Annotated in this window: 106 protein-coding genes (2 of these 106 only partly in view); 96 read left to right on the forward strand and 10 right to left on the reverse strand. The window is 53.8% G+C overall.

Going from position 1 to position 115,343, the window contains the following annotated elements; all coding sequences use genetic code 11:
- Nucleotides 1–225 carry the end of a trans-sulfuration enzyme family protein gene (locus M655_RS02270; RefSeq protein ID WP_025843679.1) on the forward strand. The gene continues 987 nt to the left of window position 1, outside the view, so only the last 225 of its 1,212 coding nucleotides appear in the window; the start codon falls outside the window, past its left edge; its stop codon occupies nucleotides 223–225.
- Between the two features lie 28 nt (nucleotides 226–253).
- Nucleotides 254–1,708 (forward strand): sigma-54 interaction domain-containing protein, encoded by a 1,455-nt coding sequence (locus M655_RS02275; RefSeq protein WP_005830307.1) that lies wholly within the window; start codon nucleotides 254–256, stop codon nucleotides 1,706–1,708.
- Between the two features lie 74 nt (nucleotides 1,709–1,782).
- Here the strand turns inward: M655_RS02275 and M655_RS02280 are convergent, their stop codons facing one another.
- Together M655_RS02280 and M655_RS02285 are read right to left on the reverse strand one after the other, a co-directional pair.
- A complete protein-coding gene (locus M655_RS02280; RefSeq protein WP_026557582.1) occupies nucleotides 1,783–2,112 on the reverse strand; it encodes an antibiotic biosynthesis monooxygenase family protein in 330 nt (109 codons plus the stop codon).
- Between the two features lie 159 nt (nucleotides 2,113–2,271).
- Nucleotides 2,272–2,787, reverse strand: a complete 516-nt coding sequence (locus tag M655_RS02285; RefSeq protein WP_007777268.1) for a stalk domain-containing protein — start codon at nucleotides 2,785–2,787, stop codon at nucleotides 2,272–2,274.
- A 225-nt stretch (nucleotides 2,788–3,012) separates the two neighbouring features.
- Here M655_RS02285 and M655_RS02290 point away from each other — a divergent pair, with 225 nt between their 5' ends.
- Nucleotides 3,013–3,699, forward strand: a complete 687-nt coding sequence (locus M655_RS02290) for a uracil-DNA glycosylase (RefSeq protein ID WP_007777264.1) — start codon at nucleotides 3,013–3,015, stop codon at nucleotides 3,697–3,699.
- Nucleotides 3,700–3,761: 62 nt separating this feature from the next.
- On the opposite strand, the gene M655_RS02295 is transcribed toward M655_RS02290, so the two are convergent.
- A complete protein-coding gene (locus M655_RS02295) occupies nucleotides 3,762–4,403 on the reverse strand; it encodes a thiamine diphosphokinase (RefSeq protein WP_025843678.1) in 642 nt (213 codons plus the stop codon).
- Between the two features lie 14 nt (nucleotides 4,404–4,417).
- Nucleotides 4,418–4,843: a 2Fe-2S iron-sulfur cluster-binding protein gene (locus tag M655_RS02300; protein ID WP_025843677.1), complete on the reverse strand. Its 426-nt coding sequence runs from the start codon at nucleotides 4,841–4,843 to the stop codon at nucleotides 4,418–4,420.
- Nucleotides 4,844–4,989: 146 nt separating this feature from the next.
- Here M655_RS02300 and M655_RS02305 point away from each other — a divergent pair, with 146 nt between their 5' ends.
- On the forward strand, nucleotides 4,990–5,898 hold the full coding sequence (locus tag M655_RS02305) for a GNAT family N-acetyltransferase (RefSeq protein ID WP_005830297.1): 909 nt from the start codon (nucleotides 4,990–4,992) through the stop codon (nucleotides 5,896–5,898).
- Nucleotides 5,899–5,915: 17 nt separating this feature from the next.
- On the opposite strand, the gene M655_RS02310 is transcribed toward M655_RS02305, so the two are convergent.
- The gene (locus M655_RS02310; RefSeq protein WP_005830296.1) at nucleotides 5,916–6,725 is read right to left on the reverse strand and encodes an Fpg/Nei family DNA glycosylase; all 810 of its coding nucleotides are present in this window, start codon (nucleotides 6,723–6,725) and stop codon (nucleotides 5,916–5,918) included.
- A gap of 200 nt (nucleotides 6,726–6,925) precedes the next feature.
- On the opposite strand from M655_RS02310, the gene M655_RS02315 reads away from it, so the two are divergent.
- Nucleotides 6,926–8,083 (forward strand): THUMP domain-containing class I SAM-dependent RNA methyltransferase, encoded by a 1,158-nt coding sequence (locus tag M655_RS02315; RefSeq protein ID WP_026557581.1) that lies wholly within the window; start codon nucleotides 6,926–6,928, stop codon nucleotides 8,081–8,083.
- A 36-nt stretch (nucleotides 8,084–8,119) separates the two neighbouring features.
- On the forward strand, nucleotides 8,120–10,816 hold the full coding sequence (locus M655_RS02320; RefSeq protein WP_026557580.1) for a DUF4855 domain-containing protein: 2,697 nt from the start codon (nucleotides 8,120–8,122) through the stop codon (nucleotides 10,814–10,816).
- Nucleotides 10,817–10,969: 153 nt separating this feature from the next.
- On the opposite strand, the gene M655_RS02325 is transcribed toward M655_RS02320, so the two are convergent.
- Together M655_RS02325 and M655_RS02330 are read right to left on the reverse strand one after the other, a co-directional pair.
- Nucleotides 10,970–11,188 carry a hypothetical protein gene (locus M655_RS02325; protein WP_129552168.1) on the reverse strand — a complete coding sequence of 73 codons (219 nt, stop codon included), beginning with the start codon at nucleotides 11,186–11,188 and terminating at the stop codon, nucleotides 10,970–10,972.
- Nucleotides 11,189–11,233: 45 nt separating this feature from the next.
- Nucleotides 11,234–12,472 carry an MDR family MFS transporter gene (locus M655_RS02330; protein WP_005830290.1) on the reverse strand — a complete coding sequence of 413 codons (1,239 nt, stop codon included), beginning with the start codon at nucleotides 12,470–12,472 and terminating at the stop codon, nucleotides 11,234–11,236.
- Between the two features lie 700 nt (nucleotides 12,473–13,172).
- Here M655_RS02330 and M655_RS02335 point away from each other — a divergent pair.
- The 16 genes from M655_RS02335 to M655_RS02410 all read left to right on the forward strand — a co-directional run bounded on the left by M655_RS02335 (nucleotide 13,173) and on the right by M655_RS02410 (nucleotide 35,017).
- Entirely contained in the window at nucleotides 13,173–14,285 is a 1,113-nt protein-coding gene (locus tag M655_RS02335; RefSeq protein ID WP_005830287.1) for an aminopeptidase, read from the forward strand.
- 195 nt (nucleotides 14,286–14,480) lie between these two features.
- Nucleotides 14,481–15,416: an RluA family pseudouridine synthase gene (locus tag M655_RS02340; RefSeq protein ID WP_005830285.1), complete on the forward strand. Its 936-nt coding sequence runs from the start codon at nucleotides 14,481–14,483 to the stop codon at nucleotides 15,414–15,416.
- Between the two features lie 221 nt (nucleotides 15,417–15,637).
- Nucleotides 15,638–16,261 carry a YhbD family protein gene (locus tag M655_RS02345; protein ID WP_005830284.1) on the forward strand — a complete coding sequence of 208 codons (624 nt, stop codon included), beginning with the start codon at nucleotides 15,638–15,640 and terminating at the stop codon, nucleotides 16,259–16,261.
- Nucleotides 16,262–16,279: 18 nt separating this feature from the next.
- Nucleotides 16,280–17,005: a polymer-forming cytoskeletal protein gene (locus tag M655_RS02350; RefSeq protein WP_286085954.1), complete on the forward strand. Its 726-nt coding sequence runs from the start codon at nucleotides 16,280–16,282 to the stop codon at nucleotides 17,003–17,005.
- A 329-nt stretch (nucleotides 17,006–17,334) separates the two neighbouring features.
- Entirely contained in the window at nucleotides 17,335–17,961 is a 627-nt protein-coding gene (locus M655_RS02355) for a TetR/AcrR family transcriptional regulator (protein ID WP_026557578.1), read from the forward strand.
- Between the two features lie 42 nt (nucleotides 17,962–18,003).
- On the forward strand, nucleotides 18,004–19,236 hold the full coding sequence (locus M655_RS02360) for an efflux RND transporter periplasmic adaptor subunit (protein WP_005830279.1): 1,233 nt from the start codon (nucleotides 18,004–18,006) through the stop codon (nucleotides 19,234–19,236).
- Nucleotides 19,233–22,343 carry an efflux RND transporter permease subunit gene (locus M655_RS02365; RefSeq protein ID WP_007786138.1) on the forward strand — a complete coding sequence of 1,037 codons (3,111 nt, stop codon included), beginning with the start codon at nucleotides 19,233–19,235 and terminating at the stop codon, nucleotides 22,341–22,343. The genes M655_RS02360 and M655_RS02365 overlap by 4 nt, the downstream gene beginning before the upstream one ends.
- Nucleotides 22,344–22,932: 589 nt before the next feature.
- A complete protein-coding gene (locus M655_RS02370) occupies nucleotides 22,933–24,228 on the forward strand; it encodes an HD domain-containing protein (RefSeq protein ID WP_005830276.1) in 1,296 nt (431 codons plus the stop codon).
- Nucleotides 24,221–24,745 (forward strand): YwgA family protein, encoded by a 525-nt coding sequence (locus M655_RS02375; RefSeq protein ID WP_005830274.1) that lies wholly within the window; start codon nucleotides 24,221–24,223, stop codon nucleotides 24,743–24,745. The genes M655_RS02370 and M655_RS02375 overlap by 8 nt, the downstream gene beginning before the upstream one ends.
- Before the next feature lie 227 nt (nucleotides 24,746–24,972).
- A complete protein-coding gene (locus M655_RS02380) occupies nucleotides 24,973–25,338 on the forward strand; it encodes a thioredoxin family protein (protein WP_007786134.1) in 366 nt (121 codons plus the stop codon).
- Nucleotides 25,339–25,490: 152 nt separating this feature from the next.
- Complete coding sequence (locus tag M655_RS02385) at nucleotides 25,491–26,372, forward strand: S-layer homology domain-containing protein (protein WP_026557576.1); 882 nt, start codon at nucleotides 25,491–25,493, stop codon at nucleotides 26,370–26,372.
- Between the two features lie 56 nt (nucleotides 26,373–26,428).
- On the forward strand, nucleotides 26,429–30,388 hold the full coding sequence (locus tag M655_RS02390; protein WP_286085955.1) for an ABC transporter permease: 3,960 nt from the start codon (nucleotides 26,429–26,431) through the stop codon (nucleotides 30,386–30,388).
- 70 nt (nucleotides 30,389–30,458) lie between these two features.
- Complete coding sequence (locus tag M655_RS02395; protein ID WP_026557574.1) at nucleotides 30,459–33,284, forward strand: lipase/acyltransferase domain-containing protein; 2,826 nt, start codon at nucleotides 30,459–30,461, stop codon at nucleotides 33,282–33,284.
- Between the two features lie 241 nt (nucleotides 33,285–33,525).
- A complete protein-coding gene (locus M655_RS02400) occupies nucleotides 33,526–33,858 on the forward strand; it encodes a hypothetical protein (RefSeq protein ID WP_026557573.1) in 333 nt (110 codons plus the stop codon).
- Between the two features lie 92 nt (nucleotides 33,859–33,950).
- Entirely contained in the window at nucleotides 33,951–34,448 is a 498-nt protein-coding gene (locus M655_RS02405) for a YwhD family protein (protein ID WP_005830262.1), read from the forward strand.
- 311 nt (nucleotides 34,449–34,759) lie between these two features.
- Entirely contained in the window at nucleotides 34,760–35,017 is a 258-nt protein-coding gene (locus M655_RS02410) for a hypothetical protein (RefSeq protein WP_026557572.1), read from the forward strand.
- Nucleotides 35,018–35,069: 52 nt separating this feature from the next.
- Here the strand turns inward: M655_RS02410 and M655_RS02415 are convergent, their stop codons facing one another.
- Entirely contained in the window at nucleotides 35,070–37,124 is a 2,055-nt protein-coding gene (locus tag M655_RS02415) for a transglycosylase domain-containing protein (protein WP_025843666.1), read from the reverse strand.
- A 324-nt stretch (nucleotides 37,125–37,448) separates the two neighbouring features.
- Between M655_RS02415 and speE the strand changes: the two genes are divergently transcribed.
- The 18 genes from speE (at nucleotide 37,449) to pyrG (ending at nucleotide 60,878) form a co-directional block, all read left to right on the forward strand.
- Nucleotides 37,449–38,282 (forward strand): polyamine aminopropyltransferase, encoded by an 834-nt coding sequence (gene speE / locus M655_RS02420; protein ID WP_005830256.1) that lies wholly within the window; start codon nucleotides 37,449–37,451, stop codon nucleotides 38,280–38,282.
- Nucleotides 38,283–38,301: 19 nt separating this feature from the next.
- Nucleotides 38,302–39,171 carry an agmatinase gene (gene speB / locus M655_RS02425; RefSeq protein WP_005830254.1) on the forward strand — a complete coding sequence of 290 codons (870 nt, stop codon included), beginning with the start codon at nucleotides 38,302–38,304 and terminating at the stop codon, nucleotides 39,169–39,171.
- A gap of 201 nt (nucleotides 39,172–39,372) precedes the next feature.
- Nucleotides 39,373–40,614: an MFS transporter gene (locus M655_RS02430; protein ID WP_007786121.1), complete on the forward strand. Its 1,242-nt coding sequence runs from the start codon at nucleotides 39,373–39,375 to the stop codon at nucleotides 40,612–40,614.
- Between the two features lie 61 nt (nucleotides 40,615–40,675).
- Complete coding sequence (locus M655_RS02435) at nucleotides 40,676–41,089, forward strand: YwiB family protein (protein ID WP_005830251.1); 414 nt, start codon at nucleotides 40,676–40,678, stop codon at nucleotides 41,087–41,089.
- A gap of 76 nt (nucleotides 41,090–41,165) precedes the next feature.
- Nucleotides 41,166–41,558, forward strand: coding sequence for a hypothetical protein (locus tag M655_RS02440; protein ID WP_005830249.1), 393 nt, complete (start codon nucleotides 41,166–41,168; stop codon nucleotides 41,556–41,558).
- Nucleotides 41,559–41,633: 75 nt separating this feature from the next.
- Nucleotides 41,634–43,064, forward strand: coding sequence for a sigma-54 interaction domain-containing protein (locus M655_RS02445; protein ID WP_007786118.1), 1,431 nt, complete (start codon nucleotides 41,634–41,636; stop codon nucleotides 43,062–43,064).
- A gap of 172 nt (nucleotides 43,065–43,236) precedes the next feature.
- Nucleotides 43,237–44,595 carry a lysine 2,3-aminomutase gene (kamA, locus tag M655_RS02450; protein ID WP_005827844.1) on the forward strand — a complete coding sequence of 453 codons (1,359 nt, stop codon included), beginning with the start codon at nucleotides 43,237–43,239 and terminating at the stop codon, nucleotides 44,593–44,595.
- A gap of 401 nt (nucleotides 44,596–44,996) precedes the next feature.
- The gene (locus M655_RS02455; protein WP_026557571.1) at nucleotides 44,997–47,072 is read left to right on the forward strand and encodes a (Fe-S)-binding protein; all 2,076 of its coding nucleotides are present in this window, start codon (nucleotides 44,997–44,999) and stop codon (nucleotides 47,070–47,072) included.
- 187 nt (nucleotides 47,073–47,259) lie between these two features.
- Nucleotides 47,260–48,438, forward strand: a complete 1,179-nt coding sequence (locus tag M655_RS02460; RefSeq protein WP_026557570.1) for an acetyl-CoA C-acetyltransferase — start codon at nucleotides 47,260–47,262, stop codon at nucleotides 48,436–48,438.
- A 13-nt stretch (nucleotides 48,439–48,451) separates the two neighbouring features.
- Nucleotides 48,452–49,303: a 3-hydroxybutyryl-CoA dehydrogenase gene (locus tag M655_RS02465; RefSeq protein ID WP_026557569.1), complete on the forward strand. Its 852-nt coding sequence runs from the start codon at nucleotides 48,452–48,454 to the stop codon at nucleotides 49,301–49,303.
- A 30-nt stretch (nucleotides 49,304–49,333) separates the two neighbouring features.
- The gene (locus M655_RS02470; protein ID WP_026557568.1) at nucleotides 49,334–50,476 is read left to right on the forward strand and encodes an acyl-CoA dehydrogenase; all 1,143 of its coding nucleotides are present in this window, start codon (nucleotides 49,334–49,336) and stop codon (nucleotides 50,474–50,476) included.
- 73 nt (nucleotides 50,477–50,549) lie between these two features.
- Nucleotides 50,550–51,692: an acyl-CoA dehydrogenase gene (locus M655_RS02475; RefSeq protein WP_005827839.1), complete on the forward strand. Its 1,143-nt coding sequence runs from the start codon at nucleotides 50,550–50,552 to the stop codon at nucleotides 51,690–51,692.
- Nucleotides 51,693–51,899: 207 nt separating this feature from the next.
- Nucleotides 51,900–52,532, forward strand: coding sequence for a TetR/AcrR family transcriptional regulator (locus M655_RS02480; RefSeq protein WP_005827837.1), 633 nt, complete (start codon nucleotides 51,900–51,902; stop codon nucleotides 52,530–52,532).
- Nucleotides 52,533–52,567: 35 nt separating this feature from the next.
- A complete protein-coding gene (gene icmF, locus M655_RS02485; RefSeq protein ID WP_005827834.1) occupies nucleotides 52,568–55,819 on the forward strand; it encodes a fused isobutyryl-CoA mutase/GTPase IcmF in 3,252 nt (1,083 codons plus the stop codon).
- A 274-nt stretch (nucleotides 55,820–56,093) separates the two neighbouring features.
- Entirely contained in the window at nucleotides 56,094–56,657 is a 564-nt protein-coding gene (gene ahpC / locus M655_RS02490; RefSeq protein ID WP_005827833.1) for an alkyl hydroperoxide reductase subunit C, read from the forward strand.
- 12 nt (nucleotides 56,658–56,669) lie between these two features.
- Nucleotides 56,670–58,199, forward strand: a complete 1,530-nt coding sequence (ahpF, locus tag M655_RS02495) for an alkyl hydroperoxide reductase subunit F (RefSeq protein WP_005827831.1) — start codon at nucleotides 56,670–56,672, stop codon at nucleotides 58,197–58,199.
- A 314-nt stretch (nucleotides 58,200–58,513) separates the two neighbouring features.
- Nucleotides 58,514–59,068: a DNA-directed RNA polymerase subunit delta gene (rpoE, locus tag M655_RS02500; protein ID WP_005827829.1), complete on the forward strand. Its 555-nt coding sequence runs from the start codon at nucleotides 58,514–58,516 to the stop codon at nucleotides 59,066–59,068.
- A 208-nt stretch (nucleotides 59,069–59,276) separates the two neighbouring features.
- A complete protein-coding gene (gene pyrG / locus M655_RS02505; RefSeq protein WP_005827826.1) occupies nucleotides 59,277–60,878 on the forward strand; it encodes a CTP synthase in 1,602 nt (533 codons plus the stop codon).
- Between the two features lie 66 nt (nucleotides 60,879–60,944).
- Here pyrG and M655_RS02510 read toward each other — a convergent pair whose 3' ends face one another.
- Nucleotides 60,945–61,739, reverse strand: coding sequence for a lipid II flippase Amj family protein (locus tag M655_RS02510; RefSeq protein WP_005827824.1), 795 nt, complete (start codon nucleotides 61,737–61,739; stop codon nucleotides 60,945–60,947).
- Nucleotides 61,740–61,906: 167 nt separating this feature from the next.
- Between M655_RS02510 and M655_RS02515 the strand changes: the two genes are divergently transcribed.
- From M655_RS02515 to spoIIR, 15 genes are all read left to right on the forward strand, one after another.
- The gene (locus tag M655_RS02515; RefSeq protein WP_005827822.1) at nucleotides 61,907–62,281 is read left to right on the forward strand and encodes a response regulator; all 375 of its coding nucleotides are present in this window, start codon (nucleotides 61,907–61,909) and stop codon (nucleotides 62,279–62,281) included.
- A gap of 104 nt (nucleotides 62,282–62,385) precedes the next feature.
- Nucleotides 62,386–63,240 carry a class II fructose-1,6-bisphosphate aldolase gene (gene fba / locus M655_RS02520; RefSeq protein ID WP_005827820.1) on the forward strand — a complete coding sequence of 285 codons (855 nt, stop codon included), beginning with the start codon at nucleotides 62,386–62,388 and terminating at the stop codon, nucleotides 63,238–63,240.
- Between the two features lie 14 nt (nucleotides 63,241–63,254).
- Nucleotides 63,255–63,899: a fructose-6-phosphate aldolase gene (gene fsa / locus M655_RS02525; RefSeq protein ID WP_005827818.1), complete on the forward strand. Its 645-nt coding sequence runs from the start codon at nucleotides 63,255–63,257 to the stop codon at nucleotides 63,897–63,899.
- Between the two features lie 79 nt (nucleotides 63,900–63,978).
- Complete coding sequence (murA, locus tag M655_RS02530) at nucleotides 63,979–65,262, forward strand: UDP-N-acetylglucosamine 1-carboxyvinyltransferase (RefSeq protein WP_005827816.1); 1,284 nt, start codon at nucleotides 63,979–63,981, stop codon at nucleotides 65,260–65,262.
- A 28-nt stretch (nucleotides 65,263–65,290) separates the two neighbouring features.
- A complete protein-coding gene (glpX, locus tag M655_RS02535) occupies nucleotides 65,291–66,253 on the forward strand; it encodes a class II fructose-bisphosphatase (protein ID WP_005827814.1) in 963 nt (320 codons plus the stop codon).
- A 61-nt stretch (nucleotides 66,254–66,314) separates the two neighbouring features.
- Entirely contained in the window at nucleotides 66,315–67,595 is a 1,281-nt protein-coding gene (gene rho / locus M655_RS02540; RefSeq protein WP_005827812.1) for a transcription termination factor Rho, read from the forward strand.
- Between the two features lie 69 nt (nucleotides 67,596–67,664).
- Nucleotides 67,665–68,567, forward strand: a complete 903-nt coding sequence (locus M655_RS02545; protein WP_005827809.1) for a peptidoglycan DD-metalloendopeptidase family protein — start codon at nucleotides 67,665–67,667, stop codon at nucleotides 68,565–68,567.
- Between the two features lie 70 nt (nucleotides 68,568–68,637).
- Nucleotides 68,638–69,903 (forward strand): radical SAM family protein, encoded by a 1,266-nt coding sequence (locus tag M655_RS02550; RefSeq protein ID WP_005827807.1) that lies wholly within the window; start codon nucleotides 68,638–68,640, stop codon nucleotides 69,901–69,903.
- 104 nt (nucleotides 69,904–70,007) lie between these two features.
- The gene (rpmE, locus tag M655_RS02555) at nucleotides 70,008–70,208 is read left to right on the forward strand and encodes a 50S ribosomal protein L31 (RefSeq protein WP_005827805.1); all 201 of its coding nucleotides are present in this window, start codon (nucleotides 70,008–70,010) and stop codon (nucleotides 70,206–70,208) included.
- Between the two features lie 195 nt (nucleotides 70,209–70,403).
- Nucleotides 70,404–70,745, forward strand: coding sequence for an FAD-binding domain-containing protein (locus M655_RS02560; protein WP_242507491.1), 342 nt, complete (start codon nucleotides 70,404–70,406; stop codon nucleotides 70,743–70,745).
- A gap of 29 nt (nucleotides 70,746–70,774) precedes the next feature.
- Nucleotides 70,775–71,350 (forward strand): thymidine kinase, encoded by a 576-nt coding sequence (locus M655_RS02565; RefSeq protein ID WP_005827801.1) that lies wholly within the window; start codon nucleotides 70,775–70,777, stop codon nucleotides 71,348–71,350.
- Between the two features lie 100 nt (nucleotides 71,351–71,450).
- On the forward strand, nucleotides 71,451–71,942 hold the full coding sequence (locus M655_RS02570) for a sporulation protein (protein ID WP_081414718.1): 492 nt from the start codon (nucleotides 71,451–71,453) through the stop codon (nucleotides 71,940–71,942).
- A gap of 171 nt (nucleotides 71,943–72,113) precedes the next feature.
- On the forward strand, nucleotides 72,114–73,190 hold the full coding sequence (gene prfA, locus M655_RS02575; RefSeq protein ID WP_005827797.1) for a peptide chain release factor 1: 1,077 nt from the start codon (nucleotides 72,114–72,116) through the stop codon (nucleotides 73,188–73,190).
- Nucleotides 73,174–74,064: a peptide chain release factor N(5)-glutamine methyltransferase gene (gene prmC / locus M655_RS02580; RefSeq protein ID WP_007786089.1), complete on the forward strand. Its 891-nt coding sequence runs from the start codon at nucleotides 73,174–73,176 to the stop codon at nucleotides 74,062–74,064. The genes prfA and prmC overlap by 17 nt, the downstream gene beginning before the upstream one ends.
- Nucleotides 74,065–74,208: 144 nt before the next feature.
- The gene (gene spoIIR, locus M655_RS02585; RefSeq protein ID WP_026557567.1) at nucleotides 74,209–75,051 is read left to right on the forward strand and encodes a stage II sporulation protein R; all 843 of its coding nucleotides are present in this window, start codon (nucleotides 74,209–74,211) and stop codon (nucleotides 75,049–75,051) included.
- Between the two features lie 76 nt (nucleotides 75,052–75,127).
- Here the strand turns inward: spoIIR and M655_RS02590 are convergent, their stop codons facing one another.
- Nucleotides 75,128–75,922, reverse strand: a complete 795-nt coding sequence (locus M655_RS02590) for a DUF3298 and DUF4163 domain-containing protein (RefSeq protein WP_005827791.1) — start codon at nucleotides 75,920–75,922, stop codon at nucleotides 75,128–75,130.
- A gap of 231 nt (nucleotides 75,923–76,153) precedes the next feature.
- On the opposite strand from M655_RS02590, the gene M655_RS02595 reads away from it, so the two are divergent.
- The 41 genes from M655_RS02595 to murA (M655_RS02795) all read left to right on the forward strand — a co-directional run.
- Nucleotides 76,154–77,233 carry an L-threonylcarbamoyladenylate synthase gene (locus M655_RS02595; RefSeq protein WP_005827790.1) on the forward strand — a complete coding sequence of 360 codons (1,080 nt, stop codon included), beginning with the start codon at nucleotides 76,154–76,156 and terminating at the stop codon, nucleotides 77,231–77,233.
- 55 nt (nucleotides 77,234–77,288) lie between these two features.
- A complete protein-coding gene (locus M655_RS02600; RefSeq protein ID WP_005827789.1) occupies nucleotides 77,289–77,849 on the forward strand; it encodes a manganese efflux pump MntP in 561 nt (186 codons plus the stop codon).
- Between the two features lie 33 nt (nucleotides 77,850–77,882).
- Nucleotides 77,883–78,341: a low molecular weight protein arginine phosphatase gene (locus M655_RS02605; RefSeq protein ID WP_005827788.1), complete on the forward strand. Its 459-nt coding sequence runs from the start codon at nucleotides 77,883–77,885 to the stop codon at nucleotides 78,339–78,341.
- Between the two features lie 151 nt (nucleotides 78,342–78,492).
- Entirely contained in the window at nucleotides 78,493–78,948 is a 456-nt protein-coding gene (gene rpiB, locus M655_RS02610) for a ribose 5-phosphate isomerase B (protein WP_005827786.1), read from the forward strand.
- Nucleotides 78,949–79,518 (forward strand): TIGR01440 family protein, encoded by a 570-nt coding sequence (locus M655_RS02615; protein WP_007786072.1) that lies wholly within the window; start codon nucleotides 78,949–78,951, stop codon nucleotides 79,516–79,518. It abuts the gene before it with no gap.
- Between the two features lie 43 nt (nucleotides 79,519–79,561).
- A complete protein-coding gene (glyA, locus tag M655_RS02620) occupies nucleotides 79,562–80,812 on the forward strand; it encodes a serine hydroxymethyltransferase (protein WP_026557566.1) in 1,251 nt (416 codons plus the stop codon).
- Between the two features lie 416 nt (nucleotides 80,813–81,228).
- Nucleotides 81,229–81,858 (forward strand): uracil phosphoribosyltransferase, encoded by a 630-nt coding sequence (upp, locus tag M655_RS02625; protein WP_005827780.1) that lies wholly within the window; start codon nucleotides 81,229–81,231, stop codon nucleotides 81,856–81,858.
- 18 nt (nucleotides 81,859–81,876) lie between these two features.
- Nucleotides 81,877–83,025 carry a non-hydrolyzing UDP-N-acetylglucosamine 2-epimerase gene (wecB, locus tag M655_RS02630; protein ID WP_005827778.1) on the forward strand — a complete coding sequence of 383 codons (1,149 nt, stop codon included), beginning with the start codon at nucleotides 81,877–81,879 and terminating at the stop codon, nucleotides 83,023–83,025.
- 219 nt (nucleotides 83,026–83,244) lie between these two features.
- Nucleotides 83,245–86,409, forward strand: coding sequence for a phosphodiester glycosidase family protein (locus tag M655_RS02635; protein ID WP_026557565.1), 3,165 nt, complete (start codon nucleotides 83,245–83,247; stop codon nucleotides 86,407–86,409).
- A 126-nt stretch (nucleotides 86,410–86,535) separates the two neighbouring features.
- A complete protein-coding gene (gene bioA / locus M655_RS02640; protein ID WP_035422955.1) occupies nucleotides 86,536–87,933 on the forward strand; it encodes an adenosylmethionine--8-amino-7-oxononanoate transaminase in 1,398 nt (465 codons plus the stop codon).
- Nucleotides 87,930–88,673 carry a dethiobiotin synthase gene (bioD, locus tag M655_RS02645; RefSeq protein WP_026557563.1) on the forward strand — a complete coding sequence of 248 codons (744 nt, stop codon included), beginning with the start codon at nucleotides 87,930–87,932 and terminating at the stop codon, nucleotides 88,671–88,673. Before bioA ends, bioD begins: the two co-directional genes overlap by 4 nt.
- On the forward strand, nucleotides 88,670–89,665 hold the full coding sequence (bioB, locus tag M655_RS02650; protein WP_005827772.1) for a biotin synthase BioB: 996 nt from the start codon (nucleotides 88,670–88,672) through the stop codon (nucleotides 89,663–89,665). Before bioD ends, bioB begins: the two co-directional genes overlap by 4 nt.
- 17 nt (nucleotides 89,666–89,682) lie before the next feature.
- The gene (gene bioF, locus M655_RS02655; RefSeq protein ID WP_005827770.1) at nucleotides 89,683–90,879 is read left to right on the forward strand and encodes an 8-amino-7-oxononanoate synthase; all 1,197 of its coding nucleotides are present in this window, start codon (nucleotides 89,683–89,685) and stop codon (nucleotides 90,877–90,879) included.
- A complete protein-coding gene (locus M655_RS02660; protein WP_026557562.1) occupies nucleotides 90,876–91,616 on the forward strand; it encodes an alpha/beta fold hydrolase in 741 nt (246 codons plus the stop codon). Before bioF ends, M655_RS02660 begins: the two co-directional genes overlap by 4 nt.
- On the forward strand, nucleotides 91,582–92,406 hold the full coding sequence (gene bioC / locus M655_RS02665; RefSeq protein WP_026557561.1) for a malonyl-ACP O-methyltransferase BioC: 825 nt from the start codon (nucleotides 91,582–91,584) through the stop codon (nucleotides 92,404–92,406). Before M655_RS02660 ends, bioC begins: the two co-directional genes overlap by 35 nt.
- 265 nt (nucleotides 92,407–92,671) lie before the next feature.
- Nucleotides 92,672–93,862, forward strand: a complete 1,191-nt coding sequence (locus M655_RS02670; RefSeq protein ID WP_005827763.1) for an acetyl-CoA C-acetyltransferase — start codon at nucleotides 92,672–92,674, stop codon at nucleotides 93,860–93,862.
- A gap of 137 nt (nucleotides 93,863–93,999) precedes the next feature.
- A complete protein-coding gene (locus M655_RS02675; RefSeq protein WP_005827760.1) occupies nucleotides 94,000–94,209 on the forward strand; it encodes an AtpZ/AtpI family protein in 210 nt (69 codons plus the stop codon).
- Between the two features lie 11 nt (nucleotides 94,210–94,220).
- A complete protein-coding gene (locus tag M655_RS02680; protein ID WP_007786055.1) occupies nucleotides 94,221–94,589 on the forward strand; it encodes an ATP synthase subunit I in 369 nt (122 codons plus the stop codon).
- A gap of 67 nt (nucleotides 94,590–94,656) precedes the next feature.
- Nucleotides 94,657–95,472, forward strand: a complete 816-nt coding sequence (gene atpB / locus M655_RS02685) for a F0F1 ATP synthase subunit A (protein ID WP_007786053.1) — start codon at nucleotides 94,657–94,659, stop codon at nucleotides 95,470–95,472.
- A 57-nt stretch (nucleotides 95,473–95,529) separates the two neighbouring features.
- Nucleotides 95,530–95,751, forward strand: coding sequence for a F0F1 ATP synthase subunit C (atpE, locus tag M655_RS02690; protein ID WP_005831752.1), 222 nt, complete (start codon nucleotides 95,530–95,532; stop codon nucleotides 95,749–95,751).
- A 187-nt stretch (nucleotides 95,752–95,938) separates the two neighbouring features.
- Complete coding sequence (atpF, locus tag M655_RS02695) at nucleotides 95,939–96,442, forward strand: F0F1 ATP synthase subunit B (protein WP_005831754.1); 504 nt, start codon at nucleotides 95,939–95,941, stop codon at nucleotides 96,440–96,442.
- Nucleotides 96,439–96,966 (forward strand): F0F1 ATP synthase subunit delta, encoded by a 528-nt coding sequence (locus tag M655_RS02700; protein WP_005831756.1) that lies wholly within the window; start codon nucleotides 96,439–96,441, stop codon nucleotides 96,964–96,966. Before atpF ends, M655_RS02700 begins: the two co-directional genes overlap by 4 nt.
- 41 nt (nucleotides 96,967–97,007) lie before the next feature.
- On the forward strand, nucleotides 97,008–98,519 hold the full coding sequence (gene atpA / locus M655_RS02705) for a F0F1 ATP synthase subunit alpha (protein ID WP_005831758.1): 1,512 nt from the start codon (nucleotides 97,008–97,010) through the stop codon (nucleotides 98,517–98,519).
- Between the two features lie 74 nt (nucleotides 98,520–98,593).
- Complete coding sequence (atpG, locus tag M655_RS02710) at nucleotides 98,594–99,457, forward strand: ATP synthase F1 subunit gamma (RefSeq protein ID WP_005831760.1); 864 nt, start codon at nucleotides 98,594–98,596, stop codon at nucleotides 99,455–99,457.
- A gap of 49 nt (nucleotides 99,458–99,506) precedes the next feature.
- Nucleotides 99,507–100,916: a F0F1 ATP synthase subunit beta gene (gene atpD, locus M655_RS02715; protein ID WP_005831762.1), complete on the forward strand. Its 1,410-nt coding sequence runs from the start codon at nucleotides 99,507–99,509 to the stop codon at nucleotides 100,914–100,916.
- A gap of 27 nt (nucleotides 100,917–100,943) precedes the next feature.
- Entirely contained in the window at nucleotides 100,944–101,342 is a 399-nt protein-coding gene (locus M655_RS02720) for a F0F1 ATP synthase subunit epsilon (RefSeq protein ID WP_007786048.1), read from the forward strand.
- Nucleotides 101,343–101,558: 216 nt separating this feature from the next.
- The gene (locus M655_RS02725) at nucleotides 101,559–102,299 is read left to right on the forward strand and encodes a DUF6042 family protein (protein ID WP_005831767.1); all 741 of its coding nucleotides are present in this window, start codon (nucleotides 101,559–101,561) and stop codon (nucleotides 102,297–102,299) included.
- A gap of 303 nt (nucleotides 102,300–102,602) precedes the next feature.
- Nucleotides 102,603–102,974 carry an NADH-quinone oxidoreductase subunit A gene (locus tag M655_RS02730; protein WP_005831769.1) on the forward strand — a complete coding sequence of 124 codons (372 nt, stop codon included), beginning with the start codon at nucleotides 102,603–102,605 and terminating at the stop codon, nucleotides 102,972–102,974.
- Entirely contained in the window at nucleotides 102,965–103,483 is a 519-nt protein-coding gene (locus M655_RS02735) for a NuoB/complex I 20 kDa subunit family protein (RefSeq protein WP_005831771.1), read from the forward strand. Before M655_RS02730 ends, M655_RS02735 begins: the two co-directional genes overlap by 10 nt.
- Nucleotides 103,480–104,523, forward strand: a complete 1,044-nt coding sequence (locus M655_RS02740; protein ID WP_005831773.1) for an NADH-quinone oxidoreductase subunit C — start codon at nucleotides 103,480–103,482, stop codon at nucleotides 104,521–104,523. Before M655_RS02735 ends, M655_RS02740 begins: the two co-directional genes overlap by 4 nt.
- A 3-nt stretch (nucleotides 104,524–104,526) precedes the next feature.
- Complete coding sequence (locus M655_RS02745) at nucleotides 104,527–105,675, forward strand: NADH-quinone oxidoreductase subunit D (protein ID WP_005831775.1); 1,149 nt, start codon at nucleotides 104,527–104,529, stop codon at nucleotides 105,673–105,675.
- The gene (nuoH, locus tag M655_RS02750; protein WP_174435197.1) at nucleotides 105,672–106,682 is read left to right on the forward strand and encodes an NADH-quinone oxidoreductase subunit NuoH; all 1,011 of its coding nucleotides are present in this window, start codon (nucleotides 105,672–105,674) and stop codon (nucleotides 106,680–106,682) included. Before M655_RS02745 ends, nuoH begins: the two co-directional genes overlap by 4 nt.
- Nucleotides 106,683–106,792: 110 nt before the next feature.
- Complete coding sequence (nuoI, locus tag M655_RS02755; protein ID WP_005831780.1) at nucleotides 106,793–107,206, forward strand: NADH-quinone oxidoreductase subunit NuoI; 414 nt, start codon at nucleotides 106,793–106,795, stop codon at nucleotides 107,204–107,206.
- A gap of 1 nt (nucleotide 107,207) precedes the next feature.
- Nucleotides 107,208–107,717, forward strand: coding sequence for an NADH-quinone oxidoreductase subunit J (locus tag M655_RS02760; protein WP_005831782.1), 510 nt, complete (start codon nucleotides 107,208–107,210; stop codon nucleotides 107,715–107,717).
- Nucleotides 107,714–108,025: an NADH-quinone oxidoreductase subunit NuoK gene (gene nuoK / locus M655_RS02765; protein WP_005831784.1), complete on the forward strand. Its 312-nt coding sequence runs from the start codon at nucleotides 107,714–107,716 to the stop codon at nucleotides 108,023–108,025. The genes M655_RS02760 and nuoK overlap by 4 nt, the downstream gene beginning before the upstream one ends.
- 26 nt (nucleotides 108,026–108,051) lie before the next feature.
- Nucleotides 108,052–109,974, forward strand: a complete 1,923-nt coding sequence (nuoL, locus tag M655_RS02770; RefSeq protein WP_026557560.1) for an NADH-quinone oxidoreductase subunit L — start codon at nucleotides 108,052–108,054, stop codon at nucleotides 109,972–109,974.
- Nucleotides 109,958–111,499, forward strand: a complete 1,542-nt coding sequence (locus tag M655_RS02775; RefSeq protein WP_026557559.1) for a complex I subunit 4 family protein — start codon at nucleotides 109,958–109,960, stop codon at nucleotides 111,497–111,499. Before nuoL ends, M655_RS02775 begins: the two co-directional genes overlap by 17 nt.
- Nucleotides 111,500–111,502: 3 nt before the next feature.
- Nucleotides 111,503–113,029, forward strand: coding sequence for an NADH-quinone oxidoreductase subunit NuoN (nuoN, locus tag M655_RS02780; RefSeq protein WP_005831791.1), 1,527 nt, complete (start codon nucleotides 111,503–111,505; stop codon nucleotides 113,027–113,029).
- A gap of 105 nt (nucleotides 113,030–113,134) precedes the next feature.
- Nucleotides 113,135–113,365, forward strand: a complete 231-nt coding sequence (locus M655_RS02785; protein ID WP_005831793.1) for a DUF1146 family protein — start codon at nucleotides 113,135–113,137, stop codon at nucleotides 113,363–113,365.
- Between the two features lie 100 nt (nucleotides 113,366–113,465).
- Entirely contained in the window at nucleotides 113,466–114,212 is a 747-nt protein-coding gene (locus M655_RS02790) for a YwmB family TATA-box binding protein (RefSeq protein ID WP_026557558.1), read from the forward strand.
- Between the two features lie 18 nt (nucleotides 114,213–114,230).
- Nucleotides 114,231–115,343 carry the 5' portion of a UDP-N-acetylglucosamine 1-carboxyvinyltransferase gene (gene murA / locus M655_RS02795; protein WP_007778456.1) on the forward strand. Its footprint extends 213 nt past the window's final position, so the window shows 1,113 of its 1,326 coding nt (coding positions 1–1,113); the start codon lies at nucleotides 114,231–114,233; its stop codon lies beyond the right edge, outside the window.

A 115,343-nucleotide genomic window follows, 5' to 3' on the forward strand; every position in this document is an offset into this window, starting at 1 on the left:
CGTCTGGCTATGATATCGTTTAGCTTAGGAGATCCCGAAACGCTTGTCCAGCATCCCGCCTCGATGACGCATGCTTCTGTTCCCGTTGCGGACCGTCTTGCCTTCAACATCACGGACGGTTTGATTCGCCTGTCTACCGGGTTGGAGGATGCGCGCGACATTATTGCTGATCTAAAGCAGGCGCTTTCCCGCGTGCCTGCGGCGGATGCTGCGGGCAGAGGGTAAGGAACGCAACTTGGCAGGAGGGCCGCTCATGACCGAATTTTCCCGGATAGAGGAGTTCATTCAATCATACGCAGACAATATCGCCAAAGTGCTCGGGCTGGATGTCACGATCCTCGACGAGCAGGGGATACGGGTGAGCGGCACGGGCTACTATTCGGATCTGATTGGCTTGCCTGCGCCGGAAGGATCGTTTTTCCGGATGATTTTGCAGACCGGACAGCCGGGCATGATTTTTGACATGAAAAAGAACGACTCGCAGTGTATGAACTGCAAGTTTTTGCCGCAATGCCGGGAGCTGGCGACAATCGGTTTTCCGGTACACAAGCGGGAAAAGACGGTCGGCGTGATCGGCATTATCGGGTTTTCCCCCGAGCAAAAGGAAAAGATGCTGCACCATTCGGAAAAATGGATGCCTTTTTTGCAGCATACGAGCGCACTGATCGAGCACAAGCTGCTGGAACTGGACGCGGAGCGGGAAAAGGGCTGCAACATTCAGGAGGAAATGCCCCAGGCAGCGGTCAGCCCGGTGTACTTCGCCCAGCTCATCGGCGCTGATACGGGGTTGCGCGATGTGATCGCCAAGGCGAAAAAAGTGGCAAACAGCATCTCTACGGTGTTGCTCAGAGGGGAGAGCGGAACGGGGAAAGAGTTGCTGGCAAAGGCGATCCACAGCGAGAGCCAGCGAGCCAGACAGCCGTTTGTCGCCATCAACTGCGCGGCGATTCCCGAGACGTTGCTGGAAAGCGAGCTGTTCGGCTACGAAGGCGGGGCGTTCACAGGCTCGCGGCGCGAAGGCAAGCCGGGCAAATTCGAGTTGGCGCACAAAGGCACGATTTTTCTCGATGAAGTAGGCGATATCCCGTTGTCGTTGCAGCCGAAGCTGCTGCGCGTCCTCCAGGAAAAAACGGTCGACCGGGTCGGCGGCGTCAAGACGCTGGAGGTGGACGTCCGGGTCATTGCGGCTACGCACAAAGATTTGGAGAGCATGGTCAGAGAGGGGACGTTCCGCGAAGATTTGTACTACCGGCTGAACGTCATTCCGCTTCGCCTGAAGCCGCTGCGCGAACGGCGCGAGGACATCCCGCTTTACTTGCAGCATTTTTTGTATCGGTACGGGACGATTTTGCAAAAAGGCAGGCTGGAACTGGACGCCGGACTTGCCAGGCGGCTTGTCGCGTACGATTGGCCGGGAAACATCCGCCAGTTGGAAAATGCCGTGGAATACATGGTCAACATGGCAGAGGGGCCGACGATTGGCGATGCGGAGTTGCCGGAGTACTTGCTCACAGGCGAGGAGACGGTGGACGCTGAAAAGGCGGGAGCGGGGCTGGAGCAGTTGCTGGCTGATTACGAGCGCGCCATTTTGCAAAAGCATCTGGCGGACGAAAGGCATAGCAAGGACAAGGCGGCAATCGCCAGCGAGCTGCAAATCAGCCTCTCTACGTTGTATCGGAAAATGGAAAAGTACGGCCTTGAATTGTAAAAAACCAGCCGCTGTTTCGAACGGGCTTGAACTGCGCCGCGAAACAGGGCTGGTTTTGTGCGATCAGGCAAAAGCTAGACTTGCGGTTGGCGAGGGTGTTTGCTTGCTTTCAGCTCATAATGACCGCTTTTGGAGCTGATGATGTACTCTGGCCGTTTTTGTTCCCGCGCTTTGCGGTGGCCTTCGAGATGAGGCTCGCTCAGCTCCCACTGCTTCCACGCTTCTTTCGATTCCCAGCGGATCATGACGACCACTTCTTCTTCGCCTTTGCGCGGCTTTTGCTCGAAAATGCTCAAATCTACAAAGCCCGGAGCTTCTTCCACCACGCCTGGCTCTCCGAAGCCTTTTACGATTGCATCGGCGTACCCTTCCTGAACAACGATCGTCTTGATTTCGACCATCATGAGCAAAAACACCCTTCCCCTATTGAATGTTGTCTTTTCTCATCGTAGGGAGATGGATTCTCGAAGTCAATCGGAAGTTGTCCAGTTACTGGAAGTAAAAGAGGACAGCGGCTCCCCTAAATGCCGCTGTCCTCTTGGGTATATAGGAATAAGTGCTGCTTACAGCAAAGACTTCACTTCTCCTGTGTTCGGGTTGACCACGAACCAGCCGTATGTGCTGGTGTAGCTGTCTCCGGACTGGAAGTTGTTCACGACCGTTTGGTACACCTGAATGACGTAGTGTCCTTTTTCGTCATCGTGGTCATATTCGACTACGTGTGTAGGAGTGAGGCTGGCGGCGTATTTCTTTTTGACCAGCTCGACTGCTTCCATTTTCGAATACATTTTCGCAACCGGCAGCTTGCCGATGAAAATCGACTTGGTTTTGGCATCGTAAATGACTGGCTTGTTCAGGTTTTCTGCTACGAAGCGGATTGGCACGTACACGGAGTTTTTGTACATGATGCCCTGGACATCGCTGTTTGGCGACTTTGGCACGCCTTCAAAGTAGTAGGTAAACGGCGTTTTTGTGTCTCCTGCCACATCCGGATAGTTCGGAGCCGCAATGGCGATTCCCGAAAAGAGTGCTGAACCGACAATAATTCCCCCAAAAAATGATTTCAAGTCCCATTTCATGTCGAAAAACCTCTCCCTTTGTCTAAATCTTCCCAGAAAACATTATGTCAAAGATCATGGGAGAAAAGCTATCAAACGAGGGTAATAGGAAACATAGACTAAGAACGGGGGGAAAGATAGGACTGGCAGAGCCAGGTCCCGGGTGGGGGCAGGACGAAACGATGGTTCAGAGATTCGCCAGTCTGTGGTAAGGTAATAGAAAGAATAGCGGACAAGGTGAGGAAAATGGCAATATTGCAAAACGACTGGGCGCCGATATTGGCGGGGGAATTTGAGAAGCCGTACTATTTGAAGCTCCGCCAGATTTTGAAGGAAGAGTACCAGACGCGAACGATTTACCCGGACATGTATCATATTTTTACCGCGCTCCACCTGACGAGCTACGAGCAGGCCAAAGTAGTCATTTTGGGACAGGACCCGTACCACGGTCCGGGACAGGCACATGGTCTGAGCTTTTCCGTCAGGCCGGGCATCAAGCCGCCGCCGTCGCTCGTCAACATTTACAAGGAGCTGCAAAGCGATCTGAATTGCACCATTCCCGAGCACGGTTACTTGAGCCACTGGGCAAAGCAGGGCGTCATGATGCTGAATGCCGTGCTTACCGTGCGGGCAGGCAATCCTAATTCGCACAAGGGCATCGGCTGGGAGCAGTTTACCGATCAGATTATCCATCTGTTGAACGAGCGCGAGAAGCCGCTTGTGTTCATCCTGTGGGGAAGGCATGCGCAGGAGAAGGCCGCTTTTATTGATAAAACGAGACATTGCATCATCGCTTCGCCTCATCCAAGCCCGTTCTCGGCCAATCGCGGCTTTTTCGGCAGCCGCCCGTTTTCCCGAGCGAATGCGTTTTTGCGCTCGCAAGGAATGGAAGAGATCGATTGGCAACTGCCGCTGCACGTCGAAGAAGAATAGTCGCAAAAAAGGATCTGCACCGTTTGGTTGTAACGGCGCAGATCCTTTTTTTCCTGTGCGGCTCAATCCTTGCTTTTGATGACGAGCAGTTGGCCTGTAGCGACGTCAATCGTTCCTGTCTGTTCCGTGAGCACGTTGCTGATGCCGAGCGTGTCGCCGATGCGCAGCGTGGCGTTTTCCAGCGGATACATGAAGCCGCGCAAAGTAATGCCGCTGACTTCCGCCGTCAAAGGCAGCAGGGAGACGTGGGCAAAATGGTCCTGCTCGATGCGGCAATGGCTGTCGACCAGGCGAATTTCATTTCGCTCATCGACAATGCGGCAGGAAGCTTTCGCCTGCAATGCTTTGTGCAGCAGTTGGACGTTGGCGAGCGTATGATCGAAGCGCGAGCCAAGCACACCGAGCAGCACAATTTCCGCGGGCTTTTGCTGAATCGCCCAGGCGAGCGCCATTTCGGTATCGGTCAAATCCTTCATCACGGGGTCGCATGAAGAGACGTGTAGGCTGTGGCGCTCGATTTCCGCCATTTCTTCGGCTGTGACAGAGTCGAAATCGCCAATCGACAGGCGTGGCGCGAAGCCGTGGCGAACGAGGAACATTGCGCCCCGGTCGACGCCGACGAGCCAGTCGTCTGGGCGAATGTGGCGGATGGCCCAGTCACCCAGCTTCCCTCCTGCGAAAAGTAGGATGCGTGTTGGTTTCATGCTGCTGCCACCTTTTAATCCAATATCGTAGAGCGAAAAGTGCTTTGACAAGCGAGGCGATAGCCGGAGGCAAGCTTTTGGTCCAGCTTTTCCGATTCCTGCTTGGTCGGGGCATCGAGCAGAGAGGTGCCTGATACGACCAGGACACGGCACTTCCCGCAATAGCCCTGCCGGCATTTGTAGGAAAGCGGCTGCCCCTGTGCCAGTGCGGCTTGCAGCAGCGTCTGACAGGGGGCCTGTTCAACCGAAATCGTTTGGTCGTGCTGCTTGACCGTCACCTGTTTGCGCTTGATGGTAGTCTGGGGCTTGGTCTGAAGTCTGGAAAAGCTGCCAGCTCGCCCGGTTGTCTCCGGCATGTTACCGGACACAGGAGTAGGGGCTGGCGTCTGCACGGGAGAGCGTCCGGCGATAAGAGAGCCTACGGTGAGCTGTTTGCGCATAGGAACCTCCCGGGTACGTGATTTTTTCTATCTTACCACGCGAAAAGCAGGCGTGACAAAGAAAGCAAATGGCCGAACAGAAAAGATTGAATTTTTAGACCTTTTCAATTAAAATAATTTTATCGAAAAGAATGGAAGGTGATGGGATGATTACCATCAAGCGGATGAGTGACTGTACGTTTGCTGAAGTGACGAAAGCGTGGAACAGAGGATTTGAAGGCTATTTTATTCCGATCGTCATGACGGAGGAAATGCTGGTGCAGCGCCTGGGCAGCGAGGGCTATGCACTGTCGTTGTCTGTCGTCGCTTTTGACGGAACCGAGCCGATTGGACTTGTCGCAAGCGGACTGCGGACGATTGGCGGCCAAAAAGTCGCGTGGAACGGGGGGACAGGTGTCGCCACCGAATACCGCAGGCAAGGAGTGGGCCGTCAATTGATTGACGCTACGCTTGCGCTGTACCAAGAAGCGGGCGTGGAGGTTGCCACTCTGGAAGCGATGAGCCAAAACAGCAAAGCGATTGCCTTGTACGAGCAAAAAGGCTACGAAGTGGTAGACCGCCTCTTGTTCTGGCAACGAAGCGGTCCGCTGCCAGAGCACGCTTTTCACGCGCCGACCCAGTCTGACTACCGGATCAGAGGCGTGCTGGCCCAGGAAGTGGCGGCTCTGCCGTTTTACGCGGGGGATGTGGCCTGGCAAAACCAGTGGCAGAGCTTGCGCGACGCACAGGCGCTGGTGGTGGAGGACCGTCGCGGACAGGCAGTCGGGTATGCGATGTACAAAACGATGGTCAATGAAGCCGGACAGGTGAACGCCGTCGTTTTGCGGCAATGCGTGGCACAGCCGGACCATGAAGATGCCCTCGGCATTTTGAACGTCGCCCTTGCCCATGTGTTTGCCCCGTATGAGCGGGATTGCCGCAGGGCCACATTCAATTTGCGGGCAACGGAAGGGCTGCTGCTCGATGCGCTTGAGGCAGCGGGCTTCGGACCGTCGGAAACCGAGCAGGTGTACATGGTCAAACAGATGAAGGCGGCAGAACAAGTCGGGCAGTGACCGGGCAATTTGCCCCTTCAATGCTGGCAGTTGGTGCAGGCAAATACTTTGCGGGACGAAAGCTCGCCTTTTTCAATCGGCTGTCCGCAGCGCGGGCAAGGCTCTCCACCCCGGTCGTACACTTGGCAGCGCTCGTCGAATCCACCCGTCAAGCGGTCGCCGCGATACAGCGGCTGGTCCATGTAGCCGCCGAAGCGGATCGCTTCCGTAAGCACCGTCTGCATGGAATGGTACAGTCTCGCTCGCTCCCCGGCAGTCAGCTCGGGAATGCGCCGCGTCGGCAAAATTCCCGCGTGAAAGCAGATTTCGTCGGAGTAGCAGTTGCCGATGCCTGCGATCCAATGCTGGTCGACCAAGGTTGTTTTCAGCACGCCGCGTTTTTCTGCGAGCAGCTCAAGAAAACGATCGAGCGTAAAGCCCGGCTCCAGCGGCTCGGGGCCGAGCGAGGCCATCCTCTCGTCGATCTGGTCGGGGGTCAAAAGGTGCAAATAGCCAAGGCGCAGCCCGTGAAAATAAAGGATGCGCTCGCCAAAGGACAGCGTCACCTGGGCTGTTCGCGCCAGCTTGTCTTCCGCTGTGCCCAAGTAGAGGAAGCCGCCCAGCATGAGGTGCAGCAGCAGGACGTGCCCGCTCTGCAAATGAAACAAAAGGTGCTTCGCGCGCCGTTCGATGAGCGTCAGGCGGTTGCCCTGTACAGTCTGAACAAACTGCGCCGGGGGTACGTTAATCGTCTTTTCCCGCTGGACAGTGGCAGCGGTAATGGCAGCGCCGCAGATTTGCTGATGAAGCAGCCCGCGATACGTTTCCATCTCTGGCAATTCCGGCATTGGCGATTCTCCCCTTCCTGGAAGTGAATGTATTTTCATAGGATTCCCAGTATGGGCAGTCAGCATGCCAGACCCGTTCTCTTTTTGGTGGCGGGTCTTTTGGTATTGTTTTTGCACAAGATTACCAACCCCATTCGTAAATCGGGTAATATAGTATAAGGGTAAGCCCCGAAGCAATTTGGACGGACAGGAGATTACATATGCAAAAAGTAGAATTGATCGCTACGGCGACTTTTGGATTGGAATCGGTGGTGGCGGAGGAAGTAAAAGCGCTCGGCTACGGCCCGGTTCAGGTGGAAAACGGCAAAGTGACGTTCTCCGCCGATATTTCTGCGATTCCTCGCACAAATTTGTGGTTACGAACGGCCGACCGCGTGCGTCTAAAGATAGGGGAATTCAAAGCGACGACGTTTGACGAGCTGTTTGAACAGACAAAGGCCCTGCCTTGGGCCGATTGGATTACGGAAGACGCCGCGTTTCCGGTCGAAGGAAAATCGGTCAAATCCACCTTGTTCAGCGTGCCGGACTGCCAGGCCATCGTGAAAAAAGCGGTGGTGGAGAGTCTGAAAAAAACGTACAAGCGCGACTGGTTTGAGGAAAAAGGGCCGCTGTACAAAATCGAGGTAGCGCTGCTCAAGGATGTGGCGACGCTGACGATTGACACTTCGGGACCGGGGCTGCACAAGCGCGGCTACCGCGAGCTGATCGGTACGGCCCCATTGAAGGAAACGATGGCGGCGGCGATGATTTTGCTGTCCCGCTGGAAACCGGATCGCGTCTTCATGGACCCGTTTTGCGGCTCCGGCACGATTCCGATTGAGGCAGCGCTGATCGGACAAAACATCGCACCGGGAATGAACCGGGAATTTGTGTCCGAAGCGTGGCCCGTCATTCCGAAGACAGCCTGGAGAGAGGCGCGCGCCGAGACGCACGATTTGGCCCGCTACGACCAGAAGCTGGAGATTATCGGAACTGACCTGGATGACGAAATCCTCAAAGTCGCGCGCCGCAATGCCGCCGAAGCGGGCGTGGACGAGCTGATTCATTTCCAGCGCATGGACGTGCGCGATGTGCGGACCAAGCGCAAGTACGGCTATCTGATTTGCAATCCGCCGTACGGGGAGCGCCTGGGCGAGTGGAAGCAGGTCAGCAGGCTGTACGGCGAAATGGGGAAAACGTTTGCTGCCATGGACACGTGGTCTTTTTACATCATCACTTCGGACGAGCAGTTTGAGGAGCATTTCGGGCGGACGGCGAGCAAGAAGCGCAAGCTCTACAACGGCAACATCAAGGTGGACTACTATCAGTTTTTCGGCCCCAAGCCGCCTCGTCAGCCCATGGTTTCCCCGACCGAATAAACGCAGCAGAGGGGCATATTGGAGGAGAAGTTTGCAATGAGAAAGAGAACATTTGGGAGCAAGATGCTTACTGCCTGTCTGGCGCTGTCTGCCTTGCTGGTTCAGGTGGCTCCGCCATCGTATGCGGCAAATGAGCCACAGCAGAAGGCAGAGACCGGAAAAGCAGCGCAGGAGACTGTGGAATTTACCGATTTGGGGAACAGCTATGCACGTAACGCCGTCAATCGGCTGGCCGGGCTGCACCTCATCAGCGGTCAGGGCGATGGCCGCTTCAATCCGCAAAACACCATGTCGCGCCAGGATATCGCGGTGCTGCTGACAAAGGTAGTGGGCTTGCAGCCGAGCCAGATTGAACAGGCTGTGTTTGCCGACGTGCCGAAGGAAAGCCCGTATGCTCCGTTTGTTTACGGACTCGCCGACCTTGGCGTGATGACTGGCAGAGGCAATCAGACACTCGGCGGCTCCGATCCGCTTACCCGGCAGGAGCTGGCCGTCATCCTGTCTCGCTTGATGAAGGCGAGCGGCGTCACAAAAGCGCCGGCACAAAGTACGGTCGCCTACAGCGACGAAGCGGAAATCGCCGACTACGCCAAAGCGGCGGTCGAGGAAGTGACCAACCAGCGCTGGATGCAGGGCGCGGCTGGCAAATTCAACCCGGGCGGAACCGTGACCCGCGCGGAGGCGGCAGTCATCGCGGAGCGCGTGCTCGATGCCCGCTACCAGCAGGCGGAGCAGGTGGATTTTACGGTAGACACGCCGCGTCTGAGCGTGCTTGCAGGTACGAGCGAGCGGCTGGCGGTAAAAAGCGCCAAAGGGGACGAGCTGCCTTTTACCCCGATCTTCGCCTTTGATCGCCCTGAGCTGGGTACGGTGTTGGCAGACGGAACCTTCGTCGCAGGCCCGACTCCGGGAAAAGGAAACTTGACCGTAACAGTGGGCTATAAAACCGTGACGGTCCCGGTGGAGATCAAGGACGCTGGCAAACCGCCTGTCGCAGAGGCGGGAGAGTCTGGCTCAACTGGCACAACCGCCCCGACTGTCACTGCTCCTGCCGATAGACCGCAAGCTGGCGAGAGCAAGCCAGCGACAGAGAGCGAGAAAACGGAAACTGACCCGGCAACGGCTGCCGACGATGCGCAGCAACCAGCAGAAGAGAAAGAAGCGGTCGAGCCTGCCGAGCAGGACGAGCTGGTCAACATCGCTCCGGGCAGCTTCACCTCGGTCGCTACTTTTGGACCGCCGGACTCGTATTTCCAGCAGGTGGAAAAGCAGTATCCAGGCCCTGTAGGCGGACTGGTCACGCCTTCCGAGGAATGGACCGGGTACAACCGTCAGTTCGGCCGCAAGGTGACGGTTTCGCTCAACGAAGCAAAGCCGCTGGAGCGGGTCGCGTTGACGTTCAAGCAGCAAAAAACGTCCGGGATCACGCTGCCGGAATACATGGAAGTCGAAGTGTCCCGCGACGGTAAAGCGTGGTCGTACGCCGGACGCGCTGTCCACGACGTTCCTGCTAGCGAGAATCAGGTGGTCGTGCGCACGCTCGCCGTCACGCTGCCTGATGTACAAACGCGTTACGTCCGGGTATCGTTCCCGGTGAAGGTGTTTGCTTTTGCCCGCCAATTGGAGGTCTGGGCGAAAAACGAGAGCGACTGGCAAGGCGGAGCTGTCCTCTTGCCGCCGCCAAGCCCGGCGAAAGCGACGCAGGACCAAAAAGCGACGCGCCGCGTGGAAAACATGCTGCTCGCTTACTCGGGAGCGTATGGAGAGCGCGGAACGTGGACGAAGGAAGATTTTCTGCCGATGGTCGGCTATCGCACTGCGGACGGCTACATGCGCGACCAGATGTTCGACACGATCCTTTTCCTGCCGTACCAGAACATGCCTGTCACCAAAGACGGCTGGCGCGGCTACATGAATGACTTGTTCGGTACTGGCAAGCAGCTCGATGCGTTGAACCAGGCGATGCGGGAGTACAATCGCCTGCGCGGCACGCTGTACACGACGCCGACCCAGGAAAATGTCGTGCTGGCCTTGCCGTATCCAAACGCTGCTCAAACCAACTTCGGCCAGATTGTGGACAACAAGCCGTCCTTGTCGTTCAATCCTGCGGGAATCGGGGAGGAACAGGCTTACCTGAACCGCAAGGCGGCGCTGGAATGGTACTTCCAGGAGCTGCAAAAGCGCTGGAACAAGGAAGGGTACGCCTATCTGAAGCTGGAAGGCATCTACTGGTTCCACGAGCTGATCGAGGACAGCGCCCCGAAAGAGCGCACCCTCATTCGCGACATGGCCAGCATGGTGCATAACGAAGCGCTGCGTTTTTACTGGATTCCTTACTACGGGGCGCCGGGCGTGGCCGAGTGGAAGTCGTTGTCCTTCGATTACGCGTTCCTGCAGCCTAACTACTACAGCGACAAGCCTGTGCAGCTCGACCGGATCGAAGGCGTGCTGGACGTCGTCAGCAAGTACGGGATGGGCGTAGAGATCGAAGGGGACGAGCGGATGTACCGCGATCCGAAGTTCTACCAGACTTACTACAACCAGCTCGTAGCTGCCCACAAGCTGGGGATGGACAAAAACAACATCCACGCTTACTACTACGGCTCCAAGACGCTGATCGAGTCGGCGAACAGCAAGGACCCGGTCATGCGCGCCATTTACGACGATACGTACAAATGGATGCGCGGACGTTTTGACCGGGAAGAATATTTTGAGGCGACCGAGCTGCCTTAGGGCGTGAAAAAAAGAGTCTGTTTCCCCGCGTGTGGTGGGAGACAGGCTCTTTTTTGGTGCGTGGGCGGAGTAGAGGTCAGGGCGGACTTCGCTCGTGTAGCATCGGACAGAGTCAGGCCCCTTCAAGCTTGCTTGCAGCAGCAGCGCTGTTCGCTACACGGGAGAAGACGGCATTTTTCCGAGCGTCTGCCCACGGATCGCTACCAGATCGCGCAAGATCGCCGCTCGCATCGAAACGAGCCGCGGACACGGGTGATAGTAGTCTTGGCCGTTGGAGCATTTTTTTCCGAAAACAGGGACACCGGACAAGGCAATTTGCTTCTTCCACAAGCTTTTCAGCGCAGAAAAGTGCCGCCATGACCTTCGTTGCAAGCACCTTTTATTACGTACAGGCTGCCACTCGTCCCTGACCTGTGCCTAGTCTGCCTGTTTGGCCGGGATCATGCGGAACAAGACGATATACAGATAGGCGCTGAGCAAGGTAATCCCGAGAATCACGCTGAACACTCCCAGCGGAGAGAGCCATTGGGACAGCCCGATCGTCAGCGGGGCAATGAAGCGTCCGATGGAAAACTGCAGCGAAGAAGCCCCCATATACTGCCCGCGCGCGTCTTCTGGCGAGTATTTGCTGATGAAGCTTTGCGCGACCGGCGTGCGGATCAGCTCGCCCAAGGTCAGTACGCCCATACAGGCGAACAGCAGCCAAATATTTGTGGTAAAGGCCATGAAAAACATGCCGAATCCGTACAGGACAGACGAAATCACGAGGCTGTTGCGGTCGTTCCAGCTTTCAAACCAGCGCGTGACAGGCAGGGTGAACAGGACGACGAGCAGGCCGTTTAGTCCCATCAGCCAGCCGAATGCGCTCGTGCCCCCCACAGACAGCTTCCAGTCGCCCCAGGACAGCAGCGTCTGGTCAAAGACGTGCTCTTTGATGTACAAAGCCATGTACATATCGAGCTGCATGAAGGCGAAAGCGATCAGGATGCCCGCGACGATGTAGAGGGCGAAAGCCTTGTCGCGGAAAATAATCGCGTAGCTTTTGAATTGCTGGGTCAGGGAAAAACGTTCCTTGGCCTTTTCCTGGCGAATGTGATCGGGCAGCGTCTCTTTTATCAGGAAAAAGAGGGCGAGCGCAAACAAAAACTCGATGATTGTACAGACGAGCAACAGCTCTGAGCGGTAGTGGACGAAAAAGAACGAGCCGAGAACAGGGCCAGCCACGACCCCGATGTTCATCGCGGTGTAAAACGTGGCGAAGACGATCCGGCGGTCTTCCTCCGTCGTCAGGTCGGCGACCATGGCAGAGCTGGCAGGCCAGTAAAGCGCCCCGCCAATCCCGATCCCGATAAACGCGATATAGTCAATCCACGGCGATGGGGAGAAAGCAAACAGGGCAAACATCGCCGTCGACGTACAGAGCGAGAGCAGCATCGTAAATCGCCGCCCTACCCGGTCAGCCAAATAGCCCCCGAACAGATTGAACAGCATGCCGAGCAGCGGCGGCACCATCAGGAGCAGCCCGGCTACGTCCTTGCCGAACGTATCGCTGAAGTAAAGCGCCATAAACGGAAAGTACATCCAGAAAAAAGTATGGGTAATCAGTTCGCCAAAAAGACGCACCTTTAAGTTCAAATCCCACGAACGCCATTGCATGACACAAATTCCTCCATTTCTTTTTACGTTCAAATAATCAGCAGGTGCCGTGACCGCGCTTTTTTCCGAAAGAGGACAAGGCGGCTGCTCTTTTTGGGCCAAACATCTCGATGCACGGCTCTTCGCGGGTTTTTCCACAACAAAAAGCGCAAACGGCTGGAGAGACAATGCTCTTTTCCGCTTGCGCTTGATCGGACGATACAAGGGTGGCAGGAAAATCCGAAAAATCGGGGAGCAAAGAAGGCTTTGTGCCCACGAAAAAAGGGTACAAAAAGCCAACTGCTCACACCGCGTATCGGCACCCACCAGTCATATCGGGAAAAAGACGGAAGCGGTTCAGGCATCCTGCAGTATCAAACGATAGATAGGGTTGGTAAGAGGCGGGGCCTCTCAGCAAAAGGCCCTACCTAAGCAGTGATAACTACAGAAAACACCATGAACTCAGCACTCCCGTCTTTCAAAATATTTGAACAGGTAAACTCTTGTTGATTAGAATACTCTACGGAAATGATTTTAGGCAAGAGAAATTTTCGCTTTTTTTGGAATTGTACCAAGCGCTGTCAGCTTCCGCCCCGTTGCGCGCTCGCAGGTGGTATGATAGTCAGGACGAGGCGGACAGAGTCGGAGCCTGATTGAAAAAGCGCCGCCCATTCGGTAAAATATTTTTTATTAAGTTCATGATGAAAACGGGGGAGATTGAATGTTGGACACTCGAATTGTCAAGCTGGCAGAAAATCTGCTCAGTCATTCCGTGCGGTTGCAGGAAAAGGAAACGCTGTTGATTGAAGTGCGCGGGGAAGGCCACGCGCTGGCAAAAGAGCTGGTCAAGCAAGCGTACGCCAAGGGAGCCTATCCGTTTGTGCGGGTTCTGGACATGCAAATCCAGCGGGAGCTGATGATGGGAACAAGCGCAGAGCGGGCGACCCATCTGGCCAAGTGGGAAGAGCCGATGTTCAAGGATCTCGATACGTATATCGTTATCAACGGCCCGTCCAATGACAGCGAAATGTCAGATGTGCCGGTAGACCGTCGCCGCGCCCACCAGAGCGTGATGCAAGAGCTGAACGATTACCTCGTATCGAATGTGCGCTGGACGCTGCTCAACTACCCGACAACGGCGATGGCCCAGAGTGCCAACATGTCTACAGAGGCGTTCGAAGACTTTTACTTCGATGTCTGCTCCCTGGACTACAAAAAGATGCACGAGGCATTCCTCCCGTTGAAACAATTGATGGACCGCACAGACAAAGTGCGTCTGGTCGGGCCGGGAACCGACCTGCGCTTCTCGATCAAGGACATCCCGAACGTCATCTGCTCCGGACTGCGCAATATCCCGGACGGCGAAATCTTCACCGCACCTGTGCGCGATTCGGTGAACGGCAAGATTACGTTCAACACAGCGACCAGCTATATGGGCACCCGGTTTGAAAATGTCAGCCTGACGTTTGAAAACGGCAAAATCGTAGAAGCGACCGCCAACAACACCGAGAAGCTCAACCAAATTTTCGACACGGACGAAGGCGCGCGGTACATCGGCGAGTTTGCGATCGGCGTGCACCCGTACATTTTGCATCCGATGAACGACATCCTGTTCGACGAGAAGATTGCGGGCAGCTTCCACTTCACGCCAGGCCGCGCGTATGAAAACGCGGACAACGGCAACCGCAGCCAGATCCACTGGGACATGGTGAATATCCAGCGCCCTGAGTACGGCGGCGGCGAAATCTGGTTTGACGACGTCCTGATTCGCAAGGACGGCCTGTTTGTCCTGCCTGAGCTGCAAGGGCTGAACCCGGAAAACCTGAAAGGGTAACCACGAGAAAAACAAGCCATCATGCTACGAGCATGGTGGTTTTTTTGGCAACGATAGTTTCCGCCAAAGGCTTGGCGCAGCCGAGATTGCTGTGGCCTGCAGGCAGCTTGCGGGAGCGCGGGCAATTTGGGAGGCGGGCATGTCAGGCGTCCTTTTGCTACAATAGGGAAAAAGCATGGAACAGAGGGATCAGACGTGAGCCGCAAAGACTGGATGGAATACACCGTCAAGGAAGAAGACACCGGAATGAACGTGGAACAAATTGTCCGGCAAAAGCTGAGCGTATCCGGGCGCATGATGCAGCGGCTGACGAGAAGCAAAGGGATTTTGCTCAACCGCAAGCCGCCTTTTTTGCAGCGGCAGGTGAAGGCGGGAGATGTGATCGCTGTGCGCGTAGCCGATCGGCAGGAGCAGCTTCAACCGCCGCCGCAGCTTGCTGCCCAACCGTTGACCACGGACAGCAAGGTTGTTCCGGTGGACATTTTGTATGAGGACGATCATTTGCTGGTCGCAAACAAACCGGCAGGCTTGATGGTGCATCCCGTCAAGCAGGAGCATAATGAAACATTGTTGCACTCGTTGGCTGATCTGTTCGCCAAAAGGGGAGAGAGCGTCAGCATCCATCCCGTGCATCGACTCGATAAAGACACCTCCGGGGCCATCCTCGTGGCAAAGAGCAGCTACGGCCATCAGTTGGCTGACCGGGTCCTGCGCGAAGGAGGCCTGCACCGCGAATATTTGGCCGTAGTCAGCGGACGGCTGGCAGATGGCACGGGGACGATTGAAGCGCCCATCGGCAAAGACCCGCGCCATCCGACGAAAAGGCGGGTGACAGACGGCGGAGATCACGCTGTCACGCATTACGAGGTGAAACAGACTTCGGAAGGGATGTCTCTCGTCCGCGTCTGGCTGGAGACGGGGCGAACGCACCAAATACGCGTACACTTCGCCCATATCGGCCACCCGCTCGCAGGAGACACGCTGTACGGCGGAGCGAGAGGGCTGTTGCGCAGGCAGGCATTGCATGCCGCCAGCTTGCGCTTTGTGCATCCGCTGCTCGAAAAGGAGCTGGCGGTAGAAGCTCCGGTGCCAGCAGACATGAGGCGGTTGCTGCAGGCTGAATTTGCATAGGTGTGAGGAAAAGAAAAGGACTTTGCCAGAAGTCCTTTTTTTCGTATAGAGCCGATGTTTATCCGGCATGCGTGCAAGATGGCGAGACTGGGGACGAAGTGAGAAGCAAGACTCAAGGCCGCGTCAATGGCCTGGCTCAGCCAAATTTTCTAATGGGCAAAACGAAAGGGAGTTGAATAACGTAACAGTGTTATGTTGCATTGTTTTTGGAGGTGCTTTACATGGACCCTAACCTGATCTCAAAAAAGGAGCTGCTGGAGCTGACGGGGATATCGTACGGTCAACTGTACCGCTGGAAGCGCAAAAACCTGATTCCAGAGGACTGGTTTATTCGGCGGGCGACTTTTACCGGACAGGAAACCTTTTTCCCGCGAGAACAGATCATGAACAGGATCGAAAAGATCGTTCACATGAAAGACGACTTGTCTCTCGATGAGCTGGCCGACATGTTTTCCCCCAATTTGGCTAGTACGCAACTGACCTCCGACGAGCTGCTTGTGCGAAACATTGTTTCTGTGCATTCCCTGGAGCTGTTTGCAAAGTACTACGGCAAGCCGGAGGTGTACTCGTTCGAGCAGATGCTGTACGTCTACGTCCTGGATCGGCTGTTGAAAACGGGGGAAATGAGCGTCGACGAGAGCGGCGGGCTGTTGCAGGTGCTGGTCGATCACTATCCGAGCTTTGAGGGCAAGGCTTGCGAACTGATTTTTGTGCGGAAAATGGGGATTTCCACGTTTGCGCTGGTGCAAGGCTCCGCTGATCTGCATTTTGACAGCGGGACGAAATGGGTGGTTCGGCTGAACTTGGCCGCATGCATAGAAGAGTTGAAAGCAAAAATCTTGTAGGCATAGGAGATGAAGGCGATGAGCGAAAACAAGCCAGACCTCGTCATTCACGGCTCGGTGAATGCTTCGGGAGGCACGTATAACAAAGTAGATGTGCAGGGCTTTGGCAAAATCAAAGGGGATGTGGATTGCGAGACGCTGCATTGCGCGGGCCATCTCGGCATCGCCGGGAATGTGCGGGGAGCATCGGCAAAGGTGGAGGGAAATTCGTCCATCAGCGGCAACGCCGAGCTGGAAACGATCGAAGTGTACGGCCAACTCGATGTGGATGGTGACTTGTCTTTTACCAAAATGAGAGTAGACGGCAGCACGAAGGTGCGCGGCAGCCTGACAGGCGAAGAAGTGAAGGTGCGCGGCATGCTGAAGACGACAGGGGATTGCGAAGCAGAAGTGTTCTCTGCAAAAGGCGCGTTTACCGTTGGCGGCCTGCTGAATGCAGGGCGGATCGAAGTCTATCTGCACGCCGGCTGCGAGGCAAAGGAAATGGGCGGAGAGTACATCGAGGTCCGCAAAGGAGGCAGCAGCACGCTCAACAAGCTGTTGAAGCATATTTTTAACAACGCCTTTATCCTCTCGGTAGACACGATTGAAGGCGATGACATTTATTTGGAATATACACACGCCAAGGTCGTTCGCGGCAAAAACGTCGAGATTGGACCGGGCTGCGAGATTGAGCTGGTCGAGTCTTCGGAAGAGTTTCGTCTCGATCCCGACTCCCAGGTCAAGCAGCATGTAAAGCGGTGAGGCCGACAGGTTGAAACCCTCGGCTTGGCATTTGGATATCCGGCTGCCATATGCCGTGGTGTACATCTCTGGGAAAAGAGCAGTTGCAAAAAAAGCATGCGAAAACTCATTCTGGCAAAGCAACAAACGGCCTAGAGTAGCGGGTGGATGCTATGCAGCCGGACAAAAAACAAGCTGAGGGAGAGCTTGTTTTTTTGTTAGGGGAGATGAAGTGAATTTTTTCGTTTGCGAACGCATGCAAGTATTTACATGCATGCATCGCCGGGATATAATGTGCATGGAAATTTATGAAAATGAAAGCAATTGCTTGCATGGTTCGGAGGTGCATTATGGATCACCCACATATAGATCAGGCTTCTGGAGGGAGGGGAGAGGAGCAGGAGACGCGGGAGAAAATTTTGTCTGCGGCCCGCCAGTTGATGGCGCAAAAAGGCTACAAGGGAGCGACGACCCGCAAAATTTCCGAACTGGCCGGAGTTAATGAGGTGACGATTTTTCGCCATTTCAAAACGAAGGTGGCAATTCTCGAAGAGCTGCTCAAAGACGTTCTCGACGTGCGGGAGCAGTTGGAGCAAGGGCTGCAGGGCGAGTTCGCCAACGTCAAAGAGATGCTTATTACGTATGCAAGGACGTATTACCACTTGCTGGTGGAGCGCAAAGAAATTTTGATGATTTGCATTGTCGAGGCAGACAATTACCCGGAGGTCGTCAAGCTGTTCAGCAGTTTGCCGATGACCGCCGTAGACGTGCTGAGCGCAAAGCTCGCCGAATTTCAGGAGCAGGGACACCTGCCCAAATCTGATCCTTGCACAGCGGCTTTGATGTTCATTTCGACGTTCTTTTATGCGTTCATGGCCAAGTACCGCGTCAGCTTTGATGCCCCGATCATCAATGACGAGGAACAACTGTATGAGCATGCGTCAGAAATTTTGCTGGAAGGAATCAAACGGGCGTAAAAAAACAAAATCGTGTGATGGTACATAGGAGCGGGGGAAGTCATGAAGAGAAAATGGCTTGTGTCTGTAATGATGATGGGATTGTTGACAACAACGGCATGCAGTGAGCAGCAGCCTGCCGCAGCCCCGGAAAAGGAAGTCAAGCAGGTCGTCGTGGCCGCAGTCAAAAAGGAACAGGCGGAAACGGTGTCAGAGCTGTCTGGAACGCTGGAGCCGCTGGAAGAGGCTGTCGTCTCTTTTGAAGTGGGCGGCCAGCTCGTGGAGATGGCGAAAAACGAGGGCGACAAGGTCAAGGCGGGGGATGTGCTGGCTCGGCTCAACGCGCAGGACTATTCGCTGCAGGTCGCTTCCTCGGACGCAGCGGTTCAACAGAGCGCTGCCAATCTGAGCAAGGTCAACAACGGAGCGCGGGAGCAGGAGATCGCCCAGGCGCGGCTGCTGGTCGAAAAGGCAACGGTTGCTCTGCAAAAAATGCAGGATGATTTCAAACGGATTGAACAGCTTTATCAGCAAAAGGCGATTTCGCAAAGCGAGTTCGAGACGGCGCAGAACGGGCTGACGCTTGCGCAAAAAGATTTGCAAAATGCACAACAGGCGTACTCGCTGGTGACCCAGGGGGCGCGTCCAGAAGACAAGGAGCTGAGCCGGGCCACCTACAACCAGGCTGTGATCGCAAAACAAGTGGCGGCAAGCACCCTGGCAAAAACACAGCTTCGCTCTCCCATCAATGGCACCATCATCGCCAAGCTCACATCTGCGGGCAATCTGGTCGGATCCGGGACTCCTGTGTACAAGGTCGGCAATATCGACACGCTAAAAGTCGTGCTGCCAGTACCTGACCGCGAGATTTCCGTCTGGAAGGAAGGCGAGACGATTTCGCTCGATCTGTACGGCCAGAAGCGCGACGGCAAGGTCACCAAAATATACCCGGCGACCAACCAGAGCACAGGGACGATCGGTGTGGAAGTGCAGGTGGCCAACTCCGCGCACGACTGGTTTGCCGGGCAAGTCGTCAAGGCGACCAAGACGATCAAAGGGCAGGCTGGCGTCTATGTTCCGGTTGAGGCCGTTATCAGCCGAGGAAAAGACGACGCCCATGTGTTTCTCAATGCGGGCGGCAAGGCTGTAAAAACAAAGGTAGAGATCGGACAGATTTCCAATGACAAACTGGAAATCAAAAGCGGGCTGAAAGAGGGGGACCAACTGATCGTCAAAGGTGTCGACCGTTTGTTTGACGGCGACCCGATTGAGTCGGCAGGAGGGAACCAGCCGTGATTACGTACATCGTCAAGAAACGCAAGATCACACTGCTGTTTTTTGTCATGGTCGTGCTGGTCGGCTTCCTCAGCTTTTTTCAGCTACCGAAGCAGGAGTCGCCTGACATCATCGTCAACCTGGCGACCGTGACAACCATTTACCCGGGAGCTTCGCCAGAGAAGGTCGAGCAGACGGTGACGAAGAAGCTGGAGGAAAAAATCAACGAGTTGCAAGGACTGAGCTATATTTCCTCCACCTCTTCGCTAGGCGTCTCCTCGATCATCGTGGAAGCGAAAAGCGATGTGGACCCGAAGCAAAAATGGGATGAGCTGCGCAAAAAGGTAAAAGACGCAGAGGCCGAGCTTCCGGCAGATGCAAAGCAGCCGATCATCAACGACGACCTGAACCGCACGTTTGTCCAGACGTTTGCGGTGACGGCAGATTCGCGGGAGCAACTGTACAGCATGCGCGACATGCTGAAGTCGTGGAAAGAGCAACTGCGCACGATTCCCAATGTGGCGGACGTCCAGGTAGAAGGCTTGCCGAAGCAGGAAGTTCACATCGAGGTGGATACGCAAAAGCTGAGCCAATACGGCATAACGTGGAGCCAGGTAATGATGGCGGTCAAACGGGAAAATGAAAAAATCCCGCTGGGCGATTTGACGACCGACAAACGCACTTATCAATTGAAGCTGGCGGAAAACGTGAATGTGGAAGAGCTGAACAACGTATTGATCTCCCGCACACAAGCGGGCTTCCCGATCTATTTGAAGGACATCGGGCAGGCGAAGCTGACGACGGAGACAGTCAAATCGGTCTCTTATTACAACGGCAAGCCTTCGATCTCGGTCAGCATCAATGCGGAGACAGGAAGCGACGTGCCATCGCTGCAAAAGCGCGTGGACGAAATGATGCTGACGCTGGACAAATCGCTGCCAGTCTGGGCGGAAAGACATTCGATCTACAGCCAAAACGAGCGCGTGGATGAGCTGTTCAGCGATCTTACCCGGGAAATGATTATTGCCGTCATCGCGGTTTTGCTCGTCTGCACGCTGGGCTTGAACCTGATTACTTCGTTTGTCGTGGCTTTGGCGATCCCGATTTCGCTTGCGGTAGGGCTCTTGTTCCTACCGTCGCTTGGCATCACGATGAACATGATTTCGATTGTCTCGCTCATTATCGTGCTGGGAATTTTGGTCGATGACGCCGTGGTAGTGAACGACAACATTGAGCGGCGCTTGTCCGTGCTGGGCGAAAAGCCGCTGGCGGCAGCAGTCAACGGCGCCAGGGAAGTGTCCATTTCGATTGTGACCGCGACATTGGCGACGATTGCCTCGTTTGCCCCGCTGATGTTTTTGAACGGAAACGCAGGCCAGTTCATTCGCCCCGTCCCGGCGATCATTTCGTTGACGATGCTGGCGTCCATGATTATGTCGCTGACGATCATTCCGATTTTCCGGCAATGGTATGAAGAGCGGCGCAAAGCAGGCGCGGAAGGGTACCGCAAGCCTGCGGGGCTGCTGGGCAAACAACTGACGCAGTTGACGAACTGGTACGCAGGCAAGCTGATGCCGAAAATTCTCAAGCGTCCGCTGTTGGCCGGGATGATTGGCGTTTTGATCGGGACGGCCGCATACGGCTTGATTCCGCTCACTCCCGTGCAGTTGTTCCCGAACGATGACCGCCCGCAGTTTCTCGTAGATATTCGCGTGCCAGTAGGGAGCAGTCTGGAGGAGACAGATCGGGTCGTGCGGGGCGTATCCGACTGGATCATGAAGCAGCATGGAATCGAATCGGTCGCCTCCTACGCCGGGGGCAGCGCTCCGAAAATGTTTGGCGGCGACACAGAGGCGGGAAGCGGCATCACCGTCGGGCAGCTCGTCGTGCGTTTTAATGAAAAGGAAACGAAGATCGAAAACATGCTGGAGCCTTGGACGGAAGAGTTCAAGAAAATGTACCCGGAAGCGACTGTTTTGCCTAAGCAGTTGGAGGCGGGACCGCCTGTCGGCAAGCCGGTTGTCATCCGCGTGTACGGGGAAGACATCGAGACGCTCCGCTCGCTTGCGGCGCAAATCAAAGACAAGGTGGCGGGGATTGCAGGCACCTACGACGTGCAGGATAATTTCGGCCTAGAGCGCTACACGCTTGAATTTGTCGTCAACAAAGAGCTGATGGAGCAAAAGCTGGTCAACTACACGGACCTGTCGACGACGCTCAGGTTGGTCAGCGAAGGGATCAGCGTCAGCGAGTTCGACACCGGCGACGAATTGATCGACATGAAGCTGTTCCTGCAAAAAGGCGAAGAAGACCCTGCTCTGTTGTTTCAGCGTCTGAGCATCGCCAACGCCCGTGGCGAGCTGATTCCGCTGTCGCAACTGGCGGAAGTAAAGCCGACTTTCAGCACGCAGGCGATTCCGCATCGCGATTTGTCGCGGAGCGTAACGGTATCGGCTGATGTCAAAAACCGCACGGCAACAGAAGTGATGACGGAAATTCAGCCGATGCTCGACAGCATGTCTTTGCCCGAAGGCTATCGCATTGACATCGGCGGGGAAACGTCAGAGCAGACGGATATTTTTATCGACATGGGCAAACTGTCCATTCTCGTCGTGTTCCTGATCTTGATTTTGATTGCGATGCAATTTTACTCGCTGTCCATCCCGGTGCTGGTCATGAGCACCGTCTACTTGGCGGTAGCGGGCAGTCTGATCGGACTGTTCGTGACCCAGACGCCGCTTGGCTTCATGACGATGATGGGAGTCATCTCGCTGTCGGGAATCGTCGTGCGCAACGGAATTGTGTTCATCGAGTTCATCGAAGAAGCGCGGCATGCAGGGGCAGAGCTGAAGCAAGCTGTCATTTCGGCAGGCGAGGCGCGCTTGCGGCCGATTTTGCTGACCTCGTTTACTGCGGTGGCGGGTCTCATGCCGCTCGCGATTTCCGGCGACGTCCTGTTCAAGCCGCTCGCCGTCACGATCATTTCCGGCCTGCTGTTCTCGACGCTGTTGACGTTGATAGTCGTGCCGTCCTTCTACACGGTGCTGACCCAGCGCAAGCTGAAAAAGCAGGCGAAAAAAGCGGCAAAGCGTCCGGACTTGTACGGGCCGGAGGCAGAGATGATGTAAGGAAAATACAGCAGCGGCAGTCTCTCGCGCAATTTGCGACAGGGACGCCGCTGTTTCGTTTTGGTTGCTGGCTGTGAAGGGGGAGGCGAGCACGAGCGGCAGCAGGACATTGCTTACCGATTGGGCATGTGCCATTTTCGCCCTGCGCCACCCGATGAACTACAGCAAGGGAAGCGAGACGACCAGCAAGAGTGGGCTGCCCACGAAAAAAAACAGCTTCTGCCACAAAAGGTTGTGCCAGAGCGCGACAGGGACGTTTTTTTCCAGAGGCTGGACGCGATGAATTGTCCCTAGGAGACAATCAGCGGCAGCAGGAGCATTGCCATTAACAAGCTGTCCGGAAATGCAGGTGGACACAAAGTGGAGTGATTCTCTTTGACTGGGTATTATTTCGTGATTTTTCGATGTTTTTTCCTTTTTTCCTCCTATTTATACGACTATTGATCTATGCTAAAGGTACATTTTTCAAATTTTTGCAAGAGTTTGCTTGCCGCAAGAAACACACCCAGACGTGTGTTATGATAGAATCAACGATACTGTACTCATAGAAAATAGAGAGAGAACGCAAAACAGGAAGGGAGTGTCCAGGATGCAACAGCCCCAGCTTCTACATGAAGAAAAGGTATTCAAAGACCCCGTTCACCGCTACGTCCACGTGCGGGACAAATTCATTTGGGACTTAATCAACTCGCCAGAATTTCAACGTCTGCGCCGGGTCAAGCAACTGGGCACCAGCTTTTTTACCTTTCACGGTGGAGAGCACAGCCGTTTTAACCATTCGCTTGGCGTGTACGAGCTGATGCGGAGAATTTTGGAGACATTTGAAGGCCGGATTCAATTGACGTATGAGGAAAAGTTGCTGTGTCTGTGCGCAGCCCTGCTCCACGATGTCGGGCATGGGCCGTTTTCCCATTCGTTTGAAAAGGTGTTCAAATACCATCACGAGGATTGGACGCGTGCGATCTTGCTGGGAGACACGCAGATCAACCGGATTTTGCGCCGTTTGGATGAAGAGTTCCCGAAGAAGCTGGCGGAAGTCATCAACAAAACATACGACAACAAGTTGATTGTCAGCTTGATCTCCAGTCAGTTGGACGCGGATCGGATGGATTACTTGCTGCGGGATGCCTACTACACAGGCGTCAACTACGGCAATTTCGAGATCGAGCGCATTTTGCGCGTCATGCGGCCGCAGGAGGACGGGATCGTCTTCAAGTTCAGCGGAATGCATGCGGTCGAGGACTACATCATGTCGCGCTACCAAATGTACTGGCAAGTTTATTTCCACCCGGTGACGCGCAGCGCGGAAGTCGTGCTTTGCAAAATTTTTCAGCGGGCCAAGTGGCTGTTTGCGAACGGCTACGCGTTTTCCCAGGAGCCGGTCATGCTGCTGCCGTTTTTGCAGGAAAAAGTGGAGCTGGCCGATTATTTGGCGTTGGACGAGTCGGTCATTTTGTTTTACATGCAGCTTTGGCGCAAGGAAGACGACCCGATTTTGAAAGATTTATGCGCCCGTTTTCTGGACAGGAATCTCTTCAAATACGTCGAATATAATCCAAGAGATTTCCGCTTGCTGGCAGAACTGAAAAAGCAGTTCCAACAGGCGGGCATCGACCCGATGTATTATTTGGAGGTAGACACGACCTCCGATCTTCCGTATGATTTTTACCGTGCCGGAGAAGAAGAGGAGCGGATTCCGATTATGCTCCAGATGCCTTCCGGCGAGCTGGTAGAACTGTCGCAGAAGTCTGAGATTGTACAGGCCATTAGCGGAAAGCGGCGATTTGACTACAAATTGTACTTTCCATTGGATAAAGTCATGGCTTTGCCGGGGGAGCTCTCCCGGAAGATTCGAGAACGTCTGGGAGTGATGGAGGATGCTTAATCGTCACGCCAAGATCATTCGTCTGATCGAAATTGTCGGCGAAGTGAGCGGGCGAAAAAAATTGCAGAAAATGGTGTACATAGGAAAACATCTGGAGATGGATTTCGATGAGCGCTACGAGTTTCACATGTACGGCCCGTATTCGGAGGAGCTGACGCTCAGGGTGGACGAGCTGTGCAACATGGGGCTTTTGGACGAGCAGGTGGAGAGCAAGGGCGCCATTCACATGTACCGCTATTCTCTGAACGAAACGGGACGCGACTTCCTCCGTTTTCACGAAGTCGACTTCGGGCTGGGAGAGCGGGCCATTTTGCGAATGAACGAGGAAAACTCCCGCTTTCTTGAACTGGTATCCACCATCCTGTACTTCAGCCATTTGCCCTACGAAGAAATGAAGGGCAAAATTTTTACTTTTAAGAGCAAGCAGCGCTACACCGAGGAGGAAATCCAGAAGGGTCAGGCGTTTATTGAGGAATTGCGCTCATTGGTGCAAGGAGACGGCACGAAACCGATGTAGCCGATTATGCATAGACCGACCAGCACGGCGTACGAACTTACTACAGTTGTGGTACGTCATTTTTTTTGTCTTTTTTCAACAGAATCCGTTTTTTTCTTGCAGTCGACCACATCGCGGGTCGGCTTTTTTTGTCTCAGGGCGGCGCTGCATAATACGAGCATCGTTCTTTGACAAAAGCATAGCGATCATTTTTGTGCTGATTCAGTAGTATCTAGGGAGGGAAGATGATGAAAGGAAGCAAGCAATTGTGGCGGTGGAGCCTGTTTTGCGGCGTTTTTGTGCTTGTCGCGCTGGCCTGGCTGGCCGTTGCCAGCGCGCGGGAGGCGAGGATCGTTTACGTTTTTAGCGAAAACTGCGGGTATTGCACGGCGTTTACACCTACATTCGATAAAGTGATGGCTGACTACCCCGACTGGCAAGTAGAAAAGCTGGATGTAAATAAACAAGCAGATTTGGATAAAGCGACAGAAATGGGGGCTACAGCAACTCCAACAGTTTTTTTGCTCAAAGATGGGAAAGTGATCGATAAGCTGGAGGGCGACGTCCCAGAGAGTGCGTTCCGGGAATACTTGGAAAGGAACATGCGCGATTGACCATGTAGTATTGTCCGAACTGCGGTTCCAAACTGAAGAATGAATTGAGAGCTTTTGCTTACTATGGCTGCCACTTGTGCAATGCGATCGGTTCAATTCATATATTTCCGGATTGAAAAAGATGGTAAAATAAGGAATGGGGGGAGTGTTCAATGCTGAAAAGAAGATGGGTGTCCTGCCTGTTCGCAAGTGTACTCACGTTTACGAGTGTTACTGGCGTCGTCTTTGAAAATTCCGTGCAAGCTGCTGCGACAAATAAAGACTATGAATCGCATGCTGCTAAAGCGGCTATTGATTTCGGCATACAGAAAGGCTACTTGTGGTTGAGTGGCGGTAAGTTCTATCCCAATAATCAAATTACGCAAGGTCAGTTTGTGGCCAGCCTGGTTGCCATCAGAGGCGTAAAGGAAACGGCAGCAGTACCGCAACTACCTGCAGGGCACTGGGCCAAATATAGCTATGAAAGAGCTGTAAAGGCAGGCATACTGAACAATGTAAAAATTGATCCGAATAAGCCGCTCACCAAAGAAGAAGCAGCTCTACTTGTTCTTAATACTTGGAGGCCATATAGAGGTGAAAAAAGTCCCGATTTAACAAACACTGGTGCTTTGATAACATGGGGCTGGATGAAGCCCGCACCAAGAGGCCAACCGAAATTTCGCGAGGATCTGCCTGTGCTGCGAAGTGACGCTGCTGAAATCTTACAATTCATGTGGCAGGATAAATGGCAACTTGAACAAGGAAAAAAATACGCCGATGAGTTCCATAAAAGCTTGAAGGTGGTCAATGGAAAAATCACTGGAAAAGTTCCGAAAGGAGATGGAAACTTTCTGATAAGAGCCATGTTTAACACAAAAGCTGATGGATTAAACGGATTTTTAAATAATGAATCATTCGCGGTTCCTGTCAATTCAGTGAAATCATTAACCTTTCAAGTAATTAACGCGAAGGACTCAACATCAGCGGGTGGATATTGGTATCCCAACCTCCCCAAATTTGATCGGGAAAATCGCACAAAAAAATTCTATCGCTAGTTGAGGGTGCTGACATGAGAAATATTATGTGGAGGCATAGGAGAATCATTTTTTCTATGCTTTCTTTTTGTCTTTTCATAGGGCTATTGGGTATACAACCATCAATGACAGAAGCTGCGCCTAACTTACACGGAATCAAACTAGCAACTATTGATTCCTACAAGCGACTTGCTCCAAAAAATGGATTCACTATAGTTTCTATTGAAGGGATCCCAGGGCAACTAGGAGCAACATTGGCACAAGTTGAAGTGAATGGGAGTGTTGATGGGCAATCCGTTTTAGGATTTGCAGATATAGACGAAAAAGCGGATAAGGGTTGGTATTTCGTAGATGGTGATGAAGCTCCACGCTGGATACAGCGGTTTGGAGGAAATCCCAACTTTATTCTCGGTGGATCAGCTAATGTGTACAGTAAAAAAGTAACCAATGAAACAAATTATGAAATCCCACCCTATCAAGCCTACAATCTCGCGGAACTGGCTGCTGCATCTGGTGGTGCCGGTTATACCAAAGGCGATAACCTGATACCAGATGGAAATGGCGGTTACAAGTCACTAGGCCACTTCCGGACAACGCCGCAGCCGACAGGCGCGGTAACGACCGACAAAACAAAATACAACGTCAACGAAACAGTGACGATCAGTGCAAATGCCACGGACTATTCTTACTATGACCGCGGCATTTTTGTTTGGTCGTTAAGCGTAATCAATAAAACGACAGGCCGTGGCTATAAAAGCTTCCTGTCCAACAAAGATTTCCGCGATCCAAGCGGCACCGTTCCTACTGTAAGTGAAACGAGCAATCCGCCTGGATACACTTGGACCTACAGAAACACCGAGTATAAGCCGACGGAGCCAGGAGTGTACGAAGTATCTTTGACGATTACCGATTTGCACCAGCGGAGCCGTCAAGGTTCGAGTAGTATAAGCGTTTCTACTCCATATATAGCTCAATTTACCGTTGGGGAAGTAACACCCGGCCCGGAAGAACCTGATCCAGAAGAGCCTGATCCAGAAGAGCCTGATCCAAATCCATCCTGCTCCATAGAAACAACGAAAACAAAAATGGATATTCAGGTAGTTGGCGACAAAGACATAAAAAATCATACGGCTGTTTCCAGCGGTGGATCGGATATCGTGGTAGAGAAAAATGCAGAGATCACTGTTTTTGCGAAGAAAAACGGCACATTCACGATGAATGGTTCACCAATGGCTACTGGTTCCGGAGGGAACAAAAAGGTCGGAATAGGCAGTATAGGCTCATCTGGACGAGTAAAGGTAGTTTACAGAAGCGACGACGGGACCGAGTGTTGGGAAAAATACTTTCGCGTAGAAGCCAAAGACGGCGAAGATAAATGCCCCATCATCACCCTAAACAATTCTGTTATTCGTAACGGGCATACGATTGAAATATTGCCGATAGACACTCTGTATTTCAAGGCCAATTATACAGATAAGAACGGTGAAACGGGGCCGGCAGAAATCATGTGGGACGTTACGAAACCAAATGGCAGCGTCGTCACTTTGCCCGGCCAGTACGACGATAAAGACAGGTGGCGTCCGTACAACGCTGAAAAACTAAATCTGCCATATCCTCCTGAAGTCGTGTTTGAAAAAGGAAAAACATACAAACTCAGGTTAAACTACTCCGCATCGCAATGGAATGGTAAACCTGAATGCGACTTTGAAATAACAATCGTTGTAAAAGATGCATCCTGCTCTATAGCTGATCTTCGAAAAGTCGTGTTTTTTGTCCATGGGCAATACCCGAATCCTTTTTCACCCGAAGGAGACGCGCTGGATAGTTCTCCTAACGGTCCAAGCACACTCACTGAACCTGTCTATATGAGGTACTTCACTGATGCAGGAGATCACTACGAGACAAACATGGGCTTCTCCACGAAGCTGTCGGGAAAATGGTACTTGAAACGGGATGGACAAAAGATACCTTTGACCGATGGTGTAGTACCTGCCAATCAAAAGTTCGATCTCAGACTACCAAGCGATGTTGACGTTGGTGATACCATTCTCATCTCGTTTGAATCCGAGAATGGATGTGTCGGTGAATTGACGTTTACCATTGTATCGGACCGTAAATGCCCGGATATTCTTGTTTCTGTTGAAACCAAATTAAACTCCGAAAAATGGAGTAAGAATATAAAACGTGGAGAAACCATCGAGCTGGCAGCAAATGAACTCCAAGGGGAATACTGGTTCAGGATGTTTTTGAGCCAGGACAGCTCGTACATGGTAAAGTGGTTTGATCCGAACACAGGAATGTGGGAAAGAAAAAGGGATGGCAAATCTTTGTACAGTTCAGGTAGTCCAGGTGAAGACCACTGGATTCTCTTTCCAACAGGTAATGGAGGTCTACTTTTGGACGGACTCTACAAAGTAGAAATAAGTTCATATGAAGACGAGAATTGTCACGGCTTCTTTTTCGTGAAAATTGGTGAAGGCAGTCCAGGTCCAGATCCCGATGGAGAGAACCTTTTGATCGTCAAGAGCAGCTTCGACATTGATCCAGGCGATCCGCAAGCGCCAGGAACGGAAGCGACGATTACTTTCAGCGTGAAAAACGCTGGTAAGTTGACACACGATACAAAATTGGCGATCAGATGGGAAAGTTCAACAAAAGAAACAATTCTCGATGTAAATGACTTTAAAGCAGGCGAGGTTCGCAAAATCACTGTACCAACCAAGTATCCGCAAAAAACAGAGGATTTCATTGCGAATATCAATCCGTCCAAGAACAAACCGGATAACGAAACGATCTGGCCAGATAACCGCGCCCAATGGCCTGTGAAGATCGTCGGCGGAAATATCCCGCAGCCTCCCGGGGGAGGGGAGAATTACGATGGCGGCGAAATCGGGCTGGAGATATACGACAGCGAGAATCGCCAGTTACAAAAGCTGCCGGTACAAGCAGATGGCGTATGGGAACGCGAGCCAGCCAAAATTCGCGTAGTGATCGATCAGGCGAAAATCAACGAAGGCTTTCAAAAGACGCAGCAGCAGATCAATCAAAAAATTACGGAATACAAGCTGCAACTGGAGCAGGCGGTCAGCGGGGAGGACGTCAAAAACATTGCCGTTACGGCCAGCCCCGGCTGGATCACAGACGCCAAAAGCCTTGCTGTCTACACGCCCGCTCTGCTGGATTTACAAGTGACAGGTCCGGGAATCCCGCAGCAATGGCAGGTAGCCAGTACGTCCATGGGGGGAGACTTTTTGTACACGGGCACGCATGTCCCCACCCAAACGACGTGGAGACAAGTGCTGCAAAATCAGCCATACAAAGCGCAAATCAACGGCTTTGTCATTGCCATGGATTACAAAATTGATTTTACGCTGACCTACGATGTGTGTTCCACAAACGAGGAGGACCAGGAAACGTGCGAAGCGCAAACTGCCGTTCGCTCGATGACGGGTCGCTACACGATTACGGTAAAAGGGGGAGAGCGCAGCTTTGAGGTGTTTGAGCCGAATGCGACTAGCTTCATTCAGCATACGCCGGAATGGTCAGAATACCATGCGCGCGACCGTTATAAGGACAGTGCGCCCAACGATTTTTATGCGGGCGAGCGGATTTTGGCGCGCGTGGAACTGCAGGAGCGTCACCGCCATCCGGTCAGCGGCCAGTTTCCGCTGATTGTTTCGGCAAAAGCATGGATATCCGAGACGGGACGGAGGCAGACGCCATTGCAGTCTTTGCTTTCGTTGCAAGCATTTTCAAACCAGCGCTGGGGCGGACAGTCCTTTTCAGCGTCCAAGCTGGGGACGCGCGAGGTGGGCGTAGATACACCGTTGATGGGAGACAAGCAGCACGGCTTTGCAAAGGGCGGCTCCTATGCGGTTTACTATCAGGTGCAGTTTCGGTTTGGCGTTGACAAAGGCTTTCCTTATTTGAACAAAACGGCCGGGCAAGGCCATGAGCAGGCGGATTACCGGGTGCCTTTCCGGATTATCGCCAATGCCTGGGAGCGGCAAGGAATCCGCAACCACACGACGCAGTAAATATATTTGCACCCCTTATCTGTCTTTTTTTACTGTTTTAGGTAGATGGAGGATGAGGGGGAGTGTTACGATGAAAACGGCCAAGCGCCTGTCTTATTTCCTTTTTTTGTTGGTGATGTGCTGGACGAATGCTGTCGGGACCGGATGGGCCAGAGAGCGTGAGCTTTTCGTCGAAGCGGCGTGGGCTTGGGTGGAAAAGGGCGAGGTGCGCATTCAGGCGCAATTGTCAACAAGTCCTGAGCGGATCGAGCTGGAAATTGCCCAGGATGGCGAAAACAAGAGCCGCACCTTTCGCAACGATTCACGTATATCCGCCGCTGTACAGCCTACAGGAGACAGCCCTTTACTGATAAGCCTGCGCGAGCCGGATGAGGACGAGCCATTGGTAAGCTGGCAGCTTGATCTGGCTGGTAGAGACATGACTTACGCGGAAAAGCTGACGGTGAAGAAGGCGTCCTGGGGCAGACGTGCAGAGGTGAATGCGGAGTTGCTGGCGTTAACCACGCTTTTCGAGCAGAGGCAAGGGCAAACGACAAGCCAGGCAGACGAGGTTGAAGCAGTCAGCCACAACGAGGATGAGTCCGGCATAGACGAGTCTGACTCCAACGATGCCGACCAGACGCTGGACGAGTTGGCGCAAGAGTTTTACGCCGACTTTGCAGCCAGCGGCAAGCCGGAAGAAATCGAGCTGCGCAGCAGAGAGGTTATTTTTGAACTGGAGCCTAACGATACGTTTGGAAAAGCCGACTGGCTGTTTGACGGAAAGGATGCCAGAGGGAAGATCGGGGCGGCAGGCGACGTGGATTATTGGAAGATCAAAGGGACGAAGCACGGGCGGATGAATGTTTCCTTGCGCGAGATTCCATACGGTCAAGACTATCAACTGTACGTATTTGATGCAGAGCAAAACGAGCTTGGCCGTTCCGAACGCCCAGAAGAGAGCGACGAGTCCGTCGAAGGCATCGGACTGGAAAAAGACCAATGGTATTACATCGCAGTAAAAGGGCAACGGGAATCCCACCATAAAGATTTCTACTACCGCCTGCGGGCTGATTTTCTGGCTGACCAGTCGGATGCAAAAGCCGATGGGTACGAGCCTAACAACACGTTACAGGAGGCGCATGAACTGCCCGCCGATTTTTCTGCGTCGCTTACCGGGAATCTGCATGCGAACACAGACGTCGATTACTACCGCTATTCCTTTTCGCTGACATCGACTTTCATGGTCGATCTAAAAGACATTCCCGCGGGGATGGACATGGACCTGTATGTGCAGGATGAACAAGGCAAAGTACTGGCGAAATCAGAAAAACCGAAAAACGCCAACGAGCAAATCATCATGAACGTCAATCCCGGAAGCTACATCATCAAAGTAATGGCCAGCAAGCGATCCGGCTTCACGCCCAATTCCTACAAGCTTAACGTGGCTGCGAAGACGATTCCGGTCATCTTGATCCCGGGGATAGGTGGCTCCCGTCTGGTTGCAGAGGAAAACGGCAAAGCCTCAGAAATATGGCTTGGCCTTGGCGACAGTCTGCTTGGAATCAATGACCCTAAGCATCGGCGCCTGCTCTCCCTGGAGCCGACGAGGCCGAACAGTGTCGAGGTGCGGCCGAGGGAAACGGGCGTCACTATTTACCCGGAACGTGACGATGAAGGATTCAGCGCCATTGAGTATCTTTCCTATTCTCCGCTGGACCCTGTCCGCAATATGACGGAGCAGTATTACAGCATGGTAAAGGAACTGGAGAGGATGGGCTACAAAAAGCACCGCACCATTTTCGCCATGCCGTATGACTGGCGATACAGCAGCACGAAAAATGCGGCCGAGTTGAAGAAAAAAATCGATCTCGCCCTGGAGCGGTCAGGGGCACGGCAGGTTCATTTGGTCGCGCACAGCATGGGCGGCTTGCTGACGAGAGAGACGCTGCTTGCAAACGTTTCGTATCAGCCAAAAATCAATCGCATCGTCTACATGGGTACGCCGTTTCTCGGTTCCCCGCGAGCTTATCAGGCGATCAAGTACGGGTACAATTTCTCGATTCCGTGGATGGATGAGGAGACAGGAAAAATCATTTCGGAATACGCTCCGGCTGTGTACGAACTGCTGCCGTCCAAAAAGTACTTTGAAACGGCTGGTTTCCTGAGAAAAAACCGCAACGATACTTACAGCTACACAGAATTTTTGCAGGACAAAAAAATTCGCCTGGATTACGCTCCGCTGGTCAAGCAAGGCGGCTCGCTCCATGAAAAATGGGACAAAAAGACGATCAATGTGCCGCAGTATTCCATTGTCGGCACAGGTCAAACGACTTTTTTAGGCTACTTCTTCGACGCGTACCACAACGAATGGGTGCCTTATTACGACCAGGGACTGGGAGACGGAACCGTCCCCTATATCAGCGCCAACTACGCCCAAAAAGACATAAAGAAAAGGTATTATGTGACAGGAGAGCATGCCAAGCTGCCGACCATTCCGGAAGTCATGAAGCAAGTGACCCAACTGCTGAAAGGAATCGAGGAAACACAGCCTGGGCTGCGCAATCAAGTCCCGGGAAAAAGCGCCAAGTATTTGTACTACATTATTTCCAAAGAGGACGGAACGTTTCCTGAGCTGACGTTCCACAAAAATGGCAGTATCATCACCCTTGCTGCCGACGAAAAGGAAGTGCGGGACGATCTCGCTATCGAGTACCACGGCAACATTGTCGTCATCCATGTGCTCGACCAAGAGGAGCTGGAGTTTGAAACGCCTCCACCGCAACAGGATGAAAACTCGCCGAAGTTTATCATCAAACGTTTTTCGTCAGAAGATTCGCGAGACGATGAGGAACACGGCAAGCGCTACCGCCTGGACGAGCATGGCCTGTCGCAAGAAAAGCACTCAGTAGACTAATCGCATTCATAGAACGAAGCGGAGAACCACTCATACACAACAAACGAAGCTAATACAACGAACACAGAGAACCATTCGCAAGCAACAAATGGTGCCCAGTAAAATAACGCAAACAGCTACAATCCGCAACCGCAACAAGCAACAACATTGCGCCGGGAGCGGACGACAGGATCGTCCACCAGTATCAGGCGACAGCCAAAAAGTAAAGCCAAAAAGTAAAAGTTTAGAAAGGACCTGAAAAATGGACAACTTATTTGTCTGGCTATTTCTCGGCCCGTTTATGTATTCCATTGAATTGGGAGGACCGATCATCGGGCTGATTGTGACAGGCTGCATGTGGGCGGTGTTTGGGTTTCGCGGCTGGCCGACGTTTGGCGCGGCGTTTCTCACCAGTTTTTTGTACTACATGATAGCCGTTCCTTCCAGTACTATGCTGGGCTCGCTGCTGATTATCAAAGCCGCGATGGCGGTTCATTCTGCTCTGCTTCTTACCTTGATAATGTGGCTATTCGACAAGGTCATGAAGCGATACCGAAGAAAGCAGGCGGCGGGCAACGAACCGCTCGAAAAATGAACGGGAAATAACCGGGCACATGGGCAAATTGCGTCGCTGTTGGTTTCCGAGTAGAATAAAGAAAGGAGAATCTGTGTCTGGAGGGCGTGTAAATGGATATTTTTGATAACAAAAAAGGCGGCTTTACGATCATGAGCGGCAAAACCGATGTTCATGGCGGGTTTGGTCAAGGTGTACTCGACTTGAATGCGGTATCGTCGGTCATCATCGACGGCGACGAGGCGTACATCGACATGGGCGCTTTGCATGCGAAAAGCTCGGTTGAAAAAGGGATCAAATGGACGACGAACAAAGAAGAAGTGCCGAACGGAAAGCCTTATTGGCTCGTTTGGGTAACCGTTGACCGCAACGAAAATGGCCCGTACTATGCTGGTGCGACTGCGTGCTATATGGAAATTGATCGGGAAGCGCGCCGCGGATACAAAATTTTGGCGGACCATGTGAATCGGATGGACTACTCCATGAAGCGCCGTATCATGCTCGAAGAACTGGGCGAAAAGGAAAAAGCGGCGCTGAAAAAATTGTTGATCGACAACAATGCAGCCATGTTTGAAAATTCTTCAGAGGAATTAAAGCGAAGTTTGTCCTAATGCTGGAAATCGTGAACGGTCTGTGAACAAATTGTGAAATCAATTGTTACCAGAATTGAAGTCAGGTAAACTTATTTCTATATCTGTGTACATGTACACTGGGTCAACAAACAGGGAAAGAGCCGTCACTCTTTCCCTGTTTGTGTTCATGCTGCCGTTGTGATTCAAGCCAATGGCTCAAGCATGTTCCCCTCAGCAAATACACATTGGAGTAAATACACATCAGGCTTTTTTTACAGGTCATGCTTTGTGGCGAACGCGGAACACTAATGAGGCTCGAACCAAACTGTCTGACGGAAGGGGCGGTACGAATGAGTGAAAATCCGCGTGAGCAGGAGCAGTCCCATGACCATTTTGTGAAGCACGGCGGCGTCCATTTCCGCACGCATGTGTCACCTGTTGAAATCAACAACTTCGTCCGGAAGCTCCCGGCGGGCAAACGGGAAAGCTTGTTTGAAGTATTGGAGCAACTCGATCAGGCCGGGCTGATTACGGTCATCAACGACCACGTCTTCGCAGATGGAGACGGCGTTGTAGGCGGCGGAGACAACAACCAGTCGTTTTCGTGAATGAAAAAAAGGACGCAACTCCTCGCGAGTGCGTCCTTTTCCTTTTGCCCCCTTATTGCTCAGGCTTCCACCAACTGCCCATCCGCTGCCAAAACGTCGACGAATCAGGTGGAGTGAGCGGTGTAGGCGCCTGGTGGTCGGCCGGAATGTGATCGGTGCAGTAATCGTGCGGTTCTGTTCCGCTGGCGAAATAAAACAACTGGGGGTTCGGGCAATGCTCGGTCGCCAATTTCCCGGATGCCGGATCAATGTAGACGGACACGACGCCTGCCGGCATGTCAAAGAGGGCGGGTGGTTGTCCTTTTAGCGCGCTTTCCATGAAGCTGGCCCAAATTTTTTTGGACATATAGCCTTCTTTCACATCGTCCACTTTTTGATTTTTGTCGTATCCTACCCAGACCGTCGCTACCAGTTGAGGCGTGAATCCGCTCAGCCAGGCATCATAATCGGTAGAGCCTGTCTTCCCGGCCACGGGCCGATTCAACTCGTTTGCGACTCGATACCCGGTTCCGCCGCGCTCAAATACGCTTTGCATCATATTGACCAAGAGCGCTGAGGCGACTGGATCGGCTACACGGGTTTTTTCCGTCTTTTCTTCGACCAAAATGTTGCCTTCGCTGTCCTCAATCGAGGTGATTGCGATTGGTTGAACAGCTTCTCCCTTGTTGACGATGGCCGCATAAGCCGCATTCAGCTCCAGCGGGGAGACGGGAGACGTTCCCAGCGCCAGAGAAGGTACGGCTTGCATCGGGCTGGTAATGCCCAAGCTTTTGGCTTGCTCGACGACTTTTTGCGGACTGAGAAAATCAATGGTTTTCACTGCGTAAATGTTGTCGGAAGTTTTGATGGCTTCGCGCATGTTAATCATCGCGTTTGCATACCGTCCGCCGAAATTGCTCGGAATGTACTGCTTGTTATTGTCGTAGGTGAACACGGTCGGCTCGCTTTTCATCATCGTCAGCGGCGTGTAGCCGTTTTGCAGGGCTGCCAGGTACATGATCGGCTTGAAGGAAGAGCCCGGCTGTCTTTTGCCGAGTACGCGATTGTACTGGCTCGTTTTGTAATCCCGTCCCCCGACCATTGCTTTGATATGACCGGTAGCAGGGTCCATCGCAACCAATGCGGCTTGCAGGTTCGGATTGTCCTTTGGCAGCGTCGAAGCGATGATTTCCTCCGCCTTTTTTTGCATGACCGGGTCGAGCGTCGTATGGATTTTCAAGCCGCCGTGGATGAATTTTTCCTCGTCAATGCCGTACTTGTTTTTCACCAGATTCGCGATGTAATCACGGAAATACGGGGCCTGCTCGGCGATATTTTCCGCAGTGCGCTGTTTCAGCTTGATCGGCTCCGCATAAGCTTGTTCGGCTTCTTTGGCCGTGAGCATCCCGTCGCGTTCCATCGCTTCGAGAATGAGCTTTTGCCGCGATTTTGCCCGCTCAAAATCAACGAAAGGAGAGTAGTAAGTAGGGCCTTTCGGAATGCCTGCCAGCATCGCGCTTTCGGCTACGGTCAAGTTTTTGGCGTCCTTGCCGAAATACGTTTGGGCGGCCGCCTGGACTCCATAGGCAGAGTGACCGTAATAAATTTGGTTCATGTACATTTCCAAAATTTCATCTTTGCTATAATTCAGCTCCAACTGAATAGCGAGCAGCGCTTCCTTGATCTTTCTTTCCCATGTCTTGTCCAACGTCAAATACAGATTGCGCGCCAACTGCTGGGTAATCGTGCTGGCTCCCTGGCGCATGTCCATGTTGATGACGTCGACGTAGGCGGCCATGGCCAGCCGTTTCCAGTCGAAGCCGTAATGCTCCCGAAACGAACGGTCTTCGATGGCGATTGTCGCGTTGATGAGCGCAGGCGATATTTCCTGGATCGGGACAGAAATGCGGTTTTCTCCCCGATGCATCGTGTCCAGCACTTCTCCATTAGAGGCGTAAATCGTTGTCGTCTGCTTCACGAATGTCTCGGGAAGCGGTTGGGAACGCAAGTACAAAATCAACAGCAAAATGGCAAAAGATAAGCATAATAGGCTGAGTATGGAAAATTTTACAAATTTCTTGGCCCAGCGTAAATAACGGAGCAGGGAGGGCTCGCGCATGACTTCCATTTTGCCTCTCCTCCTTTCTATCGTTTGAATGAGCAAAACGGTGATGGTCGTTTTGCTGACTGACTGGCGGTCCCATCTCCTTTTTTTGAAAAAACAGCGAGACGTTTTTCGCCCAAAAGAGGACATACTAAAGGACGCATGATACTTCTAGTATGGGTAAGCCGTTTGCTGGATAAACTTGCCTGTCGCCTGAAAAACGGCAGGGAGAGCAGCTTTTTCGGCCGCACAGAAAAAAAACTTGCTTTTTGATTGGCAGCTACTATAATTTTCTTGTTATATTGTATTTTCATGCGGTCAATTGAAGGAGGTTACATAACCATGAATATGGAATTGTGGTACACCGAAAAACAAACGGAAAATCACGGGATAACAACGAAAATTACTGATACCCTATACAGTGAGAAATCCGAGTTTCAACAAATCGACGTCATTACTACGAAGCAGTTTGGTCGTATGTTAGTACTTGATGGCATGGTTATGACCACCGATGTCGATGAGTTTGTTTACCACGAGATGATTTCTCACATCGCTCTCAATACGCATCCAAACCCGAAAAAGGTTCTGGTTGTCGGTGGCGGCGACGGCGGTGCAATCCGTGAAATCGTGAAGCATGCGGCTGTGGAAAAAGCAGTTCTGGCCGAAATCGACGGTGGCGTAATTGAATCCTGCAAAAAATACTTCCCTGAAATTGCAAGCGCACTGACTGGTAATCCAAAGGTCGACGTGCAAGTAATTGACGGGATCAAGCATATCCATGACCACAAAGGCGAGTACGATGTGATTATGGTTGACTCGACAGAGCCAGTGGGACCAGCGGTAGGTCTGTTCGAAAAAGGCTTCTACCAAGGCATTCACGATGCGCTGAAACCGGACGGCATCATGGTGGCGCAAACCGAATCTCCATGGTTCAACCGCGATCTCATCAAACGCGTATTCAAAGACCTGAAATCCATCTTCCCGGTTACTCGTCTGTACACTTGCAGCATCCCTACTTATCCATCCGGTCTGTGGAGCTTCACCATCGCTTCCAAGCAGTACGATCCGTTGGAAGTAGATCCGGCGAAAATCAAAGACCTGGGTACCAAATACTACAATGCGGAAGTTCACCACGCTGCTTTCAAACTGCCAAACTTTGTGGCTGAGCTGACCCGCGACTAATCGGAGGAGGACAACCCTGATGCGTTTTGACGAAGCATACTCCGGCAATGTCTTCATCCGCAGCCACAGCAGCTATGAAGAAAGCCAAGCAGTGATTTACGGCATGCCGATGGACTGGACAGTCAGCTTCCGTCCGGGGTCCCGTTTCGGCCCTGCCCGTATCCGCGAAGTGTCGATCGGTCTGGAAGAGTACAGCCCGTACTTGGACAGGCTGCTCGAAGACATCAAATACTTTGACGCAGGCGACATTCCGCTTCCTTTTGGAAACGTCGAAGGCAGCCTGGATGCAATCCGCACGTTCGTGGCAAAAGTGCTGGAAGACGGCAAGTTCCCACTCGGACTGGGCGGCGAGCATCTCGTGTCTTGGCCGGTATTCCAGGCCGTTTATGAAAAGTACAAGGACATGGTAGTCTTCCACTTTGACGCGCATACTGACCTGCGCGACAACTATGAAGGATACCAGTATTCCCACTCCACGCCAATCAAAAAGGTGTGCAACCTGATCGGCGGCAAAAATGTGTATTCTTTCGGCATCCGCAGCGGCATGAAGGAAGAGTTCGACTGGGCGAAGGAAAACATGCACCTGTACAAATACGATGTGCTGGAGCCAGTGAAGCAAGTGCTGCCGACGATCGGCAACCGTCCGATCTACCTGACCATCGACATTGATGTTCTGGACCCGGCGCACGCACCTGGCACAGGCACAACCGAAGCAGGCGGCATTACTTCCCGCGAGCTGTTGGACACCATCCACTACATGGCGAAAAACGGCGCCAATGTCATCGGCTGCGACCTGGTGGAAGTGGCTCCTGTGTACGATCACAGCGAGATGACGCAAATCGTGGCATCGAAAATCGTGCGCGAGCTGCTGCTCAGCTTTGTAAAATAACAATACGAACAACAGACAAGCCTCCGGTTTTCGCAAAAAGCCGGGGGCTTTTTTCATGCTGTCCCGCCTGGAGGTAACTGGAGGCAGTCCTATCATTCAGCCACTTAAACAACATTTTTGTTTACAAAGTATATAAAAATAGATAAAATTGCCATACAGAGTAAAAAGCTGCCGAAGCTTTTTTCAAGGGAGTTGTTTCGTATGAGAGAGGTTTTTGCTCACGTCCAGTTTCGCAAGCTGTTTTTCTCCAATCTTTTTTCCGGCTTCGGTCAGGGCATGACGATGATCGGGATTGCCTGGTATTTGGTGGAGACGACAGGCTCTGCACAGCTTTTGGGTTCTACCATGTTCAGCTCTGCGGTCCTGATGTTTTTCATCGGGCCGTACATCGGGACGCTGATTGACCGTTTTTCCCGCAAAAAAATGCTGCTCGTGGAAAACCTGATCGGCTTCGGCGTGCTCGGGATATTGGCTGCCTGGGGATTTTTCGGAGAGTACTACGAGTGGATGCTGATTACGATTTACCTGGTGACGACCTTCATGTACCAGATTCACTATCCGGCACAGTCTGCGCTTGTCCAGGAAACGTTTGAGCCAAGGCACTACAGCGATATCAATAGCCTGCTGGAGATCGAGGGGCAGACGGCGTCTGTACTGGCAGGGGCTTTTTCCGGCATTTTGCTCGGCCACTATGGCTTGCACATTGTCATTTTGTTCAATGCGCTGACGTATCTGTTTGCCTTCTGTCTGCTCTCTACGATGAAATACACGTTCACGCTGGAGGGCGAGGCGAAGCTGAGCCAGGGCGTATCCTGGGTCAGCCAGTTCGGCCAAAGCTGGCGCTACATAAAGGAGAAAAAAGGCTTTCTCGTCTTCGGGATTTGTGCGCTGATGCCGTTTATCGCCGTCATGGCGAGCAATCTGCTGAAGCCTGTCTACGTCAGCCAAACGTTGAAGGCGGATGTCTCGGTGTATTCCTTCGGGGAGATGGCGTATGCGCTGGGAGCGGTCGCAGCCGGCATCCTGGTGTCGGTCGTTGTGCGCAAAATGGGACAGCTTGCGGCCATGGTCGGAAATACGCTGCTGTTTGCCGTAGTGATTGTGGCGATGGTGGCTTTGCCCTACGGCTGGGCTTTGATCGCTGCCTACACGTTTTACGGCTGGAGCAACGCCTCTGCCCGCCTCATCCGGCAGTCGCTCTACATGACCGTCGTGCCGAAGCAGTTTATGGGGCGAGTGATGAGCTTTTTCAACTCGCTTGGCATGATGATGCGCCTTGTGCTCATCGGCGTCTTTACCGTCATGATCGACTACACGGGAGCAGGTGCAGGCTACCTCGTTCTCGCGGGATTGCTCTTGCTGGCGGCGATCGGTGTCGCGGCGACGATGCGCTTCCTTTTGGCTGACGCAAAAGAACAGGCGGTTGCAACCCACGAGGGATGATCGTAAAATGAATGGATGATTTGCGGACAGAAAGTAGAAATCATGGAGTGTGGAAGTCGTCATGCAAGAAGTACAGATGAAGCTGTCAGCCAGACATCGCGTCAACGGCGAATGGGATGAATCGACGCATCAGTACGAAGGGAAGCTCGTGCAAAAAGCCAGCGCCTGGTATTTGACGTACAAAGAACAGTTGGAAGGCGTGGGGGAAGTCAGTACGACGCTCAAGCTGACGGACAGAGCCGTTACACTCGTGCGCCAGGGAGGCGTGTCGACCAGACAGCATTTTGAAAAAGGGGCCAGCACGCACGGTACCTACCAAAGCCCGTACGGCCCGTTTGCGATGGAGACGCACACGAGCAAGCTGCGCATCCGCTATGCGGAGGAAGCGCCGGTGCAGGTGGAAATTTTTTACCAGACCTGGATGAACGAGCAGTACGCGGGCGAGCACGAACTGAAAATCGAACTTGGAAAATAAGCCGCTCTTTGCAAGGGCGGTTTTTTGCACGTACAATAGAAGGACTCGCGGCAGGATATGGAAGGAGGGCACAGGCGTGTTCGTACTCGTAAATGGCCTCATTGCCGGGCTTGGTTTGGCTGCCTTTTTGGCGCTGGGGGACGGTTTGTTCGAAACCAGTACGTTTCCTGTGCTGATCGATGTCAGCTACGTCCCGGGCATGGAAAATTTGCCGTCGATTGCAGAGCTGTTGATTCACCTTTTCATCAGTGTCATCATCGCCTTTTTTCTCATGTATTTTTACCCGCGGGATAATCGCGGCAAAACCATCCGCTATTTGCTGTGCTGGATGCTTGCGTTCGCGGTCGCCTTTTTGCCTTTTAGCCTGCTGAGCAAGGTGCAAATGACGTGGACCGCGTTTTTTATATGGGTTTTGGGACATTTGCTGTACACGATGATGCTCTCGATTCAGGTCGCGCGAAATCGGTAGGCTGATGCGCATTTGCCGAATTTTCGGCATAGTGATGGTTTTTTGGCAGCAAGGTTGAAAGGAGTGGAGGCCAGCATGCCGTTGTCTGATACGGTGGAAATGTTGCAGGCGATACTGGGGGCAATTGATGAGGGGATTCACGTAGTCGATGCGGATGGAATCACGATTTTCTATAACCACGTCGCGGCCAGGCTTGACGGGCTTACGCCAGAGGAAGTGCTCGGAAAGCCGCTTCTGGAGGTGTTTCCGTCGCTTGATCGGCATTCGAGCACGCTGCTGCGCGTAATCGAGAGCGGGGACGCGATCTACAATCAGACACAGACGTATAAAAACTGGAAAGGGATGCGGGTCGAGACGGTCAACACGACGCTTCCGGTACGCGTCGGCAAAAGGCTGGTCGGCGCAGTCGAGGTCGCCAAAGATATCGGCAAGCTGAAAGAGCTGTCGGAGCGCCTCGTCGACTTGCAGGCGAAGATCAGCAAGCCGAAGCGCGCCAAGCGGGGAGCGGAGGAGCTTGCCTTTCACTTCGACGACATTTTGACGAAGAGCGAAAAGATGAAACGGCTGAAGGAACGGGCGAAAAAAGCGGCGCGAACGACTTCGCCCGTGCTGATTTACGGCGAGACGGGGACGGGGAAGGAACTGTTTGTCCAGTCCATCCACCAGGCGTCTTCGCGCAGCGGCAAGCCGTTTATCGCGCAAAACTGTGCGGCTCTTCCCGCGTCTCTCCTGGAGAGCCTGTTGTTCGGCACGGTGAAGGGAAGCTTTACGGGAGCGGACGATCGCCCCGGGCTGTTTGAACTGGCAGACGGCGGCACGTTGTTTTTGGATGAGTTGAACAGCATGCCGCTCGATTTGCAGGCAAAGCTGCTGCGCGTGCTGCAGGATGGACAGATTCGGCGAATCGGCGGAAGCCAGTCGACCAAAGTCGACGTCCGCGTCATTGCGGCCGTCAACGAAGCTCCGCAATCGCTTGTGGAGCGCGGCCTGATGCGAACCGACCTGTACTATCGGATCAATGTTGTTTCCTTTGAATTGCCGCCGTTGCGCGAGCGCAGAGAAGATGTGGAACTGCTGGTGGAGCACTTTTTGAGCAAATTCAACCGCGAGTTCGCCATGAATGTGCGCGGAGTCAGCCAGGAGGTGGCCCAACTGTTTGCGCGCTACGACTGGCCGGGTAACGTCCGGGAGCTGGAGCACGTCGTCGAGGCTGCGATGAACATGGTCGAGGGCGACATGTTGCTGCTGGAGCATCTGCCCGCTCATATGCTGGAGCGTGCGCTGCCGGAAACGCCTCTGCACACACTCTCGTCAGACCCGGTTTCCTTGCTCGCGGAAAAGGAAGGCTGTACACTGCCCGAGCTTCTGCGCGAGCTGGAGGAGCGGATCATCGGGGACGCACTGAAAAAGACTGATGGCAACGTACTGCGCGCGGCGAAGCTTTTGGGAATCCCCAGGCAAACGCTGCAATACAAGCTTTCGCAACGGATGATCCCGCCCTGTTGAATGCCGAAAATTCGGCAGCCCCAACAGACGGACTAGACGAGCGAAACGCTTACAAAACGATCTATTTCTTATTTTCTAAATCTTTAGATTTGATTGGCACGACCCTTGCATCTTTACTTGGTCGAGTGAAACGCATGAGGGTTCACTACAGACGAGAGGAGATGTGAAGCAGATGACAGTAGCGACAAGACGTGACTGGCGTTCCATTGAGCTTTGGAAGGACGTGCCGGAAGAAAAGTGGAATGACTGGATGTGGCAGTTGACCCACACCATCAAGACCGTAGATGATTTGAAGCAGGTCATCAACCTGACGCCGGAAGAGGAAGAGGGCGTGCGCATTTCGACGCAAACCATTCCTTTGAATATTACGCCGTACTACGCTTCCCTGATGGACGTGGACGATCCGAAAGATCCGGTGCGCATGCAATCCGTACCGCTGTCTTCGGAAATGGTGCGCACGAAGTACGACATGGAAGACCCTCTGCACGAGGACACGGATTCTCCGGTTCCCGGCCTGACGCACCGCTATCCGGACCGCGTGCTTTTCCTTGTCACGAACCAATGCTCGATGTACTGCCGCTATTGCACGCGCCGCCGCTTCTCCGGCCAGATCGGGATGGGCGTGCCAAAAAAACAGCTCGACGCCTGTATTGAATACATCCGCAGCAGACCGGAAGTGCGTGACGTGCTTCTCTCTGGCGGAGACGGACTGTTAATCAACGACCGCGTGCTGGAATACATCATCAGCAGCCTGCGCGCGATCCCGCATGTGGAGATCATCCGCATCGGTACCCGTGCGCCTGTTGTATTCCCGCAGCGGATTACGGAAAACTTGTGCAACATCCTGAAAAAATACCATCCTGTATGGCTCAATACACACTTCAACCATCCTAAGGAAATTACGCCGGAAGCGAAGCAGGCTTGCGAAATGTTGGCAAACGCGGGCGTGCCTCTGGGCAACCAGGCCGTCATTCTCGCCGGAATCAACGACTGCCCCAACACGATGAAAAAGCTGGTGCAGGATCTGGTAAAAATTCGCGTCCGTCCGTACTACATCTATCAATGCGACCTGTCTGAAGGGATCGGCCACTTCCGCGCTCCCGTCAGCAAAGGAATCGAAATCATCGAGCACCTGCGCGGCCATACTTCCGGCTACGCCGTACCGACCTTCGTGGTGGATGCTCCGCACGGCGGCGGGAAAATTCCGGTCAGCCCGAACTACATTATTTCCCAGGCGTCCGACAAAGTGGTGCTGCGCAACTTCGAAGGCGTAATCACTTCGTATCCGGAGCCGAAGCAGTACCATGAGCACGACGAGGAAAACTGCGAATACTGCATCGCGGCAAAAGGCAAGGCAGTCGGTATCGCCGCGCTCATGCAGGATGAAGCAGACAACCTGGAGCCGGCCGACCTGCCGCGCAACAAGCGCATCAAGGCGACAAAAGTCAAGTCGCTGGCCGATGTGCGCATGGAGCAAAAGGCGAAAAAGGAACAAAGCGCAGTAGAAACAAAAGAAGCGTCCGGCAAATAAAGAGAGCAAAAAGGAACGTAAAGCGGCTGCCTGCTACGAACAGGCGGCCGCTTGTTTTTTGTACATCCGAAAAAAAGGGCAGCATAGCGAGAGCGAGACTTCCGAACTCCGAACTCCACACTCCGCATGAAGTGAGACAGCAATGCCGGTACGAAGGCTGCGCTAAACAGCCTGGCGCCGCCCACTTTTCTAATGAGAATATTTCCAACTTTATTTGGAGGATGGTTGATTTGCCACTTATGTGATAAGATCAGATTACAGCAGTATGAGCGAACGTTCAGTCGGTTTTATTTCATTCTTTTAAAAAATCAAACTTACCGACTGAATAGTCATTCATTTTTCTTTTTGATTCTGATAAGATAGAAAGTAAAGACAACTCGTGAAAGTGGGGGAGTAGAAACATGCTGGCACTTATCAATCTGATCGCGTTTTTCCTGGTGCTCGCTTACGGGCTGTATCTGGCCGGACATGTTGTGTACAGCAGATATTTGTTCATCAAGCTGGGCAAAAAGCCAGATGTGAAAGATGACTTTGGCGCACGTATCAACCTGATGCTGGACAACGTCATTTTCCACAAGAAGCTGTTGAAGGACAAAAAGAGCGGGATCATGCACGTCGTGATGTTTTACGGCTTCATTATCCTCCAGTTCGGCGCGATTGAGCTGGTTATCAAGGGGCTGTCCAAAGGCTTCGAGCTTCCGTTTGGCAGCGCTCACAAATATTTTTCGCTCATGCAGGAGATTACTACGTTTCTCATCCTGGCCGCCGTCGGGTACGCCTTTTACCGCCGCTATATCGAGAAGCTGAAGCGGTTGAAGCGCGGCTTCAAGTCAGGGATCGTCCTGCTTCTGATCTCTTCCCTGATGGCGACCGTGCTGCTTTCCCTCGCCTTCGAGCAAATCTGGCTCGGCCATGAAGCATCCGTCTTTGCGCCGATTTCCTCCGTGATCGCGATGGCGTTTTCCGCGATTGGCGTAGGGACGACAGGTGGAGCGGTTCTGTTTTACGTATTCTGGTGGGCGCATCTGATTATTTTGCTGGGCTTTGCCGTCTACGTGCCGCAGTCCAAGCACGCGCACTTGCTGTTTGCTCCGGTAAACGTCTGGTTCAAAAAGCTCGACCCGCCCGGCAAGCTGTCCAGCATCAACTTCGAGGACGAGACGCAGGAAGTGTTCGGCGTAGGCAAGATCGAGGACTTTACGCAAACGCAGTTGATCGACCTGTACGCCTGTGTCGAGTGCGGACGCTGTACGAATATGTGTCCGGCATCCGGTACCGGAAAAATGCTTTCGCCGATGGACCTGATTACGAAAATGCGCGACCATTTGACGGAAAAAGGGGCGGCTGTCACCTCCCGCACGCCGTGGATGCCGAACTTCGCGTTTTCGCAAACGACGGCCAACCAGATCGCTTTGCAAGCGTCCGAAGTAGCGGCCACAGCCGAAGAGGCGACATCTGTCTACGAGAAAAACTTGATTGGCGATGTGATTACCGAGCAGGAGCTGTGGGCTTGTACGACCTGTCGCAACTGCGAGGATCAATGCCCGGTCATGAACGAGCACGTGGAAAAAATCATCGACATGCGCCGCTACCTGGTGATGACGGAAGGCAGCATGCCAGCCGAAGCGCAACGCGCCTTGAACAATATCGAGCGCCAGGGCAACCCGTGGGGAATCAACCGCAAAGACCGGATGAAGTGGATCGAAGGTCTGAACGGGCAATACGAAGTGCCGACGGTCAAACAGGTCGAGGACTTCGAGTATTTGTTCTGGGTAGGCTCGATGGGGTCGTTTGACTTGCGCAGCCAAAAAATTTCCCAGGCGTTCGTGAAGCTCATGCACGAAGCAGGCGTCAAGTTCGCCATCCTCGGCAACGAGGAAAAGAACTCGGGAGACACAGCGCGCCGCATCGGAAACGAGTTTTTGTTCCAGCAGTTGGCGCAGGAAAACATCGCGCTGTTCGAAGGCTACGAAGTCAAAAAAATCGTGACCTGCGACCCGCATGCGTACAATACGTTCAAAAACGAGTATCCGGAGTTCGGTCTGACTGCCGAAGTGTACCACCACTCCGAGCTGCTCGCCCAGTGGGTGAAGGAAGGCCGCCTGAAGCCGACCAAGGAAGTCAAGGAGCGCATTACGTATCACGACTCTTGCTATTTGGGGCGCTACAACGAGATTTACGACAAGCCGCGCGTCATTCTGGAAGCAATTCCTGGCGTGGAAGTAGTCGAGATGAAGCGCAGCGGCTGCGACAGCATGTGCTGCGGAGCGGGCGGCGGTCTGATGTGGATGGAAGAGCATGAGGGCACGCGGGTCAACGTGGCGCGCACAGAGCAAGCGTTGGAGGTCAATCCGACCGCAATCGCCAGCGCCTGCCCGTACTGCCTGACCATGATAAATGACGGCATCAAGACCAAGGAAAAGGAAGACGACGTCAAGACGCGCGATGTAGCGGAAATTTTGGCGGACGCGATCTAAAACAGAGAGGATCGGCACCGCGAAAACAGCCTGATACGAGGGAAAACTCAGGCTGTTCTTTTTTTCCTAATTCATTGACTAATCGAACAGAAGACGGCAAAATGAAGATAGCAGATAAAATGAACGAACGCTCGATCAATTTATTTTTCGTTAATAAGCTACGAAAAAGCCGAATGGAGGGCATGCGATGAAAACGGTGATTGTAGGGGCGGCACGTACCCCGTTTGGTAAATTTGGCGGCTCTTTGAAAGCGTTGTCTGCGGTAGAACTCGGCGCTGTCGTCATCAAGGAGGCAGTGGAGCGCTCCGGCATTTCCGGCGACCAGATCGACGAAGTCATCATGGGAATGGTCGTACAGGCAGGCGCGGGTCAGGTGCCTTCCCGCCAGGCCGCTCGCAAAGCCGGACTGCCCTGGAATGTGGCGAGCGAGACGATCAACAAAGTATGTGCCTCCGGGATGCGCGCCGTCACGATGGGCGACCAGATTATTCGCGCAGGGGACGGGGAAATCATCGTCGCAGGCGGGATGGAGAGCATGAGCAACGCGCCGTACGCTCTGCCGGATGCGCGCTACGGAATGCGGATGGGCGATGCCACCGTGCGCGATCTGATGATGTACGATGGCCTCACATGTCCGTTTGACCAGGTGCCGATGGCGATTCACGGCAGCAACGTAGCCGAAGAGTACGGAATTACGCGGGAAGCGCAGGACGAGTGGGCGCTGCGCAGTCAGCAGCGGGCTGCCAAGGCAGTGGAATCCGGGCTTTTTGCCGAAGAGATTGTCGCCGTCTCCATTCCGCAGAAAAAAGGAGAGCCGGTGCTGGTCACAAAAGACGAGGGACCGCGCCCGGATACCACCAGGGAAGGACTCGCCAAGCTGCCTCCGGTCTACAAAAAGGACGGCACAATTACGGCAGGCAATGCGCCGGGAATCAACGACGGAGCGGCAGCGATGGTGCTGATGTCTGACGAAAAAGCGAAGCAACTGGGCATCAAGCCGCTGGCGACGATTCTCGGGCATGCGCAGGTGGGGGCCGAAGCGCCCTACATCGCGACAACACCGGGTCTTGCGATCAACAAGCTGCTTGAAAAAACAGGGGTGTCGCTCGGCGAGATTGATCTGTTCGAGGTGAACGAAGCGTTCGCGGCCGTGACGTTGACGAGCGGCAAAATCGTCGGCTGGGACGACGAAAAAGTGAATGTGAACGGGGGAGCGATCGCGCTCGGTCACCCGATTGGCGCGAGCGGAGCGCGGATTATTATGCACCTCGCTTACGAATTGAAGAGACGCGGTGGCGGATTGGGGATCGCGGCGATTTGCAGCGGTGCCGCACAGGGAGACGCTATCCTGATTAAAGTGGAATAGGGAGGCCTTTTACATGAACGTACAAACGATTATGGTCATCGGAGCAGGACAGATGGGCAGCGGGATTGCCCAGGTAGCGGCGCAGGCAGGCTTTCGCGTTTATTTGAACGACGTGCAGCAGCCGTTTGTGGAGCGCGGTCTGGCGACGATTGCGAAAAACCTGTCGCGCAACGTGGAAAAAGGCAAGCTGAGCGAGGACGACAAGCAGGCGATCTTGTCCCGTCTCGTCGTGTCGACGGACTTGGCGGACGCTGCGGAAGCGGATTTTGTCATCGAAGCTGTGACGGAAAACATGGCGGTGAAAACAGGAATTTTCTCCAGGCTGGACGAGGTATGTCCGCCGCATACGATCTTGGCGAGCAATACTTCGTCTCTGCCGATTACGGAGATTGCGGCTGTGACGAAGCGCCCGGAAAAAGTGATCGGCATGCACTTCATGAACCCGGTTCCCGTGATGAAGCTGGTCGAGATCATCCGTGGACTGCAAACCGCAGATGAGGTGTACCAACTGACAGAGGATTTGTCCAAGCAAATGGGCAAAGTGCCTGTAAGCGTCAATGATTTTCCGGGCTTTGTCTCCAACCGGGTGCTGATGCCGATGCTCAACGAAGCGATCTACTGTGTATATGAGGGTGTGGCGACGCCGGAAGTGATCGACGAAGTGATGAAGCTCGGCATGAACCATCCGATGGGCCCTCTCCAACTGGCGGACTTCATCGGTTTGGATACGTGCCTCTACATCATGGAGGTGCTGCACGAAGGCTTTGGCGATTCCAAATACCGTCCTTGCCCGTTGTTGCGCAAATATGTAAAAGCGGGCTGGCTAGGCAAAAAATCCGGTCGAGGATTCTACGTGTACAACTAACTGATGATTCGGCAGAAAGGTAGGACGGACATGGATTTCAGGTTGAATGAAGAACAGGAAATGATGCGCCGCATGGTGCGCGACTTTGCGCAGAAAGAAATTGCGCCGTTTGTTCCGATTATGGAAGAGAAGGATGAGTTTCCCCGCCAGGTCATCAAAAAGATGGGCGAAATGGGGCTGATGGGAATCCCGATCGCCGAAGAATGGGGCGGTGCCGGAGCGGATTTTGTCTCTTACATTTTGGCGATTCACGAAATTTCCAAAGTGAGCGCAACGGTAGGAGTGATTCTGTCCGTGCACACCTCTGTAGGGACCAATCCGATTTTGTACTTCGGAACGGAGGAGCAGAAGCGCAAATACGTGACAAAGCTTGCCCGCGGCGAATACCTTGGCGCTTTTGCCTTGACCGAGCCGCATGCCGGATCGGATGCGAGCAGCATCAGGACGACCGCTGTGCGAAAAGGCGACGAATACATCCTGAACGGCAACAAGGTGTTTATCACGAACGGTGGCGAAGCGGATACGTACATCACGTTTGCCGTCACCGATTCCACGAAAGGCACCAAGGGCATCTCCGCCTTCATCGTGGAAAAAGATACGCCAGGTTTTACCGTCGGCAAAAAGGAAAAGAAGATGGGGCTGCACGGCTCCTACACGACCGAGCTTGTTTTCGACAACGCGCGTGTGCCTGCTGCAAACCTGCTGGGGCAGGAGGGAGAAGGCTTCTGTATCGCGATGGCCAATCTGAATACGGGACGCATCGGGATTGCCGCACAGGCGCTGGGCATCGCCGAGGCTGCGGTTCACTACGCGACAGAGTACGCCAAGGAGCGCAAGCAGTTCGGCCAGCCGATTGCCAAGCAACAAGCGATCGCCTTCAAGCTCGCGGACATGGCGACCAAGGCGGAGGCAGCCAGACTGCTCGTGTACCGCGCGGCGTCGCTGTGCAGCCAGGGAATCTCCTGCGGCATGGAAGCCTCGATGGCGAAGCGGTTTGCAACGGACACGGCGATGGAGTTGGCAACAGAAGCGGTCCAGGTGTTCGGCGGCTACGGCTACACCCGGGAATACCCGGTTGAGCGATTGTTCCGCGACGCCAAAGTAACGCAAATTTACGAAGGTACGAACGAAATTCAACGAATCGTCATCGCCAAGCATTTGCTTGCTGATTAATAGAGCCTGTTGTCCGGTCAGAGTTGTGTAGCCTGACAAGGACCGGCGCAAAGCACATGGGGGAGTGAAAAACATGAATTTCCAGCTTACCGAAGAACATGACATGATGCGCAAAATGATCCGCGACTTCGCAGAAAACCAGGTAGCTCCGACAGCAGCCGAGCGCGATGAGGAAGAGCGCTTCGACCGATCCATTTTCGAGCAAATGGCTGAGCTTGGCCTGACGGGCATCCCTTGGCCGGAAAAATACGGAGGCGCTGGCGCGGATTACTTGAGCTACGTCATTGCAGTAGAAGAGCTCTCCCGTGTGGATGCGTCAATCGGGGTAACCTTGTCCGCGCAGGTCTCGCTTGCTAGCTGGCCGATTTACAAGTTCGGAACGGAGGAGCAGAAACAAAAGTTTCTGCGCCCGTTGGCAGAGGGCAAGAAGATGGGGGCCTACTGTCTGACTGAGCCAGGCTCCGGCTCCGATTCGGCAGGAATGCGCACAACAGCGGTGCGCGACGGCGATCACTACATTTTGAACGGCAGCAAAATTTTCATCACCAATGCGGGCGAAGCGGAAATCTACATCGTTTTTGCCGTAACCCAGCCAGAGCTGAAGCACAAAGGAATCACCGCTTTTATCGTGGAAAAAGGCATGGACGGCTTTACGATGGGGAAAAAAGAGAAGAAGCTGGGCATCCGTTCCTCGCCGACGCTCGCTGTCAATTTCGAAGATGTGCGAGTGCCGGTAGAGAACAGGCTGGGCGAAGAAGGCCAAGGCTTCAAAATCGCGATGATGACCTTGGACGGCGGACGGAACGGAATCGCCGCTCAAGCGGTCGGAATTGCCCAGGGCGCCTTCGAGCACGCGCTGAACTACGCGAAGGAGCGCAACCAGTTCGGCAAGCCGATTGCCTCGTTGCAGGCGATCCAGTTCAAGCTGGCTGACATGGCGACCAAGATTGAAGCGGCGCGCCTGCTCACCTATCAGGCGGCGTGGCTGGAAGATCAGGGACTGCCTTACGGAAAAGCATCGGCCATGTCCAAAGTATTCGCGGGCGATATCGCGATGGAAGTTACGACCGAAGCGGTGCAAGTGTTTGGCGGCTACGGCTATACCCGCGAGTATCCGGTGGAGCGCTTCATGCGCGATGCGAAAATCACGCAAATTTACGAAGGCACGAATGAAATCCAGCGTGTCGTCATCAGCAACTACCTGCTGAAAGAGTAGCGAGGCGCCAACCGGCAGCCACGATCAATCCAACTAGCTGAAAGCAAAAAGATTTTTTGATAGGGCCTGCGGAAAAGAAAGGTTTGGCTTTGCGCTCTTCCTCGCGTATAATGGTGTGCGAAAAGATACGCAAGAAGAGCGTTTGCTCCTTTCTTTTCCTGAAAGTGTCTGACTAAACGCTCAGTCGGTTGGAAAGGTGGATTTGTTGTGTCCGAAAAGAGAAAAACCATACCGTCCTTGGTAAAGGACCCGAAACTGATTGAAAAACGGCGAGAGCAAATTATTGAGGCTGCCGTTCATCTCTTTATCAATAAAGGTTTTCACAAGACGACGACAAGGGAGATTGCCCGGGCTTCGGGGTTCAGTATCGGAACCTTGTACGAATATATCGAATCCAAGGAAGACGTACTCTATCTCGTTTGCGATGCGATTCATGCCGAGATGGAGACGCGCCTGCGCGAAGCGATCAATTTTAACGGCACAGGGCTGAAAATTTTAAAGCTCGCCATCCGCAGCTTCTTTCGTGTGATGGATCAGATGAGCGACCGCGTCCTGCTCATTTACCAGGAGTCGAAGTCGTTGCCAAAAGAAACGCTGCGCTACGTTCTCGGACGTGAGGAAGAAATTGCGCAAATTTTTGTCGAGATCCTGCAAAAAGGGATTGCCGACGGCTCGCTGCGCCTCGATGAGAAGCATGTCAAGCTGATGGCTGACAATATCATGGTGTTGGGCGAAATGTGGGTGTTCCGCCGCTGGGCTCTGCACAAGCACTATACGTTGGAGGAGTACACCGAGAAGCAGATTACGCTGCTGCTTCGGGAAATCAGTGTCTCCGACTGACGTCAATTAATTCAATCTCGGGGGAGAGTGGAACGATGGAAACCGAAGTGTATCGTCCGCAAAACAAGGTTCGCTTCGTGACCGCCGCCAGCTTGTACGACGGTCACGACGCCTCGATCAATATCATGCGCCGTATTTTGCAGTCTTCGGGAGTGGAAGTGATCCATCTGGGTCACAACCGCTCTGTCGATGATATCGTGACCGCCGCCATTCAGGAGGACGTGCAAGGCATTGCCATCAGCTCCTACCAGGGCGGCCATGTGGAATATTTCAAATACGTGATTGATCTTTTGCGCGAACGGGGAGCTGGGCATATCCGCGTCTTCGGAGGCGGAGGCGGTGTCATCGTTCCACGCGAGATCCGGGAGCTGGAAGAATACGGCGTCTGTAAAATTTACTCGCCGGATGACGGCAGACGCTTGGGCTTGCAAGGCATGATTAACGACATGATTCGAAACAGCGATTTTCCGACAGTCAAGCAGTTGGAAAACGAAGTCGCTGGCTTGCGCGAGCAAAACCACAAGGCGATTGCCCGCCTGATCTCTGTGGCGGAGTACGCCGTCGATCAGCCGGAGTGGAAGGAACCGCTCAAGGAGTGCGTGCGGGAAGCGCGAGACTCGATTCCGGTGCTCGGGATCACAGGCACAGGTGGGGCCGGAAAAAGCTCGCTGACAGATGAGCTTGTTCGCCGGTTTATGCGCACGTATCCGGAAAAAACTGTCGCGATTTTGTCTGTCGATCCGTCCAAGCAGAAATCGGGCGGAGCGCTTTTGGGCGACCGCATCCGTATGAATGCCAACAATACGCCGCGCGTCTACATGCGCAGTCTGGCGACGAGAAAGTCCGGCATGGAGCTGTCCGCCGCTTTGAAGGACGCGATCCAGGTTACCCGTGCGGCTCAGTTTGATCTCATCATCGTAGAGACGAGCGGGATCGGCCAGGGCGATGCACAAGTGACTGAGGTGTGCGACGTTTCCATGTACGTCATGACCAGCGAGTTTGGCGCGCCGTCCCAACTGGAAAAAATCGACATGCTTGATTTTGCCGACGTGATCGCGATCAACAAATTTGAGCGAAAAGGCTCGGAGGATGCCTTGCGCGAGGTGCGCAAGCAGTACCGCCGCAACCACCAGTTATTCGATCTGCCTGACGAGAAGATTCCCGTCTACGGAACGATCGCCAGCCAGTTTAACGATCCGGGGACAAATGTGCTGTTTGCTGCCCTGATGCATCGGATCGTGGAAAAGACAGGCGTGGATTGGCCTGTGGAGAATCTGGATACGACTCCGGTAAAAATTCATAAAACTTCGTTGATTCCGACAGAAAGAATCAACTACTTGCAGGAAATCGCCAACACGGTCCGCCAATACCGCGCGTACACCGAGGAGCAGTCTGCCATCGCCCGCAAGCTGTATCAGTTGCACGGCGCAAAGGAGACGCTGCTCGCGGCGCAGGAAGAGGCAGCGACAGAGCTGGTTGCGGTGCTCGACAAGCAGATCAGGCTGTTTGAGGAGAAACTGCATCCCGAGTGCCGGCGGATTCTCGACAACTGGCCGAAGCTCAAGGAAGCGTACAGAAAGGACCAGTTTGTCACGAAAATCAGGGACAAGGAAATCATCACGAAACTGTTCACGGAATCGCTGTCGGGTACGCGCATTCCAAAAGTAGCGGTGCCGGACTACGAGGACTGGGGCGAGATTTTGAAATGGTCGCTGAAGGAAAATGTGCCGGGCGAGTTTCCTTACACGGCAGGCGTGTTCCCGTTCAAGCGGGAGGGCGAAGATCCGAAGCGGCAGTTTGCTGGCGAAGGCACGCCTGAGCGCACGAACCGGCGCTTCCATTTCCTTTCGCAAAACGACGAAGCGAAGCGGCTCAGTACGGCTTTTGACTCTGTGACCTTGTACGGCGAAGACCCGGATTACCGCCCGGATATTTACGGGAAAATCGGGACGAGCGGAGTGAGCGTCTGCACGCTGGACGACATGAAAAAGCTGTACGCAGGCTTCGACCTGTGCGCGCCGAGCACGTCTGTGTCGATGACGATTAACGGCCCGGCACCGATGATTTTGGCGATGTTTATGAACACGGCGATTGAGCAGCAGATCGAGAAGTTTGTCCAGCGGGAAGGCCGCCAGCCGACCGAGGAAGAAGCGGAGCAGATCAAGGCGTACACTTTGTCGACTGTTCGCGGAACCGTTCAGGCGGATATTTTGAAAGAAGACCAGGGGCAGAACACTTGTATTTTCTCGACAGAGTTTGCCCTGCGGATGATGGGCGACATTCAGCAGTATTTCATCGACCATAAAGTGCGCAACTACTACTCCGTGTCCATTTCCGGCTACCATATCGCGGAGGCGGGGGCTAACCCGATCACGCAGTTGGCGTTTACGTTGGCGAATGGCTTTACGTACGTGGAGTATTACTTGAGCAGAGGCATGCACATTGACGATTTTGCGCCGAATTTGTCGTTCTTTTTCTCCAATGGCCTCGATCCGGAATATACGGTCATCGGCCGGGTGGCGCGCCGCGTGTGGGCGACTGTGATGAAAAACCGCTACGGCGGCAACGAGCGCAGCCAAAAGCTGAAATACCACATCCAGACCTCTGGACGTTCCTTGCACGCGCAGGAAATGGATTTCAACGACATTCGGACGACGCTGCAAGCGTTGATCGCGATTTACGACAACTGCAACTCTCTGCATACCAACGCCTACGACGAGGCGATTACGACCCCGACAGAGAACTCTGTGCGCCGGGCCATGGCGATCCAGATGATTATCAACAAGGAGATGGGGCTCGCGAAAAACGAGAACCCGCTGCAAGGCGCATTCATCATCGACGAGCTGACCGATCTGGTGGAGGAAGCCGTCATGCAGGAGTTCGAGCGGATCAGCTCGCGCGGCGGCGTGCTGGGAGCGATGGAGACGCAGTACCAGCGCGGCAAAATCCAGGATGAGTCGATGTACTACGAAATGAAAAAGCACACTGGCGAGCTGCCGATCATCGGGGTTAACACCTTTATCAATCCGAACGCGTCCGAAGAAGATTACGAGATCGAGCTGGCGCGGGCGACAGAGGAAGAAAAGGAACAGCAGATCATCAACCTGCGCGCGTTCCAGGAGCGCAACCGCCACGTAGCGCCACAAGCGCTGCGCCGCTTGCAAGAGGTGGCGATGGCAGGCGAAAACATTTTTGCCGAGCTGATGGAGACAGTGAAGGTCGCTTCGCTCGGTCAGATCAGCGCCGCTTTGTACGAGGTGGGCGGCCAGTACCGGAGAAATATGTAACAGGCTAGAGCGAGGCAAAACGATACAAGGACCACTTCTTTTTGCAGAGGCAGTCCTTGTATCGTTTGTTTTTACGGGGGAGCCGCGGAAAAAGGGCCAATGTAAACGCGTATATTCTTCCGTTAAATATTCAAGACTAATGTAGGCACAAATTCTAAATTAAAGTTATTATAATAGAGGTTGACAAACGGAAAGTTTTGAATGATAATTGTTATCAAGTTAGAATTATTACATTTAATAATTCTTAAAACAATCATGTAGGAGGATGTTCACTATGTCCCTTATCGGAAAAGAAGTACTGCCTTTCAAAGCTCAAGCTTACAAAGCAGGCAATTTTGTAGAAGTTACCGAAGCAAACTTTAAAGGTCAATGGAGCATTGTTTGCTTCTATCCAGCAGACTTCACTTTCGTTTGCCCGACTGAACTCGAAGACCTCCAAAACCAATACGAAACATTGAAATCCATGGGAGCTGAAGTTTACTCCGTTTCCACAGATACTCACTTCACTCACAAAGCATGGCACGATACTTCCGAGACAATCGGCAAAATTACTTACACCATGATTGGCGACCCAACTCACACGCTCTCCCGCAACTTCGATGTACTGATTGAAGAAGAGGGACTGGCTGATCGCGGTACTTTCATCATCGACCCAGATGGTGTTATCCAAGCAATCGAAATCAACGCAGGCGGCATCGGTCGCGATGCAAGCGCCATTGTAAGCAAACTGAAAGCAGCTCAATACGTTCGCAACAACCCAGGCGAAGTTTGCCCGGCGAAATGGCAAGAAGGTGCTGCTACCCTGAAACCAAGCCTTGATCTTGTTGGTAAGATCTAAGGAGTGGGATAAATGATACTGGACGCAGAAATTAAAGCGCAACTAGGGCAATACCTTCAGCTTATGGAAGGCGAAGTGCTGCTGAAGTACAGCGCTGGTTCCGATAGCGTATCTCGTGACATGATGCTTTTGCTGGAAGAACTGGCAACCATGTCACAGAAAATAAAGCTTGAAGAAACCTCCATGCAGCGTACACCTAGCTTTAGTGTCAATCGTATCGGTGAAGATACCGGATTAACTTTTGCGGGCGTACCATTGGGACATGAGTTCACTTCCTTGGTGTTAGCTTTGCTGCAAGTGAGCGGCAGACCTCCAAAGGTTGACCAGAAGCTCATCGATCAAGTGAAGAGTCTGAAAGGCGAATATCACTTTGAAACGTATGTCAGCTTGAGCTGCCACAATTGTCCTGATGTAGTTCAAGCACTGAACGCGATGAGTGTTCTCAATCCTGGTATTACACATACTATGATTGACGGTGCTGCGTTCAAAGAAGAAGTCGAAAGCAAAAACGTCATGGCAGTGCCGACGGTTTTCCTGAACGGGGAACCTTTTGGCAGCGGCCGGATGACGCTCGAAGAAATTCTCGCCAAGCTCGGATCTGCTCCAGATGCAGCCGAATTTGCGAACAAAGAGCCGTACGATGTGCTCGTTATCGGCGGCGGCCCGTCCGGAGCAAGTGCGGCCATCTACGCCGCACGCAAAGGCATTCGCACCGGCATTGTGGCTGAACGCTTCGGCGGCCAGATCATGGACACTTTAGGTATTGAAAACTTTATCAGTGTCAAATACACCGAAGGTCCGAAGCTCGCAGCGAGTCTGGAAGAGCACGTCAAAGAGTACAATGTCGATGTCATGAACTTGCAGCGTGCCAAACGTCTGGAGAAAAAAGACCTGATCGAGATCGAACTGGAAAACGGTGCTGTGCTCAAGAGCAAAACCGTTATCCTTTCGACGGGTGCGCGTTGGCGCAATGTGGGTGTGCCTGGCGAGGCCGAGTTCAAAAACAAAGGCGTGGCGTATTGCCCGCACTGCGACGGTCCGCTGTTCGCCGGTAAGCGCGTAGCCGTCATTGGCGGCGGCAATTCCGGCGTTGAAGCAGCGATCGATCTCGCGGGTATCGTCAAGCACGTCACGGTTCTTGAGTTTGCTGCAGAGCTGAAAGCCGACTCCGTCTTGCAAGATCGTCTGCACAGCTTGCCAAACGTAACGGTTATCACCAATGCGCAAACGACGGAAATCACCGGCACCGACAAGGTCAACGGCATTTCCTACAAGGATCGCGAGACGGAAACGGTTCATCACATTGAACTGGAAGGTGTGTTTGTCCAAATCGGTCTTGTGCCGAACACCGATTGGCTGGGAGACACAGTTGAACGCAATCGGATGGGCGAAATCGTTGTCGACAAACACGGCGCTACTTCCGTTCCGGGCGTATTTGCTGCAGGCGACTGCACGAATAGTCCATACAAGCAGATCATTATTTCGATGGGATCAGGTGCAACCGCAGCCTTGGGTGCATTTGATTATCTAATCCGAAACTAATGAACACGAGAGCCGCTTTGCTATCTGTACGGTAGCGGAGCGGCTTTCTTTTTTGTGCTGCTGTACAGAGCGGACTCGCATGGAAAACGGCCGAGAGGCAAGTGTCGAGAATAAATGGTCTTTTGCGTGTTTGAAAGCCTTGCATTTTCGTCTAAAATAAGGAATACTGTATGTTAGCCTTCGTATGTTGTACGATATACGAGTGAGGCGATCGACATCATTTATGAGTTGCCTAAGCAAAGCCTGCGTCCCCCAGCAAAGGGCGAGGTCGGTATTCAAGCCAATAGTTTTCTAATGGAAAGGACGTGCCCTGGGTGAGTCAATTGTTTGCTCATATTGATCCCGAGAAACTGAGCGAGATGGCGTTGGTTGATATTGCGTATGAAATTTTGCGTGAAACCAATCGCACTTACAACTTCCGCGAGCTGATGGATGAACTGGCTGCCGTTCGTAACATGACAAACGAACAACTCATGGCTATCATCGCGCAAGTATACACTGAGATTAATATTGACGGCCGTTTTGTGTGCCTTGGAGACAACGTGTGGGGACTGAAGCGCTGGTACCCAACTGACACGGTGGAAGAAACGCAAGAGGGCGGCGGAACGAAGAAGAAAAAAGTTATTCTCGACGACGACTTCGACGATTACGACACCGAAGACGAAATTGTCGAGGATTACGAAGACGACGACGTGGTCATTTTCGAGGACGAAGAAGAATTCGTGGATGATGATGCGGATATCGAAGACGAAGAGATTGATGCTGAAATCGACGAAGAAGAGCTCGAAGAAGAGGAAGACGAGCTGTTTGACGAGGAACTCGAAGAAGAGGAAGTTGACGAAGAGCTGGAAGATGACGAGGATAAGTGATAAGTCCTTGACTTCCGCCTGAGGGACAGATAAAATACTCCTTGGGCTTCACATGAAGAAGGATTAAATAAGGGAAACTATAAAACAAAAGTGCCCCTACCCCATTGCCAAAAGGGATAGGACTCGCTTTTGTTTTTCTTTTTTTGGGAGCCGTCTTCATACGTTTTTTACTACTACTAAAGGGTTAGGGAAAGAGGGGACGTTAACGATGACGAAGTATATTTTTGTGACAGGCGGGGTCGTATCCTCGTTGGGAAAAGGAATTACAGCGGCTTCTCTGGGCCGACTCCTGAAAAATAGGGGCTTGAAGGTAACCATCCAGAAATGTGATCCATACATCAACGTGGACCCAGGAACAATGAGTCCGTATCAGCACGGGGAAGTGTTCGTCACGGACGATGGAGCGGAAACCGACCTGGACCTGGGGCACTACGAGCGTTTTATCGACATCAACCTGAGCGCCAACTCTAACGTAACGACAGGAAAAATCTATTCGACTGTCATCGCCAAAGAACGTCGCGGCGACTATTTGGGCGGAACGGTTCAAGTAATCCCGCACATCACCAACGAGATCAAAGACCGCATTTTCCGCGCTGGCCGTGAAACCGGAGCAGACGTGGTTATCACCGAGATCGGCGGAACTGTAGGGGACATCGAGAGCTTGCCGTTCCTCGAAGCCATCCGTCAAATCAAGAGCGACATTGGCCGCGAAAACGTCATGTACATTCACGTGACACTGGTTCCTTACATCAAGGCAGCAGGCGAGATGAAAACAAAGCCGACCCAACACAGCGTGAAGGAACTGCGTAGCCTGGGCATTCAGCCAACTGTGATCGTGACTCGTACCGAACAGCCAATGACCCAGGAAATGAAGGACAAGCTGGCACTGTTCTGTGACATCGACAAAAACGCGGTTGTGGAGTGCGTGGATGCGGAAACTCTCTACGACGTGCCGCTGCAACTGCAAGCGCAAGGTCTGGACGACTATGTTTGCCGCCACCTCGGCCTGACTTGCCAGGAAGCAGACATGACCGAGTGGAAGTCCTTGGTAAACAAAATCAAGAACCTGTCGAAAACGACCACAATCGCGATTGTCGGAAAATACGTGGAGCTGCACGATGCTTATTTGTCCGTAGCAGAAGCGCTGTACCATGGCGGTTATGCGAATGATTCCAAAGTGGAAATCAAATGGGTGCACGCAGAAGAAGTGACGCCGGAAAACGTAGCCGAACTGCTCGGCGATGTAAACGGCATACTGGTACCAGGCGGCTTCGGCGATCGCGGTATCGAAGGCAAAATTATCGCGACCCGCTATGCTCGCGAAAACAAAGTGCCGTTCCTGGGCATCTGCCTCGGTATGCAAATTGCCGTTATCGAATTTGCCCGTCACGTGGCAGGCATGGACGGCGCCAACAGCTCCGAGATCAACCCGGACACCGCTTATCCGGTCATCGACCTCTTGCCAGAGCAAAAAGAAATCGAAGACAAAGGCGGAACCATGCGCCTTGGCATCGGTCCTTCCAAAGTGGAAGCTGGCACGCTGACCGAAGCTGCTTACGGCAGCACACTCGTTTATGAGCGTCATCGTCATCGTTATGAAGTCAACAACGAATATCGCGAGCAGTTGGCTCAACTGGGCCTGCGCTTTGCGGGTACATCCCCGGACGGCCGTCTGGTGGAAATCGTGGAAGTGCCAGACCACCCTTGGTACGTGGCTACCCAGTTCCATCCGGAGTTCACTTCCCGTCCGAACCGTCCGCAGCCATTGTTCCGCGATTTCGTCAAAGCTTCCCTGAACCTGAATAAATAAATAGAGACAAAAAGACGCACCGGCGACTGAAACCGTCGGTGCGTCTTCTTTCGGTTGCCGCTTTTTTCAGTGAAAGAGCGGAGACAGCCAGGCAACCCAGTAGGCGGCCGGGACGAGCAGGAGCTGAGCCAGAAGCGTCCCGAAAAATCGGGAAATCATCAGCCACAAATACATGTCCCGGATCGATTCCTGCGTCGCTTTTCCCTGCATGGCTTTCTCGGTCAGGAGGGCCACCTGCGGGTCTACCAGAATCGTCATGAAAATCGTAGCGAAGCCGTTAATCATGCCGGACGACATCAGCACCGTTGCTTTGTAGTCGGGGGCCAGCAACGTCGCGTAGAGCACGGAGAGCACGCTGCTGGTGTAAATCGCCGTTCCCAGGCAGTTGAGCAGCAGCAGGCGCTTGGGAATGCCTTTGAAGCGAAAACGGGAGATGACTTGCCAGCTCGGGATTCGCACGTGGTGGCGGACGCGGCGGAGGCTGTCTACGGTGACGGCTGTGCGCAGCATTTGCGGAATCGAGCCGGCCAGCTCAAGGTGCGAGATCACTCGTCTGGAAATCTGGACGAACGTGGGAAACAGCGCGATGGCAGCCAGCGTCCCGACAGAGGAAGCCGCTATAATCATATGTAGCTGCCAACTTGGGTCGGTATGCAAAAGGGCCGCTTGATCCATCAGTCCTCCGGTAAACGGCCCTTGAATCAGGTTGGAGGTGCGGGAGAGAAGCAGCGTGATGCCGACGAGCGACATGGCGACTGCGATTCTTCCTGTCTTGACCCCTGCGAAGCGAATGGCGTAGGAAAGTGTCTCTGTCGTATGGATAATAAACGTCAACAGGCAGATCAACCAGAGCGCATCCATCTTGTTTTTTGGCTCCTTGCTTGGTGCGAAAATAGTATCCCTATTATACTCGAAATGGACATCGCGGGAAAATTTCAGCAGCAGATACGCAAAATGTGCAGGAGTTTCCTGTTTTTAGGCGAAAACCTAATAAATTAAGGAAATGGATTCGTCAAGGGGGAGTAACCGTGTTCGACAAACATGATAAAAAGGTGCTGGTTGTCGATGACCAGTATGGTATTCGCATTTTGTTGTATGAGGTACTGGGAAAAGAAGGGTACAAAACCTTCCAGGCCGCAAACGGGAAAATGGCCCTGGAGATCGTGGAAAAAGAGTCGCCAGATCTGGTCATTCTCGACATGAAGATTCCAGGCATGGACGGCATTGAGATTTTGAAGCACATCAAAAAGATCAATCAGGATATCAAGGTAATCATGATGACGGCTTACGGTGAGCTGGACATGATTAAGGAAGCGACCCAGTTGGGAGCGTTGACCCATTTTACCAAACCGTTTGATATTGACGAGCTGAGAATGGCCGTACAGCAGCAACTCGCCTGCTAGTCCTTTTGGTAACGGATGCGTGGGGACAAGCGTACCTGTTAACAAACGCCTGTCTGTGATATAATAAGCCTCGTGATTGAAGCTAGCAGAGGAGGATTTACCAAATGCCACTGGTACCTATGACCGCTTTTACCGAAGACGTCAAATTGCATAAATACGCCGTCGGACAATTTAACCTGAACAATCTGGAGTTTACTCAAGCGATTACCGAAGCTGCGATGGAAGAAAAATCGCCTGTGATTTTCGGTGTTTCCGAGGGAGCACTCAAATACATGGGACTGGACTACACGGTCGCCATTGCAAAAGTGGCGGCGGAGCGCGCAGGAGTACCTGTTGCCCTGCACCTCGATCATGGCAGCAACTTTGATATCGTAATGAAGTGCATTCGCGCAGGATTCTCTTCTGTCATGTTCGATGGTTCCCATCACTCGTTTGAAGATAACCTTCGCTTGACCAAACAGGTTGTTGAGGCTGCTCACGCTGTTGGCGTTTCTGTAGAAGGTGAACTCGGTACCATCGGCGGGGTAGAGGACGACCTGTCTGTTGACGAGGAAGACGCTACGCTGGCAAACCCTGAGGAAGCGATCCGCTTCTGGGAAGAAACAAAAGTAGACTACCTGGCGATTGCAGTGGGCACAGCTCACGGCATGTACAAAGGCGTGCCAAAAATCCGCTACGACATCATCGAAAAAGTAGCGAACAACATTGGGGCGCCAATCGTTCTGCACGGCGGTTCCGGCGTACCGGACGAAGCGATTGTAGAATCGATCCGCCTGGGTGTCGGAAAAATTAACGTAAATACAGAAAGCCAAGTCGCATGCACCGAAACGGTTCGCAAAGTGCTAGCTGCGAAGCCTAACGAAATCGACCCGCGCAAATACCTGGGCCCTGCTCGCGACGCGATCAAGGAAGTTGTAAAAGGAAAAATGCGCCTGTTCGGTAGCAGCAACCGCGCGTAACTAGGAGGCTAATCATGCGTTTTTTGATTGATACAGCAAACGTTGATGAAATTCGCGAGATTCACGAATGGGGAGTCCTGGCCGGAGTAACCACGAATCCTTCGCTGGTTGCCAAGGAAGGCCGCGACTTCATCGAGACATTGAAGGAAATCATCGACATCGTAGACGGTCCGATCAGCGCCGAAGTTATCAGCACCGATGCAAAAGGCATGATCGAAGAGGGCGAGAAGCTCGCTTCCCTCTCGAAAAACATCGTCATCAAGCTGCCGATGACTGCCGAAGGTTTGAAGGCGACCAAGTATTTTGCCAAGCGCAAAATCAGAACAAACGTCACGCTGGTGTTCTCCGCAAACCAGGCGCTGCTCGCAGCTCGGGCAGGAGCGAGCTTCGTGTCTCCGTTCCTGGGACGTCTGGATGATATCGGACAAGACGGCATGCAGTTGATCGAAGACATTGCAGAGATTTTCTCTGTGCATGGCATTGATACCGAAATCATCGCGGCATCTGTTCGTCACCCTGTGCACGTGACAGAAGCTGCCCGCCGCGGTTCTCACTACGCGACCATCCCGGCGAAAGTGTTCAAGCAACTGATTGCCCATCCGCTGACTGACAGCGGCCTGGAGAAGTTCCTCGCTGATTGGGCAAGCATGCAAAAATAAGGACAAGGATCGAAAGTTCAAGCACCTTTTCCATTGGGGAAGGTGCTTCTTTCCCGATTACACCTGAGGAGAGCGATGCATGGATAAGCTGATTATCAATGGTGGAAAACCGCTCGCGGGGACGGTAACCATCAGCGGAGCCAAAAACAGCGCAGTCGCACTGATTCCAGCCGCGTTGCTGGCGGATGGACCTGTAGTTATTGAAAATCTGCCCCGTATTCAGGATGTAGATATTTACCACGGGCTTCTGAGGGAAATGGGAGCTGACGTGCTGTTTGAAGATGACTGGATGGAAATCGATGGGCGCCTGATGAAGCTGATGCTCATGCCCAATGGCAAGATCAAAAAGCTGCGCGCCTCTTACTATTTGTGGGGAGCCTTGCTCGCCAAATTCGGAGAGGCACAGGTCGGATTGCCTGGCGGCTGCGATCTGGGGCCACGACCTGTCGATTTGCACATCAAAGGCTTTGAGGCGATGGGCGCCGAGGTGGAGAACAAAAACGGCGTGATGACTATTCGGGCCAAGAACGGTCGTCTGCAAGGCGCGAGAATTTACCTCGATCTCGTCAGCGTCGGAGCGACGATTAACATCATGCTCGCTGCTTCCAAGGCAGACGGCGTGACCATTATTGAAAACGCTGCCCGCGAGCCGGAGATTGTCGATGTGGCGACACTGCTCAACAACATGGGGGCAAACATCAAAGGCGCAGGCACCGATGTCATCCGCATCCAGGGCGTGGAGCGTCTGCGCGGCTGCCGGCATACGATTATTCCGGACCGGATTGAAGCGGGGACGTACATGATTGCCGCAGCGGCGACGAACGGCAATGTACTGGTCGAAAACGTGATCCCCAAGCATCTGGAGTCGCTGACGGCGAAGCTGCGCGAAATTGGCGCGCAAGTGATGGAAATGGATGACTGCATTCAGGTGGTCGGACGGGATTCCTATCGTCCCATTGATGTGAAAACAAGTCCGTACCCTGGGTTTCCGACCGATTTGCAGCAGCCGATCACGACGCTGTTGACTCTTGCCAAAGGATCGAGCATCGTGACGGACAACATCTACAGCTCGCGTTTTCGCCATGTAGATGAGCTGCGGCGCATGGGAGCGACGCTCAAGGTAGAGGGACGTTCCGCTGTCATCGAAGGCGGAAGCAAGCTGAACGGAGCCAAGGTAGTAGCTTCTGACCTGCGGGCCGGAGCGGCGCTGTTTATCGCAGGGCTGGCTACGAGCGGCACGACAGAGCTGGAAGGTCTTGAACATATCGACCGCGGCTATGAAAACTTGGTGGGCAAGCTGCAAATGCTGGGTGCCGATGTGACGCGGGTAGGCTTGCAGCACACAGAAAGCCCGCAGCGTTAACCAATCATCAGGAGAGGAGTCTTCCAGAATGGAACGCAGTTTAACACTTGAACTGGTACGTGTAACCGAAGCGGCTGCTTTGGCTTCCGCCAGTTGGATGGGGCTTGGACGAAAAGACGAGGCCGACGACGCGGCGACGACCGCCATGCGCAAGGAATTTGAAAAAGTGCCAATGGACGGCGTAGTCGTAATCGGGGAAGGCGAAATGGATGAAGCGCCGATGCTCTATATCGGCGAGCGTCTCGGCCAAGGGGTAGCGCCAGCAGTAGACGTGGCTGTCGACCCGTTGGAAGGGACGAATATCCTGGCAAAGGGCACATGGGGCGCAATCTCTGTCATTGCGATTGCGGACCGCGGAAATTTGCTGCATGCTCCTGACATGTATATGGAAAAAATGGCAGTAGGGCCAAAAGCGGTTGGCAAGGTCGACATCAACGCGCCGATTCGCGACAACCTGAAAGCCGTTGCTGCGGCACAGGGCAAAGACATCAGCGACCTGGTGGCGATCGTGCTTGATCGTGACCGTCATTCTCGCATCATTCACGAAATTCGCGAGGCAGGTGCCCGCATTCGCCTCATTTCCGACGGGGACGTGGCGGCTGCGATCAACACGGCATTCCCGGACACGGGCGTAGACATTTTGTTCGGTTCCGGCGGAGCGCCAGAAGGTGTATTGGCTGCGGTGGCGTTGAAATGCCTCGGAGGCGAAATCCAGGGCAAGCTGTTGCCGCAAAGCGAAGAAGAAATTCAGCGTTGTGTCAAGATGGGTCTCAGCAACCCGCACCAGGTGCTGTTTATGGATGATTTGGTCAAGGGCGACGATGCCATTTTTGCGGCAACGGGCGTAACAGATGGGGAATTGCTGAAAGGGGTTCGCTTCCAGGGAACTCGCGCTACTACCCATTCTGTCGTCATGCGGGCAAAAACGGGTACGGTTCGCTTCATTGAAGGAAACCACCGCCTGGAACGCAAACCGTCACTCGGTTTGTAGGAAAACGAACAGCTTGGCTTTATATCATGCTTTCCAAGAGTAAATAAAGAGTGGTGGATGTATGTTACTTTCTGAACTCGAAGAGAAGAAACTGACCGATCTCTATAAGCTGGCCAAGGAGTACCATATCCCGTATTACTCCCAACTGAAGAAGAAGGAATTGATCTTCGCAATCCTTCGGGCACGAGCGGAGCGGGATGGCCTGATGTTTATGGAAGGGGTGCTGGAAATCTTGCCGGAGGGCTACGGCTTCCTCCGACCGATCAACTATCTCCCCAGCTCGGAAGACATCTACATCTCCCAGTCGCAGATTCGCCGTTTTGATCTGCGCATGGGGGATGTGGTGTCGGGCAAGGCTAGGCCGCCAAAAGAAAACGAGCGCTATTTTGGACTGTTGCAAGTAGAAGCAGTGAACGGAGAAGACCCGGAGACTGCTTCAGAGCGTCTTCATTTCCCCGCCTTAACACCGCTATATCCTCAAACCAAGCTAGTGCTGGAGACCGCGCCCGAGCGTGTTTCCACCCGCCTGATGGACCTTCTTGCCCCTGTTGGGCTGGGTCAGCGTGGATTGATTGTCGCTCCGCCAAAAGCGGGCAAAACCATGCTCCTGAAAGAAATCGCCAACAGTATTACGGAAAGCCGACCGGATATTCATCTGTTTGTGCTGCTCATCGACGAGCGTCCGGAAGAGGTTACGGATATGCAGCGTTCTGTCAAAGGCGAGGTGGTCGCCTCTACGTTTGACGAGTTGCCGGAGAATCACATCAAGGTGGCGGAGCTTGTATTGGAGCGGGCAAAGCGTCTGGTTGAGCACAAAAAGGATGTCGTCATCCTGCTCGATTCGATTACCCGTCTCGCTCGCGCCTACAACCTGGTGATCCCGCCGAGCGGCCGGACGTTGTCTGGCGGTATTGATCCGGCGGCGTTCCACCGTCCTAAGCGCTTTTTCGGTTCGGCGCGCAACATCGAAGAGGGCGGTAGCCTGACGATTCTCGCGACGGCTCTGGTCGAGACCGGATCGCGCATGGACGATGTGATCTACGAGGAGTTCAAGGGAACGGGCAACATGGAGCTTCATCTGGACCGCAAGCTGGCAGAGCGCCGTATCTTCCCGGCGATCGACATTCGCCGTTCGGGAACGCGCCGCGAAGAATTGCTGCTGTCCAAAGAAGAGCTGGATAAGCTGTGGATGATCCGCAAAAACATGAACGAAACGAACGAGTTTGTCGATTCGTTTATCAAAAAGCTGGCGGACACGAAAACAAACGAAGAATTTTTGCAGACCCTGGAAAGCAAGCAGCAAGGCCGGGGGAAAACGGCTGGCACGACGGTGAGTTCATGACTCGCCGTCATTTTTTTTGCCTGTTTTGCATACCGTAAGGAGAGTTGGAAGAGAGGGAGGAGAGAGTCAGTGGAGTACGTGCAGGTTCCTGTGCCCATCGAGAGCCAGACGGAAGCGAAAAAGGCTGTCGTGGAGCAAGCGTTGTTTCAAGCGTTCAATCCGTACGCGAGTTTGACAAAGCAAGCGCCTGCTGCCAAAAGCAATACGATGGTGTACGCAGTGCGCCAGGGCGACACTCTTTCCGGAATTGCCGAACGCTACGGCCTTACGCTGAAAAAGCTGGTGGAGATGAACAAAATCAGCAATCCGCATCTGCTTTCTGTCGGGATGAAGCTGATTATTACCAAAGACGAAGTGACACATATGGTGAAGCGCGGAGAGACGCTCGATTACATAGCGAGAAGGTACGGAGTCAGCCGTGAGCTGCTGCTGGAACGCAACCCGCTTTTAAAATGGCTGTCGGACAACCTGTATGTGGGACAGGTTGTGTACATCCCTGTTGCCGGAGGGCCGCCGATGCAGGCAGAAGAGCTGCAGCAAAAGCGAAACACTACCCAGGCGGCAAGCAGGCAAGTGGTGGCGCGGATTCGCGGCCGAATGGATTGGCCTGTAGAGGGAGCGACGATTACAAGCGGCTTCGGAACACGCTGGGGCAAGGTGCATAAAGGCGTGGATTTGTGGAACGAGCAGGAGGCCAAAACGCCGATTTTGGCCGCGAAAGCAGGGAAGGTGGTCGAAGCGGGCGCCAACCGCTCCGGATACGGGCGGATGGTCGTACTGGACCACGGAGACGGCCTGCAAACCTTTTATGCCCATATGCGCACGATTTTGGTCACGCCCGGCCAGAGCGTAGAAGCGGGCGACGTCCTCGGATACATGGGCCAGACAGGCGATTCCACCGGGTATCACCTGCATTTTGAAGTCAGGCAGGACGATGTGCCGGTCAACCCGCTCCCGTACCTCGGCAGGTAACCCTTCACAATTTACATTGCTTTTTCAATGCGTTACAATGGGCAAAGCAAAGAAGCGAGGCGATTTTCCCATGTATTTAGTGTACGCAGATGAAAAGGGCAATGTTTACGACCACCCGGGCTTGTTCGCGGTGGCGCGCAACGGCGATATATTGACAGAAATTCTCGAGGAAGAGCTGATCCCGCTGCCGGAAGGGGCGACGCTGGTCAGCCTGCCGGATACAGTACCGATCGGAATGGACCCGGAGACGGGCGAAATGATTAAGCTGGACGGCTGTACGGCGGTCGGGGCGCTCGTTCCGCAAGGGATTACCCGACTTTTGCTCCCGGGTTATGTGAAAACAAACAGGGAGAGCAAGCTGCCGCTGTTCGGGTATTCGGCAGTCGTATGGAAAGACGACCGTTTTTGGGTAGCAGGCAGAGCGAGCGACGACATTTACAAATGGGACCCGCTGAACTTCCCGATGGATGAGTTGCGGCAGCGAGTGGAAAAGACGTTGGAGCTGTTCCCGAACAACCGGATTTTGCATCACCTGTCGCACTGTGCGCTGGAGTACGAGTGTCTGACGGCCTCCAACAACTTTTTCCACCGCTGGGAAGGCAGCCTGCCTGTTTCCTATACCTGTAATGCCGGTTGCTACGGCTGTATTTCCGAGCAACCAGACGACAGCGGCTTCCCGTCTCCGCAGACGCGGATGAATTTCAAGCCGACAGAGGACGAGCTGGTAGAGGTCATGCTGCACCATTTGCAGACGCCGGAGAGCATTATCAGCTTCGGCCAGGGCTGTGAAGGCGAGCCTTCGACCATGGCCGGGATCATCGTTCCGGCGATGCGCCGCGTGCGAGCGACGACCGACATGGGCTTTATCAACATCAATACAAACGCAGGCTTGACCGACCATATCAAAGGGATCGTCGACGCGGGGCTGGACTTGATGCGCGTCAGCATCATCAGCGCGATTGACGAGCATTACAACGCCTACTACCGCCCGCGCAACTACACGCTGGAAAACGTAGCGCGATCTGCGGAATACGCGGCCTCCAAGGGCGTGTACACCTCGATCAACTACTTGTGCTTCCCGGGTGTTTTTGACCGCGAAGAAGAAATGGAAGCGATGATTAACTTCATCCGCCGCACAGGTATCAAGCTGATTCAGATGCGCAACCTGAACATTGATCCGGAAAGCTATCTGGCGATGATTCCAAAAGCGCAGGGCGAAGTCTTCGGCATGAAGCAGGCGATTGAAATCTATCAGCAAGAGCTGCCGGATGTCGTGATCGGGTCGTTTACGCACATTCCGCCGGCAGAGCTGCGCCGCAGGAAAAACATGGCCTGAGCGGTCAACCTGTTGCATTTCGGCTGACAGCATGCTACTATCTTGTATGTGTTTATATAACTCTGTTTCGGCAAACGATTCAGGGCGGAAAGAGGTGTAGCGAGATGAAACAAGGTATTCATCCTAAGTACAATGTAGTAACCGTTACATGTGCATGCGGTAACGAATTTGAATCCGGTTCCGTGAAACAAGCGCTGAAAGTGGAGATCTGCTCCAACTGCCATCCTTTCTTCACTGGAAAACAAAAATTCGTGGATGCTGGCGGCCGTGTAGACCGTTTCAAACGCAAATACAATCTGTCCTAATCAGACGGGATTGGAGCAACCAGGTAGAGCGATCTGCCTGGTTTTGTCTTTTTCTGGAGCAAAAATCATCTCGGGCAGCAAGGGGGCAAACGATGACGGCCATCGGGGGAATCCGGCTGACGTGCTCTGCCAGCTCGCTCGCGAGACGGGCTATCCGATTGTCGATGCCGCGATGAAGCAGTTGAACGAAACGGGCTGGATGCACAATCGGTTGCGGATGATTGCGGCGGCTGGCAATGGAGCGCCTCTACCGGGACGGACCCGCAGCCGTACTTCCGCATTTTCAATCCGGTTTCGCAAGGGGAAAAATTCGATCCGGACGGAACCTTTGTCAAAAAATATCTTCCCGTTCTGCGGCAAGTCCCTCTACAATATATCCATAAGCCTTGGGAGATGCCTGAGCATGTGCAGGAAAAAGCGGGATGCAGGCTAGGAATTGACTATCCCGTTCCGCGCGTCGATCATGCGAGCAGACGGAAGCTGGCTATGTCTTTGTTTCAAGAGGCAAAAGACCGCTACGCCATGACGCGAAAATGAATCAGCTTTAGGCAAAGGGAGATAGAGACGTGGCACAATTATATTTTCGTTACGGGGCAATGAATGCCTCCAAATCTATTCAGTTGCTGACAGTCGCTCACAACTACGAGCAATCCGGCAAAAAAGTAGTGGTGTTCACGCCAGCCGTCGATGATCGGTATGGGGTGGGAAAAGTGGCTTCGCGGGTAGGCATCAGCAGAGAGGCAATTCCGATCAGCGAAGAGACGAATTTGTACGAAATAGTCGCAGCCGAGACGGTAAAGCCGCACTGTGTGCTGGTCGACGAGGCGCAGTTCATCAGCCGCCATCACGTGGATCAGCTCGTGGCGATTGTCGATCAGTTGGGCATTCCCGTCATCGTCTACGGCTTGCTGAAAAACTTCAAGAACGAGCTTTTCCCCGGCAGCGCCGCCTTGCTCTGTGAAGCGGACAAAGTCGAAGAGATCAAAACAGTGTGCGTGTACTGCAACAAAAAAGCGACGCATATTCTCAAATTCAAAAACGGACAACCTGTCTACACCGGAGAGACGATTGAAATTGCTGGCAACGACACGTACAGCAGCGTCTGTCGCAAGCATTACTACCATCCCCCGGCAAATCGCTGACGAAAATCAGCAGGAAAAAGCCACCCCTGGCTGCAGGTGTGCATGAGCCTGAAAGGCACTGCGCAGACTAAGCAAAACAGGAGGTGGCTTTTTCGTGCGAATGAAGCCTTTTGGAAAAAGCGCGCTGACAGTGCTGGGCATCCTCGTGCTTTCCTCTGCCTTGACTGTCGGGTGTGGCCGGAACGCGACTCAGGAGAAAGGGACCAATACACAGGCGATGGATGGGCAGTATCCGGCGGCGATCAGAGGCGAGCGCAGCGGGGATATTCTCCATCGTCCTGCTCCGCCTGCGGCCGATCGTGATTCGCTGATGGGGCGCAATCAAAATCCAAACGTCATCATCGGCCAATCCAATGTGCGCAATACGCAAATCGACATGAACAACATGGAGATGATGGCCAAGTCCGTAAAAGGCGTCGAGGACGCCCGCATCACACTGAATGGCGGCAATGCATATGTTACTCTTGACCTTGTGCATAACATTACGGCGAGTCAGGCGCGAGCGGTGGAGCAGGAGGTAATTGCGCTTCTCCAGCAAAAAATTCCGCGCTATGACTTCCACGTCACCTCCAATGAAGGCTTTCACCGTTGACAGGCGACGCAAGAACTGGTATGACAAGGCTCGGCATTGCCGGGCCTGTTTCGCATCGAAAAAAGAACAAATTTCCATTGAAATAATGCGCTTTGACTTATTTTCGCTTTCCTCCTATAATTTATCTGTTATAATCGTTTCTTAGTATTCTTTGCGATGGGGTGAAGTACAATGTTTGCACGCTTATCCGCAGTTGAAGAGCGTTTTGAAGAAGTAACGAATCTCCTATGTGACCCCGACGTCATCAGCGATACAAAACGCTTGCGTGAGCTGTCCAAGGAACAGGCTTCGTTGGAAGAAACAGTGACGACCTACCGTGAATATAAATCAGTTGTGAGTCAAATAGATGATGCCAAAGCCATGCTGGAAGAAAAGCTGGACGATGAAATGCGTGAAATGGTCAAGCTTGAAATCAGCGAATTGACTGGGCGCAAGGAGCAGTTGGAAGAACGCCTGAAAATTCTTCTGCTGCCAAAAGATCCAAACGACGAGAAAAACGTGATCGTGGAGGTGCGCGGTGCAGCAGGCGGCGATGAAGCGGCTCTGTTTGCGGCTGTTTTGTTCCGCATGTACACCCGTTTTGCCGAGCGTCACGGCTTTAAAATCGAAGTGCTGGAAGCAAGCCCGACAGACATCGGCGGCTACAAGGAAATCGTCTTCTCGCTGTCCGGCCGCGGCGCCTACAGCAAAATGAAGTTCGAGAGCGGTGCGCACCGCGTACAACGCATTCCGGCGACAGAATCCGGCGGACGCATCCACACGTCTACGGCTACCGTACTGGTACTGCCAGAGGCAGAAGATGTGGAAGTGGAAGTTCACGAAAAAGACATTCGCATTGATACGTTCTGCTCCAGCGGCGCTGGCGGACAGAGCGTCAATACGACCAAGTCTGCCGTTCGCGTAACGCACATTCCGACAGGGATCATGGTGTCCTGTCAGGATGAGAAATCCCAGCACTCCAACAAAGACAAGGCGTTGCGCGTACTCCGCGCGCGTCTGTACGACTACTACATGCAACAACAAAACGCGGAAGCAGATGCTACGCGCAAAAGCCTGGTGGGTACCGGCGACCGCAGCGAGCGCATCCGCACGTACAACTATCCGCAAAGCCGCGTGACCGACCACCGCATCGGTCTGACCTTGCACCGTCTGGAATCGGTGCTGGAAGGCGAACTGGATGAAGTGATCGACAACCTGATTTTGCATGAACAGACGGAGCTTCTGAAAAGCCATGCACACTCAGCTTGATTGGTCTGATGTCACGACGATTCGAGAAGCCCAGGTACGGGCTTCTTCCTTTTTGCGGGAAAAAGGGGCAAAGGACCCGCTGTTCGAAGCGGAGCTGATGATTCGCCACTGCCTGGGCTGGGACCGCACGCGCTATTTGATCTCGATGGCAGAGCCGATCGCCGCAGAGACACTGGCGAAGCTGGACGAGCTGTGCCAGCGCCGCAGCAGGCACGAGCCGCTGCAGTACATGTTTGGCGAGCAGGAGTTTTTCGGACGCGCCTTCACGGTGCGGCCCGGAGTCCTGATCCCTCGGCCGGAGACAGAAATACTCGTCGAGCAGGTGCTGGCTGCGGCAGCGGCTATTTGGCCGGAAAGCGAAGCGCTCGCCGTGGCGGATATCGGGACAGGCAGCGGGGCCATCTGCATCACGCTTGCTCTGGAGAAGCCGCACTGGCAGGTGACGACCGTCGATTTATCGCCGGATGCGACAGCGGTCGCGCGGGAAAACGCAGAGCGTCTGGGTGCCTCCGTGCGCTTTTTGCAAGGCGATCTGGTGCAGCCGTTGCTTGCAGCCGGGGAGAAGGTAGATATTCTCGTCTCCAATCCCCCGTATATTCCGAGCCGGGATGTGGACGAGCTGGACGAAGAGGTTCGCCTGCATGAACCGCGTCTGGCGCTGGACGGAGGCGACGACGGGCTGGATTGCTATCGCCGCTTGTGCGAGGCGCTGCCAGCTCTGCTCAAGGACAAAGCAGTCGTCGCTTTCGAGGTAGGCATCCATCAGGCGCAGGATGTGGCGACGTTGCTGCAGGCATCTGGCGTAATCGAGCAGGTGCAGATCGTGCCGGATTTGGCGGGAATCGAGCGGGTCGTTATCGGCGTAAGGCGGTAATGGCCCGGGCGTCTCGCCTTTTTTGCTAAAATTGTATGAATGTTTGTGCTTTGAGGTTTGGATTTTCGGCTCCTTGTCCATACTGAGGCTATAGAGAGAAGAGAAAAGGCTCGAAAGACTCAGTAGAGAGGGAGACGGTTTGATATGAAACGGATGCTGTTGATCGCGTTCAGTTTGTTTATGCTTATGATGTGCTGGGAGGGACAGCTTACTTCGGCCAATGTACTCGATAATGGGCCGATCCCTCAGGAATCAATTCGTCTGCGCATTATCGCCAACAGCGACTCTGTTCAGGACCAGTGGCTGAAGCGTGAAGTGCGCGATGCGCTGATCGCCCAGATGAACACGTGGGCGGAAGACATCAAGTCGTTTGAGGAAGCAGAGCAAATGGTCGCGTCCCAGTTGCCTGTTTTGCAAGAGGTTGTGGATAAAACGATCCGCGAACGCGGCTTTTCCTATAAAGCAGTCGTCGATTTCGGGCAAGTGCCTTTTCCGACAAAGTTGTACGGCTCTTATGTGTATCCGGCTGGCAACTACGAGGCGCTGCGGGTGCAAATCGGCGAGGCGAAAGGGCAAAACTGGTGGTGCGTACTGTTTCCTCCGCTCTGCTTTATCGACATGGCAAACGGAGATGCCGTACAGGCGGCAGAACCAACAGCGGAGACCGGGACAGAGCAGCTTCGGCCAGTGATGAATTCGGAGCCGACTTCCGCAGCTTCCGTATTGAAGCTCGACCAGGAAGTCGTAGAGCGCAAGGAATGGCAAGAATGGCGGCAAGAGCGTCTGGAAAGAGAAGACGCTGCGGACCGTAACGATCAGGCTGCGAGCGTTTCCCGTGCGGAACATGCAGTGGCCGTAGACGATGAAACAAAAGAGGAAGGAAACGAGCAGATCGAGGGGCAAGGGACGAGCGAGCCGGCAGCCCCTGCGCCGCAAGTAGAGGTGCGCTTCTACCTGTGGGAAAAGCTCGAAAGCTGGTTCTCCTGAGCCTTTAAAGTCTTTCCGTAAAAAAAACGACACCCCGCTGTCATGGCGCAGGTGTCGTTTTGGATTGAAAAACGGCTTACTTCTGAGTCAGGGCAGCGAGAATTTCCGGCTTCAGCAAGCTGTGGAAGCGATGGGCAGGGATGGTGAAGGCAGGCATTCCTGCTGCGTATGGGGCAATTTCGTACTGTCCGAAATGAATGACGAGATTGCCGTTTTCAAACGAGAAGCTCTGGTCGTCTGTAATGCTCTCAAAGCTGTACGGATTGTAGCCGTCCGCTGCTGTTTGTGCTTTGATCTGCTGGCTGATGAGCTGGTTGATAATGCTGCGGTAGTCGTAGCCGGACTGGAACAGGTCGGCGAGCTTGAGCGTTTTCGCTTTGGCCTGGTTGTCGATCGTGTAGTAGGTGACGTCGGTCATGCCGTGCGCTCCGCCAGTATAGATGTACGACTGGATGGAGAAAGACACGAGCTTGCCAGCCTGGTGTACTTCATAGGAAATATCGAGTGCGTGCGGCCGCGGCTCCCAGCCGTATTTTTTCGCTTCTGCCGCATCTTGCTTGCCTGCTTTTTGGCCTTCGGCAAGACCTGTCTGTGCTTGCTTGAGCAGGTCGGCGTTCAATTTGGCTTCAAAAGCTTTATCCTTCAACCCGCTAATGACCGGGATCGTCACCTTGCCCTCGAACTCTTTTGATTTGACGGTCAAAGTTTTCGGGGTGAACACCACTCCGGCTGCTTTCGGCTTTTGCGCTTGTACGGCAGGCACAGGCTTGGCTGTCGCGGCAGGAGAAGCTGCCAGGACGGGTGCAGTAGCGGCGGTCAGCAATACGGCTGTGCCGAGCAGGCTGGAAGTAAAGGATTTCAACAATGTCATATTCATTCACGATCCTTTCGATCTAAGGGAAAATGTTCCTCGCTTGTATGGACTTATTCTACTACATCGTTTTGACGGATGATGTTAAGAATTGGTAACAAAGACTTTTCCCAACACTTTTCCAAAAGTTATTCACAAGTTACCCACAGCCTGTTGAAAACTTCTGGATGCACATCTATACTAAAGGCACTTATTACAAAAGAAACGAGCTAGAGAAAGGATTTTTTTACGATGGAAATCAATTTAGTGACAAAGGTGTGGTCTGTGGATAACGATGTGGAAAACATCCCTAGTTGTACACAGATTGTGGATGCAGCCCGTTTGCTGCGCGCCGGGGAAGCGGTCGCTTTTCCAACAGAGACGGTGTACGGCCTGGGCGCGAATGCATTGTCTGATGCAGCAGTGGAGAAAATATTTGCAGCGAAAGGCAGACCGAGCGATAATCCGCTGATTGTGCATATCGGAGAACGGGAGCAGTTGTCCACAGTCGCAGGCACCGTCCCGGAAAAAGGCCAGAAGCTGATGGACGCATTTTGGCCGGGGCCGTTGACGATCATCCTGCCGAAAAACGATCAGGTCGCATCGCTGGTGACGGCAGGGCTGGATTCAGTCGGGGTGCGCATGCCGGACCATCCGATCGCTCTCGCACTTATCAAGGAAGCGGGCGTGCCGATCGCAGCTCCCAGTGCGAATCGCTCCGGCCGTCCGAGTCCGACCACGGCTGCACACGTGTTTGCCGATCTGGACGGACGGGTAGCGGGGATTGTGGATGGCGGAGCTACCGGAGTCGGTGTCGAGTCGACGGTAGTTGACGTGACGGTCGACCCGCCTGTCATCCTGCGGCCCGGAGGCATTACCCGCGAGCAGATGGAACGCGTGATTGGCCCAGTCGAGCTCGATCCTTCTTTTCAGGTGGGCGCGGTAGAGACGCCGCGTGCGCCAGGGATGAAATATACGCATTACGCCCCTGAGGGGGAAATGTGGCTGGTGACAGGCGACGAAGCACAGGTTCGCGCGAAAATGGCGGAGTTGCTCGCCGAAGCAAAACGGCATGGGCAAAAAACCGGGGTGCTGGCGACAGAAGAGTCGGCTGCTTACTGGCAGGAACAGGCGGCGGTGGACGTCGTCTTGTCCGTAGGCTCCCGGCACGATCTGGAGAAAGTCGCCCAGCAGCTTTACGCAGTGTTGCGCGAGTTTGACCATCAGCGCGTTCAGTTCATTGTCGGGGAAACTTTTTCACGCGAAGGCTTGGGCATGGCCGTGATGAACCGTCTGGAGAAAGCGGCGGGCGGACGTATCCTGTCCGTCTAAAACAGTCTAAACTCCTCCTTGTCCGCATAAGGTGAAGAGACGGGGGGGAGGCGGCTTGGACCAGGTGTTGTTTCAGTGGGGGCAATTTTTGACGTTGCTCATTATTGCCTTTGCTTTGAGCATGGATGCCTTTTCGCTTGGGATCGGCGTAGGCATGGTTGGAATACGCTTGCGGGAAATTGTAAAAGTGAGCATTACTATTGGGCTTTTTCATATTATGATGCCTGTCGTCGGGATTGCTGTCGGCGCTTATTTGTCCGATTTGGTTGGGGATATCGCCGTTTTCATCGGCGGAGGAGTCCTGATGCTGATCGGCTTGCATATGCTGTGGAACGGACTGATTCACGGCGATCAAAAAAGCGTCTTGAAGACAAGAGGAATCGGGCTGCTGCTGTTTGCATTTAGCGTCAGTCTCGACGCGTTGACGGTCGGTTTTTCATTTGGTCTGATCGAAGTAAACAAAATTCTCGCGATCTCCCTGTTCGGCATCATGGGGGCGGCCATGTCCTATTTTGGGCTTTTGCTCGGCAGAAGCGTGGGAGGATGGTTGGGCGATTACAGCGAATTAGTAGGAGGACTTATTTTGTTTTGCTTCGGGTTGAAGTTTGTCATCTAGGAGACGGATGCTGACAGAAAGGAGGGGAAATCATTGAAACGAATCTTATTCGTCTGCACGGGAAATACTTGCCGCAGCCCGATGGCGGAGGCGATGTTTCGCGCCAAGACAGCCGGACAAGAATTTGAAGTACGCTCGGCCGGAGTGGCGGCCTACGCAGGCCAGCCTGCTTCTGCACACGCCCAGGCGGTGCTTGCGGAGCGGGGCATCTCGCATGCGCACGAGTCAAGCCAACTGGATGAGGCGCTGATCGAGTGGTCCGACCTCATTTTGACGATGACGAACAATCACAAGCACGCCATCCTGACTTTTTTTCCGGCGGCGGCAGACAAGGTGCATACGCTGCAGGAGTTTGCGGGAGTGGAAGGCTTGCGGGATATTGCCGATCCCTTTGGCGGAGCGCTGGAGGATTACCGCCGGTGCGCCGAGGAAATCGAGGAGTCGCTGGACAGGCTTTTGGAGCGGTTGATGGAAGTTCGTTTTCGTAAATAACGGGACATAGGAGGTGCTGGTTGGTAGCCAGGACCTTGTTTCTTGTGAGAGTACGAACATTTTTTAATCAATCAACCTAAATGTTCACTTTTTACTTACGGCTTTTTGATGTATAATGAGTGAGATCATGAAACAAGCGAGGGATGGCAGAATGAAAGTGGCGATTGCTGCAGATCACGGTGGATACAAGCTGAAAGAGGAAATCAAGACTCTGCTCGCCTCCATGAACATCCAGACGGAAGACTTCGGTTGCTCTTGCGAGGATTCGGTAGATTACCCTGATTACGCCTTGCCCGTAGCGGAAAAAGTGGCAGCAGGCGAGTTCGACCGGGGCATCCTGGTTTGCGGAACCGGCATCGGCATGTCGATCGCAGCCAACAAGGTTCCTGGCATTCGCTGTGCGCTGGTGCACGATACCTTTTCTGCACGTGCTACCCGCGAGCATAACAACACGAACGTTTTGGCTATGGGTGAGCGGGTGATTGGCCCTGGCCTGGCGTTGGATATCGTGAAAATTTGGCTGGAGACGGAGTTCCAGGGCGGCCGCCACGAGCGCCGTGTGGAAAAGATCACGCAAATCGAAGCGAAGCACGCGGGAGTGAAGTAAGTGGACCTATCCGCTATCGAACAAGAGGTTCGTCAGTTGGTGGAGGAAGTGGCCGGGCTGGCCGAGCTTCGGGCCGGACAAGTCATGGTGATCGGGTGCAGTACAAGTGAAGTGCTGGGCAAGCACATTGGAAAAGCTGGCAGCCGGGACGTGGCCGCCGCCATTTATCGCGGCATCCGCACTGTGCAGGAGCAGCGCGGCTTTGCTGTGGCCTTTCAATGTTGCGAACATTTGAACAGAGCGCTGGTGCTGGAGCGCGAAGTTATGGAACGCTACGGGCTGGAAGAGGTTTCGGTCGTTCCGGTGCCGACTGCTGGCGGCTCCATGGCTGCGCACGCTTTTACGCAGCTTGCCGATGCGGTTGTGGTGGAGCAGATTCGCGCCCATGCTGGCATTGATATCGGCGACACGTTGATTGGCATGCACCTGAAGCAAGTGGCCGTGCCTGTGCGCCCCTCGCAGCGGACTGTGGGAGAAGCGCACGTCACAGCCGCGCGGACTCGCCCCAAGCTGATCGGCGGCGCGCGAGCTGTCTATGAAGTTGTACCCCAAAATGAAAGCTGTACCTAAAAAGAATGTGGGACAAGCCCATTTTCAAGGAGGAGAATAAATCATGCTAGAATTTTTGCGTAAACAGGACCCGCAAGTATTGGAAGGCATTCAACTGGAGCTGGGAAGACAGCGTGACAAAATCGAGCTGATTGCATCCGAAAACTTCGTTAGCCGTGCGGTTATGGAAGCGATGGGAACGGTACTGACCAACAAATACGCAGAAGGCTATCCGGGCCGTCGCTACTACGGCGGTTGCGAATACGTCGACATCGTGGAAAACATTGCGCGCGATCGCGTAAAAGAAATCTTCGGTGCCGAGCATGCGAACGTACAGCCACACTCTGGCGCGCAAGCTAACATGGCGGTTTACTTCACCATTTTGCAGCCAGGCGACACTGTACTCGGGATGAACCTGTCCCACGGCGGCCACCTGACGCACGGAAGCCCTGTGAACTTCTCCGGTACGCTGTACAACTTCGTAGAGTATGGCGTAGATCGAGACTCCCACTTGATTAACTACGAGGATGTGCGCGCAAAAGCTCTGGAGCACAAGCCTAAGCTGATCGTAGCGGGAGCAAGTGCTTATCCGCGCACGATTGATTTTGCCAAATTCCGTGAAATCGCGGACGAAGTGGGCGCGTACTTCATGGTAGACATGGCGCACATCGCTGGTCTGGTTGCGGCTGGCCTGCATCCAAACCCGGTTCCGCACGCGCACTTCGTCACCTCCACTACGCACAAAACATTGCGCGGCCCTCGCGGCGGTCTGATCCTCTGCAAAGAAGAGTTTGCAAAAGCGATCGACAAATCCGTGTTCCCAGGCGTGCAAGGCGGTCCGTTGATGCACGTGATCGCGGCAAAAGCCGTTTCCTTTGGCGAAGCGCTGCAACCTGACTTCAAAGACTACGCAAAACGCATCGTGAACAACGCCCGCGTCTTTGCGGAAGCGCTGCAAGCAGAAGGCCTGACACTCGTCTCCGGCGGAACCGACAACCACCTCGTACTGGTTGACGTAAGCAAAATCGGCCTGACTGGTAAAGTAGCCGAGCACCTCCTGGACGAAGTGAGCATCACCACCAACAAAAACACCATCCCTTACGATACGCAAAGCCCATTCGTCACAAGCGGTATCCGCATGGGTACCCCAGCCGTCACCAGCCGCGGCTTTGACGAAGAAGCGATGAAAGAAGTAGCAGCCATCATCGCGCTGACCTTGAAAAACCCGGAAGACGCAGCCAAACACGACGAAGCCCGCCAACGCGTAGCCGCGCTGTGTCAACGCTTCCCGATGTACGAAGGCTTGACGATTTAATTTTCAAGAAAATTTCTTAAGCAGACAGACCCCGTGAGCAACCTCGCGCGGGTCTGTTTTTTGGCTTTCTTTCTGTCTTTTTCCTGACAAACAGCCACGCGGAGAAGACGGTTTCCAGGCGCCGCGACTTGCGAAGTCCGACCCAGCGGAGCGACGAAGCGCGGGAAAAAGGAACGTAACCCTGAATAAACTGCGAAGCGGCTACCACTTTTACGTTCCCCCGCGCTTCGTCGCGTAGCGGACAGTCAATCCCACAGCGGGACGTAGAATGAAGCCTAGCCTGGAAACCGTCTTCTCCCCACTACAGCCCCTCCCAGACAAAGAAAGAAAAAGTACGAAGATTAGGCAAATTGACGGCGACTCTCTCCTTCGCTATGATGGAAAAGATGCATTGATAGGGAAACGGAGGAACGTACATGAGCCGTGTATATGTGTTTGACCATCCGCTGATTCAGCATAAAGTGACGTTTATTCGTGACAAGAATACAGGAACCAAAGAATTTCGCGAACTCGTAGACGAAGTAGCAACCTTGATGGGCTACGAAATCACCCGCGACATGCCGCTTGAGGAAACCACCATCGACACCCCGGTAGCCACCTGTAAGTCTAACGTGATTGCCGGCAAAAAAGTTGGACTCGTACCGATCCTCCGTGCAGGACTTGGCATGGTCGACGGACTGCTCAAGCTGATCCCGGCCGCAAAAGTCGGCCACGTGGGACTGTATCGTGACCCGGAAACCTTACAGCCAGTAGAGTACTACGTCAAGCTGCCTTCCGATGTAGCCGAGCGCGAACTGATCGTGATTGACCCGATGCTTGCGACTGGCGGTTCTGCTGTCGCGGCGATTGCTGCGTTGAAAAAACGCGGAGCGAGAAATCTCAAGCTCATGTGCCTGATTGCTGCTCCGGAAGGCATCAAAATGGTGCAGGACGAGCATCCGGACGTAGATATTTACGTAGCTGCCATTGACGAATATTTAAATGACCATGGATACATTGTGCCTGGCCTCGGCGATGCGGGCGACCGCTTGTACGGCACAAAGTAGGCGGAGAGGGTATTCCAGATGAAAACAGTAAAAGTAATGACGGTATTCGGGACGCGTCCGGAAGCGATCAAGATGGCCCCCCTTGTGCATGAGCTGAAAAAGTACAACGGGCAAATCGAATCGGTCGTCTGCGTGACCGCCCAACATCGCCAAATGCTCGACCAGGTGTTGGGGATTTTCGATATTTCGCCGGACATTGACTTGAACATTATGAAAGACCGCCAGACGCTCGTTGATGTGACCACGCGCGCCCTGCAAAGTCTCGATGCGGCGATCAAGGAAGTAAAGCCGGATATCGTTTTGGTGCATGGCGATACGACGACTACATTCGTTGCGAGCTTGGCCGCTTTTTACAACCAGGTAGCGATCGGCCATGTGGAAGCGGGCCTGCGCACATGGGACAAGTATTCGCCGTTCCCGGAAGAGATGAACCGCCAACTGACAGGCGTGATGGCCGACCTGCACTTCTCCCCGACAAACGGGTCTGCTGACAACCTCAGACGGGAAGCGAAGCCGGAGGAAAGCATTTACGTAACCGGAAACACTGCGATTGATGCGCTGAAAACGACAGTGCGCGAAGATTACACACACCCGGTGCTCGACCGTGTAGGCGACTACAAACTGGTGCTGATGACGGCCCACCGCCGCGAAAACCTGGGCGAGCCGATGCGCCGCATTTTCCGTGCGGTCAGAAGACTGGTGGACGAGCATCCCGAGATTGCCGTCGTGTACCCGGTCCATCTCAACCCGGCTGTGCAGGAAGTAGCGCAGGAAATTTTGGGCGATCACGAGCGCATTATACTGATCGAACCGCTTGATGCGCTCGATTTCCACAACTTCGCCCGCCGTGCTCACCTGATCCTGACCGATTCCGGCGGAGTCCAGGAAGAAGCGCCGTCCCTTGGCGTGCCTGTTCTGGTTCTCAGAGATACAACCGAGCGCCCAGAAGGGATCGAAGCCGGTACGCTCAAGCTGGCGGGTACAGACGAAGAACAAGTTTACGCGATGGCACACGAGCTGCTGACCAACCAGGCAGCCTACGATGCAATGGCGCACGCTGCGAATCCGTATGGGGACGGAGAGGCTTCCCGCCGTATCGTAGAAGCGATCCTGCATCATTTTGGATTGCGTTCCGAGCGTCCTGAGCCGTTCAAGCCGGGACAGTAATCATTTGCCCATACAGCCAAGAGTGACCCGTCCGGTATCGACTGCTATCATCCGGACGGGTTTTTCTGCTGTTTTGGCAGACTGACGATTTGGATTGTTTTCCCAAAAGAGAATCTGCAAAATTGGCGAAACTATCCACTACTTCGGTGCGTCTAACGAATAGTTACCGACTTACATAGGGAACAGACAGAGTTTGGAAAATGGAGAGGAGTCACCAACATGAGAGCGCAAAGGATAGTGACGCTGCTCACGGCTACGACGATGGCCTGGGGAGCTTTTGTTCCGTTTGTGCCCCTTGCGACGAATGTCGCGCACGCCAGGGCGGAAACCAGTGCATTGAATATGGTGTGGCAAACCCCGATTGGCGAGGGGACCACTTTGCTCAAATATACGAAATCGTTTGCGAATCAGGTCGTGACCATCATGGTTACCAAGGTCGACCTGAACAACCCGTACGTGGAGGTCAAGCCCGTCTACGGGACCGCCGGCAAGCTGACGGAAAGACAGACCGTCACCCAGATGGCGCGCGAAACAGGCGCGGTTGCGGCGATCAACGCCGACTTTTTCAACATGTCCAAGCGGGGCGCGCCGTTTGGCATCGTAATAAAGGACGAGCAGTTGATTTCCTCGATGGGGCTGATCTCGTACTGGTATAGCCTGGGGCTGACCGGAGACAAGGTCGCGATCATCGACAAGTTCGGGTTTGGCGGAAAAGTCACCGCGCCGAACGGGGCTGTCTACTCGATTCAAGGCGTCAACAAAGAAGAGTACAATCCGAGCGACGGCCGCAAAAGCCACCAGAACCAACTGAACGTCTACACGCCTTCCTTTGGCAAAACCAGTCTCGGCGCAATTCCGGGCTACAAGGACGTCGTCGAGATTTTGTTCGTGGACAACGTCGCCAAGGAAGTGCGCGTCAACCAACCGGGAGTCTACATACCTTACAACGGATACGTCTTGTGGGGACACGGCGCGGCAGCGGCCTTCCTCAAACAAAATTTCCCGGTGGGCGCCAAAGCGACCATCGAGTACCAAACAACTCCGCAAACACTCGACCTGAAGCAAGCCGTCGGGGGCAACGTGCTGCTCGTGGATCAGGGCAAAGCTTTGACGTCGTTCCAGGCGGACAAGTCGATCACTTCTGTCAATGCACGCACGGCAGTGGGCGTGTCCCAGGATGGCAAGACGCTGTACATGGTCACCATTGATGCCAGCAAAGGCGTTTACCTGGACGAGCTGGCAAAAATCATGGCAGAGCTCGGCTCCTACCGTGCCGTGAATTTTGACGGTGGCGGCTCTACGACATTGGCTGCGCGCATGCTGGGCGAGACGCATGCCAACCTCGCCAACAAGCCGAGCGGCGGTGCCGAACGCCGCGTGCCGACCGGCCTTGCTGTGTACAACACCGCTCCGCCAGGAGAATTGCGAGGATTCCAAATTGACGTGCCAGCGGACATCCTCATCGGCCAAACCGTGACGCTCAATGCCTCCAAAGGTTACGACACGCATTACCAGCCATACGCGATCAATCCGGCGAACGTCACGTGGGAAATCCCGCAAGCCGATGCAGGAACAGTAGAGGGACAACGCTTTACGCCAGCCCGCTCCGGCCAGATTACACTGACGGGTCGCCTGGGCAACGTGGCGCAAAACAAAGAGGTGCACGTCATTGCGGGCAGCGAAGTCCAACAAATCGTCGTCTCCCCGAATCCGGTCACGATCGCACCGGGACAAGCCGTGACGCTTGATGTGAAAATCAAGACGAAAAAAGGAGCGACGATTCAGGCGACGCCGCTCAGCGTCAAAGCGAGCGTAGACTCCGCAGTCGCTACCGTCAACGACAAGCTGCAGTTGATAGCAGGAAGCGAACCGGGAAATGGACACCTGACGATTACGTATGACGGTGTGTCGACAACCGTTCCGTTTGCGGTCGGTCAATTCGAACAGCCATGGCTGACGTTTGACAACCAGGTCGGCATGTACCACGCGGCCAACCCGAGCAGCATCAGCTCGGCAGGCTCGTTTGCGCTCGTTCAGGACCAGGTGTTCCGCACGAAAAAAGCGGCGAAGCTCGTCTACAACTTCTCCGGAGCGCCAGCGAACAACATGCGCATCTCTTACGGCGTGCTGGGCGCCCAGCCTGTCGCCATCCCGGGCAAGCCGCTCGGAATCGGCTTGTGGGTAAACGGGGACAACAGCAGACATTGGCTGCGCGCAGAAGTGCTCGATGCCAACGGCAAAACTGTCTACGTCGATCTGGCCAAAGAAATCGACTGGACAGGCTGGAAGCAGGTAAAAGGCTACTTCCCGAGCAATGCCGCCTATCCGTTGAAGCTGAAGAGCATCTACGTAGTCGACCAGCCGAATGACGGCATTACGCATGACAAAGGAACGCTGTACTTCGACGAGTTCTCGCTCCTTTTGCCGAACCAGACAGGCCAGCCGGGCAATGCGGTTGTCGTGCCTGAGCTGCCGGACAGCACGTCGCTGGGCGCGGAGCTTGACCTTGCCTACTCGTTTGAGAAAACCGCTCCGTTTTTGGACAGCGCTTTGGTGGAAATCGACTCGATCGTCAACCAGCAACTGCCCGGGTATGTCCCTGCGGACTACTCGTTCACGATCAAGCCGGGAGAGCGCAAGGCAGGCACGGACGATGCGATCTCGACTTCCCCGATCAAGCTGACGCTTGTGCCGAAGAAGTGGATTGCCGGAAAAGGAATCGGACTTCTGTACGTCAACGAAACCAACCAGACGCTCGATCCGCTCTTGGGCACCAAAAACGCGCAAGGGCAGTGGGTGTATGAGGTGAACAGCTACGGCAAATACGTTCCGTACTATATGGACGATGCAGGCGCGGCGAGTCCGTCGTTCACCGATATCGCCAACCACCCGGCCAAGAAGGAAATCATGTTTATGGCGGAGAACGGATACGTCAAAGGATTGACGGAAACGAGGTTCGGACCGGAAACTTCGCTTACCAGAGCGCAATTCGTCACCTTGCTGGCACGTACGTTCCACTGGGAGCTGCCCGACTCGCCGAAGCTCAGCTTCAAGGACAAGGTGCCTGCCTATGCGCAGGGAGCGGTCCAGGTGGCCGTTGCCAAAGGCCTGGTAAAAGGCTACGAGGACAAGACGTTCCGTCCGGACCAACCTGTGACGAGGGCAGAAGCGGCTGTCATCCTGGACCGTCTGGTAAACAAAAAGGGAGCGGCCAAAACGGTTTCCGACAAAGGAACATGGCCGTCCTGGGCTGCCTCGTCCATCACCAACATGGTTGGGCTCGGCCTGATTGATCCGGTCAGCGGAAAATACCAGCCGAACAAGCCGACGACCCGAGCGGTATGTGTCGTGGCGCTCTATCGCATTTTGCAGCAAACCAAATAAAGCGCACAAAGCAAAGACTATGCTTCTCCAATCACGGGGGAGCGTGGTCTTTTTTTGTTTCCCGCTCCAAAGAAAAAATCGTTGTCAAAAATGGTAAACCGAATTAACATTTTAGTTAACAAATATATGTTAACCAAGGATGTGGTATGGTTGTTACATACTTATGACTATGACGAGCTGGCGCAAAAGAACAAGCAATTTTTGTGGCATCCATTTACGCAGATGAAAGACTACAACGCGCAGGAGCCTTTGATTATTGCCAGAGGCGAAGGAGTCAAGTTGATCGACGTCAATGGCAAGGCGTATTACGACGGCTTTTCTTCCGTATGGCTGAACGTTCACGGCCACAATGTCCCCGAGCTGAACCAGGCGATCATGGAGCAGCTATCGCAAATCGCGCACTCGACTCTGCTGGGAATGGCAAACGTGCCGTCCATCCTGCTGGCCGAGCAGCTTGTGCGAATCGCTCCGCCTGGACTCAGCAAAGTGTTTTACTCGGACAACGGCGCGACTGCGGTAGAAATCTCCCTGAAAATGGCGTTCCAGTATTGGCAAAACCGCGGGCAGACGGGCAAGCATTCGTTTATCACGATGAACAACGCCTACCATGGCGACACGATCGGAGCGACCAGCGTGGGCGCAATCCCGCTGTACCATCAGGTTTACAAGCCACTGTTGTTTTCTCCGCACGTCATCCCTTACCCGTATCCGTACCGGGATGGAGGCGAACAGGCGGCCATGGAAGCAACCTTGAGCCAGTTGGAGAGCTTGCTGCAGCAAAAAGCAGGCGAGATTGCCGCCATGATTGTCGAGCCTGTCGTCCAGGGAGCCAGCGGAATGATCGTCATGCCGGACGGCTGTTTGAAACGGATTGCCGAGCTTTTGCGCGCGCATGACGTGTTGCTGATTGCGGATGAGGTGGCGACAGGCTTTGGACGGACGGGAAAAATGTTCGCCTGTGAGCACGACGGCGTAGTGCCAGACATCATGGCCGTTGCCAAAGGGCTGACCGGAGGCTATTTGCCTGTAGCCGCCACGCTTGTTACCGAAAACATCTACGACGCTTTTTACGCGGACTACGAGGAACAGAAGACGTTTTTCCACGGCCACTCGTTTACCGGGAATCCGCTCGGCTGTGCCGTAGCGCTGGAAAACTTGCGGCTGATGGAGGAGCGAAGACTGGTCGAGCAGGTGGCAGAAAAAGCGGTCGGTCTAAAGCAGCTTTTGCAGCCGCTAAAGGCAGAGCCGCACGTCGGCGATATCCGGCAAAAAGGCTTGATGGCAGGAATCGAGCTGGTCCGGGACAAGCAAACGAAGGAGCCGTACCACTGGAACGAGCGCATCGGCGTCCGCGTCTGCCAGCGGGCGAGAGAAAAAGGGCTGCTGACCAGACCGCTGGGCAATGTGATCGTCTTCATCCCGCCGCTTGCCTCCAGAATGGGCGAGATTGCGGAAATGGTGCAAATTTTGGCCGAATCCATCCGCGAGGTCACGCTGGAACAAAAGGGGCAGACGGTGCGATGAAGAAGGAGTTTGCAGGATTGTTCGTTGCCGGGACGGATACGGAGGTGGGCAAAACCGTTGTTACGGCTGGAATCGCGGCCGCGCTGCGCGAGAGAGGCTCGGATGTCGGCGTGTGGAAGCCCGTTCAATCCGGGGCGTTGGCGCATGAGCAGACGAGCGATGCTTTTCGCTTGCGGGCCTGGAGCGGTGTAGAGGACTTGTGCGAGGAAATTGCGCCTCTGGCTTTTTCCGCGCCGCTGACGCCCTGGCTGGCAGCACAAGCCGAGGGCAGGACGCTCGCGCTCGACGAAGTGGTTGCGGGCGGGCATTTCTTGATGGCGAAGCACGACTGGCTGCTGGTAGAGGGGGCCGGCGGGCTGGCAGTGCCTCTGACGCAAACGGAGATGATGATCGACCTCGCCGTCAGGCTGAACCTGCCGCTGTTGCTGGTCGCCCGCGCAGGGCTTGGCACGATTAACCACACGCTCTTGTCGGTCTGGTATGCACGCTCCCGGGGGCTTGAGGTGGCCGGCGTGATTTTAAATGAAGCAGCCCCCGCAACGGCGACCGACCAGAGTATCGCCACGAATGCCGCGATGATCGAGCGTTACGGAAATGTGTCTGTCTGGGGAGTGCTGCCGTACATGGGCGGAGCGTTTACCCAACAGCAATTGGCTGAATCGGTGAGGGCGCATGTGAACGTGTCGCCTGTCGAGAGTGTGCTGAAAAAGCAAACTATTAAAGGGGAGATACAAGGATGAACAAGACGGTTGCAGTGAACTGGAACGAGTATGCAGAGAAGGCTGTGCAAAAGGAAGCGCTGACGCAGGAGGAGGCGTTGCGCGTCTTGCAAGCGCCAGACGATGAGCTGCTGCCGCTATTGCACGCCGCTTTTCAGGTCAGGAAGCACTTTTTCGGGAAAAAGGTCAAGCTGAACATGATCCTGAACGCCAAAAGCGGCCTGTGCCCGGAAGATTGCGGGTACTGCTCGCAGTCGATCGTCTCCACGGCTCCTGTAGCCAAGTACACCATGCTCGACAAAGACACGCTGCTGGCAGGAGCGCGGGAAGCGCTGAACCGGAAGGCAGGGACGTACTGTATCGTCGCTTCCGGCCGTGGTCCGACCGAAAAGGAGCTGGGCCAGGTGATCGAAGCAGTCAAAGAAATTCGCGAGACAATGCCGCTGAAAATATGCGCTTGTCTCGGCATCCTGAGCGACGAGCAGGCACAGCGGCTGAAGGAAGCGGGCGTGCATCGCTACAACCACAACCTGAACACAAGCCGCAACCATTACTCGGCGATCACGACGACCCATACATACGATCAGCGGGTGGAAACCGTCGATACGGTGAAAAAAGCCGGGATGTCACCGTGCTCTGGCGTCATCGTCGGCATGGGGGAGAGCGACGAGGAGATCGTCGAGATGGCATTTGCCTTGCGCAGTCTGGATGCGGATTCGATCCCGGTCAACTTTTTGAATGCGATTCCGGGGACTCCGCTGCAAAACCAGGGCCGCACGCCTGCTCAAAAGGCGCTGAAGGTGTTGGCGCTGTTCCGCTTCGTCTGCCCTGACAAGGAAATTCGCGTGGCAGGCGGACGCGAGGTGAATCTGCGCAGCTTGCAGCCGCTGTCGCTCTACGCGGCCAATTCGCTGTTTGTCGGCGACTATTTGACGACGCCGGGACAGGAGATTTCCAGCGATCACAAAATGATCGAAGACCTTGGCTTCGAGATCGAGCTATGTGCGCTGTAGGTAAAGAGGTGTGGCACATGAAACGCAAGTACGAATGGCTGGAGGCGGAGTGGAGCCGGATGCGGGAGCAGTCGCTGGACAGAACGTGGCAGACGGTTGAACCGATAGCCGAAGCAGGCGGCGCATGGATTCGGGTTTGCGGGAAAAAGCTGCTGAATTTGTCCGCCAACAACTATCTGGGGCTTGCTCATGAAGAGCGAATCGTGGAAGCGGGCGAAAAGGCTGCGAGAAAATGGGGCGCAGGCGGAACTGCTTCCCGCCTCGTGCTCGGCAACTACCCGCTGTACGACGAACTGGAGCGGCGCCTGGCCGAGTGGAAGCAGCGCGAAGGAGCGCTCGTGTTTGCCAACGGCTATCAGGCGAATACGGGAGTGATCGCGGCACTGGCAGGCCGGGGCGATGTCGTTTTTAGCGATCGGCTGAACCACGCCAGCATCGTCGACGGCATCATCCTGAGCCGTGCCGAGCACGTCCGGTATCGGCACAACGATCTGGAGCATCTGGAGTTTTTGCTGCAAAAGCATCAGGGAGCGAGACGAAAATGGATCGTGACGGACAGCGTGTTTTCCATGGATGGCGACAAGGCTCCGCTGCTTGCTTTGGCCGAGCTGCGCGAGCGCTACGGCGCCCTGCTCATGGTCGACGAGGCGCATGCAGGGGGAGTGCGCGGGGAACAGGGCCAGGGCTTGTGCCACGAGCTGGGGATGGCCGATCAGGTAGATGTGCTCATGGGCACGTTCAGCAAAGCTTTTGGGGTGTACGGCGCCTACGTCTGTGCCGATCAGCCCGTGATTCGCCATCTGCGCTCGAAGGCCCGCTCGCTCATTTACTCCACCGCTCTGCCGCCTGCCGTCATCGGCTCGACGCTTGCAGCTTTGACGCAGATCGAAACGGACACGTGGAGAAGGCAAGCTCTCCGGCAAAACGCGAGTTGGTTCCGCCAGAAACTGCGCGCGAGCGGCTTTGCCGTAGCAGATGAGGACACGCAAATTATCCCGCTGGCGATAGGAGAAAACGAGCGGGCGCTGCAATTCAGCCAGAAGCTTCTGGAGCGCGGGATTGCCGCTGTCGCCATCCGTCCGCCCACCGTTCCGGACGGGACGGCGCGCATCCGCTTTACCGTGATGGCGACGCATACGCCGGATGAGCTAGCGTGGGCCGTCCAGGAGCTGGCTGCCATTCGTGATGAGCTGGACGGGAGGGAGGCGCTGTGACACCTGCGATACTTTGGCTGACGGGCTGGGGGATGCCGGATTCGTGCTGGGAGCAAGTCCGTCGACAGCTTCCTTGTGCGTTGCACCTGGCACCGGACTTTTCGCGCGTGTCCCGTCCGGAAGAGTTTTACGAGGCAGTAGAACAGACAGCTCGCTCTGTCGCCGGAAAAGAGCTGGTTGTCGTCGGATGGTCCATGGGCGGGCTGCTGGCGCTCAGGCAGGCTGCTTCGCGGCCCGTAGCAGGACTGGTTCTCGTCGGTGCGACAATGCGCTTTGTCCGCGAGTCGGCAGAGCGTGACCGTGGCTGGGGCGCAGCCGTGCTGCAACGGATGAAACGCCTTTTGCCAAAAGACCGCGAGCGGATCATGGCCCAGTTCGCGGAGCAGATGCTGACGGCAAAAGAACGCGGGCAAAACCGGGTGGATACGGGAACAGCCGGGGCGCAGTGGAGCCAGCAAGCGCTGCTCGCGGGTCTCGACTACCTGGCAAGCGAGGACTGTCGGCATAAAGCGGCGTCACTCTTCTGTCCTGCCGTCGTCATTCACGGAACAGACGACCTCATCTGTCCGCTGGCAGCGGGCGAGGAGCTGGCAGGCGCGCTGCCGGCTGCTGAGTTTGTGCGGCTGCAAGACTGCGGCCACGCGCCCCACATTTTTTACCCGGACGTGGTCGGGACAGCGGTAACGAGGATGGTGAAGCAGATTGCACAGAAACACGGTCAAGCATCGGTTCAGTAACAAGGCAGCCTTCTATGAGCAGTACGCCATCGTGCAAAAGGAGATGGCGAATCGACTGAGCGCAATGGTTCAGACGGCTATTCCCCGGGACGCGGTCGCCAGCATCCTCGAGGTCGGCTGCGGCACAGGGGGGCTGACCCGTCTGATTCGGAGCCAGTACCCCCATGCCGATTACGAGGCGATTGACCTCGCAGCAGGGATGATCGCGCAGGCACAGGCCAGTCTTGCCCGTCTCGGCCTGACAGGCAGCTTTTACCAGGCCGATGCTGAGGAATGGGTCTGGACGCAGCCGGCGGCGTGCAAAGACTTGATTGTATCAGGAGCCTGCTTCCAGTGGTTTTTTCGTCCCGAGCAGACCATCCGTGGCTTGTGCCGCTTGCTTGCGCCAAACGCTCCGCTCTATTTTTCCACCTTCGGGCCGGACACCTTTTGCGAACTGCACGATTCGTTTGCCCATGCCCACGCCAGTCTGGGCGAAAAAGGGGTACGGCACGGTCTGTCGTTTCTATCGGCGGAGCAGTGGCTGTCCATGCTGGAGGCGGCGGGAATGAGTTCCCTGCGGGCAACGACGCAAAAGGTGGTGCTGGCCTATCCGGGCGTTTCGGACTTTTTGCACGCGGTCAAGGCAGTAGGCGCCAATGCGAGCGAGGACAAGAGTGCGGGACTGGGCCGAAGGAGGCTGCTGCTGGCGATGATGGACTATTACGAGAGGACGTACGGCGGAGAGCATGGCGTGCGGGTTACCTACGATCTGCTCTACATCAGCGGGGTTCGCCAGCCGCGTCCGTAAGCGGGCCGCATCGGCACTGCCAAGGCAGTCCAATCGCCACCAAACGGGTAGCCGCCCAGATTGCCAAAGCGTGATCGTGCGCTTGAGTAGCACGATCACGAGCACGCCCGTACGCGTATAGAAAAAACGTCTTCCGCTTTTTGCAGCGTTTCCGGAGGCAAGACGCTTTTTCTAACGTGAAAACGATTTCTTAGCAGGAATCCGTACAAAAATATGGAATTTTAAGAAGGTTGGCTATCCTGTTCATTCGAGGAGTGTATGGAAGATGGGTCAAAAGGAAATCGTTATCGCAAGCGCAGTGCGCACGGCTATCGGCAGCTTTCAGGGCACGCTTGCTGGAATCAGCGCGACAAAGCTGGGCGGAATCGTCCTCGAAGCAGCTTTGGAGCGCGCAGGTGTGTCCAAGGATGCAGTCGATGAAGTGATTATGGGGAACGTGCTGTCCGCGGGTCTGGGACAAAACCCTGCTCGTCAGGCTGCCATTCAAGCAGGCTTGGCGCACGAGGTGCCATCCTTGACGATTAACAAAGTATGCGGCTCAGGACTGAAAGCCGTTCATTTGGCTGTGCAGGCGATTTTGAGCGAAGACGCCGAGGTCGTGCTGGCAGGAGGCATGGAAAACATGAGTCAGGCCCCTTACTTGCTGGAGGGAGCGCGCTCCGGGTACCGCATGGGTGACCAGAAGGTGGTCGACACGATGATCCGCGATGGTCTTTGGTGCGCATTCAACGACTACCACATGGGAATCACGGCTGAAAATCTGTGCGCCAAATACGAGATCGGACGGGAAGAACAGGACGAGTTTGCGGCGTGGAGCCAGCAAAAAGCCCAGAAGGCTCTGGAAAGCGGCCGTTTTCAGGACGAGATCGTGCCCGTTCCGATTCCGCAGCGCAAAGGCGATCCGGTGCTGTTTTCCGTCGACGAGTTTCCGCGTGCCGGCGTGACAGCAGAGATGCTCGCCAAGCTGAAGCCAGCCTTTAAAAAGGACGGAACCGTGACAGCGGGCAACGCATCCGGCATTAATGACGGCGCGGCGGCCCTGTTGATTATGACCAGGGAAAAAGCGGAAGAACTGGGCGTCAAGCCGCTCGCGCGCATCGTGGCCAACGCCAGCGCAGGGGTCGATCCGAGCATCATGGGCTACGGGCCTGTTCCCGCGACCAAGCGCGTTTTGGAGAAGGCAGGACTGTCATTGTCCGACATGGATCTGATCGAAGCGAACGAAGCTTTTGCCGTCCAGTCGCTGTCTGTGGGCAAAGCGCTCGGCATCGACCGCGAAAAGCTGAACGTTAACGGGGGAGCGATCGCGCTAGGTCATCCAATTGGCGCAAGCGGGGCGAGAATTTTAGTGACACTTGTTCACGAATTGCAAAAGCGCGAAGGGGCAAAATATGGTTTAGCAACCTTGTGTATCGGCGGCGGACAAGGGGTTTCGACGATTGTTGAAAAAATGTAGATTTTCAATTGTGAACGCTTTGTGTACAGAACAAGACGAACGTTGACAAAGGGAATAATTCTTCGTTAATATGGATGAGGGCAAAGGGGCACTTGACACCAGCCCTCTCCTTATGTATGAAAGGAGAATGTTGTTCCGTGTCGAAAATTGATAATCCTTGGCGAGCCATCACGTTGGTCACTCTGATTGGTGTCGATATGGCCGTTTGCGTGGTTGCGGGAGTCTTTCTGGGAAAATACCTGGATGGCCTTTTCGCTACCAATCCGTTGTTTTTGATGGTTGGACTGCTCGCGGGATTAGGAATAGGCGTGTACAGCGTCTACCGCATCATTCGCGGTTACCTCTAGGGAGATGGGACATGCAAACGTTTTCTTCGGCAATGCGATACACGTTTCGCTATGCCTTTTTCTGTATGGCAATCGCCGCGATACTCTGGGCGCTGTTGCCATCCTATCGTTTCTTTTTGCAAAGCCTCCTGCTCGGGATGGCTGGCAGTCTAGTGAATGGCACGGTCCTCTTCAGCAAAACTTGGCGAATTGGCCAGATGGCTGTTGATCCAGGCGTGCGGCCCAAAGGGACAGGTATGCTGCAACGATTGGTCGTGGCAGGCTTTGCTGTCTTTTTAACTATGCGCTTCCCTCATTTGTTCGGACTGGCCGGAGTGTTGATCGGCTTGTTCCTCTTTCAGATTCTCAGCTTCCTTTTTGTGTATCGCTCCTTTAAATAGATAGTAGAATTCTTTTTACACATGCACGCTAAGCAATATACTCGCGCGGAAGAAAGGGGTGAAATACATGCATTATTCTCTGCGATTTGAATGGTTGGGCATGGTATTTGACATCTCCACTATTCTCATGATTTTGGTAACCTCTCTGGTGGTGCTTTTGCTCTGTATCGGGATGACTCGCAACCTGACCTCCGCTACTCCAAGCGGCGCGCAAAACGTGATGGAATGGATTGTAGACTTCGTAACCGGTATTACAAAAAGCTATATCTCACCGAAAAAGGCTGCGGGTTTTGTCTCGCTGGCGCTGACTTTGTTCCTCTACATCTTCCTGGGAAACCAACTGGGTCTCGTATTTAACGTAAATACAGCTCACCACAACAGTCCTGACCATCAAGTAAGCGAAAAGGTTAAAGACATGTTGACGGCTTCTACGAGCGAAGAGGCGAAGCAGCAAAAGTTGGCTAAGCTTGAGGAAGAGCTGAACTCAACCGATCCGCATTCACACGGTGTTGTCATCGGCTGGTGGAAATCGCCAACCGCAACTCCGAGCGTAACTTTCGCTCTCGCGTTCATCGTGTTGCTGTACGCTCACTACTTGGGCATCAAGAAGAGCTTCGGTGGATGGTTGAAACATACATTCCTGAATCCGATTCACATTCTGGAGGAGTTCATCATCAAGCCGCTGACGCTGCCTTTGCGTCTATTCGGTAACATCTTTGCGGGTGAGGTTTTGATCGCCTTCCTCTTGGGTGTAGGGATCTTCGGAAGCATTCCGCTGTTCCTGTGGCTGGGCTACTCCGTGTTTGTCGGCTCCGTACAGGCATTCATTTTCACTACGCTGGCGATGGTTTACCTGTCTCAGCAAGTGAATGAAGATCACTAATCAGCATTTCCCCGATTTTATATTCGCTTTTCACAACACTAAGGAGGTTTTTAAACAATGGAAGGTTTGGCTCTTGCAATTGGTATCGTATTTGGTCTCGCTGCTCTTGGCGCAGCAATCGGTAACTCCCTGGTAATCTCCCGTACAATTGAAGGTGTAGCTCGTCAACCAGAAGCACGTGGTAACCTCATGGGTCTCATGTTCCTGGGTCTCGGTCTGGTAGAGGCGGTTCCGATCATCGCTGTAGCGATCGGTTTCATTCTCTTCGGTCGTATGTAGTCAGCGAGCAATTGGTAACAATAGGCGGGCGCTTGATACCCGCCTCTATTTTTGAGCGAGTGGAGGCCTATGCTTTCATTCGACAAGAAGTTTGAAGCTTCGCCGCAAACGTGAAGCCAGTTTTTTGGCAAAGAGCGGTTCATACCGTGATGATACATCTTTCTTTTCGCAGGAAGGAGTGAAACGAATGCTCGACTTTGGAGCGGTGTCCCTGGAGTGGGGAACGCTTTTAACCCAAGCAATTGTGTTCTTGTTGTTGCTCTTGCTGGTTCGTAAACTTGCCATGGGCCCGATCGTTGGCATCATGGAAAAACGTCGTCAGCATATCGAAAATCAAATTTCATCGGCTGAGCGCAACCGTGCGGAGGCAGAGGCTCTCTTGGCAGAGCAACGCCGCGTACTGGACGAAGCTCGCGCTGAATCCAAAGCCATCATCGACCGCGCTACCAAGCAAGCGTCTGATGAAGCAAGCAAAATCGTGGCAGAAGCTCAAGCTGCATCCGAGCGTATGAAAGCGGACGCAAGCGCTGAGCTGGCACGTGAAGTAGAAAAAGCAAAACTCGAACTGCGCGAGCAAATGACAGGTCTTTCCGTTCTCTTGGCTTCCAAGATTATCGAAAAAGAACTGGACGAAGCAGCGCAAAAGTCTACTGTTGACAAATTCCTCGCTCAAGTAGGAGATCGCCTATGAGTAGCGCAGTAGGAAAACGTTATGCTCGCGCTCTCTTTGAAGTAGCGAGCGAGCGTGGCAAGATCGATCAGGTGGAAGCTGACCTTGGTGCGATCGTGCAGGCTGTGGAAGGCAACGAAGATCTGAAAAAGATCATACAGCACCCGCACATCGCGGCAGATGCAAAGGGCAAACTGGTTGAAGAGCTGTTCAAAAGCCATGTAGGGGAAGAGAGCTTCAACTTCCTGAACGTCCTGATTGACAACGGACGGGAAGTTCAACTGTCGGACATCTACAGCTCCTTTGTACAATTGGCAAACGAAGCGCGTGGCTATGCAGATGCTGTCGTCACAAGCGCAAAGCCGCTTTCTGAACAAGAACAGGCGGAGCTCGCTGACAAGTTCGGACAAACGGTAAATAAAAAGCTGCGGATGACAACGGTCGTAGACCCTTCGATTCTCGGCGGCATTATTATCAAAATCGGCGACCGTCTGTACGATGGCAGCCTGAAAACGAAGCTGGAAACCTTTGCGCAAAAAGCGTAAAGCTCGGTCTTTTAAGAAGTTGGATGAATGGGGTGAATTAAGTGAGTGCAATCAGACCAGAGGAAATTAGCTCCCTCATCAAAGAGCGGATCGCTAATTTTAAATCTGAAATCGAAGTTGTAGATGTAGGCACAGTCATCCAGGTAGGTGACGGTATTGCCCGCGTTCACGGTTTGGAAAAGGCCATGCAAGGGGAGCTCCTCGAGTTCCAAAATGGCGTAATGGGTATGGTACTCAACTTGGAAGAAGACAACGTGGGTGTCGTTATTATGGGACCTTTCCGCGACATTAAGGAAGGCGATACCGTAAAACGTACCGGCCGCGTTATGGAAGTTCCAGTAGGGGAAGCGCTGCTCGGCCGCGTAGTAAACCCGCTGGGTCAACCAATCGATGGTCAAGGCCCTATCGCAAACGACGGCTACCGCCCGATCGAGAGCCCAGCTCCTGGCGTAATGGCGCGTAAATCCGTACACGAGCCGCTGCAAACAGGTATCAAAGCGATTGACGCGATGATCCCGATTGGCCGCGGACAGCGTGAGTTGATTATTGGTGACCGCCAAACTGGTAAAACAGCAGTGGCGCTCGACACGATCATCAACCAAAAAGGCAAAGACATGATTTGTATCTACGTAGCGATCGGTCAAAAGCAATCGACCGTTGCGAACATCGTAGAAACCCTGCGTAAAGCAGGCGCTCTGGATTACACCATCGTCGTTTCCGCTACAGCTTCCGACCCAGCGCCAATGCTGTATCTGGCTCCTTATGCTGGTGTTACTATGGCTGAGTACTTCATGTACAAAGGCGGACACGTTCTGTGCGTATACGATGACCTGTCCAAACAGGCTGCTGCATACCGCGAAATGTCCCTGTTGCTCCGTCGTCCTCCAGGCCGCGAAGCGTATCCTGGTGACGTATTCTACTTGCACTCCCGCTTGCTGGAGCGCGCTGCGAAACTGTCTGATGACCTGGGCGCAGGTTCCATTACTGCTCTGCCGTTCATCGAAACCCAAGCGGGTGACATTTCCGCGTACATTCCAACCAACGTGATCTCCATCACGGACGGTCAGATCTTCCTGGAGACAGACTTGTTCAACGCAGGTCAACGTCCAGCGGTTAACACCGGTCTTTCCGTATCCCGTGTAGGTGGTTCCGCGCAAATCAAGGCGATGAAAAAGGTAGCAGGTCCGCTCAAGCTTGAGTTGGCTCAATACCGTGAGCTTGCAGCGTTTGCTCAGTTCGGTTCCGATCTGGACAAAGCTACCCAGGCTCGTCTGACCCGCGGTGAGCGCTTGATGGAAATCATGAAGCAAGGCCAGTTCGATCCAATGCCAGTTGAGAAGCAAGTTGCTTCCATCTACAGCGCGACTCGCGGCTACCTGGATGACATTCCAGTAGCAGATGTACGCCGCTTTGAGAAAGAGCTGCTGTCTTTCCTGGATTCCAACAAACCACATCTGTTGGAGCATATCCGCACTACGAAAGACCTCCCAGATGAAAAAGAACTGAACGCAGCGATCGAAGAGTTCAAAAAAGGCTTTTCGGTAACTCGCTAATCGTTAACCTGATAGACATCAGATGCATGCCGGGCCAATAGCCCGGGCATGCGTTCTCAAGGTGGTGAAAACGAGTGGCAAAAGGAATACGTGAGATTCGACGCAGTATTAAAAGTACCAAAAATACGCGCCAAATCACGAAAGCGATGAAAATGGTGGCGGCTGCGAAGCTCCGCCGCAACCAGGAGAAGGCTGAGGCAGCACGTCCTTACGCTGACAAGATCCAGGAAGTGATTGCGAGCATTGCGAGCGGAACATCTGGTTCCAAGCATCCGATGCTGCAAAAACGTCCGGTGAAAAAGACTGGTTACATTGTCATCACTTCGGACCGTGGACTTGCTGGCGGATACAACGCCAACATGCTTCGCAAAGTGGTTACCACCATCAGCGAAAAACACAAGTCCAAGGACGAGTACGGCATTTTTGTAATCGGACGCAAAGGGCGCGACTTCTTCAGCAAACGGAACTATCCGCTTTTGGAAGAAGTAACGGGTCTGCCAGCCAGCCCGGCCTTTGCTGATATCAAGAAAATTGCCGGTGCGGCCGTCCAGATGTTCGCGAACGAGCAAATCGACGAGCTGTACCTGTGCTACAACAAGTTCCAAAGTGCAATTTCGCAAATACCTACCGTAAAACAATTGCTGCCACTGGAAGCTCCCGAGAGCAACGATGTGCGCACAATCAATTACGAGTATGAGCCGTCCTCGGAAGAAGTTCTGGCTGATCTGTTGCCAAAATACGCGGAAACACTGGTGTACAGTGCGCTTCTGGAAGCGAAGGCTTCCGAAGAAGGTTCCCGTATGACTGCAATGGGCAACGCGACAGACAACGCAACAGATATGATTAACCGTTACACGTTGATCTACAACCGTGCCCGTCAGGCAGCGATTACGCAAGAGATTTCCGAGATCGTTGCAGGTGCAAACGCACAAGCGTAAGTGGCAGCGAATAGCTCCCAATTTAGCTTTACAGGAGGGAAGAAGTAAGATGGCGAATGGACGCGTGGTTCAGGTAATGGGTCCAGTTGTTGACGTCGAGTTCGACCGTGGACACCTGCCTGCCATTTACAATGCGATCAAGATTCAACATAAAGCACAAAGCGCTGGCGAGCGCGACATCGACTTGACAGTTGAGGTTGCGACTCACCTGGGTGACAACCTGGTTCGTACTGTTGCGATGTCTTCTACCGACGGTTTGGTTCGCGGTATGGAAGCCGTTGACACAGGTGCGCCTATCTCCGTTCCAGTGGGTGCGGTAACCCTTGGACGCGTATTCAACGTATTGGGAGAGCCGATTGACCTGCAAGACCTCGGCCAAGTAGATCGTCGCGACCCAATTCACCGCAAAGCTCCTGAGTTCGTAGACCAAGCAACTACTGTTGAAATCCTGGAAACAGGGATCAAAGTAATTGACCTCTTGGCTCCGTACATCAAGGGTGGTAAGATCGGTCTGTTTGGTGGTGCGGGTGTAGGTAAAACCGTTACCATTCAAGAGCTGATTAACAACATCGCGCAAGAGCACGGTGGTATTTCCGTATTCGCTGGTGTAGGGGAGCGTACCCGTGAAGGTAACGACCTGTACCACGAGATGAAAGACGCAGGCGTTCTGCCGAAAACCGCGATGGTATTCGGTCAGATGAACGAACCGCCTGGTGCGCGTCTGCGCGTAGCGTTGACTGGTCTGACCATGGCGGAGTACTTCCGTGATGAAGAAGGCCGCGACGTTCTTCTGTTTATCGACAACATCTTCCGCTTTACTCAAGCGGGTTCCGAGGTTTCCGCTCTCTTGGGCCGTATGCCATCTGCGGTAGGTTACCAGCCAACACTTGCTACCGAAATGGGTCAGTTGCAAGAGCGCATTACCTCCACCAAAAAAGGTTCTGTAACGTCCATTCAAGCGATCTACGTACCAGCGGATGACTATACTGACCCGGCTCCTGCGACTACGTTTGCTCACTTGGACGCGACTACTAACCTGGAGCGTTCCATCGCTGAGTTGGGTATCTTCCCTGCGGTTGACCCACTCGCATCCACTTCCCGTGCTCTGACTCCTGAAGTAGTTGGTCAAGAACACTACGATGTGGCTCGTGGCGTGCAAAAAATTCTGCAACGCTACAAAGAACTGCAAGATATCATCGCGATCCTTGGTATGGACGAACTGAGCGACGAAGACAAGCAAGTCGTTGGCCGCGCACGCCGCATTCAACGCTTCCTGTCCCAGTCCTTCCACGTTGCCGAGCAATTTACTGGTAACCCAGGCCAATACGTACCATTGAAAGAAACCGTTCGCAGCTTCAAGGAAATCCTCGAAGGCAAGCACGACCATCTGCCAGAGGGCGCGTTCCTGTATGTAGGAACCATTGAAGAAGCGGTAGAAAAAGCGAAGAAAATGGCGTAAGACACCCTGGAAAGGGGAGACGAGTAAGTGAGTAAGATGACAGTTGAAGTCGTAACTCCTGAACGGGTTGTCTACAGCGGTCAGGCTGAAATGGTCATTGCTCGCGGCGTTCAAGGGGATCTCGGTATTTTGCCGAACCACATGCCGCTGGTAAGCCCGCTGAAAATAGCGCCGGTTCGGATCAAGACAGAAGGCGATAACGAAGTAAAGATGGCTGTAAGCGGCGGCTTCATGGAAGTGCGCGGCGATAAAGTAACCATCCTTGCTGAAACGGCTGAATTGCCGGGAGACATCGATGTTGAACGCGCGAAGGCAGCGAAAGCTCGTGCCGAAAAGCGTTTGGCTGAGAAATATGCCGAACTCGACGTCCAGCGCGCAGAGCGTGCGCTACAGCGTGCGATGGCACGTCTCGACGTAAAGAAGTAAGCGTAAGCTTGATATCCCCGCGCCCATGTGGCTGCGGGGATTTTTCGGTTGCACGGCATGTATGGTTATAGATGCTTGCGGGGCATGATATTTCCAGTTGGTAATTGCCTATCGTTTCTGTGTATAATAGACCTAATGCCCTGCCGCCGGACGTGGTTTTGTTGCGACAGCATAAGGTGCGGCACTGGCTTTTGGAATTAAAGGAGAGTGTAACTGATGCAAACCATTCGCGATATTCGCCACAATCAGGATGGCGTAGTGATTCCTAGCGGCTTTACGGCCAACGGCTGGTCGAGCGTGCTGTCTCATGAAATGAATGTCCTGTTCCAGTCCCTGTGTTTTGTCGTCACAGAGTACGAAACAAAAGCGGAGATGGAAAAAGGACTCGATGAAATCGAAGCATTGAAAGGCACGTTTTCCGAGCCTGTGAAGGAAGCTTTTAAATCAGAAGCGGACTACGAGGGCTATGTCAACTTGCTGAACCGCTTCAAATCGTTCCTGAAACGCTCCGACTACGATTATCCGACATCCCGTGCGGAAGCGATCCAGCTTTTCGTCAAATGGGGTCTGGTCATCGACAACGAGGATGCGTGGGATATACCGATCCATCCGTTCCCAGATGCATCCCAACTGTTCAAGCTGAGCGAGGTGGAATCGCTGGCTTTGGCGCATGTGAAGCTGGAAGCGCTGGTGCACCCTATTTTCAGCCGCCTGGTCATGATGCTGCATGAACGCGAAGAAAACACGTTCAGCATCTCCAAGGCAGAAATGAAAGAAATGCTGAACACAAACGATCAAATGCTTGCTGAAGTATTGATTAAGCTGACTCCGTACATGGAAGAAGCGATTGAGAACATGCTGGAGCTGCCAGACGATGAGAAGCTGAACTTCACTATCGTATGGGAGCGCATTTACGAGGACTTCCTCGGTCAGCAGTTTTCAAGCAACGTTCAATAATCAACGGAATAAGAGAGCCAGACGGGCATATTCGTTTGGCTATTATATGATGCTGGAAAAACTTAGGGAGATTTCTCTAAGTTTTTCCCTTTATATGGCACTACAGGAAGGCTTTCGTTAGACACCTAATTGGCAATTTGATATAATGATAAAGGTATTTTTTTCTAGCAGTATCGGGCTGCGACAACGTTCATACCTTCATCTGCGATGCTGCGAGCAGTACCCCTTTGATGAAGTGATTACTTCTTCCGGAGGGCAGCGCAAGACAGATTCAAATCTTTCTTACGAGCGGAGGGAACGTGGGTGAATGAGATCTATACCAACAATTATGTTATTGTCGCGATCTTTTTGATTCTGGGTGTGTTGTTGCCCGTTGCTACGGTCAGTTTCGTTGGTCCACTACTGCGTCCAAAGAAACCGACACGGGAGAAGCAAACCACATATGAAAGCGGTAACATTCCTGTTGGTGACAGTTGGGTACGCTTCAACGTGAAGTATTACATTTTCGCCCTCATGTTTGTCATTTTTGATGTAGAAACGCTCTTTCTGTACCCGTGGGCCGTCGCTTACAAAGAGCTGGGGCTGTTCGCCCTGGTCGAGATGGTCATCTTTATATCCTTGCTGGTAGTAGGGTTGATTTACGCGTGGAGAAAGAAGGTGCTGGAATGGAACTAGATCTGACAAGCATTGCGCCTGAATTGCAAGAAGAACTCGATCGCAACGTCATGTTTACGACATTGGAAACGGTAAAAGGCTGGGTCCGCAGCAACTCGCTCTGGCCGCTGACTTTTGGTCTGGCCTGTTGCGCCATCGAAATGATGGGAACAGGTGGAGCGCGTTACGACCTGGACCGGTTCGGCGTGATCTTCCGGGCATCGCCAAGACAATCCGATGTCATGATCGTCGCTGGAACCGTCACGAAAAAAATGGCTCCGCTGCTGCGCCGTTTGTACGATCAGATGCCTGAGCCGAAATGGGTGATCGCCATGGGGTCCTGTGCGACGGCGGGAGGCCCTTACGTACGCTCGTACAGCGTGGTCAAAGGTGTCGATCAGATCGTTCCTGTCGACGTATATATTCCGGGCTGTCCGCCTAACCCAGCGGCCCTGATTTACGGAATCAACAAGCTCCAGGAAAAAATTCGCTACGAAGCGAAGACTGGGAAGCGGGTGACCAGTCAATGAGCGACGAAAAACGCAAGCCAACGCCGGAGGAAAAAGCGAAGGCCGCCGCTGAAGCCCGTGCCAAGGCTGAAGCTTTGCGAAAATTAAGAGAACAGGAAGGGCAGGCTCCACAGCCGGAACCGGAAGCCGAGGAAGCTCCCGCGCAAGCCCAAGCAGCAGAACCGCAAGCAGAGGCCGCAAAGCCCGTCTCGGAAATGACGCCAGAGGAAAAAGCCGCTGCGAAAAAAGCTGCCGCTGCTGAAGCTTTGGCGAAGGCAAAAGCTGCGAAAGAAGCCAAAGAGGCTGCCCAGCAAGGTGATGCTGCTCCGACAGCAGACGGTGCCGACGCGGATGCGAAAGCAAAAGCGGCTGCTGCCGCAAAAGCCAAGGCCGCAGCCGCGGCAGCAGCGAAGGCGAAGGCCGCCAGGGAAGCAGGCGGGCAAGCAGCAGAAGGCGGGGATGACGACGCCAAGGCAAAAGCAGCAGCCGCTGCAAAAGCCAAGGCCGCAGCCGCAGCAGCAGCGAAGGCGAAAGCTGCGCAGGGAGATGCTCCGGCTGCGGAGGAAGCGCCAAAAGCTCCTTCCAAAAATCAGCCGTATCTCGACAAGTACGTGCAGCGTATTACAGAAGTGTTTGGCAAGGAAGTACTGGAGGCCGCCTACATTAACGAGCTGGGCAAGGAAGTCCCGACGCTGGTGATCCCGGTAGAGCGCTGGCATGAAATCGCCCGGTTTCTGAAGGAAGACGAGCCGCTGGCATTCGATTACTTATCTGATTTGCACGGTGTCGACTATGAGGACCGGATGGAGGTTTACTACCACTTCTACTCCTACAAAAACCGACAAAGTTTGGCTGTAAAAGTCAAAACAAACCGGGAACAGCCATCTGTCCCGTCTGTCATGGATATATGGCATGGCGCAAATTGGAACGAGAGAGAGACTTTTGACTTGTTGGGGATTCATTTCCCGGGACATAACGATTTGCGTCGAATTTTGCTGCCGGATGATTGGGTAGGCTATCCGCTGCGAAAAGACTATGTGCAATACGACGAGGAGGTTTAACAGATGAACCAAAACATCCTCACAACAAATGTCGATACCTCTTCTGAAACGGGCATTCGCACGGAAGAGATGCTCTTGAACGTCGGGCCACAGCATCCGAGTACACACGGCGTTTTCCGTCTGGTCGTCAAAATCGACGGGGAAACCATCAAGGAAGCGATTCCGGTGATGGGCTACCTCCACCGAGGCACAGAAAAGCTGGCGGAAAACCTGAACTACACGCAAATCATCCCTTACACAGACCGGATGGACTACGTGTCCGCCATGACCAACAACTACGTCCTTTGTCACGCAGTGGAAACGATGATGGGACTGGAAATACCAGAGCGTGCCCAGTTTTTGCGGCTGATTGCCATGGAGCTGAACCGGGTTGCCAGCCACCTGGTCTGGTGGGGAACATACCTGCTTGACATCGGCGCGATGGGCCCGTTTCTGTATGCGTTCCGCGATCGCGAAATGATTCTCGACCTGTTCAACGAGCTGTGCGGGGCGCGGATGACCTTCAACTACATGCGGATTGGCGGCGTCAAATGGGATGCGCCTCCAGGCTGGATCGACAAGGCGAAGGAATTCGTCCAATACATGAAGAAAGAACTAAACAACTACCATCAACTGGTGTCGGGAAATGAAATTTTTATCAGCAGGATCAAAGGCATCGGCACATTCGACACCAAGACGGCGCTCGACTACTCGTTGTCCGGAGTCATGCTCCGCGCCACCGGAGTCAAGTGGGACTTGCGCAAGGATGAGCCTTACTGCATCTACGACCGCTTCGATTTCGATATCCCGACCGCAACAGAAGGAGATTGCATGGCTCGCTACCAGGTGCGGATGGCGGAAATCGAACAGTCGCTGCGCATTTTGGAGCAGGCTCTGGAGCAATTCCCGAGCGAGGGCGAAGTGATCGGCAAAGTGCCGCGCGTCATCCGGCCGCCAGCAGGCGAGACTTATGTGCGCATCGAATCCCCGCGGGGAGAGATCGGCTGCTACATTGCCAGCCAGGGCAAGGATAAGCCATGGAGATTGAAATTCCGCCGTCCGTCCTTTACCAATCTGCAAATTCTGCCCAAACTGTTGCAGGGAGAAAGCCTTGCCAACATGATCGCGATCCTGGGCAGCATCGACATCGTGCTCGGGGAGGTTGACTGTTGATGAATGCGCTTCTGCAGCAAGCCCCCTCATGGGGAAACACGCTCTGGTTTATCGTGGCGGCGGTGCTCCTGCTGGCTGTCCTGCTTGGTTTCGTAACGTACGCCATTTACTTCGAGCGCAAAGTCATCGGCTGGATGCAACTGCGCATCGGACCCAATCGTGTAGGTCCGCTCGGGCTTTTGCAAACCGTCGCTGACGTGACCAAGCTTCTCCTGAAAGAAGATACGCGTCCGAAGCATGCGGACAAAGCGCTGTTTACACTGGCGCCCATTCTCGCCTATGCGCCTGCCTTCGCGGTTTTGGCCGTCATGCCGTTTACGGAAAGCATCCAGTTTGCCGACTTGGGAATCGGCCTTCTGTACTATATCGCCCTGTCGGGAATTACCGTGCTGGGCGTGATTACGGCTGGCTGGGCTTCGAACAACAAGTACTCGCTGATCGGGGGTCTCCGCTCTGCTGCGCAGATGATTAGCTATGAAGTGCCGCTAGTCATGTCCGTGGTGGGTGTCGTTCTGTTGACGGGCAGCATGAATCTCAGGGAAATTGTCGAGGCGCAGCGGGATGTCTGGAATATCGTTCCGCAGTTTATCGGCTTCGCCGTCTTTATCGTGGCGGCCCAGGCTGAGCTGAACCGCACGCCGTTTGACTTGCCGGAGGCCGAGTCGGAGCTGGTGGCAGGGTACCACGTCGAATATTCCGGCTTCCGCTTTGCCATGTTCATGCTGGCGGAATACGTCTACATGTTCGGGATGGGTACGTTGATTACGATTTTGTTTTTGGGCGGCTGGCTGCCCATTGTTCCGGCTTTGGACTTTATCCCGGGCATCGTCTGGTTTGTCGTCAAGTTCTCGCTGTATATCTTCCTTCAGTTCTGGCTTCGGGCCACAATGCCGCGCTTGCGGGTCGATCAGTTGATGTCGTTTGCCTGGAAAGTTCTGCTGCCCGTGGCCTTGTTCAACATTTTGCTCACGGCTGTAGTCGTTTCCTACCAGAACGGCATGTTCTAATCTGCTCTACGCGGCAACGAGGCAACTGCTAGGTGTCCCACGTTTATACGCGCAGGCTTCGCCATCGGCAAGGCGAAAGCCAAGTTCTCAATATCTGAGGGGTGACATACATGCTTGGACTGGCCAAAGGCCTGGGATATACATTTAAGAAGCTTACGGAGAAAAAAATAACCCATTTTTACCCGGATGTGCCCTTTCCCATGCCGCCACGTTTTCGCGGCGTCCAGCACTTTTCCCCGGAAAAATGTATCGTGTGCAACCAGTGCGCGCGCATTTGTCCGACAGAGTGCATCCAACTGACAGGGAAGCCCCATCCGGACCCGGAGAAAAAGGGGAAAATTATTGATACGTACGATATCAATTTCGAATTGTGCATCCTGTGCGACCTCTGTACAGAGGTGTGCCCGACCGAGGCGATTGTGATGACCAACAACTTCGAGCTGGCTGCCTACAGCAGAGACGAATTGTACAAAAACCTGAAATGGCTGGATGACAACAATACGAACGTCAGGGAGGAGAACTAGCATGACTGGCGAATTTGTGGCCTTTTTTATCCTGTCTCTCCTGACGATTGGCGGCGCAGTTTTCATGATTAGTTTTACGCGTGTCGTACACATGGTGATCTCGCTCGGGATTACGTTTATCAGCATCGCCGGACTGTTCGTTTTGCTCGGTGCGGAGTTCGTAGGGGTAGCACAGGTGCTGGTCTACTCTGGAGCTATTTCCATCCTGATGCTGTTCGGTATCATGCTGACTAAGCACGATGCCCAGGATGAAGGAACCGGACGGACGTGGAAAAATCGCTTTATCCTGCTCTTTGTCGTCGGCTTGTTCGGTCTGTTGTTCTGGGGTGTGCAAAACACGCCGTGGCCGGCACCGCCGACGCCAACCGCATCGCCTGTGAGCAACGCCAAAGAAATCGGGCTTGAAGTATTCACCAAGTACGTCATTCCGTTCGAGCTGTTGTCCGTACTGCTGCTGGTCGCATTGGTCGGTGCGATCATCATGGCGAAAAAGGAGGGGGATAACGAATGACGGTAAGCATCACCTCCTATTTAATGGTCGCGCTGATTCTGTTTTGCGTCGGATTGTACGGAGCGCTGACAAAGCGCAACGCGGTTGTCGTGCTGCTCTCGATCGAGCTGATGCTGAATGCGGTCAATATCAACCTGATCGCCTTCTCCAAATACGGCTTGTATCCCGCTGTAGCCGGACAAATTTTCACGCTGTTCACCATGACGGTGGCGGCAGCCGAGGTCGCAGTGGGTCTGGCGATCCTGATCGCGCTCTACCGCAACAGAGAAACGGTCAACGTGGATGAAATGGACCAAATGAAACGATAGATGGAGACCTGATAAGGAGGACAAAGATGGATACTTTTTTGCACTACGCCTGGCTGATCCCTCTGTTTCCGCTTCTTGCTTTCATCGTGATCGTTTCATTTGGTCGCCAGTTGAAAGAAGGAGCGGCCATCGTCGGCATCGGGCTGACGGCTGTTTCTTTCGGGATCGCAGTGCTCGCCTTCTGGCAGAGATTCCGGGATGGGGGAGCAGACTACAACTACGTGGTAGAGTGGCTGCACGTCGGTGACATTGTCATCAACATGGGCTTCGAGGTAACGCCGCTCAATGCAATGATGCTGGTCATCGTGACCTTGGTCAGCCTGCTGGTTCAGATTTATTCCAAAGGCTACATGCACGGCGACGAGCGTTTTCCGGTGTTTTACCAGTACCTGGCGCTGTTCACGTTTTCCATGCTTGGTCTGGTGATTTCGCCGAACCTGCTGCAAGTGTACATTTTCTGGGAGCTGGTCGGTGTCTGCTCCTTCCTGCTCGTCGGCTACTACTACTTCAAGCCGGAAGCGAAGGCTGCGGCCAAAAAAGCGTTTATTGTCACGCGGATCGGCGACCTGGGACTGTTCATCGGGATCTGTCTGTTGTTCTGGTGGACAGGAAGCTTTGAGTACGGGGCGATTTTTGAGAGTGTGGCGCTCGGACGGCTGGAGCCGTGGATGATTACCGTTGCCGCGATTCTGATTTTTATCGGGGCGATGGGAAAATCTGGCCAGTTCCCGCTGCATACGTGGCTGCCTGACGCGATGGAAGGTCCTACGCCAGTGTCTGCCCTGATTCACGCGGCGACGATGGTTGCTGCCGGCGTGTATCTGGTGGCGGCTACTTATCCACTGTTTATCGCCTCAGAAACAGCGCTGACGGTGGTGGCTTATGTGGGCGGCATTACGGCGATTTTTGCCGCTTCCATCGGTTTGACACAGCGGGACATCAAGCGCGTGCTGGCGTATTCGACAGTCAGCCAGTTGGGCTACATGATGATGGCGCTCGGCGTCGCCGGAGCTGCCGGTTATGTGGCTGGATCGTTCCACCTGATGACACACGCCTTTTTCAAAGCGTTGCTCTTTCTCGGAGCGGGCAGCGTAATCCACGCTGTACATACGCAGGACGTTTTCGAGATGGGTGGTTTGTGGAAAAAAATGCCAGTTACGGCATTGACCTTTTTGATCGGATGTCTGGCAATCGCGGGGATTTTTCCGTTCGCCGGATTCTGGTCGAAGGAAGCGATATTGGGCGCTGTGTATGGGGCGCATCGCTACGATCTTTTGGTCATTGCGCTCGTTGCAGCTTTCTTTACCGCATTCTATATGTTCCGATTGTTTTTCCTCACGTTCGCCGGAAAGGCCAGAGGCAAGCACGAAGCGCACGAGTCCCCAGGCGTCATGACTGGTCCGCTGCTAATTTTGGCGCTGCTTGCGGTTGTGGCTGGTTTTGTGAACACGCCATACGCTCCGCTGCTTTCTGACTGGCTCCTGTCTACGAGCACGGGAACGGCGATCACAGGCATTTTTGGAGAGGGAACAGAGCATGCGGCGTCCTGGCTGCAAATCGTGGCGCTGCTCATCTCGGTGCTCGGAGTCATTTTGGCCTACTTCATGTACGGCAAAAAGTCGATTTCCCCGGACAGCATTCCCGAAACGCTGCCGTGGCTCTATCGACTCTCTTACCGAAAATACTATGTGGATGAGCTGTATTACTATGTCGTTGTGCGGCCGCTCGGCTGGCTGGGCATTTTCCTGAACGGGTTTGACAAGTACGTGGTGGATGGCCTGGTTGGGCTGACAGCCAAGATTGCACAAGGGATCGGCTCCCTGCATGCGCGAGTGCAAAGCGGTCAGATCCAGTCTTACGGGGCGATGGTCCTGTTCGGTCTGCTGCTGTTGATTATCGCCATCAGTTTGACGGTCGAGGGAGGTGGACTCTTTGGATTCGGGCGCTAATATCCTTTTGTCGTCGCTGGTGTTTTCGCCGCTCCTGGCGATTCTTATCATCGCCTTCATCCCGAGCCGCCGATTCGGGGCAATCAAGCAGGTGGGGGTACTGGGAACCTTGCTGCCGCTGATTTTGGCCTTCTGGATGTTTGGAGCTTTCAATTACGATACGTCCAATCTTCAGTTTGTCGAGCGCCACGACTGGATTTCCATCCCGATCGGACTTGCGCAGACGGGGACGGTTTTTGCGTTTGAAATCAACTACGAGCTGGGCGTGGATGGCATCTCGATGCCGCTGATTTTGCTGACAGCGATTATCGGCACGATGGCAGCGGTCGCTTCCTGGCAGATCAAAAAGCGGCTGAAGGAATTTTTCATCCTGTTCCACCTGCTGCTGATCGGGATGCTGGGTGTGTTTGCCGCCGATAACCTGTTTTTGTTCTTCATCTTCTTCGAGCTGACGCTGGTGCCGATGTACTTCCTCGTCGGCATCTGGGGCTATGGCGAGCGGGAGCATGCGGCGAACAAGTTCCTTTTGTACAACGGAATCGGCTCTGGCATCATGCTCCTGGCTTTCATCATGATTTTCGTCGTGATGCGGACGCTGAATATCGATCAGATTTCCGCGATCCTGACGACACCGGAGCATCCAATCACTGCCGCGCTGACGCCAGCGATCCGGTTCGGGCTGTTCCTGGCGCTGTTTGTAGCCTTTGCCATCAAGCTGCCGGTATTCCCGTTCCATACGTGGATGCTGAAGGTGCACGTACAGGCTCCGCCTTCCATCGTCATGATCCACTCCGGCATTTTGCTGAAGATGGGGGCTTATGGACTTTTGCGGATGGGCATCGGATTTTTCCCGGAGCAAGCCTATCAGTTCTCGACGTGGCTGGCGGTTTTGGGAATCATCAACGTTTTGTACGGAGCAGTTCTCGCTTTTGTGCAAAAAGATTTGAAGATGGTTCTGGCCTATTCCAGTATCAGCCACATGGGGATCGTACTGCTTGGCTTTGCGGCGATGAACTCGATCGGCTTTCAGGGAGCGATGTTCCAGGTCGTTTCCCACGGCTTTATTTCGGCGCTGCTGTTCTTCTTGATCGGCGTCATTTGGGACCGGACGCAGACTTCGATGATCGACGAGCTCGGCGGCTTGGCCAAATCCATGCCGTTTGTCAGCGGGATTTTCCTGGCTGGCGGGATGGCGTCGCTGGGACTGCCAGGCATGTCCGGGTTTATCAGTGAGTTTTTCGCTTTCCTCGGGCTGTTCGGCCGGATGCCGGTGTTGGCCGCGGTCGGGGCGCTCGGAATCGTGCTCACAGCCGTTTATTTGCTACGGGCGATCCTGCGGACGACATTTGGCCCTACGCCAAGCCGTTTTACGGGTCTTGCGGACGCACAGCCAATGGAAGTGATTCCGATGGTCGTGCTGCTCGGCTTCATTATACTCATCGGGGTGTACCCGGCTATTTTGGGCAATCCGATGCAGCAGGCCCTGAAAACGATCGTACCGATCGTAACGGGAATAGGAGGGTAATCCATGGACGTAAAAGATATTTTCTCATATGACTGGAGCTACCTTCTGCCCGAATTTATCATTCTCGGATTTGCGACGATTCTGTCGCTCCTGGACCTGTTTGCGGGCAAGCGCCTTGGCAGGCAGGTGATCGGCTGGCTGTCCCTGGTGGGGGTAGTGCTGGCGACAGTCTTTGTCTTCGTCAACGTCAATGTGCTCGACAAGCCCTACAGCTACATGGCGGACATGATCCGCATTGACGACTACGGCAACGCGTTCAAGCTGCTTTTCCTGGGCGGGACGGCATTTGCGATCCTGATCTCTCTCTCGTATTTGAAAAAGGGAGAGGTTACCCATACGGGAGAGTACTATTATTTGATGCTGACAGGTCTTTTGGGGGCCATGGTCATGGCGTCCTCTGCCGATCTGATTACGCTGTTCGTAGGTCTTGAGCTTTTGTCCCTGTCGTCCTATGTGCTCGTCGGCTTGCGGAAAAAGTCGCTGCAGTCGAACGAGTCGGCTTTCAAATACGTCGTCTCGGGCGGAATCGCCACAGCGGTTACCTTGTTCGGGATGTCGTACGTGTACGGACTGACGGGAACGACGCATATTTACGAAATCTCGTTCCGCTTGGCAGAGGCCGGAATGGCCGGCTATCAGTTCCTCGTGTACATGGCCTTTGCCTTTTTGGCGGTCGGTCTTGCCTTTAAAATATCCGCGGCTCCCAACCACATGTGGGCGCCGGATGTGTACCAGGGCGCTCCGACTCCAGTCACGGCGTTTTTGGCGGTCGTATCAAAAGCGGCAGGCTTCTCGCTGTTGTTCCGCGTCCTGCTGATCTCGTTCTTTAACGTCAACGACGGGGCAAACCGCTTCTTTTTCCAGGAAGGGAGCCTGTACCTCGGCCTGATGGCGGCAGCCTCGATGATTATCGGTAACACGATGGCGCTGCGGCAAACAAACGTCAAGCGCATGATGGCTTACTCGGGTATCGCGCAAGCGGGTTACTTGCTGGTGCCGTTCGTGCCACCGACGACGCTGTTTTTCGGCGAAGTGATTTTCTACCTGTTCGGCTATTTGCTCGTCAGCTTCGGGGCCTTCGCGGTCATCATGGTTGTCACCCGCGAGCAAGGGACAGAGGAGATCAAAGGCTTCGCAGGCTTGTATCACCGCTCGCCGATTATGGCGATTGCGATGAGCATTTTCCTGCTGTCGCTGGCGGGCATTCCTGTCACCGCAGGATTCTTCGGGAAATTCTATCTGTTCATGGGCGCTCTGGCCCAGGAAAACTACTGGCTGGCAGCGATCATGATCGTCACAAGCGTCATTTCCTATTATTATTACTTCGGGATTATCAGACAGATGTACATGCGTCCGGGGACGAGCGAAGCGCCGCTCGCCGTGCCAAAAGGCATCTGGACTCTCGTTTTCGTCCTGGCTCTTTTGACGGTGTTTTTCGGGGCCTTCCCGGGTCTGGTTACCGATTACGTACAGATTCATTTCAATCCGTCGTTTGACTTTGGGAACATGCTTCCTCCCAACTTTCAGTGATACTCGTAACGGAACGCTACATCATGTACAATAGAAGGGATAGCTCGCTTTCGGGCTGTCCCTTTTTCTTTTTTTGGTTACTGATTTGCAAGAGGAGGAACAACCATGCCGCAAGAAGTGTACGGCGTATTGAGCATCGTCATGTCGATTGTATTCATTGCACTCGCCTGGTGGGCTCTGCAATCATTTCGCTTTGAAAAGATCGTCAAGCATCCGCAGGGGGCGCAAGCCAAGCTGCTGCAAATTCTTTTGTCGATCGTGATCGGCTACGAAGTATCGCGCTTTTTCCTGGATTATTTGGGCTGGTCCATGACTTTCGGCAACCTGTTTTCCTGATTGACCAAACTTCATTGCGTTTGCTGGTATATCTACCCAGTTTCATGTGCAAAATGAGAAGTACAAAGAGATAGCCATGAAACATGGGGAGAGGATTTAAATGGGGAAATGGTCTGGCCTGCTTGTACTTGCTCTATTGCTGGCAGTTTGTGTTGTGTACTGGATGCCTGCGCAGGCGTCGGAAGCAAAACCTGTTGCGAGCAAGATAATGCAAACGCTCGAAGATTCAGGAGCAACGGGCGTATCCATCCAGGTACGCGCGCGTGTGGCAATGGGAGAAGTGCTGCGTCCGGAAGAAGTCAAAGAGTTGGCACGGACATGGGCAAAAAAGCTGGAGATCCCTCTTTCCCTTGACGGGGAATCGCAGAACAGCAACGTTCTTATGTATCGGACTACATACACGCAAAACGGCGTTTCGGTGCGCTACGAGGTGACAGGCGTTCCTAAAAATGGTTCGTTTGACACATATCTAGTGCTGCAATTATCCGGAAGCCGTGAATCCCTACTATATATTGAGCAGATACAAGAAACCTTCGCGAAAGCCCTGAAAAATGCCGACTTTATTCCGCAAATTAGCACTTGTATTCGCGGATTGTACAATGTTAAGATGAGTGTTGACCAACAGGGGGGTAAAATTATGTCGATTTTTGCTACCCTCCAGGCAACAGAATTGGAACGTTTACAAGATGAGACGGTTGTCAGTATTTCCGGACATACCCCTTTGTGGGAGCCATTCATCGCGTTAAACGGGCAAAAGATGAATCTGCAAGTGGCGACACACCGTGACAGTGGCAATGCTGGCACATGGGTCACTGTAGGTACGCCAATCATCACAGTGGAATATTAGCACGCGGAGGGGTACACATTGGATAAAATTATTGTCCGTGGTGGTAAGGCATTGGCCGGTAATGTGAAAGTATCTGGCGCCAAAAATGCCGTACTCCCTATTATTGCAGCATCTATCCTGGCAGAAGAAGGAACATGCGTGATCTCGGATGTACCTGCTCTCGACGATGTCAGGACGATATGCGACCTCTTGAAATCGATGGGAATCTCCCTTACATATGATCATGAAGTGCTGACAATCCATGCTTCCGAGCTCACCAGCGTGGAAGCATCCTATGAACTGGTCCGCAAAATGCGTGCATCCTTCCTGGTGATGGGGCCGCTTTTGGCAAGAAAAGGACAGGCTCGTGTCGCTCTTCCAGGTGGTTGTGCCATTGGTACCCGCCCGATCGACCAACACCTGAAAGGGTTTGAGGCTATGGGAGCCAAAATCGAGATCGGACAAGGGTTTATTGAAGCGAAAGCAGACGGGCGATTGAAAGGGGCAAAAATCTACCTCGATATCGCAAGCGTCGGCGCAACGGAAAATATCATGATGGCGGCTGCTTTGGCCGAAGGCACGACCGTGATTGAAAACGCGGCAGAGGAGCCGGAGATTGTCGACCTGGCCAACTTCCTGAACAGAATGGGCGCAAAAATCCGCGGTGCGGGAACTGGCTCTATTCGCATTGAAGGCGTGGAAAAGCTGAAGGGCTGCACGCATTGCGTCATCCCTGACCGGATCGAGGCGGGAACGTTCATGGTAGCCGCAGCGATTACGGGTGGCGATGTCTTTGTGGAAGGCGCGATTTGCGATCACCTGAAATCCGTCACTGCCAAGCTGCGGGAAATGGGCGTAGAGGTAGACGAGCAGGAGAACGGCATTCGCGTTCGCCGGACTGGTCCGCTCAAGGCTGTCGATCTCAAGACGCTGCCGTATCCAGGCTTCCCGACTGACATGCAGTCGCAAATGATGGCGCTTTTGCTTGTTTCAGAAGGAACGAGCATCGTGACTGAAACCGTTTTTGAAAATCGTTTCATGCACGTGGAAGAGTTCCGCCGCATGAATGCCAATATCAAAATCGAAGGACGCAGTGCGATTGTGGAAGGCGGCTCCAAGCTGACCGGAAGCAAGGTAGCAGCGACTGATTTG

The organism is Brevibacillus sp. NSP2.1, assembly GCF_000470975.2.
Lineage (GTDB): Bacteria > Bacillota > Bacilli > Brevibacillales > Brevibacillaceae > Brevibacillus > Brevibacillus agri.

What these genes read in the sequence shown, in the direction of transcription:
- M655_RS02275 (WP_005830307.1), top strand. Translation starts at nt 254, where the DNA reads ATGACCGAATTTTCCCGGATAGAGGAGTTCATTCAATCATACGCAGAC.
- M655_RS02280 (WP_026557582.1), bottom strand. Translation starts at nt 2,112, where the DNA reads ATGATGGTCGAAATCAAGACGATCGTTGTTCAGGAAGGGTACGCCGAT.
- M655_RS02285 (WP_007777268.1), bottom strand. Translation starts at nt 2,787, where the DNA reads ATGAAATGGGACTTGAAATCATTTTTTGGGGGAATTATTGTCGGTTCA.
- M655_RS02290 (WP_007777264.1), top strand. Translation starts at nt 3,013, where the DNA reads ATGGCAATATTGCAAAACGACTGGGCGCCGATATTGGCGGGGGAATTT.
- M655_RS02295 (WP_025843678.1), bottom strand. Translation starts at nt 4,403, where the DNA reads ATGAAACCAACACGCATCCTACTTTTCGCAGGAGGGAAGCTGGGTGAC.
- M655_RS02300 (WP_025843677.1), bottom strand. Translation starts at nt 4,843, where the DNA reads ATGCGCAAACAGCTCACCGTAGGCTCTCTTATCGCCGGACGCTCTCCC.
- M655_RS02305 (WP_005830297.1), top strand. Translation starts at nt 4,990, where the DNA reads ATGATTACCATCAAGCGGATGAGTGACTGTACGTTTGCTGAAGTGACG.
- M655_RS02310 (WP_005830296.1), bottom strand. Translation starts at nt 6,725, where the DNA reads ATGCCGGAATTGCCAGAGATGGAAACGTATCGCGGGCTGCTTCATCAG.
- M655_RS02315 (WP_026557581.1), top strand. Translation starts at nt 6,926, where the DNA reads ATGCAAAAAGTAGAATTGATCGCTACGGCGACTTTTGGATTGGAATCG.
- M655_RS02320 (WP_026557580.1), top strand. Translation starts at nt 8,120, where the DNA reads ATGAGAAAGAGAACATTTGGGAGCAAGATGCTTACTGCCTGTCTGGCG.
- M655_RS02330 (WP_005830290.1), bottom strand. Translation starts at nt 12,472, where the DNA reads ATGCAATGGCGTTCGTGGGATTTGAACTTAAAGGTGCGTCTTTTTGGC.
- M655_RS02335 (WP_005830287.1), top strand. Translation starts at nt 13,173, where the DNA reads ATGTTGGACACTCGAATTGTCAAGCTGGCAGAAAATCTGCTCAGTCAT.
- M655_RS02345 (WP_005830284.1), top strand. Translation starts at nt 15,638, where the DNA reads ATGGACCCTAACCTGATCTCAAAAAAGGAGCTGCTGGAGCTGACGGGG.
- M655_RS02350 (WP_286085954.1), top strand. Translation starts at nt 16,280, where the DNA reads ATGAGCGAAAACAAGCCAGACCTCGTCATTCACGGCTCGGTGAATGCT.
- M655_RS02355 (WP_026557578.1), top strand. Translation starts at nt 17,335, where the DNA reads ATGGATCACCCACATATAGATCAGGCTTCTGGAGGGAGGGGAGAGGAG.
- M655_RS02360 (WP_005830279.1), top strand. Translation starts at nt 18,004, where the DNA reads ATGAAGAGAAAATGGCTTGTGTCTGTAATGATGATGGGATTGTTGACA.
- M655_RS02370 (WP_005830276.1), top strand. Translation starts at nt 22,933, where the DNA reads ATGCAACAGCCCCAGCTTCTACATGAAGAAAAGGTATTCAAAGACCCC.
- M655_RS02375 (WP_005830274.1), top strand. Translation starts at nt 24,221, where the DNA reads ATGCTTAATCGTCACGCCAAGATCATTCGTCTGATCGAAATTGTCGGC.
- M655_RS02380 (WP_007786134.1), top strand. Translation starts at nt 24,973, where the DNA reads ATGAAAGGAAGCAAGCAATTGTGGCGGTGGAGCCTGTTTTGCGGCGTT.
- M655_RS02385 (WP_026557576.1), top strand. Translation starts at nt 25,491, where the DNA reads ATGCTGAAAAGAAGATGGGTGTCCTGCCTGTTCGCAAGTGTACTCACG.
- M655_RS02390 (WP_286085955.1), top strand. Translation starts at nt 26,429, where the DNA reads ATGCTTTCTTTTTGTCTTTTCATAGGGCTATTGGGTATACAACCATCA.
- M655_RS02395 (WP_026557574.1), top strand. Translation starts at nt 30,459, where the DNA reads ATGAAAACGGCCAAGCGCCTGTCTTATTTCCTTTTTTTGTTGGTGATG.
- M655_RS02400 (WP_026557573.1), top strand. Translation starts at nt 33,526, where the DNA reads ATGGACAACTTATTTGTCTGGCTATTTCTCGGCCCGTTTATGTATTCC.
- M655_RS02405 (WP_005830262.1), top strand. Translation starts at nt 33,951, where the DNA reads ATGGATATTTTTGATAACAAAAAAGGCGGCTTTACGATCATGAGCGGC.
- M655_RS02410 (WP_026557572.1), top strand. Translation starts at nt 34,760, where the DNA reads ATGAGTGAAAATCCGCGTGAGCAGGAGCAGTCCCATGACCATTTTGTG.
- M655_RS02415 (WP_025843666.1), bottom strand. Translation starts at nt 37,124, where the DNA reads ATGGAAGTCATGCGCGAGCCCTCCCTGCTCCGTTATTTACGCTGGGCC.
- speE (WP_005830256.1), top strand. Translation starts at nt 37,449, where the DNA reads ATGGAATTGTGGTACACCGAAAAACAAACGGAAAATCACGGGATAACA.
- speB (WP_005830254.1), top strand. Translation starts at nt 38,302, where the DNA reads ATGCGTTTTGACGAAGCATACTCCGGCAATGTCTTCATCCGCAGCCAC.
- M655_RS02430 (WP_007786121.1), top strand. Translation starts at nt 39,373, where the DNA reads ATGAGAGAGGTTTTTGCTCACGTCCAGTTTCGCAAGCTGTTTTTCTCC.
- M655_RS02435 (WP_005830251.1), top strand. Translation starts at nt 40,676, where the DNA reads ATGCAAGAAGTACAGATGAAGCTGTCAGCCAGACATCGCGTCAACGGC.
- M655_RS02445 (WP_007786118.1), top strand. Translation starts at nt 41,634, where the DNA reads ATGCCGTTGTCTGATACGGTGGAAATGTTGCAGGCGATACTGGGGGCA.
- kamA (WP_005827844.1), top strand. Translation starts at nt 43,237, where the DNA reads ATGACAGTAGCGACAAGACGTGACTGGCGTTCCATTGAGCTTTGGAAG.
- M655_RS02455 (WP_026557571.1), top strand. Translation starts at nt 44,997, where the DNA reads ATGCTGGCACTTATCAATCTGATCGCGTTTTTCCTGGTGCTCGCTTAC.
- M655_RS02460 (WP_026557570.1), top strand. Translation starts at nt 47,260, where the DNA reads ATGAAAACGGTGATTGTAGGGGCGGCACGTACCCCGTTTGGTAAATTT.
- M655_RS02465 (WP_026557569.1), top strand. Translation starts at nt 48,452, where the DNA reads ATGAACGTACAAACGATTATGGTCATCGGAGCAGGACAGATGGGCAGC.
- M655_RS02470 (WP_026557568.1), top strand. Translation starts at nt 49,334, where the DNA reads ATGGATTTCAGGTTGAATGAAGAACAGGAAATGATGCGCCGCATGGTG.
- M655_RS02475 (WP_005827839.1), top strand. Translation starts at nt 50,550, where the DNA reads ATGAATTTCCAGCTTACCGAAGAACATGACATGATGCGCAAAATGATC.
- icmF (WP_005827834.1), top strand. Translation starts at nt 52,568, where the DNA reads ATGGAAACCGAAGTGTATCGTCCGCAAAACAAGGTTCGCTTCGTGACC.
- ahpC (WP_005827833.1), top strand. Translation starts at nt 56,094, where the DNA reads ATGTCCCTTATCGGAAAAGAAGTACTGCCTTTCAAAGCTCAAGCTTAC.
- ahpF (WP_005827831.1), top strand. Translation starts at nt 56,670, where the DNA reads ATGATACTGGACGCAGAAATTAAAGCGCAACTAGGGCAATACCTTCAG.
- pyrG (WP_005827826.1), top strand. Translation starts at nt 59,277, where the DNA reads ATGACGAAGTATATTTTTGTGACAGGCGGGGTCGTATCCTCGTTGGGA.
- M655_RS02510 (WP_005827824.1), bottom strand. Translation starts at nt 61,739, where the DNA reads ATGGATGCGCTCTGGTTGATCTGCCTGTTGACGTTTATTATCCATACG.
- fba (WP_005827820.1), top strand. Translation starts at nt 62,386, where the DNA reads ATGCCACTGGTACCTATGACCGCTTTTACCGAAGACGTCAAATTGCAT.
- fsa (WP_005827818.1), top strand. Translation starts at nt 63,255, where the DNA reads ATGCGTTTTTTGATTGATACAGCAAACGTTGATGAAATTCGCGAGATT.
- murA (WP_005827816.1), top strand. Translation starts at nt 63,979, where the DNA reads ATGGATAAGCTGATTATCAATGGTGGAAAACCGCTCGCGGGGACGGTA.
- glpX (WP_005827814.1), top strand. Translation starts at nt 65,291, where the DNA reads ATGGAACGCAGTTTAACACTTGAACTGGTACGTGTAACCGAAGCGGCT.
- rho (WP_005827812.1), top strand. Translation starts at nt 66,315, where the DNA reads ATGTTACTTTCTGAACTCGAAGAGAAGAAACTGACCGATCTCTATAAG.
- M655_RS02550 (WP_005827807.1), top strand. Translation starts at nt 68,638, where the DNA reads ATGTATTTAGTGTACGCAGATGAAAAGGGCAATGTTTACGACCACCCG.
- rpmE (WP_005827805.1), top strand. Translation starts at nt 70,008, where the DNA reads ATGAAACAAGGTATTCATCCTAAGTACAATGTAGTAACCGTTACATGT.
- M655_RS02570 (WP_081414718.1), top strand. Translation starts at nt 71,451, where the DNA reads ATGAAGCCTTTTGGAAAAAGCGCGCTGACAGTGCTGGGCATCCTCGTG.
- prfA (WP_005827797.1), top strand. Translation starts at nt 72,114, where the DNA reads ATGTTTGCACGCTTATCCGCAGTTGAAGAGCGTTTTGAAGAAGTAACG.
- prmC (WP_007786089.1), top strand. Translation starts at nt 73,174, where the DNA reads ATGCACACTCAGCTTGATTGGTCTGATGTCACGACGATTCGAGAAGCC.
- spoIIR (WP_026557567.1), top strand. Translation starts at nt 74,209, where the DNA reads ATGAAACGGATGCTGTTGATCGCGTTCAGTTTGTTTATGCTTATGATG.
- M655_RS02590 (WP_005827791.1), bottom strand. Translation starts at nt 75,922, where the DNA reads ATGACATTGTTGAAATCCTTTACTTCCAGCCTGCTCGGCACAGCCGTA.
- M655_RS02595 (WP_005827790.1), top strand. Translation starts at nt 76,154, where the DNA reads ATGGAAATCAATTTAGTGACAAAGGTGTGGTCTGTGGATAACGATGTG.
- rpiB (WP_005827786.1), top strand. Translation starts at nt 78,493, where the DNA reads ATGAAAGTGGCGATTGCTGCAGATCACGGTGGATACAAGCTGAAAGAG.
- glyA (WP_026557566.1), top strand. Translation starts at nt 79,562, where the DNA reads ATGCTAGAATTTTTGCGTAAACAGGACCCGCAAGTATTGGAAGGCATT.
- upp (WP_005827780.1), top strand. Translation starts at nt 81,229, where the DNA reads ATGAGCCGTGTATATGTGTTTGACCATCCGCTGATTCAGCATAAAGTG.
- wecB (WP_005827778.1), top strand. Translation starts at nt 81,877, where the DNA reads ATGAAAACAGTAAAAGTAATGACGGTATTCGGGACGCGTCCGGAAGCG.
- M655_RS02635 (WP_026557565.1), top strand. Translation starts at nt 83,245, where the DNA reads ATGAGAGCGCAAAGGATAGTGACGCTGCTCACGGCTACGACGATGGCC.
- bioA (WP_035422955.1), top strand. Translation starts at nt 86,536, where the DNA reads ATGTTAACCAAGGATGTGGTATGGTTGTTACATACTTATGACTATGAC.
- bioD (WP_026557563.1), top strand. Translation starts at nt 87,930, where the DNA reads ATGAAGAAGGAGTTTGCAGGATTGTTCGTTGCCGGGACGGATACGGAG.
- bioB (WP_005827772.1), top strand. Translation starts at nt 88,670, where the DNA reads ATGAACAAGACGGTTGCAGTGAACTGGAACGAGTATGCAGAGAAGGCT.
- bioF (WP_005827770.1), top strand. Translation starts at nt 89,683, where the DNA reads ATGAAACGCAAGTACGAATGGCTGGAGGCGGAGTGGAGCCGGATGCGG.
- M655_RS02670 (WP_005827763.1), top strand. Translation starts at nt 92,672, where the DNA reads ATGGGTCAAAAGGAAATCGTTATCGCAAGCGCAGTGCGCACGGCTATC.
- M655_RS02680 (WP_007786055.1), top strand. Translation starts at nt 94,221, where the DNA reads ATGCAAACGTTTTCTTCGGCAATGCGATACACGTTTCGCTATGCCTTT.
- atpB (WP_007786053.1), top strand. Translation starts at nt 94,657, where the DNA reads ATGCATTATTCTCTGCGATTTGAATGGTTGGGCATGGTATTTGACATC.
- atpE (WP_005831752.1), top strand. Translation starts at nt 95,530, where the DNA reads ATGGAAGGTTTGGCTCTTGCAATTGGTATCGTATTTGGTCTCGCTGCT.
- atpF (WP_005831754.1), top strand. Translation starts at nt 95,939, where the DNA reads ATGCTCGACTTTGGAGCGGTGTCCCTGGAGTGGGGAACGCTTTTAACC.
- M655_RS02700 (WP_005831756.1), top strand. Translation starts at nt 96,439, where the DNA reads ATGAGTAGCGCAGTAGGAAAACGTTATGCTCGCGCTCTCTTTGAAGTA.
- atpD (WP_005831762.1), top strand. Translation starts at nt 99,507, where the DNA reads ATGGCGAATGGACGCGTGGTTCAGGTAATGGGTCCAGTTGTTGACGTC.
- M655_RS02725 (WP_005831767.1), top strand. Translation starts at nt 101,559, where the DNA reads ATGCAAACCATTCGCGATATTCGCCACAATCAGGATGGCGTAGTGATT.
- M655_RS02735 (WP_005831771.1), top strand. Translation starts at nt 102,965, where the DNA reads ATGGAACTAGATCTGACAAGCATTGCGCCTGAATTGCAAGAAGAACTC.
- M655_RS02740 (WP_005831773.1), top strand. Translation starts at nt 103,480, where the DNA reads ATGAGCGACGAAAAACGCAAGCCAACGCCGGAGGAAAAAGCGAAGGCC.
- M655_RS02745 (WP_005831775.1), top strand. Translation starts at nt 104,527, where the DNA reads ATGAACCAAAACATCCTCACAACAAATGTCGATACCTCTTCTGAAACG.
- nuoI (WP_005831780.1), top strand. Translation starts at nt 106,793, where the DNA reads ATGCTTGGACTGGCCAAAGGCCTGGGATATACATTTAAGAAGCTTACG.
- M655_RS02760 (WP_005831782.1), top strand. Translation starts at nt 107,208, where the DNA reads ATGACTGGCGAATTTGTGGCCTTTTTTATCCTGTCTCTCCTGACGATT.
- nuoK (WP_005831784.1), top strand. Translation starts at nt 107,714, where the DNA reads ATGACGGTAAGCATCACCTCCTATTTAATGGTCGCGCTGATTCTGTTT.
- nuoL (WP_026557560.1), top strand. Translation starts at nt 108,052, where the DNA reads ATGGATACTTTTTTGCACTACGCCTGGCTGATCCCTCTGTTTCCGCTT.
- nuoN (WP_005831791.1), top strand. Translation starts at nt 111,503, where the DNA reads ATGGACGTAAAAGATATTTTCTCATATGACTGGAGCTACCTTCTGCCC.
- M655_RS02785 (WP_005831793.1), top strand. Translation starts at nt 113,135, where the DNA reads ATGCCGCAAGAAGTGTACGGCGTATTGAGCATCGTCATGTCGATTGTA.
- M655_RS02790 (WP_026557558.1), top strand. Translation starts at nt 113,466, where the DNA reads ATGGGGAAATGGTCTGGCCTGCTTGTACTTGCTCTATTGCTGGCAGTT.